General features: G+C 72.1%; 101 protein-coding genes and 3 pseudogenes (1 of these 104 running past the window's edge). 58 read left to right on the top strand and 46 right to left on the bottom strand.

What is annotated here, in order from left to right; genetic code table 11:
- From ACWC2T_RS24995 to ACWC2T_RS24985, 3 genes are all read right to left on the bottom strand, one after another.
- Nucleotides 1-1,093: the start of an ATP-binding protein gene (locus ACWC2T_RS24995; protein WP_450672580.1), read on the bottom strand. Its footprint begins 1,799 nt before the window's first position; the window shows 1,093 of its 2,892 coding nt (coding positions 1-1,093); the start codon lies at nt 1,091-1,093; the stop codon falls past the left edge of the window.
- A 145-nt stretch (nt 1,094-1,238) separates the two neighbouring features.
- Complete coding sequence (locus ACWC2T_RS24990) at nt 1,239-2,222, bottom strand: (-)-alpha-amorphene synthase (protein WP_450672579.1); 984 nt, start codon at nt 2,220-2,222, stop codon at nt 1,239-1,241.
- A gap of 7 nt (nt 2,223-2,229) precedes the next feature.
- Nucleotides 2,230-3,645, bottom strand: a complete 1,416-nt coding sequence (locus ACWC2T_RS24985; RefSeq protein ID WP_450672578.1) for a cytochrome P450 — start codon at nt 3,643-3,645, stop codon at nt 2,230-2,232.
- 208 nt (nt 3,646-3,853) lie between these two features.
- On the opposite strand from ACWC2T_RS24985, the gene ACWC2T_RS24980 reads away from it, so the two are divergent.
- Nucleotides 3,854-5,350, top strand: coding sequence for an acyl-CoA synthetase (locus ACWC2T_RS24980; RefSeq protein WP_450672577.1), 1,497 nt, complete (start codon nt 3,854-3,856; stop codon nt 5,348-5,350).
- A 299-nt stretch (nt 5,351-5,649) separates the two neighbouring features.
- Here the strand turns inward: ACWC2T_RS24980 and paaK are convergent, their stop codons facing one another.
- A complete protein-coding gene (gene paaK / locus ACWC2T_RS24975; protein ID WP_450672576.1) occupies nt 5,650-6,954 on the bottom strand; it encodes a phenylacetate--CoA ligase PaaK in 1,305 nt (434 codons plus the stop codon).
- A gap of 337 nt (nt 6,955-7,291) precedes the next feature.
- Between paaK and ACWC2T_RS24970 the strand changes: the two genes are divergently transcribed.
- The gene (locus ACWC2T_RS24970) at nt 7,292-7,996 is read left to right on the top strand and encodes an alpha/beta fold hydrolase (protein ID WP_450672575.1); all 705 of its coding nucleotides are present in this window, start codon (nt 7,292-7,294) and stop codon (nt 7,994-7,996) included.
- Nucleotides 7,997-8,009: 13 nt separating this feature from the next.
- Here ACWC2T_RS24970 and ACWC2T_RS24965 read toward each other — a convergent pair whose 3' ends face one another.
- Together ACWC2T_RS24965 and ACWC2T_RS24960 are read right to left on the bottom strand one after the other, a co-directional pair.
- Nucleotides 8,010-9,863 (bottom strand): sulfatase, encoded by a 1,854-nt coding sequence (locus ACWC2T_RS24965; protein WP_450672574.1) that lies wholly within the window; start codon nt 9,861-9,863, stop codon nt 8,010-8,012.
- 154 nt (nt 9,864-10,017) lie between these two features.
- A complete protein-coding gene (locus tag ACWC2T_RS24960; protein WP_450672573.1) occupies nt 10,018-11,634 on the bottom strand; it encodes an acyl-CoA synthetase in 1,617 nt (538 codons plus the stop codon).
- A gap of 187 nt (nt 11,635-11,821) precedes the next feature.
- Here ACWC2T_RS24960 and ACWC2T_RS24955 point away from each other — a divergent pair, with 187 nt between their 5' ends.
- The 7 genes from ACWC2T_RS24955 to ACWC2T_RS24925 all read left to right on the top strand — a co-directional run bounded on the left by ACWC2T_RS24955 (nt 11,822) and on the right by ACWC2T_RS24925 (nt 18,078).
- Nucleotides 11,822-12,622, top strand: coding sequence for a crotonase/enoyl-CoA hydratase family protein (locus tag ACWC2T_RS24955; RefSeq protein WP_450672572.1), 801 nt, complete (start codon nt 11,822-11,824; stop codon nt 12,620-12,622).
- A gap of 136 nt (nt 12,623-12,758) precedes the next feature.
- Nucleotides 12,759-13,700, top strand: a complete 942-nt coding sequence (locus ACWC2T_RS24950) for a Zn-ribbon domain-containing OB-fold protein (protein ID WP_450672571.1) — start codon at nt 12,759-12,761, stop codon at nt 13,698-13,700.
- Nucleotides 13,697-14,746, top strand: coding sequence for a thiolase domain-containing protein (locus ACWC2T_RS24945; protein WP_450672570.1), 1,050 nt, complete (start codon nt 13,697-13,699; stop codon nt 14,744-14,746). The genes ACWC2T_RS24950 and ACWC2T_RS24945 overlap by 4 nt, the downstream gene beginning before the upstream one ends.
- Nucleotides 14,743-15,909: a thiolase domain-containing protein gene (locus ACWC2T_RS24940; RefSeq protein ID WP_450672569.1), complete on the top strand. Its 1,167-nt coding sequence runs from the start codon at nt 14,743-14,745 to the stop codon at nt 15,907-15,909. The genes ACWC2T_RS24945 and ACWC2T_RS24940 overlap by 4 nt, the downstream gene beginning before the upstream one ends.
- 83 nt (nt 15,910-15,992) lie before the next feature.
- A complete protein-coding gene (locus ACWC2T_RS24935; RefSeq protein WP_103816026.1) occupies nt 15,993-16,235 on the top strand; it encodes a DUF397 domain-containing protein in 243 nt (80 codons plus the stop codon).
- Between the two features lie 138 nt (nt 16,236-16,373).
- Nucleotides 16,374-17,276 (top strand): universal stress protein, encoded by a 903-nt coding sequence (locus ACWC2T_RS24930; RefSeq protein WP_450672568.1) that lies wholly within the window; start codon nt 16,374-16,376, stop codon nt 17,274-17,276.
- Nucleotides 17,277-17,580: 304 nt separating this feature from the next.
- Nucleotides 17,581-18,078: a hypothetical protein gene (locus ACWC2T_RS24925; RefSeq protein ID WP_449197099.1), complete on the top strand. Its 498-nt coding sequence runs from the start codon at nt 17,581-17,583 to the stop codon at nt 18,076-18,078.
- A gap of 16 nt (nt 18,079-18,094) precedes the next feature.
- Here the strand turns inward: ACWC2T_RS24925 and ACWC2T_RS24920 are convergent, their stop codons facing one another.
- Nucleotides 18,095-20,065: an N-acetylmuramoyl-L-alanine amidase gene (locus tag ACWC2T_RS24920; protein WP_450672567.1), complete on the bottom strand. Its 1,971-nt coding sequence runs from the start codon at nt 20,063-20,065 to the stop codon at nt 18,095-18,097.
- Between the two features lie 262 nt (nt 20,066-20,327).
- Nucleotides 20,328-21,473, bottom strand: coding sequence for an aminoglycoside phosphotransferase family protein (locus ACWC2T_RS24915; RefSeq protein WP_450672566.1), 1,146 nt, complete (start codon nt 21,471-21,473; stop codon nt 20,328-20,330).
- Nucleotides 21,474-21,808: 335 nt separating this feature from the next.
- On the opposite strand from ACWC2T_RS24915, the gene ACWC2T_RS24910 reads away from it, so the two are divergent.
- Nucleotides 21,809-23,302 (top strand): DNA-binding protein NsdB, encoded by a 1,494-nt coding sequence (locus ACWC2T_RS24910; protein WP_450672565.1) that lies wholly within the window; start codon nt 21,809-21,811, stop codon nt 23,300-23,302.
- Nucleotides 23,303-23,389: 87 nt separating this feature from the next.
- Here the strand turns inward: ACWC2T_RS24910 and ACWC2T_RS24905 are convergent, their stop codons facing one another.
- Entirely contained in the window at nt 23,390-24,820 is a 1,431-nt protein-coding gene (locus ACWC2T_RS24905) for a PP2C family protein-serine/threonine phosphatase (protein ID WP_450672564.1), read from the bottom strand.
- A gap of 347 nt (nt 24,821-25,167) precedes the next feature.
- On the opposite strand from ACWC2T_RS24905, the gene ACWC2T_RS24900 reads away from it, so the two are divergent.
- Nucleotides 25,168-25,584: an SsgA family sporulation/cell division regulator gene (locus ACWC2T_RS24900; protein WP_450672563.1), complete on the top strand. Its 417-nt coding sequence runs from the start codon at nt 25,168-25,170 to the stop codon at nt 25,582-25,584.
- A 133-nt stretch (nt 25,585-25,717) separates the two neighbouring features.
- Entirely contained in the window at nt 25,718-27,742 is a 2,025-nt protein-coding gene (locus ACWC2T_RS24895) for a phosphocholine-specific phospholipase C (RefSeq protein ID WP_450672562.1), read from the top strand.
- Here ACWC2T_RS24895 and ACWC2T_RS24890 read toward each other — a convergent pair.
- Both ACWC2T_RS24890 and ACWC2T_RS24885 read right to left on the bottom strand, forming a co-directional pair.
- Nucleotides 27,732-28,766, bottom strand: a complete 1,035-nt coding sequence (locus ACWC2T_RS24890) for a Gfo/Idh/MocA family protein (RefSeq protein WP_450672561.1) — start codon at nt 28,764-28,766, stop codon at nt 27,732-27,734. The two genes, ACWC2T_RS24895 and ACWC2T_RS24890, sit on opposite strands and share 11 nt — an antisense overlap.
- 90 nt (nt 28,767-28,856) lie before the next feature.
- Entirely contained in the window at nt 28,857-29,951 is a 1,095-nt protein-coding gene (locus ACWC2T_RS24885) for a baeRF3 domain-containing protein (protein WP_450672560.1), read from the bottom strand.
- 158 nt (nt 29,952-30,109) lie between these two features.
- Between ACWC2T_RS24885 and ACWC2T_RS24880 the strand changes: the two genes are divergently transcribed.
- Together ACWC2T_RS24880 and asnB are read left to right on the top strand one after the other, a co-directional pair.
- Nucleotides 30,110-30,889, top strand: a complete 780-nt coding sequence (locus ACWC2T_RS24880) for an alpha/beta fold hydrolase (RefSeq protein ID WP_450672559.1) — start codon at nt 30,110-30,112, stop codon at nt 30,887-30,889.
- A 258-nt stretch (nt 30,890-31,147) separates the two neighbouring features.
- On the top strand, nt 31,148-32,989 hold the full coding sequence (gene asnB, locus ACWC2T_RS24875; protein WP_450672558.1) for an asparagine synthase (glutamine-hydrolyzing): 1,842 nt from the start codon (nt 31,148-31,150) through the stop codon (nt 32,987-32,989).
- 346 nt (nt 32,990-33,335) lie between these two features.
- Here the strand turns inward: asnB and ACWC2T_RS24870 are convergent, their stop codons facing one another.
- On the bottom strand, nt 33,336-33,647 hold the full coding sequence (locus tag ACWC2T_RS24870; RefSeq protein WP_450672557.1) for a DUF4232 domain-containing protein: 312 nt from the start codon (nt 33,645-33,647) through the stop codon (nt 33,336-33,338).
- Nucleotides 33,648-33,856: 209 nt separating this feature from the next.
- Nucleotides 33,857-35,455 (bottom strand): alpha/beta hydrolase, encoded by a 1,599-nt coding sequence (locus tag ACWC2T_RS24865; RefSeq protein ID WP_450672556.1) that lies wholly within the window; start codon nt 35,453-35,455, stop codon nt 33,857-33,859.
- A gap of 281 nt (nt 35,456-35,736) precedes the next feature.
- On the opposite strand from ACWC2T_RS24865, the gene ACWC2T_RS24860 reads away from it, so the two are divergent.
- The 5 genes from ACWC2T_RS24860 to ACWC2T_RS24840 all read left to right on the top strand — a co-directional run bounded on the left by ACWC2T_RS24860 (nt 35,737) and on the right by ACWC2T_RS24840 (nt 40,550).
- Nucleotides 35,737-36,393, top strand: a complete 657-nt coding sequence (locus ACWC2T_RS24860; protein WP_450672555.1) for a chaplin — start codon at nt 35,737-35,739, stop codon at nt 36,391-36,393.
- A 59-nt stretch (nt 36,394-36,452) separates the two neighbouring features.
- Nucleotides 36,453-36,860 (top strand): hypothetical protein, encoded by a 408-nt coding sequence (locus tag ACWC2T_RS24855; protein WP_450672554.1) that lies wholly within the window; start codon nt 36,453-36,455, stop codon nt 36,858-36,860.
- Nucleotides 36,857-37,711, top strand: a complete 855-nt coding sequence (locus ACWC2T_RS24850) for a GNAT family N-acetyltransferase (protein ID WP_450672553.1) — start codon at nt 36,857-36,859, stop codon at nt 37,709-37,711. The genes ACWC2T_RS24855 and ACWC2T_RS24850 overlap by 4 nt, the downstream gene beginning before the upstream one ends.
- 329 nt (nt 37,712-38,040) lie before the next feature.
- Nucleotides 38,041-38,817 (top strand): GNAT family N-acetyltransferase, encoded by a 777-nt coding sequence (locus tag ACWC2T_RS24845; protein WP_450672552.1) that lies wholly within the window; start codon nt 38,041-38,043, stop codon nt 38,815-38,817.
- Nucleotides 38,818-39,086: 269 nt separating this feature from the next.
- Nucleotides 39,087-40,550: a hydrolase gene (locus ACWC2T_RS24840; RefSeq protein ID WP_450672551.1), complete on the top strand. Its 1,464-nt coding sequence runs from the start codon at nt 39,087-39,089 to the stop codon at nt 40,548-40,550.
- A gap of 99 nt (nt 40,551-40,649) precedes the next feature.
- Here the strand turns inward: ACWC2T_RS24840 and ACWC2T_RS24835 are convergent, their stop codons facing one another.
- Entirely contained in the window at nt 40,650-41,834 is a 1,185-nt protein-coding gene (locus ACWC2T_RS24835) for an ROK family transcriptional regulator (RefSeq protein ID WP_450672550.1), read from the bottom strand.
- Between the two features lie 118 nt (nt 41,835-41,952).
- Here ACWC2T_RS24835 and ACWC2T_RS24830 point away from each other — a divergent pair, with 118 nt between their 5' ends.
- The 3 genes from ACWC2T_RS24830 (at nt 41,953) to ACWC2T_RS24820 (ending at nt 44,645) form a co-directional block, all read left to right on the top strand.
- Entirely contained in the window at nt 41,953-43,404 is a 1,452-nt protein-coding gene (locus tag ACWC2T_RS24830; protein WP_450672549.1) for an APC family permease, read from the top strand.
- 87 nt (nt 43,405-43,491) lie between these two features.
- On the top strand, nt 43,492-43,695 hold the full coding sequence (locus ACWC2T_RS24825) for a hypothetical protein (RefSeq protein WP_450672548.1): 204 nt from the start codon (nt 43,492-43,494) through the stop codon (nt 43,693-43,695).
- 182 nt (nt 43,696-43,877) lie between these two features.
- Nucleotides 43,878-44,645 (top strand): ArsR/SmtB family transcription factor, encoded by a 768-nt coding sequence (locus tag ACWC2T_RS24820; protein WP_450672588.1) that lies wholly within the window; start codon nt 43,878-43,880, stop codon nt 44,643-44,645.
- Nucleotides 44,646-44,729: 84 nt separating this feature from the next.
- Here the strand turns inward: ACWC2T_RS24820 and ACWC2T_RS24815 are convergent, their stop codons facing one another.
- Both ACWC2T_RS24815 and ACWC2T_RS24810 read right to left on the bottom strand, forming a co-directional pair.
- Nucleotides 44,730-45,164, bottom strand: coding sequence for an SPW repeat protein (locus tag ACWC2T_RS24815; RefSeq protein ID WP_450672547.1), 435 nt, complete (start codon nt 45,162-45,164; stop codon nt 44,730-44,732).
- A gap of 90 nt (nt 45,165-45,254) precedes the next feature.
- The gene (locus ACWC2T_RS24810; RefSeq protein ID WP_450672546.1) at nt 45,255-46,175 is read right to left on the bottom strand and encodes a LysR family transcriptional regulator; all 921 of its coding nucleotides are present in this window, start codon (nt 46,173-46,175) and stop codon (nt 45,255-45,257) included.
- 137 nt (nt 46,176-46,312) lie between these two features.
- Here ACWC2T_RS24810 and ACWC2T_RS24805 point away from each other — a divergent pair, with 137 nt between their 5' ends.
- From ACWC2T_RS24805 to ACWC2T_RS24780, 6 genes are all read left to right on the top strand, one after another.
- Nucleotides 46,313-46,396 carry a putative leader peptide gene (locus tag ACWC2T_RS24805; RefSeq protein ID WP_356032329.1) on the top strand — a complete coding sequence of 28 codons (84 nt, stop codon included), beginning with the start codon at nt 46,313-46,315 and terminating at the stop codon, nt 46,394-46,396.
- Between the two features lie 137 nt (nt 46,397-46,533).
- Complete coding sequence (gene sfnG / locus ACWC2T_RS24800; protein WP_450672545.1) at nt 46,534-47,655, top strand: dimethylsulfone monooxygenase SfnG; 1,122 nt, start codon at nt 46,534-46,536, stop codon at nt 47,653-47,655.
- An 82-nt stretch (nt 47,656-47,737) separates the two neighbouring features.
- The gene (ssuE, locus tag ACWC2T_RS24795; RefSeq protein ID WP_450672544.1) at nt 47,738-48,292 is read left to right on the top strand and encodes an NADPH-dependent FMN reductase; all 555 of its coding nucleotides are present in this window, start codon (nt 47,738-47,740) and stop codon (nt 48,290-48,292) included.
- Nucleotides 48,293-48,297: 5 nt separating this feature from the next.
- Nucleotides 48,298-49,482: an SfnB family sulfur acquisition oxidoreductase gene (locus tag ACWC2T_RS24790; protein WP_450672543.1), complete on the top strand. Its 1,185-nt coding sequence runs from the start codon at nt 48,298-48,300 to the stop codon at nt 49,480-49,482.
- Nucleotides 49,483-49,507: 25 nt separating this feature from the next.
- Nucleotides 49,508-50,650, top strand: coding sequence for an LLM class flavin-dependent oxidoreductase (locus tag ACWC2T_RS24785; protein WP_450672542.1), 1,143 nt, complete (start codon nt 49,508-49,510; stop codon nt 50,648-50,650).
- Nucleotides 50,651-50,678: 28 nt separating this feature from the next.
- Nucleotides 50,679-51,215 (top strand): HXXEE domain-containing protein, encoded by a 537-nt coding sequence (locus ACWC2T_RS24780; RefSeq protein WP_450672541.1) that lies wholly within the window; start codon nt 50,679-50,681, stop codon nt 51,213-51,215.
- A gap of 15 nt (nt 51,216-51,230) precedes the next feature.
- Here the strand turns inward: ACWC2T_RS24780 and ACWC2T_RS24775 are convergent, their stop codons facing one another.
- The gene (locus ACWC2T_RS24775; RefSeq protein ID WP_450672540.1) at nt 51,231-52,271 is read right to left on the bottom strand and encodes an acyl-CoA dehydrogenase family protein; all 1,041 of its coding nucleotides are present in this window, start codon (nt 52,269-52,271) and stop codon (nt 51,231-51,233) included.
- A 124-nt stretch (nt 52,272-52,395) separates the two neighbouring features.
- On the opposite strand from ACWC2T_RS24775, the gene ACWC2T_RS24770 reads away from it, so the two are divergent.
- The gene (locus ACWC2T_RS24770) at nt 52,396-52,746 is read left to right on the top strand and encodes a YciI family protein (RefSeq protein WP_450672539.1); all 351 of its coding nucleotides are present in this window, start codon (nt 52,396-52,398) and stop codon (nt 52,744-52,746) included.
- A gap of 110 nt (nt 52,747-52,856) precedes the next feature.
- Here the strand turns inward: ACWC2T_RS24770 and ACWC2T_RS24765 are convergent, their stop codons facing one another.
- Nucleotides 52,857-53,843 (bottom strand): metallophosphoesterase family protein, encoded by a 987-nt coding sequence (locus ACWC2T_RS24765; protein WP_450672538.1) that lies wholly within the window; start codon nt 53,841-53,843, stop codon nt 52,857-52,859.
- The gene (locus ACWC2T_RS24760) at nt 53,840-54,340 is read right to left on the bottom strand and encodes a cupredoxin domain-containing protein (protein ID WP_450672537.1); all 501 of its coding nucleotides are present in this window, start codon (nt 54,338-54,340) and stop codon (nt 53,840-53,842) included. Before ACWC2T_RS24760 ends, ACWC2T_RS24765 begins: the two co-directional genes overlap by 4 nt.
- A 147-nt stretch (nt 54,341-54,487) precedes the next feature.
- Between ACWC2T_RS24760 and ACWC2T_RS24755 the strand changes: the two genes are divergently transcribed.
- From ACWC2T_RS24755 to ACWC2T_RS24710, 10 genes are all read left to right on the top strand, one after another.
- A complete protein-coding gene (locus ACWC2T_RS24755) occupies nt 54,488-55,108 on the top strand; it encodes a sigma-70 family RNA polymerase sigma factor (RefSeq protein ID WP_450672536.1) in 621 nt (206 codons plus the stop codon).
- Between the two features lie 25 nt (nt 55,109-55,133).
- Nucleotides 55,134-55,925 carry a zf-HC2 domain-containing protein gene (locus ACWC2T_RS24750; protein WP_450672535.1) on the top strand — a complete coding sequence of 264 codons (792 nt, stop codon included), beginning with the start codon at nt 55,134-55,136 and terminating at the stop codon, nt 55,923-55,925.
- A 135-nt stretch (nt 55,926-56,060) separates the two neighbouring features.
- Nucleotides 56,061-56,483 (top strand): ATP-binding protein, encoded by a 423-nt coding sequence (locus ACWC2T_RS24745; RefSeq protein ID WP_450672534.1) that lies wholly within the window; start codon nt 56,061-56,063, stop codon nt 56,481-56,483.
- A gap of 124 nt (nt 56,484-56,607) precedes the next feature.
- Nucleotides 56,608-57,840 carry an RNA polymerase sigma factor gene (locus tag ACWC2T_RS24740; RefSeq protein ID WP_450672533.1) on the top strand — a complete coding sequence of 411 codons (1,233 nt, stop codon included), beginning with the start codon at nt 56,608-56,610 and terminating at the stop codon, nt 57,838-57,840.
- A gap of 111 nt (nt 57,841-57,951) precedes the next feature.
- On the top strand, nt 57,952-59,274 hold the full coding sequence (locus ACWC2T_RS24735) for an aldehyde dehydrogenase family protein (RefSeq protein ID WP_450672532.1): 1,323 nt from the start codon (nt 57,952-57,954) through the stop codon (nt 59,272-59,274).
- Nucleotides 59,275-59,315: 41 nt separating this feature from the next.
- Nucleotides 59,316-60,221 carry an aldo/keto reductase gene (locus ACWC2T_RS24730; RefSeq protein ID WP_450672531.1) on the top strand — a complete coding sequence of 302 codons (906 nt, stop codon included), beginning with the start codon at nt 59,316-59,318 and terminating at the stop codon, nt 60,219-60,221.
- Between the two features lie 229 nt (nt 60,222-60,450).
- Nucleotides 60,451-60,831, top strand: coding sequence for a BlaI/MecI/CopY family transcriptional regulator (locus tag ACWC2T_RS24725; protein ID WP_450672530.1), 381 nt, complete (start codon nt 60,451-60,453; stop codon nt 60,829-60,831).
- A complete protein-coding gene (locus tag ACWC2T_RS24720) occupies nt 60,828-61,754 on the top strand; it encodes a M48 family metalloprotease (protein ID WP_450672529.1) in 927 nt (308 codons plus the stop codon). The genes ACWC2T_RS24725 and ACWC2T_RS24720 overlap by 4 nt, the downstream gene beginning before the upstream one ends.
- Nucleotides 61,755-62,000: 246 nt before the next feature.
- The gene (locus ACWC2T_RS24715; RefSeq protein WP_450672528.1) at nt 62,001-62,393 is read left to right on the top strand and encodes a VOC family protein; all 393 of its coding nucleotides are present in this window, start codon (nt 62,001-62,003) and stop codon (nt 62,391-62,393) included.
- 62 nt (nt 62,394-62,455) lie between these two features.
- Nucleotides 62,456-63,526: an adenosine deaminase gene (locus tag ACWC2T_RS24710; protein ID WP_450672527.1), complete on the top strand. Its 1,071-nt coding sequence runs from the start codon at nt 62,456-62,458 to the stop codon at nt 63,524-63,526.
- Here the strand turns inward: ACWC2T_RS24710 and ACWC2T_RS24705 are convergent.
- The 3 genes and pseudogenes from ACWC2T_RS24705 to ACWC2T_RS24695 all read right to left on the bottom strand — a co-directional run bounded on the left by ACWC2T_RS24705 (nt 63,508) and on the right by ACWC2T_RS24695 (nt 65,261).
- Nucleotides 63,508-64,023, bottom strand: a complete 516-nt coding sequence (locus tag ACWC2T_RS24705) for a mycothiol transferase (protein WP_450672526.1) — start codon at nt 64,021-64,023, stop codon at nt 63,508-63,510. The two genes, ACWC2T_RS24710 and ACWC2T_RS24705, sit on opposite strands and share 19 nt — an antisense overlap.
- Nucleotides 64,024-64,051: 28 nt before the next feature.
- A pseudogene (locus tag ACWC2T_RS24700) lies at nt 64,052-64,180 on the bottom strand (carotenoid oxygenase family protein); the annotation flags it as partial.
- Nucleotides 64,181-64,376: 196 nt separating this feature from the next.
- Nucleotides 64,377-65,261: a LysR substrate-binding domain-containing protein gene (locus ACWC2T_RS24695; RefSeq protein ID WP_450672525.1), complete on the bottom strand. Its 885-nt coding sequence runs from the start codon at nt 65,259-65,261 to the stop codon at nt 64,377-64,379.
- A gap of 144 nt (nt 65,262-65,405) precedes the next feature.
- Between ACWC2T_RS24695 and mgrA the strand changes: the two genes are divergently transcribed.
- Nucleotides 65,406-66,398 carry an L-glyceraldehyde 3-phosphate reductase gene (gene mgrA, locus ACWC2T_RS24690; RefSeq protein ID WP_450672524.1) on the top strand — a complete coding sequence of 331 codons (993 nt, stop codon included), beginning with the start codon at nt 65,406-65,408 and terminating at the stop codon, nt 66,396-66,398.
- Nucleotides 66,399-66,558: 160 nt separating this feature from the next.
- On the opposite strand, the gene ACWC2T_RS24685 is transcribed toward mgrA, so the two are convergent.
- Nucleotides 66,559-66,843: a DUF1905 domain-containing protein gene (locus ACWC2T_RS24685; protein ID WP_450672523.1), complete on the bottom strand. Its 285-nt coding sequence runs from the start codon at nt 66,841-66,843 to the stop codon at nt 66,559-66,561.
- 97 nt (nt 66,844-66,940) lie between these two features.
- Nucleotides 66,941-67,324 carry a nuclear transport factor 2 family protein gene (locus ACWC2T_RS24680; protein ID WP_450672522.1) on the bottom strand — a complete coding sequence of 128 codons (384 nt, stop codon included), beginning with the start codon at nt 67,322-67,324 and terminating at the stop codon, nt 66,941-66,943.
- A 327-nt stretch (nt 67,325-67,651) separates the two neighbouring features.
- On the opposite strand from ACWC2T_RS24680, the gene ACWC2T_RS24675 reads away from it, so the two are divergent.
- From ACWC2T_RS24675 to ACWC2T_RS24660, 4 genes are all read left to right on the top strand, one after another.
- Nucleotides 67,652-68,062: a hypothetical protein gene (locus tag ACWC2T_RS24675; protein WP_450672521.1), complete on the top strand. Its 411-nt coding sequence runs from the start codon at nt 67,652-67,654 to the stop codon at nt 68,060-68,062.
- Nucleotides 68,063-68,132: 70 nt separating this feature from the next.
- The gene (locus ACWC2T_RS24670; RefSeq protein WP_450672520.1) at nt 68,133-70,472 is read left to right on the top strand and encodes an FHA domain-containing protein; all 2,340 of its coding nucleotides are present in this window, start codon (nt 68,133-68,135) and stop codon (nt 70,470-70,472) included.
- A 41-nt stretch (nt 70,473-70,513) separates the two neighbouring features.
- Nucleotides 70,514-71,065, top strand: a complete 552-nt coding sequence (locus tag ACWC2T_RS24665; protein WP_450672519.1) for a hypothetical protein — start codon at nt 70,514-70,516, stop codon at nt 71,063-71,065.
- A complete protein-coding gene (locus ACWC2T_RS24660) occupies nt 71,065-72,066 on the top strand; it encodes a serine/threonine-protein kinase (protein ID WP_450672518.1) in 1,002 nt (333 codons plus the stop codon). Before ACWC2T_RS24665 ends, ACWC2T_RS24660 begins: the two co-directional genes overlap by 1 nt.
- Nucleotides 72,067-72,072: 6 nt before the next feature.
- Here ACWC2T_RS24660 and ACWC2T_RS24655 read toward each other — a convergent pair whose 3' ends face one another.
- On the bottom strand, nt 72,073-73,350 hold the full coding sequence (locus ACWC2T_RS24655) for a streptophobe family protein (RefSeq protein WP_450672517.1): 1,278 nt from the start codon (nt 73,348-73,350) through the stop codon (nt 72,073-72,075).
- Between the two features lie 201 nt (nt 73,351-73,551).
- Here ACWC2T_RS24655 and ACWC2T_RS24650 point away from each other — a divergent pair.
- Nucleotides 73,552-74,742: pseudogene (locus ACWC2T_RS24650) on the top strand (DUF6777 domain-containing protein); the annotation flags it as partial.
- Nucleotides 74,743-75,179: 437 nt separating this feature from the next.
- A complete protein-coding gene (locus ACWC2T_RS24645; protein ID WP_450672516.1) occupies nt 75,180-75,632 on the top strand; it encodes an ATP-binding protein in 453 nt (150 codons plus the stop codon).
- A 44-nt stretch (nt 75,633-75,676) separates the two neighbouring features.
- On the opposite strand, the gene ACWC2T_RS24640 is transcribed toward ACWC2T_RS24645, so the two are convergent.
- Nucleotides 75,677-76,570, bottom strand: coding sequence for an RNA polymerase sigma factor SigF (locus ACWC2T_RS24640; protein ID WP_450672515.1), 894 nt, complete (start codon nt 76,568-76,570; stop codon nt 75,677-75,679).
- Nucleotides 76,571-76,803: 233 nt separating this feature from the next.
- Between ACWC2T_RS24640 and ACWC2T_RS24635 the strand changes: the two genes are divergently transcribed.
- Both ACWC2T_RS24635 and ACWC2T_RS24630 read left to right on the top strand, forming a co-directional pair.
- The gene (locus ACWC2T_RS24635; protein ID WP_450672514.1) at nt 76,804-77,199 is read left to right on the top strand and encodes a helix-turn-helix domain-containing protein; all 396 of its coding nucleotides are present in this window, start codon (nt 76,804-76,806) and stop codon (nt 77,197-77,199) included.
- A gap of 145 nt (nt 77,200-77,344) precedes the next feature.
- The gene (locus tag ACWC2T_RS24630) at nt 77,345-77,827 is read left to right on the top strand and encodes a VOC family protein (RefSeq protein WP_450672513.1); all 483 of its coding nucleotides are present in this window, start codon (nt 77,345-77,347) and stop codon (nt 77,825-77,827) included.
- Nucleotides 77,828-77,921: 94 nt separating this feature from the next.
- Here ACWC2T_RS24630 and ACWC2T_RS24625 read toward each other — a convergent pair whose 3' ends face one another.
- The 4 genes from ACWC2T_RS24625 to ACWC2T_RS24610 all read right to left on the bottom strand — a co-directional run bounded on the left by ACWC2T_RS24625 (nt 77,922) and on the right by ACWC2T_RS24610 (nt 82,630).
- Nucleotides 77,922-78,800 carry a geranyl diphosphate 2-C-methyltransferase gene (locus tag ACWC2T_RS24625; RefSeq protein ID WP_450672512.1) on the bottom strand — a complete coding sequence of 293 codons (879 nt, stop codon included), beginning with the start codon at nt 78,798-78,800 and terminating at the stop codon, nt 77,922-77,924.
- Between the two features lie 62 nt (nt 78,801-78,862).
- Nucleotides 78,863-79,912: a family 2 encapsulin nanocompartment cargo protein terpene cyclase gene (locus tag ACWC2T_RS24620; protein WP_450672511.1), complete on the bottom strand. Its 1,050-nt coding sequence runs from the start codon at nt 79,910-79,912 to the stop codon at nt 78,863-78,865.
- A gap of 16 nt (nt 79,913-79,928) precedes the next feature.
- Nucleotides 79,929-81,371, bottom strand: a complete 1,443-nt coding sequence (locus ACWC2T_RS24615; RefSeq protein WP_450672510.1) for a family 2B encapsulin nanocompartment shell protein — start codon at nt 81,369-81,371, stop codon at nt 79,929-79,931.
- Nucleotides 81,372-81,622: 251 nt separating this feature from the next.
- A complete protein-coding gene (locus tag ACWC2T_RS24610; RefSeq protein WP_450672587.1) occupies nt 81,623-82,630 on the bottom strand; it encodes a zinc-binding alcohol dehydrogenase family protein in 1,008 nt (335 codons plus the stop codon).
- A 164-nt stretch (nt 82,631-82,794) separates the two neighbouring features.
- On the opposite strand from ACWC2T_RS24610, the gene ACWC2T_RS24605 reads away from it, so the two are divergent.
- Together ACWC2T_RS24605 and ACWC2T_RS24600 are read left to right on the top strand one after the other, a co-directional pair.
- Nucleotides 82,795-83,589 (top strand): VOC family protein, encoded by a 795-nt coding sequence (locus ACWC2T_RS24605; RefSeq protein WP_450672509.1) that lies wholly within the window; start codon nt 82,795-82,797, stop codon nt 83,587-83,589.
- A gap of 33 nt (nt 83,590-83,622) precedes the next feature.
- Nucleotides 83,623-84,321, top strand: coding sequence for a ribonuclease H family protein (locus tag ACWC2T_RS24600; RefSeq protein ID WP_450672508.1), 699 nt, complete (start codon nt 83,623-83,625; stop codon nt 84,319-84,321).
- 16 nt (nt 84,322-84,337) lie between these two features.
- Here ACWC2T_RS24600 and melC2 read toward each other — a convergent pair whose 3' ends face one another.
- Nucleotides 84,338-85,159: a tyrosinase MelC2 gene (gene melC2, locus ACWC2T_RS24595; protein WP_450672507.1), complete on the bottom strand. Its 822-nt coding sequence runs from the start codon at nt 85,157-85,159 to the stop codon at nt 84,338-84,340.
- 35 nt (nt 85,160-85,194) lie between these two features.
- The gene (gene melC1, locus ACWC2T_RS24590) at nt 85,195-85,599 is read right to left on the bottom strand and encodes an apotyrosinase chaperone MelC1 (RefSeq protein WP_450672506.1); all 405 of its coding nucleotides are present in this window, start codon (nt 85,597-85,599) and stop codon (nt 85,195-85,197) included.
- Nucleotides 85,600-86,015: 416 nt separating this feature from the next.
- Here melC1 and ACWC2T_RS24585 point away from each other — a divergent pair, with 416 nt between their 5' ends.
- Entirely contained in the window at nt 86,016-86,837 is an 822-nt protein-coding gene (locus ACWC2T_RS24585; protein ID WP_450672505.1) for a lipase family protein, read from the top strand.
- A gap of 62 nt (nt 86,838-86,899) precedes the next feature.
- Here ACWC2T_RS24585 and ACWC2T_RS24580 read toward each other — a convergent pair whose 3' ends face one another.
- Nucleotides 86,900-88,618 (bottom strand): cholesterol oxidase substrate-binding domain-containing protein, encoded by a 1,719-nt coding sequence (locus ACWC2T_RS24580; protein WP_450672504.1) that lies wholly within the window; start codon nt 88,616-88,618, stop codon nt 86,900-86,902.
- Between the two features lie 151 nt (nt 88,619-88,769).
- Here ACWC2T_RS24580 and ACWC2T_RS24575 point away from each other — a divergent pair, with 151 nt between their 5' ends.
- Nucleotides 88,770-89,753 carry an aldo/keto reductase gene (locus ACWC2T_RS24575; RefSeq protein ID WP_450672503.1) on the top strand — a complete coding sequence of 328 codons (984 nt, stop codon included), beginning with the start codon at nt 88,770-88,772 and terminating at the stop codon, nt 89,751-89,753.
- 40 nt (nt 89,754-89,793) lie between these two features.
- On the top strand, nt 89,794-90,342 hold the full coding sequence (locus tag ACWC2T_RS24570) for a DUF6328 family protein (protein WP_450672502.1): 549 nt from the start codon (nt 89,794-89,796) through the stop codon (nt 90,340-90,342).
- Nucleotides 90,343-90,364: 22 nt separating this feature from the next.
- Here the strand turns inward: ACWC2T_RS24570 and ACWC2T_RS24565 are convergent, their stop codons facing one another.
- The 5 genes and pseudogenes from ACWC2T_RS24565 to ACWC2T_RS24545 form a co-directional block, all read right to left on the bottom strand.
- Entirely contained in the window at nt 90,365-90,790 is a 426-nt protein-coding gene (locus ACWC2T_RS24565) for an SsgA family sporulation/cell division regulator (protein ID WP_450672501.1), read from the bottom strand.
- 62 nt (nt 90,791-90,852) lie between these two features.
- Nucleotides 90,853-91,374: pseudogene (locus ACWC2T_RS24560) on the bottom strand (hypothetical protein); the annotation flags it as partial.
- Nucleotides 91,375-91,462: 88 nt separating this feature from the next.
- Nucleotides 91,463-93,031 (bottom strand): serine/threonine protein kinase, encoded by a 1,569-nt coding sequence (locus tag ACWC2T_RS24555; protein WP_450672500.1) that lies wholly within the window; start codon nt 93,029-93,031, stop codon nt 91,463-91,465.
- Between the two features lie 214 nt (nt 93,032-93,245).
- Entirely contained in the window at nt 93,246-94,208 is a 963-nt protein-coding gene (locus ACWC2T_RS24550) for a threonine/serine dehydratase (RefSeq protein ID WP_450672499.1), read from the bottom strand.
- Between the two features lie 417 nt (nt 94,209-94,625).
- Nucleotides 94,626-95,303, bottom strand: coding sequence for an AIM24 family protein (locus ACWC2T_RS24545; RefSeq protein ID WP_450672498.1), 678 nt, complete (start codon nt 95,301-95,303; stop codon nt 94,626-94,628).
- 372 nt (nt 95,304-95,675) lie between these two features.
- Here ACWC2T_RS24545 and ACWC2T_RS24540 point away from each other — a divergent pair, with 372 nt between their 5' ends.
- Nucleotides 95,676-97,457: a M4 family metallopeptidase gene (locus tag ACWC2T_RS24540; protein WP_450672497.1), complete on the top strand. Its 1,782-nt coding sequence runs from the start codon at nt 95,676-95,678 to the stop codon at nt 97,455-97,457.
- A gap of 293 nt (nt 97,458-97,750) precedes the next feature.
- The gene (locus tag ACWC2T_RS24535) at nt 97,751-99,031 is read left to right on the top strand and encodes an SGNH/GDSL hydrolase family protein (protein WP_450672496.1); all 1,281 of its coding nucleotides are present in this window, start codon (nt 97,751-97,753) and stop codon (nt 99,029-99,031) included.
- Here the strand turns inward: ACWC2T_RS24535 and ACWC2T_RS24530 are convergent.
- The 4 genes from ACWC2T_RS24530 to ACWC2T_RS24515 form a co-directional block, all read right to left on the bottom strand.
- Nucleotides 98,986-101,955 (bottom strand): helix-turn-helix transcriptional regulator, encoded by a 2,970-nt coding sequence (locus ACWC2T_RS24530; RefSeq protein ID WP_450672495.1) that lies wholly within the window; start codon nt 101,953-101,955, stop codon nt 98,986-98,988. The genes ACWC2T_RS24535 and ACWC2T_RS24530 overlap by 46 nt on opposite strands.
- Before the next feature lie 67 nt (nt 101,956-102,022).
- The gene (locus ACWC2T_RS24525; protein WP_450672494.1) at nt 102,023-102,376 is read right to left on the bottom strand and encodes a UBP-type zinc finger domain-containing protein; all 354 of its coding nucleotides are present in this window, start codon (nt 102,374-102,376) and stop codon (nt 102,023-102,025) included.
- Nucleotides 102,373-103,830 (bottom strand): ATP-binding protein, encoded by a 1,458-nt coding sequence (locus ACWC2T_RS24520; RefSeq protein WP_450672493.1) that lies wholly within the window; start codon nt 103,828-103,830, stop codon nt 102,373-102,375. Before ACWC2T_RS24520 ends, ACWC2T_RS24525 begins: the two co-directional genes overlap by 4 nt.
- 16 nt (nt 103,831-103,846) lie before the next feature.
- The gene (locus ACWC2T_RS24515; protein WP_450672492.1) at nt 103,847-105,523 is read right to left on the bottom strand and encodes an FAD-dependent oxidoreductase; all 1,677 of its coding nucleotides are present in this window, start codon (nt 105,521-105,523) and stop codon (nt 103,847-103,849) included.
- A 248-nt stretch (nt 105,524-105,771) separates the two neighbouring features.
- On the opposite strand from ACWC2T_RS24515, the gene ACWC2T_RS24510 reads away from it, so the two are divergent.
- Nucleotides 105,772-106,638, top strand: coding sequence for a universal stress protein (locus ACWC2T_RS24510; protein ID WP_450672491.1), 867 nt, complete (start codon nt 105,772-105,774; stop codon nt 106,636-106,638).
- 1 nt (nt 106,639) lies between these two features.
- On the opposite strand, the gene ACWC2T_RS24505 is transcribed toward ACWC2T_RS24510, so the two are convergent.
- From ACWC2T_RS24505 to ACWC2T_RS24495, 3 genes are all read right to left on the bottom strand, one after another.
- Nucleotides 106,640-107,875, bottom strand: coding sequence for a DUF4032 domain-containing protein (locus ACWC2T_RS24505; RefSeq protein ID WP_450672490.1), 1,236 nt, complete (start codon nt 107,873-107,875; stop codon nt 106,640-106,642).
- Nucleotides 107,876-107,906: 31 nt separating this feature from the next.
- Nucleotides 107,907-108,653 (bottom strand): MBL fold metallo-hydrolase, encoded by a 747-nt coding sequence (locus tag ACWC2T_RS24500; RefSeq protein WP_450672489.1) that lies wholly within the window; start codon nt 108,651-108,653, stop codon nt 107,907-107,909.
- 78 nt (nt 108,654-108,731) lie between these two features.
- Entirely contained in the window at nt 108,732-109,361 is a 630-nt protein-coding gene (locus ACWC2T_RS24495) for an alpha-ketoglutarate-dependent dioxygenase AlkB (RefSeq protein ID WP_450672488.1), read from the bottom strand.
- A gap of 115 nt (nt 109,362-109,476) precedes the next feature.
- Between ACWC2T_RS24495 and ACWC2T_RS24490 the strand changes: the two genes are divergently transcribed.
- Together ACWC2T_RS24490 and ACWC2T_RS24485 are read left to right on the top strand one after the other, a co-directional pair.
- Nucleotides 109,477-110,103 (top strand): TetR/AcrR family transcriptional regulator, encoded by a 627-nt coding sequence (locus tag ACWC2T_RS24490; protein WP_450672487.1) that lies wholly within the window; start codon nt 109,477-109,479, stop codon nt 110,101-110,103.
- Nucleotides 110,104-110,120: 17 nt separating this feature from the next.
- A complete protein-coding gene (locus tag ACWC2T_RS24485; RefSeq protein ID WP_450672486.1) occupies nt 110,121-111,794 on the top strand; it encodes an FAD-binding dehydrogenase in 1,674 nt (557 codons plus the stop codon).
- A gap of 2 nt (nt 111,795-111,796) precedes the next feature.
- Here the strand turns inward: ACWC2T_RS24485 and ACWC2T_RS24480 are convergent, their stop codons facing one another.
- A complete protein-coding gene (locus ACWC2T_RS24480; protein ID WP_450672485.1) occupies nt 111,797-112,144 on the bottom strand; it encodes a DUF488 domain-containing protein in 348 nt (115 codons plus the stop codon).
- Nucleotides 112,145-112,439 lie beyond the last annotated feature (295 nt).

Raw genomic sequence — 112,439 nt, 5'->3', positions numbered from 1 at the left:
CGATCAGCGGGTGAACGAACTCGAGCTCGCCCTCGGGGCCGTGGCCGTCGGACAGGATCCGGGCCGCGCGCAGCTTCTGCACCGCCTCGGCCGCGGCCTCCTCGCCGAGCACCGCGATGGTCGCGGCGAGCTGCGGTGGGAAGGGCGAACCGAGTACGGCCGCGGTGTGCGCGAAGCGGACGGTCGCTGTGTCGAGTCGCTCCAGACGCTCGACCAGCCCCGGGCCCTTGATCGCGGCGGCGAGCTCACGCATCGCGGGCAGGTCGCCCTCGGTGCCGCTCAGTTTCCGCTCGGCGAGGCCGATGGCGAGCTCCACCGCCTCGAAAGGGCTCCCTCCGGTGGCCGACCAGCACTCCTTGCAGAAGCGCTCCTCGGCCGCGTCCCCGAGTTCGTTCCTGATGATCTGGGCCACGCCGTCGGCGGTGAGCAGCGCCAGGTCGTGGGGGCGGTCTCCACGGTGTCCGACGAGCGTGCGGAGTTCGCCCGCTCCGGACGGCAGTTCGGCCGGACGGTAGGTGACCACGATCAGCAGCGGAAGGTCTTCGAGGCGCGCTGCGAAGGAGTCCAGCCAGCTCAGGGATTCGGCGTCGGCCCAGTGCAGGTCGTCCAGGAGCAGGACGACGGGTGCCTTCCGCACCGCAAGACGCGTCATCACCCAGTCGAGGCCCTCGCGGACCCCGGTCCTGTCCGGCGCAGGACCGGGACCGCTCGCTTCGAGACCGAGCACGGCGGCGACGATGTCGTACCAGCTTCCCAGGAACGCACGGAGTTCCGCCTGCTCCATCCTCGCCAGTGAGGGCTGTACCAACTGGCGCACCACGCGGAACGCCGATCCCTGTTCGGCCTCCGAGCCCCTGCCCGACAACACCGTGAATCCGTGCGCCACGGCCCGGTCACGTGCTTCCGCGATGAGCGCGGTCTTGCCCAGCCCGGCCGGCCCGGTGAAGGCGAGCAGTCCCCTGCGCCGTGTCCACGGCATGCCGTCCGCGGTGCGCCGCAGCTCCCGGAACGCGGCGTCGAGGGCCTGGATTTCCCGCTGGCGCTCGATCAACCTCGCTTGCTCCGTGATCGGTTGCCGGGGCTCCATCGCCATGTGCCGTACCGCCTTCTGCCGTTCGACCAGGGGCAACCGAGGGTACGCCGCGTGGCGGTGGGGCAGGCCGGATTGGGCACCATAGGGTGAATCACCGGCTGTGGGTGGGATAATGCCCACCCAGCGGGTACGGAACAGGATTGGGCTACGGCACTGCGGGCACGGACGCCACATCCGCGTAGCGTGGGACGGTACGGGACCAGTGGTAACACCCGCGGATCCAGCCGATCATTCCTTCCAGGTAGCCCACGCCCGCGGGACTCAACTCCGGTGCGACCTCCGCGTACAGCTTCTGGAACTCCTCGATCGTGCCGTTGATCTCCTTGACGGCCAGGAGCACGGCGGCCTGCAGGGAGCACCGGTGTTCGCGCTGGCGCGTCAGGGCCAGGTTGATCATTTCGCCCGCACGCTGTTCCTTCACCGCCGAGAACAGGTCGGCCGTCCACACCGCCGCATCGGCGGACAGCCGGCTCAGTCGCCGGACGACGGGATGGTGCAGTTCGGCGGGGGACAGTTCGTGCGGCTGGGCGGCCTCGTACAGCGGGTAGAACGGCTCGACGCCTGCCGTCAGCGACCGTATGGAGGTGCAGTCCGCTGTCCGCACCGTGAGGGGACATGCGTGGGCCACCGATTCGTACAACAGCCCGTGCACGTATTCACGGCTCTTCCAGGCCCACCGTGCGGCCTGCGCGGGTGTGCACCGTTGCCTGACCTGCCGGTGGAGATCGGCCAGGGCCGCTCCGAGGGGCGTGGTGGGCGGCCGGCCGTCCCGCAGGATCGCGACGCTCTCGCCGAGCATGGGCAGCAGCCTGCCCGGAGAGCGCCGGCCGACGAACTCCGCCCGGTCGTCGAAGACGAACTGATAGGCAATCTGATTGGCCACGATCTGGAGCAGACCGGAGTCCACACCGGGGCTGGTGCAGGACGCGAGCTCGGCTGGGCGAGTGCGGGCGATCATCGCTGCCACACCTGGGTCGTCGGTCAGCCCCCACAGGCCCAGCCATGCGTCGACGCCGGCCGCGACTTCGGATTCATACGGGTTGCGCTGGAACGGGAAGGGCATGTGGAGGTGGCTGTCGATCAGGTCCCTGAGGGTGGGGGCCGCGATACCGTCCGGTGCCCCGACCATGATGTCCTCATGCGTTGTCGGCAACGTGATCACCTGCCGTTCGGGAATCCGATGCGCGATAACGGGCCTCGCAGACCATCTCCAGTGCTCGAGGGCCCAACGTGATCGCAGGCCGCGGTGCCCGTTCGACGTACCCGGGCAGATGGCGCAGTCGCCGCCGGCCGGCGAGGGTCGCCAGCGCCAGGGTGGCCTCCACCATGGCGAACTCGTCACCGAGGCATTTGCGGTTGCCCGCGGAGAACGGCATCAGGGCGCGGCGCTGTGCGGCGGTGGGTGTGCCCGGCAGCCAGCGGCCGGGATCGAAACGCTCGGGGTCGGGGAACGACGAGGGATCGTGGTGGAGCAGGTAGGGGCTGTACAGAACGGTGGCTCCCGCGGGCAGGCGGCATCCGGCGAGCTCCGTCTCCCGGGTGGCGACGCGGGTGAACAGCCAGCCGGGGGAGGAGTGGCGCAGCGTCTCGGTGACGACGCAGCGGGTCTGGACGAGGTGCGGCAGATCCTCGGGGCCGGGCCGTCGGCCGCCGGGGAGGACGGCGTCGAGCTCGGCGTGCAGGCGGCGCTCCGCCTCCGGATGGCGGGCCAGCAGGGAGAAGGCGTCGGCCAGGCACAGCGCCGGGGCCTCGACGCCTGTGAGCAGCAGCGTGATCAGGTGATCGTGGACCTCCCGATCGGTGATCGCCGCCGCCCCGCCGTCGCCGCGCGCGGCCGTGAGCAGCGTTCCCAGGACGTCGTCGCGGTCGGCGCCCCCGCGGCGCTGCGCGATCGCCCCGTCGATGACGGCGTGCAGGCGCGACAGCGCGTGCCGGTAGCGGCGGTTGGCGGATGTGGGGAGGCGGAACAGGGCGTCGATCGGTACGACCGTGCGGACGAACAGGCCACGGACGACCTCCGTGAGGCAGTCCCGCACCTCGGCGGTCGTCGCGTCGTCCAGCGAGTCGGAGAGCAGGACCCGGCTGATCACGCGTGTCGTGAGGCTCATCATCGCCTCGGTGACGGGAACCGTCCGGCCCGCCGGCCAGGCGTCGCACACCGCTTCGGCCTCCTCGGTGACGAGATCCGTGTATGCGGCGACGTGGGAGGGTCGGAAGCCGGGTTGCAGCAGCCTGCGCTTGTCGCGGTGCGTCGGCTGGCGGCAGGTGACCAGGCCGTCGCCCATCAGCTTGCCGAGCCTGTCGTACAGCGGGCCGCCCTTGTCGAAGGTGTGCGGATCCATGAGCACCTGGTGCGTCAGCTCCGGGTGGCACACCATCCAGGCGCGCTGGGGGCCGAGCCGTATCTCGACGAGATCTCCGTGCGCGGGCAAAGATTTCAGAAATGCCAGCGGCCGACGGTATAAGGCGATACCGTGGCCGAGGAGTGGGAATATGCCGGGAGCAGTACCTGTTCGCCAGGCTCGTTCTCGTTCGGGCACAACACGACTCATGGAAAACCTCCTGCGCAGCGCGACGCGCGAAATGTGGGGGATTGCAGGGGACTTGCTCGACACAAGTCCTGCCCAGGTTGAGCGCTGCAAGGTGTCCCGAAGGCTTTCTCCAAAGGGGCGCACAGAAGCACACAGAAGCAAAAGTTGCATTCGGCGAATGGCCGTTGATGCTTGACCTGCCTCCGCGACGGACCCAGGATCAAGAGCCATGACCCAGGGACACGGCAGCACGGTCGACGGGGTGCTGCGCCGCAGCGCCCGGCGCACCCCGGCCCGCCGCGCGGTGGAGTACGGCGAGCGCCGCTGGACGTACGAGGAACTGGACGCCGCCGTCTCCCGCGCGGCCTCCGTGCTGCTCGCGGAGGGCCTCACGCCGGGCGACCGGGTCGGTGCCTACGGCCACAACTCCGACGCCTACCTGATCGGCTTCCTGGCCTGCGCCCGTGCGGGCCTGGTCCATGTGCCGGTCAACCAGAACCTGACCGGGGCCGACCTGGACTACCTCGTCGGCCAGTCCGGCAGCAGCCTCGTCCTCGCCGACCCGGGCCTCGCCGGCCGGCTCCCGGACGGCGTACGGGTCGTGCCGCTCAGGGACGCCGAGGACTCGCTGCTGGCCCGGCTGGCGGACGCACCGCCGTACGGCGGGCCCGAACCCCGCACCGAGGACCTGGTGCAGCTGCTGTACACCTCCGGTACGACCGCCCTGCCCAAGGGCGCGATGATGACCCACCGGGCCCTCGTGCACGAGTACCTGAGCGCGATCACCGCCCTGGACCTGAGCGCCGGCGACCGCCCGGTACACGCGCTGCCGCTGTACCACTCGGCGCAGATGCATGTGTTCCTGCTGCCGTACCTCGCCGTCGGCGCGACCAACATCATCCTGGACGCTCCCGACGGGGACCGGCTGCTCGACCTGATCGAGGCGGGCCGCGTGGACAGCCTGTTCGCGCCGCCCACGGTGTGGATCGGGCTGGCGGGGCGGCCCGACTTCGCCACCCGCGACCTCGACGGCCTGCGCAAGGCCTACTACGGCGCGTCGATCATGCCCGTCCCGGTGCTGGAGCGGCTGCGGGAGCGCCTGCCGCGACTCGCCTTCTACAACTGCTTCGGACAGAGCGAGATCGGCCCGCTGGCCACGGTCCTCGGCCCCGACGAGCACGAGGGCCGACTGGACTCCTGCGGGCGGACCGTGCTGTTCGTGGACGCCCGGGTGGTGGACGACCGGGGAGAGGACGTGCCCGCCGGCACACCGGGCGAGATCGTCTACCGCTCACCGCAGTTGTGCGAGGGCTACTGGGACAAGCCCGAGGAGACCGCCGAGGCCTTCCGGGACGGCTGGTTCCACTCCGGGGATCTCGCGGTGCGCGACGCCGACGGCTACTTCACCATCGTCGACCGCGTGAAGGACGTCATCAACTCCGGTGGTGTCCTGGTCGCTTCACGTCAGGTCGAGGACGCGCTGTACACCCACGAGGCGGTTGCCGAGGCCGCCGTGATCGGTCTGCCCGACGAGCGGTGGATCGAGGCCGTCACCGCGTTCGTGGTCCGCTGCGGCGAGGTGACGGAGGAACAGCTCATCGCGCATGTGAAGGAGAAGCTGGCCCCCTTCAAGGCGCCCAAACGGGTGCTGTTCGTGGAGGAGTTGCCGCGCAACGCCAGCGGGAAGATCCTCAAGCGCGAACTGCGGGACCGCTTCGGCGACTAGGGTCTACCCGGTCCCACGGGCCATAGCGTTCCGGCACATCCCGCCAGGGAGCACCCGTCCGGGTCCGCCACCGTGTGCCGGACGCACCAGCACGCCGCCGGGGCGTCGAAAAGGGGTCCTGCAAAGTTCGACAAGACCGACTACCGCGAGCCCCATGCCGTCGAGTGAGGGATCAATCGCCCCAAGCGCCACCGGGCCGTAGCCACGAGGTACGACAAACCAAGCCGTCCGCTAGGGAGGCGACCGTGCTGGTCGCAGTCCTCAACGAGTGGCTGTGACCAGCTCTTTCCCAACGGGCCCTAGCCGGAGGCCTTCGGGCGCAGGTCCACGATCCGGCGGATCTTGCCGACCGAGCGCTCCAGGGACTCCGGTTCCACGATCTCCACGTCGACTGACACCCCTATCCCGTCCTTCACCGCCGCGCAGATGGACCGCGCCGCCGCGTCCCGCGCCTCCGGAGCCGCGTCCGCGCGGGCCTCGGCCCGGACGGTCAGCCGGTCCAGCCGGCCCTCCCGGGTCAGCCGGAGCTGGAAGTGGGGCGCCACGCCGGGCGTGCGGAGCACGATCTCCTCGATCTGGGTCGGGAAGAGGTTGACCCCGCGCAGGATCACCATGTCGTCACTGCGCCCGGTGATCTTCTCCATCCGCCGGAACACCCTGGCCGTGCCGGGCAGCAGCCGGGTGAGGTCCCGGGTGCGGTACCGGACGATCGGCATGGCCTCCTTGGTCAGCGAGGTGAACACCAGCTCGCCGCGCTCGCCCTCCGGCAGCACCTCACCCGTGATCGGGTCGACCACCTCCGGATAGAAGTGGTCCTCCCAGATCGTCAGCCCGTCCTTGGTCTCCACGCACTCCTGCGCCACGCCCGGACCGATCACCTCGGACAGCCCGTAGATGTCCACGGCGTCGATCGCGAACCGCTCCTCGATCTCGCGCCGCATCTGCTCGGTCCAGGGCTCGGCCCCGAAGATCCCCACGCGCAGCGAGGTTCCGCGCGGGTCCACGCCCTGCCGCTCGAACTCGTCCAGCAGCGTGAGCATGTAGGACGGGGTCACCATGATGACGGCCGGCTGAAGATCCTGGATCAGCTGCACCTGCCGGGCCGTCATGCCGCCGGAGGCCGGGACGACCGTACAGCCCAGGCGCTCGGCACCGTAGTGGGCGCCCAGACCACCGGTGAACAGCCCATAGCCGTAGGCCACATGCACGATGTCACCGGGACGCCCACCGGCCGCCCGGATCGACCGCGCCACCATGTCGGCCCACATGTCAAGGTCGTTTTCGGTATAGCCGACCACCGTGGGGCGCCCGGTGGTACCGCTGGAGGCATGCAGCCGGCGGATCCGCTCGCGCGGCACGGCGAAGAGGCCGTACGGGTAGTTCTCCCTGAGGTCCGCCTTGCTCGTGAAGGGGAAACGAGCCAGGTCGGCGAGGGACCGGCAGTCCTCGGGGCGGACACCGGCCTTGTCGAAGGACTGCCGGTAGAACGGCACGTTGTCGTAGGCGTGCCGCAGCGAGGTGCGCAACCGCTCCAGCTGCAGCTCCCGCAGCTCCTCGGGCCCGAGCCGTTCGCCCGCGTCGAGCAGGTCCGTCGCATCCGCCATCGAGTCGTCTCCCTCGCCGCACTCGCATACCGGACGACCGATCATTCGGTCGAGCCGTTCGGGGCCAGTAATTCAGGCCATGCGGCTCCAGGCAAGAGGCCTGCGAAGATTTTTCCGCGCCGGCCGCGCCGGTCGCGCCGCAGAGCGGGCGTTCCCGCGCCGACGGGACGCGCGCGGGAGTCCGATACGCGACCCGGCGCCGGGCACTATCCCTGGCTGGACGACCCGGAGTGGTTCCTGAAACGCACCCTCGCCTTCCTCGACGGGCCGGCGCGCGCGGCTCTGCCCTCGGCAGAACAGGCGGCCCGGGACGGAGCGCCCGGCTAGCGTGCCCGGCATGGACACCACAGCGCCGTACACCGTCGAGGCGAACGGCATCACCCTGGCCTGCCGGTCCTGGGGCCCGGCACAGGCCCCGCCCGTCGTGCTGCTGCACTGCCGGGGCGCGGACGGCGCGGACTGGACGCACATCGCCGAGCGGCTCGCGGCACCCCCGCGCCCGCGCCGGGTGCACGCCCCCGACCTGCGCGGCCACGGAAAGAGCGACTGGCCGGGGGACTACCGGGCCGAGGCGATGAGCGAGGACGTCCTTGCCCTGCTGGCGGCCCTCGGCCTCGGGGGCGCCGATGTCGTGGGCCATTCACTGGGCGGCATCGTCGCCTACGTGCTGGCCCAGCGTCATCCCGGAGCCGTACGACGGCTGGTGCTGGAGGACGTCTGCGCACCCGTGCCGCTCGACCCGCCCCGGCCCCCCGCCGAACGGCCCGCGGGAGAGCTGCCGTTCGACTGGGCGATGATGCGGGCCACCGACGAGCAGCGCAACGCCCCCGACCCTGTGTGGCGGGACCACATGGACCGGATCACCATGCCGACGTTGGTCATCGGGGGCGGTCCCACCAGCCCCATCCCGCAGGACCAGGTCGCGCAGCTCGCCGGCCTGATCCCGGGTGCCTCGCTGGTGACCGTGGACGCGGGGCACCTGATCCACGATCCTCGCCCCGAGGAGTTCCTCGCCGTGGTGCGGGAGTTCATCGACCGCTGAGCGGCACGGAGGGCTACGGCTGTGGCCCGAACGCCTTCAGGAACCGGTCGCGGAAGCCGTCCATCCCCCAGACCGGGGCGTTCGCGGCGGGCTTCAGGCCCTGCGTCCAGCCCCAGCCGGAGATCCGGTCCAGCACCTTGGGATCACGGGCGACGATGGTGACCGGCACGTCCTTGCTGGGGCTGTTCCCGGTGACGGTCGGCACCGGCTGGTGGTCGCCCAGGAAGACCAGGACCGTGTTGTCGTTGCCGTAGCGCCGCAGGAATTCGACGAGGCTGTTCAGCGAGTACTCGATGGAGGCGCGGTATGCGTCGCGCACGCTCTCCGGGTTCTGCCAGACCTCCTCCTGGGACTTGCCCTCGCGCCGGATCTGCTGGAAGACCGAGCCGTCGCCCAGCTTCGCCCAGTCGACCATGCGGGGCAGGGGCGCCCACGGATAGTGGCTGGAGGTGAGGATGATCTCGGCCATCAGCGGGCCCCGGCCCCGCGTGCCGAACTCCCGCCGCTGGAACGTCTGGAGGGTGAACTGGTCCGGCACCTGGGACCAGCCGAAGTCCGGGCCGCGGTAGTCGAGGTGATGGCCGTCGTAGACGTGGTCCAGGCCGAAGAACCGGCCCTCCGGCCAGGCCACCAGCACCCCCGGCACGACGCCGACGGTGCGCCACGCGCCGGTCCTGCGGAACGCGCCGGTGAGGGTGGTCCGGTCGCTGGAGGTGAGGGTGCGGAACCGCTGCTGGTTGCTGATCCACAGCCCGGACAGGAAGGTCGAGTGGGCCAGCCAGCTGCCGCCACCGGTCACCGGCGAGCGCAGCCAGCCGCTGCGGGCCCGGAATCCGGCGGCCTGGAGGGCGTCGTCGCTCTGCCTGAGGACCGCGCCGATCCGCGGGGCCATCGCCGGGTCCTCGATCGCCGAACGGCCGTAGCTCTCGACGAACGTGAACAGCACGTCCTTGCCGCGCAGGCCGGCCAGCAGCTGGTCCGAGGGGGTGTGGGCGTAGGCGTCGTGGGCGGCCTGGCGCCGGAAGAGACGGGCATCGGCGAGGGAGACGCGGACCTGCTGGGCGCGGTCGCGCAGGAGGCCGGCGTCGAGCGTCGAGGCGACGGGCACGCCGCCCGGCTCCAGACCGAACACGACACAGGTGGTCCAGGCGGTGCACAGCACCAGGACGGCACCGACGGACCGGGCGCGGTGCCGGGCCATCAGGGTGCTCAGCCGGACCGTGGAGCCCGCGGTCAGCAGGAGGACGGCGACCGCGAGGAGCAGGGCACCGGCGCCGGCGACCAGCTCGCCGGTGCGGCCGGAGGTGTCCCGCAGGTAGTCTGCCGCGTTGCCCAGCAGACCCCAGTCCAGCACCAGGTCGAACGGGCGGTACAGCACCGAATAGAAGCCGAGGTCAAGGCACTTGAGGAGGGTGAGCAGCCCGATCAGCACGCCGATGGCCGCCGCCCCGGCCCGCCTCCCCCGGGGCGGCAGCACGAGCAGCACGGCGGCGAGCAGGATGCCCTCGGCCGGCAGACGTACGAACGCGGCCGGGATGAGCCGGTCGGGCCGGTTCGGCAGCAGCAGGGCCGCGAGCAGGAGGGCGACGGCGAGCACGGCCGAGCCCACGCCCGCACACCGCGCGATGCGGGCCCGCCTGCCGGGCGGGCCGGCCAGTGCGGCCAGGCCCCGCGCGAGGCGACGTCGCCCGCCGAGCAGACCGGCCCGCGCGGCGAGGCTCCCTGCGGCACGCGTGCGTCCGCCGGGCCGGCCGGGTGCCGCGGCCGGCTGCTCCTTCCCGGCCGGCGTGGGATCCCCGGCTCCCTCCGGGCCGCGCTCCCCTTCGCCTGCGCTCCCCGGCAGGTGACTAGGCGTGTGGTGAGACACCCGGAGATCCTTCCGTGCGGGGCCCGGCGCCGGTGCGGGAGGCCGGGACCAGCACCACTCGACCGACAGTCACCCAACGTAGGTGAATGGCGGCGATCGTGCGCGCAGAGTGGTGCTACCGGGTGGTGGGGCAGGTGGTGCGACACCCCTCGCGTCACCGCCGGTCGGCCGCCACCGCCACCTCCCGTGCCCACCGGTAGTCGGCCTTGCCGCTCGGGGAACGCCGGATGGAGTCGGTGATCACCAGCTGCCGGGGGATCTTGTAGCCGGCCAGCCGGGTACGGCAGTGGTTCTGGATGTCGGCCAGCGAGGGAGGCGAGGCTCCCTCGCGCAGTTGCACCACGGCCGCCACATGGTTGCCCCAGGTGACGTCCGGGACCCCGGCGACCAGCGCGTCGTACACGTCCGGATGCGCCTTGAGCGCCTGCTCGACCTCCTCCGGGTAGACCTTCTCGCCCCCGGTGTTGATGCACTGCGAACCCCGGCCGAGCACGGTGACCACGCCGTCCTCGTCGACCGTCGCCATGTCGCCGAGCAGGACCCAGCGCTGCCCGTCCTTCTCGAAGAACGTCTCGGCGGTTTTCCGCGGGTCGTTGTAGTAGCCGAGCGGGACGTGGCCGCACTGGGCGACCCGTCCTGTCTCACCCGCGGCGACCGGCTCGTGCGTCACCGGGTCCACCACGCGGGTACGGGAGTTGACCCGCAGCCGGAAGCCGCGCTCGGGTCCCGCGTCCTCCGTCGCCGTACCGTTGAATCCGGACTCCGAGGAGCCGAAGTTGTTGAGCAGCATGGTGTTCGGGACCAGCTCCCGGAACTGCCGGCGGACCGTCTCCGACATGATCGCGCCCGACGAGGAGACGCTGAACAGGGCGGAGCAGTCCGTGCCCTTGAGCGGTCCGCTCAGCGCGTCGATCAGCGGCCGCAGCATGGCGTCGCCGACCAGCGACATGCTCGTGACCTTCTCCTTCTCGACGGTCCGCAGCACCTCCTCCGGCACGAACTTGCGGTGCAGGACGACGCGTTGGCCGAAGTTGAAGCCGATGAACGCCGTCAGCGTGGAGGTGCCGTGCATCAGCGGGGGCGTCGGGAAGAAGGTGATCCCGGAGCCCCCGGCGGCGACCCGCTCGGCCAGCTCCTCCGGCGTCTTCACCGGCTCCCCGGTCGGCGCGCCGCCGCCGAGGCCCGCGAAGAAGAGGTCCTCCTGACGCCACATCACGCCCTTGGGCATACCCGTCGTGCCGCCGGTGTAGATGATGAACTGGTCGTCGGCGGAGCGGGCCGCGAAGCCCCGATGCGGCGATCCGGACGCCTCCGCGTCGCCGAACGGCACCGCCCCGGGCACACCGGCCGACCCCGGGCCCACCCCCAGCAGATGCCGCAGCCTCGGCGCCCGCGGCAGCGCCGCCGCCACCCGGTCCGCGAACTCCGCGTCGAAGACCAGCGCGACCAGATCGGCGTCCCGGTAGAGATACACCAACTCGTCTTCGACATAGCGGTAGTTGACGTTGACCGGGACGATCCTCGCCTTCAGGCAGGCCAGCACCGTCTGCAGGTACTCGACGCCGTTGTACAGGTGAAGGCCGAGGTGCTCCCCGGGGCGTATCCCGCTGTCGATCAGGTGGTGGGCGACGCGGTTGGCGGCCGCGTCCAGCTCGGCGTAGGTCAGGCGGCGCTCCGCGCCGGTGCCGGGATGGTCGACGTACACGAGCGCCTCGCGGTCCGGGACGACGTCGACGACCGACTCGAACAGATCGGCAAGGTTGTACTCCACCGCTCCTCCTGACCCCGATCCTGCCCGCATGCGTCCGCTAGCAGGTCATCAGAGCAAAGGGCGGCGCAACTGGGAAGGGCTCGCGCCAAGAAATCTGACTGTCTGTCAGAAAACTCTGGAAGCTCCCTTGAAGTGCCTCCCCGCCTACTGCAACCTGTTCTCGTTCTCACCGAGGGGAGACAAGCCCATGGGCGGGACGGAACACCTCACCGTGCGGCGCGAGGGCGCCACACTCGTGCTCACGCTCAACAGGCCCGACGCCAGGAACGCGCTCTCGCTTGCGATGCTCGTCGGCCTGTACGACGGCTGGCTCGAGGCCGACGCGGACGACGAGATCCGCTCGATCGTGCTCACCGGGGCCGGCGGCTCCTTCTGCGCCGGAATGGACCTGAAGGCGCTGGCCGGCCACGGCATGGCCGGGGAGCACCACCGCCACCGGCTCAAGGCCGACCCCGACCTGCACTGGAAGGCGATGCTCCGCCACCATCGCCCGCGCAAACCGGTGATCGCCGCCGTCGAGGGGTACTGCGTCGCGGGCGGTACCGAGATCCTCCAGGGCACCGACATCCGGGTCGCGGGCGAGTCCGCGACCTTCGGCCTGTTCGAGGTCCGGCGCGGCCTGTTCCCGATCGGTGGTTCCACGGTCCGCCTCCAGCGGCAGATCCCGCGCACCCACGCACTGGAGATGCTGCTCACCGGCCGCGCGTACAGCGCGCGGGAGGCGGCGGACATCGGCCTGATCGGGCACGTCGTCCCCGACGGGACCGCGCTGGCCAAGGCCTTGGAGATCGCCGAACAGATCAACGCATGCGGGCCGCTGGCCGTCGAGGCCGTCAAGGCGTCGGTGTACGAGACCGCGGAGATGACCGAGGCCGACGGGCTCGCCGCCGAGCTGAAGCGGGGCTGGCCGATCTTCGACACGGCCGACGCCAAGGAGGGAGCTCGCGCCTTCGCGGAGAAACGGCCGCCTGCCTACAAGCGTGCGTAGGTGCCGCGCCGGCAGGTTCGCGCGCTGCGGGCCATGGGTGGCTGGTCGCACCCACACGGCAGAGCCGCATGTGTCACCGCCCCGCGCCCCTTCAGGGGCGCCCCACGCACCGAGCTCCGAAGGAGGCACCCCCTCGATGCCCGAAGTCCTCAAGGCTCCCCTGACCGTCGAATTCCCCTTCACCCGCTCCCTCGGCCCCGTCCAGAGCGCCTTCCTCACCGGCCTGCGTGAGCGCGTCGTTCTCGGGGTCACGGCCACCGACGGCCGCGTCCTCGTCCCACCCGTCGAGTACGACCCCGTCACCGCCGAGGAGCTCCACGACCTGGTGGAGGTCGCTCCCACGGGCACGGTCACCACCTGGGCGTGGAACCACACGCCACGCCGCGGCCAGCCCCTCAAAACCCCCTTCGCCTGGGTCCTGGTCCGGCTCGACGGCGCCGGCACCGCCCTGCTGCACGCCCTCGACGCCCCCGGCCCCGACTCCGTGCACACCGGGATGCGCGTGCGCATCCGCTGGGCCGGGGACCGCACCGGCGCCATCACCGACATCGCCTGCTTCGAACCGTACGACGGCGAACCCGTCCCACCGGGTGGCCACAGCGGCGAGTTCGCGAACCCGCTCGCCGGGATCGTCGCCCCCGCCCGCCTGGACTACACCTATTCACCCGGCCGTGCCCAGTCCGACTACCTCAACGCCCTCTCCGAACGCCGGACCGTCGGCGAGCGCTGCCCCTCCTGCCGCAAGGTCTACGTCCCCCCGAGGGGTGCGTGCCCCACATGTGGCGTGGCCACAGCGGAACAGGTCGAAGTGGGTCCCCGCGGCACGGTCACCACCTTCTGCATCGTCAACATCAAGGCGAAGAACCTCGACATCGAGGTGCCCTACGTCTACGCGCACATCGCCCTCGACGGCGCCGACCTCGCCCTGCACGCCCGGATCGGCGGCATCCCCTACGACCAGGTGCGCATGGGCCTGCGCGTGGAACCCGTGTGGGCCGAGGGCGCCCGACACCCCGACCACTTCCGGCCCACCGGCGAACCCGACGCCGACTACGACACCTACAAGGAGCTGCTGTGACCCGGGAGATCGCGGTCGTCGCCTTCGCCCAGACCGACCACCGGCGCTCCACCGAGGAGTCCTCCGAGGTCGAGATGCTCATGCCGGTCCTGCACGAGGTGCTGGCACAGACCGGCCTGAGGACCGCCGACATCGGCTTCACCTGCTCCGGCTCCAGCGACTACCTCGCCGGCCGCGCCTTCTCCTTCACCCTCGCCCTCGACGGCGTCGGCGCCTGGCCGCCGATCTCCGAGTCGCACGTCGAGATGGACGGCGCCTGGGCGCTGTACGAGGCCTGGACCAAGCTGCTCACCGGCGACGCCGACACCGCGCTCGTCTACTCCTACGGCAAGAGCTCGCCCGGCTCGGTGCGGGACGTGCTCACCCGCCAGCTCGACCCCTACTACGTCGCCCCCCTGTGGCCCGACTCCGTAGCGCTGGCCGCCCTGCAGGCGCAGGCCCTCATGGACGCCGGCCACACCGACGAACCCGCGCTCGCCGCCGTCGGTGCCCGCAGCCGCGCGGACGCGGAAGCCAACCCGCACGCCCAGCTCCGGGGGCAGGTGCCACAGGGCGACTACGTCGTACGGCCACTGCGCACCGGCGACTGCCCGCCCGTCTCCGACGGCGCCGCCGCCGTGATCCTCGCGGCGGGTGAGCGGGCCCGCCGGCTGTGCGCGCGGCCCGCCTGGATCCGCGGCGTCGACCACCGCATCGAGGCCCACGGCCTCGGCGTCCGCGACCTCACCGACTCACCCTCCACCCGGCTCGCCGCCGAGCGGGCCGGCGCCTTCGAACGGCCCGTCGACACCGCCGAGTTGCACGCGCCGTTCAGCTCGCAGGAGGTGATCCTGCGCAGGGCGCTCCGCCTCGGCGACGACGTGCGCGTCAACCCCTCCGGCGGAGCGCTGGCCGCCAACCCGGTCATGGCCGCCGGACTGGTCCGCATCGGCGAGGCCGCCGCCCGCATCCACCGCGGCGCGTCCGACCGCGCCCTCGCCCACGCCACCTCCGGCCCCTGCCTGCAGCAGAACCTGGTCGCCGTACTCGAAGGGGATCCACGATGAGCAAGGAGCCCGTGGCCGTCGTCGGCATCGGCCAGACCAAACACGTCGCCGCCCGCCGGGACGTCTCGATCGCCGGACTCGTCCGCGAGGCGGCCCGAAGGGCCCTGGACGACGCCGAGTTGACCTGGGCCGACATCGACGCCGTCGTCATCGGCAAGGCGCCCGACTTCTTCGAGGGCGTGATGATGCCCGAGCTGTACCTCGCCGACGCCCTCGGCGCGGTCGGCAAACCCATGCTGCGGGTGCACACCGCCGGCTCCGTCGGCGGCTCCACCGCGCTCGTGGCCGCGAACCTGGTCGCCGCCCGCATCCACGGCACCGTCCTCACCCTCGCCTTCGAGAAGCAGTCCGAGTCCAACGCCATGTGGGGCCTGTCCCTGCCGATCCCCTTCCAGCAGCCCCTCCTCGCCGGCGCCGGCGGCTTCTTCGCCCCCCATGTGCGTGCCTACATGCGGCGCAGCGGCGCCCCCGACACCGTCGGCTCCCTCGTGGCCTACAAGGACCGGCGCAACGCCCTGAAGAACCCCTACGCCCACCTCCACGAGCACGACATCACCCTGGAGAAGGTCCAGGCGTCGCCCATGCTGTGGGACCCCATCCGCTACTCCGAGACCTGCCCCTCCTCCGACGGCGCCTGTGCCATGGTGCTCACCGACCGCGCCGGAGCCGCCCGCGCGCCCCGCCCGCCCGCCTGGATGCTCGGCGGCGCCATGCGCAGCGAGCCCACCCTGTTCGCGGGCAAGGACTTCGTCTCCCCGCAGGCCGGCCGGGACTGCGCCGCCGACGTCTACCGGCAGGCCGCCATCGCCGACCCGCGCCGGGACATCGACGCCGTCGAGATGTACGTGCCGTTCTCCTGGTACGAGCCCATGTGGCTGGAGAACCTCGGATTCGCAGAGGAGGGCGAGGGCTGGAAGCTCACCGAGTCCGGGGTGACCGAACTCGACGGGGACCTGCCCGTCAACATGTCGGGCGGCGTGCTGTCCACCAACCCCATCGGCGCCTCCGGCATGATCCGCTTCGCCGAGGCCGCCCTCCAGGTGCGCGGCCAGGCCGGAGAACACCAGGTCGACGGCGCCCGCAGAGTGCTCGGACACGCCTACGGCGGCGGCTCGCAGTTCTTCTCCATGTGGCTCGTGGGAGCGCGGCCACCGGAGTCCTGAAAGTCCTCCCCACGTGGCCTGTCGGGCATCGTGAGCGGTCGCTAGGCTGACCCGCGGACGATGGAACCGGGAGGAGCACGGACGTGGCCGAGAGCACGATCCAGCAGCAGCCGCTCGCGGGCTGGGACAAGCCGGAGCTGGACCTCAGCAAGGCCGAGTGGCAGTCCAGCAGCCGAGGTCTGGGAGATGTCCAGATCGCCTTTGTCGAGGGCTTCATCGCGATGCGCAACAGCGGCCGTCCGGAGAGCCCATCCCTGATCTTCACTCCGGCGGAATGGGGTGCCTTCGTCTCCGGAGCCCGGGAAGGGGAGTTCGACCTCACCTGAACCGGATCCACCAGGCCTGAACCGGGGGTGTTCCGAACCGATTTCCGGACACGCGACCACCAGGACCCGGCGGGGACCGACGCCTGCGCCAGGCTGGCCCCAGCACGGGGAAGGTCGTGTTCCGAAAGGTGAGGGACGATGAGCACTGCGCCGGTCATCGCCGCGGTCGACGGCTCCGACGACAGCCTGCGCGCGCTGGAGTGGGCCTTCGACGCCGCCCGCCGCCGCGCCGCACCGCTGCGGGTGGTGCACGTACGGCAGTACGCCGCCTGGGGCCAGGCCGATGTGCTGGTCGCCGCACCGCCCCAGGCGGTGGGCGATGCGGTGCTGGACGACGTGCACACCCGGCTCGCGGGCCGCGGCGCCGAACCGGTCGTCGAGTACGTCGCCCTGGAGGGCGTACCGGGCGCCGTCCTGCCGGAACTCGGCGCCGACGCCCAGCTGTTGGTCCTCGGCTCCCGGGGCCGCGGCGGCTTCGCCAGCCTGCTGCTCGGCTCCAACGGGCTCGCCGCCGCCCGGGACGCCGAGTGCCCGGTGGTCGTCGTACCCCGGCCCGGCCGGCAGGTGCACGGCGACGGCCCGGCCGAGCCGGGACCGCGGGTGGTGGTCGGTCTGCACGCCGACAGCCCGGACGAGGCCACCCTCGCCCTCGCCTTCACCGAGGCCGCCCTGCACGGCGCACGCGTCCAGGTGATCGCCGCCTATCCCTGGCCGGTGCAGACCTGGTCCGCCCCCGGCCAGCTGGTGCCGCCCCAGATCGACCAGGCCGCCGTCGAGAACGAGACCCGTGCCCTCGCCGAGGGCTTCCTCGCCCCGCACCGCGAGCGGCACCCCGAGGTACGCGCCGACGTCGAGGCCCTGCCCGGCGACGCGGCCGGCCATCTCGTCGCCGCCTCCAAGGACGCCGAGCTGGTCGTCGTCGGCCGGCACCGGCGGCGCCTGCTCGCACCGGCCCGGATGATGGGCTCCGTCACCCAGGCCGTCCTGCTGCACGCGGCGAGCCCGGTCGCGGTGGTGCCCCCGGTACCGCGGGAGGAGTGAGAGCCGGCAGGGTGCCCAGACGTGTGGGCCGCCACCATGGCGCGGGACACCCGGACGCACCGGCAGACCGCTGATCACCATCCGGGGCACCCTCGACGTCCTGCTGCCGGTCAGCCAGGACTCCGACGTCCCTGCGCGCATGGTCCACGCGGCCGGGCGCGGCGCCCTGGCCACGCTCCTGACCAGCTGCCCTTTGAGCCGATGTGCGACTCGGCCGCGTGGGCCGGACCAGGCACGACGAACCCCACGGCCGATCGGCGGCCCCGTCACGCCACTTCCGGCGCACCCCACGTACCATGGCCGCATGTCGTTCCTCCGCCGCCGCAGCGCCACCCCTGCGGGACCCGACTTCGACGTGCTGGCCATGGACCCGGGCGACTGGCCGGGCAACCTCGGCGCGGGTCTGCTGCCCGCCCCCGACGGCACCTGCCAGGGCGTCTTCCTGCGCTACGACCTCTTCGGCGGCCGCGGCCCCGCCATGATCATCGGCAACCTCCCCGAGGGCTCCCCGGCCCGCGAGGTCGCCGAGGACGAGATCCCCTTCGAGGTGGGCCAGCTGCTGCTCGCGCTGGAGAACGACGAGGAGGTCACCGTCGTCGGCGTCGAGGACACCCCGGTCCTCCAGGGCGACAACCTCCTGATCGTGCGGCGGCTGAAACTGTCCGAGTCCCGGATCTCCTGCGTCCAGTTCGACCGCAGCGACGGCGTCCTCGTCACCATCGCCGCCTGGGACCGCCCCATCACCGACGACCTGTACGCCCTGCTGAAGCCGCTCCCGGCGGAGCTTTTCCAGCAGGGCTGAGGCCGCGCGGCCGCGCCTAGCCGGCCGAGCCTTCCAAGGTCACGTCCGCGGCGCGGACGAACCCGACCCGGTGGCCGTACTGGATCTCGTAGTACAGGTCCTTGCCCACCACGACCCGGTGCGAGTCGGTGGTGAAGGTGACCGAGTAGTAGTACTCGCCGGGCACCTCGTCACCGACCACGTACTTCTGCCCGGCCGGGATCGTGTACGGCAGCGGGACGACCGACTGGGCGGGGACCCCCGCCGGGTAGGCCTCCGTCTCCGGGTAGGCCCTGCCGTACACCGGAACGCTCGCCAGGCCGTCCTTCGGGGTGATCACCAGCCCCTTGGCGGGCACCGCCGCCGGTGCCGTGCGCGGGCTGTGGAACCAGGCCTTCTGGCCCAGGTACCAGATCGCGGTCCAGTCGCCCCAGCGGTCCGCGACCGCGTACTGCTGACCGGTGGAGACCCGGGAGGACAGGTCGTTCACGTCCTCGGTCGGGTCCTTCTTCAGCCCGATGTCCTTGATCAGCGGCGCGTTGACGTCGTGGTCGGAGTACAGCCGCACCTCGCTGGAGCCGTGCGCCGTGCAGGCCTGGCCGCTGGTGGTGCAGCCCGTGTACACCGGCTGGTTCGCGGCGTAGTCCGGCAGGATCGTCACCAGCCCGCCCCGCTTGCCGGCCGTGCGCCTGAAGGGGTGGCCCAACAGCTGGAAGTAGTGCCGCCAGTCCCAGTACGGACCCGGGTCCGTGTGCATGCCGGGGATCGTGGACGTGGTCGGCCCGGGCACGTTGTCGTGGCCCAGGATGTGCTGCCGGTCCAGCGGGATGCCGTACTTGCCGGCCAGGTACCTCACCAGCCGCGCCGAGGAGCGGTACATGGCCTCGGTGTACCAGGCGTCGGGGTTGGCGAGGAAACCTTCATGCTCGATGCCGACGGACTTGGCGTTGACGTACCAGTTGCCCGCGTGCCAGGCCACGTCCTTCGCCTTGACGTGCTGGGCGATCAGACCGTCCGTGGAGCGGATCGTGTAGTTCCACGACACATAGGTCGGGTCCTGGATCAGTTTCAGCACCCCGTCCCAGGCGCCCTCCGTGTCATGGATGACGATGTACTTGATGCCCTGTGACACCGGTCGGTCGCCGAGATCGTGGTTGCCGTAGTTGTTGTTCCCGAACTGTGCGTACGGCGCCCAGACCGCCTCGCAGGACACCGAGCGCGGACATTCGACGCCGTCCGTGGGCAGCGTGCCCAGCCCGGCCCGCCGCAACTGGGCGGTGTCGGCGGTCAGTCCCGGCTGGGCGGCGAGCGCGACCAGCTGACCGTCGTCCGTGGTGCGCTCCTCGCCGGTGTGCAGGACGTCGTACACGTCGTCGGCGTACGCCGCCGCGGTCGCCGAGTCGTCGGCGCCGGAGAAGCGCGCCACCGCGCCGTACCAGTCGGACGGGTCGGCGCTCAGCGGCTCGCCCAGCTCCTTCTGCGCGGCGGCGAGCAGGGCGGCACCCCCGGCCACGTTCGCCGCCGGGTCGGTGCGCAGCTCCTCGGCCGGCAGGCCGGTCAGCTGCGCCGCCTTCGGCAGCGTCTTCAGGCGGGCCGGGAGCGCGGACTCGGCCGGCACCGGGATGTCCGGGTGCACGGCCGCGCGGGCGGCGTCGCCGCGGGCGTCCTCCGTGCCCTCGGCGTAGTGCTCCGTGGTGGCGATCGCGGTGCGGGCGTCCGTGAGGTGCATCGGACCGTAACCGCCGGACACGCTGGGCGCGCCGGCGTGCCAGTCCCAGCGGGACTGGAGGTAGGAGACGGCCAGCAGAACGCTCTGCGGCACGTGGTACTCGGCCGCCGCGGTGGCGAACGCGTGCTGCAGCCGGCCCGCGGAGGAGTCCGTGGCGCTCTGGGCGGGGGCCGCGCCGAGCAGCGGCAGCAGCAGCGCCGCCGAGGCGAGCGGGCCGACGGCCCGCCGCAGGTGTCTGTTGCCGGGTGTGGACGCGGAATCAGTGGCGGAACCTCGCAATGCGGCCTCCTGTGACGGGCGGGCAGTGGCGGGGCGTGCGGCGCCGAGCTGGATCAGTGGTACCGGCTTGCCGACGATCCGTCAATGATGCCTTCAGGACGGCGATTTCCCATGTCACGAAGGGTTTTCGGCGAGTTTCGCGACGTCGGCCCACCGGCCTGCGCGGCGTCACTGGCGTACACCACTGGCCACAACGGGCCCCGGACACACGAAGGTCCGCGGTGCGCCGCCGCTCTGGCGTACCGCGGAGCCGTCGTCCCCGTCAGCGAGTGCCGACCGCCGCTCTGACGGCCCTGCGGGCCATCTGGCAGTCGTCGTGCAGCCGCCTGAGCAGCAGCCGCTGTTCCTCGCCGGACGGCGCAGCACCGGGGTGGGCCAGGCCCGGTGCCGCCGGGGTCACCTCGTGCATCGAACGCTGCACGGCCGTCTCGTACGTGCGGATCTCCCGCGTCAGCACCAGCATCAGGTTCACCAGGAAGGCGTCCCGGGAGGCCGGGCCCGCCGACTGGGCGATCTGGCTGATCTGCCGCCGGGAAACCGGCGCGTCCCCGAGCACCAGCCACAGCGTCGCCAGGTCGTACCCCGGCAGATACCAGCCCGCGTGCTCCCAGTCCACCAGCACTGGACCGGCCGGTGACAGCAGGATGTTCGAGAGCAGGGCATCGCCGTGGTTGAACTGGAGCATGCCGTGCCGGCCCACCTCGTGGGCGATGCCGTGCAGCAGCTTCTGCAGGTCGCCGAGGTCCCGGTCGGTGAGCAGGCCCAGCTCGTGGTACCGGGAGATCCGGGCGCCGTAGTCCAGCGGCATGTCGAAGGTGCCCGCCGGGGGTCGCCAGGCGTTCACCCGGCAGATCGCGCCCAGCGCGGCCCGGACGTCCGGCCGGGGCGGCGCCTCCACCGGATGCCGCTGCAGCGCCGCCACCCGGCCCGGCGCCCGCTCGATGACCAGGGTGCAGTTGTCCGGGTCCGCCGCGATCAGCCGGGGCACGCGGACCGGTGGCCGGTGCCGGACGAACGAGCGGTATGCGGCTATTTCGTGGCGGATCCGCTCGGCCCAGGCCGGCGAGTGGTCCAACAGACACTTGGCCACGGCCGTGCCGCGCCCCGCCGTCCCGACCAGGAGGACGGACCGTCCGCTGCGCCGCAGCACCTGCACCGGGGTGAACTCCGGACAGATCCGGTGCACCGATGCGATCGCGGTGCGCAGCTGCGCGCCCTGGGGACCGGACAGGTCGAGTCGCCCGCTCAGCGGTTGACCACCGACCTGGCCCGGCACCCGCCGGAGCCGGCCCGCGACCGGCACGGGGCCGCCCGGACGTGCCGCCGGGTCCAGGTACGGTCCGCCGCCCGCGGGGCGGGAGCGCAGCGGCCGGGGCGGGGCGGACACGGAGGACGATGCTGCGTACATGGGAGATACAGATCCCTTCGTGTGCCTGCGGTGCCTGCCTGTGGTGCGTGCTCGGGGCACATGCGCGAAGCCGGCGCACGGGGGAGCCCGTACTCCGTTCGCATGCACTGCGAGCGTGCGCCTGCCCGGCCCGGTCGCCCGGGTGCACCCTGGGGAATGCACCCGCGAGGCTCCACAAGAGGCGAGCGGCGACCGGGTCGGGGTGGCGCGTTCCTACTCGACACCCGATGCCCAGTGGCACACCATCTGGCGGACCCTGGCGAACCCTGGCGAATAGTCGCCCGGCAACCTCCACCGGGCTACTGTCAACTCAGCCGAGAACCTGGGGGCTTGACGTGAGCGGACAACCCAACACCCGCCTGGCGGACCTGTTCGGCCTGGCCGGCTGGTCCAAGGGCGAACTCGCGAGGCTGGTCAACAAGCAGGCGGCGGCCATGGGCCACCCCCAGCTGTCGACCGACACCTCCCGGGTCCGTCGGTGGATCGACACGGGAGAGATCCCGCGCGATCCGGTACCGCGGGTGCTGGCGGCCCTGTTCACCGAGCGTCTCGGCCGTGTCGTGACCATCGAGGACCTCGGTCTGGTACGGCACGGGCGAACGGGGAAACGGCAGGGCGACGGGATCGAGGAACATCCCGACGGCGTGCCGTGGGCGCCCGAACGTACCGCCGCGGTCCTCACCGAATTCACGGGAATGGACCTCATGCTCAACCGACGCGGCTTGGTGGGCGCGGGTGCCGCGCTCGCCGCGGGATCCGCACTCAGCAGCGCCATGTACGACTGGCTGCACACCGACCCGGCCCTGAAGGCCGACGCCCCCGTCCTCGACGACCCCCTGCACGCCGACCCCGCTGGGTTCGACCGCTATGAAGCCGCCCCCATCGGGTCGCAGGAGATCGAGGAACTGGAGCGCTCGGTCGAGGTGTTCCGCGCCTGGGACGCGGCCCGTGGCGGCGGGCTTCAGCGCAAGGCGGTCGTGGGCCAGCTCAACGAGGTGGGCGGCATGCTCGCCTACCACCATCCACCCCATCTCCAGCGGCGCCTGTGGGGCGTCGCCGCCAACCTCGCCGTGCTCGCGGGCTGGATGTCGCACGACGTCGGCCTGGAGCCCACGGCGCAGAAGTACTTCGTCATCGCCGCCCACGCCGCCCGCGAGGGCGGAGACCGGCCGCGCGCCGGTGAGGCCCTGTCCCGGGCGGCCCGGCAGATGGTGCATCTCGGCCGGCCCGACGACGCCCTGGACCTGATGAAGCTCGCCCAGGACGGCGCCGGCGACCGCCTGCAGCCGCGTACGAAGGCGATGTTCCACACCATCGAGGCCTGGGCGCAGGCGTCGATGGGCAAGGGCCAGGCGATGCGCCGTACGCTCGGGCAGGCGGAGGACATGTTCGTCGCCGACCGGGGCGACGGGGAACCGCTGGACTGGATGCAGACGTTCAAGGACGAGGACCTGTACGGCATGCAGGCGCTCGCCTACCGCACGCTGGCGGAGTTCGACCCCAGCGCGGCCCCCCACGCCCAGCACTACGCGGAGAAGGCGCTCTCGCTGCGGGTCGACGGGCGTGAGCGGTCGAAGATCTTCGACCATCTGTCCATGGCCTCGGCCTGCTTCATCGCCGACGACCCCGAACAGGCCGATCGCTACGCACGCCTCGCCCTGATGTCGATGGGCTCGAACTCCTCCCGTCGCACCTGGGACCGGCTGCGGCAGATGTACCGGCTGACAGCGGAGTACGCCGGCTATCCGAAGATCCACGAACTGCGGGAGCAGATCCGGCTCGCCCTGCCCAAGCCGAGGACCAAGGGCGCGGGCAGCGCACAGGCGTGAGCGCACAGGCACCGGGCCTGTGCGCCGGATTCCATCAATCCGAATTCCATCAATCCCGATTCCATCAACAAGGTCACGTGCGTCGGCTCATGCGGTGACCCTGGCGACGAGCACACAGGCGTCGTCCTCGCGTCCGTCTCCGCCGAACTCCTCGACCACCGTCCGCAGACAGTGCTGCGCGCTGTGCGCCGCGCCGAACCGTGGGGCGAGGTCGAGCAGGCGGTCCACGGCCGCGCCCGAGGCGTGCCCCGGTACCAGCCCGTCGGTGTGCAACAGCAGGACGTCACCCGCCCGGAGGGTGTCGACGGCCTGCCCGTAGACGGCGCCCGAGGTGGCGCCGAGCAGGACGCCGTCCGGTGCGTTCAGCACGCGCCCCGTCCCGTCGCGGTACAGCAGCGGGGCGGGGTGTCCTGCCTGCGCCCAGACCAGGGTGTGGGTCCGGGGCTGATAGCGGCAGCAGACGGCGCTGCCGAGGGCGGGCTGCACCGTGGCGTCGAGTAACCGGTTGAGCATGCCGAGCAGTTCACCGGGCGGGCTGCCGGCCAGCGCCATACCGCGTACGGCACCGAGCAGCATCGCCATCCCGGAGGTGACCGCCACCCCGTGCCCGGTGAGGTCGCCGACACTGAGCAGGGTGTCGCCGTCGGACAGTTCCAGCGCGTCGTACCAGTCTCCCCCGAGCGGTGTGCTCGTCGCCGCGGGGAGGCGGCGGGCGGCGAGGTCGAGGGTGCGTGGTCCCTGGTGCGGGAGCCGCAGGGAGCCGCGCCATGGCGGTAGCACGGCTTCCTGCAGCTCGGCCGCGATCCGGTGCTCGGTCTGCTCCTGCCGGCGGTGACGCTGCAGCGAGTCACGGGTCTCGCGCTCCGTCCGCCGGCAGCGGCGCAGTTCGCTGACGTCGCGCAGCACGGCCCACATCGAGGCCGTGCCGCCGTCGGCGCCGAGCACGGGTTCGCCCATCATGTGCACCGCCCGCACGACGCCCTCCGGTCGTACGATGCGGAACTCGCCGTCGATGGGTTTGCCGTCGACCAGGCAGTCCGTCACCATCGCGGTCAGTTTCGGCCGGTCCTCCTCCAGGACCAGCGAGGGCAGCTCGTCCAGTGTGAGGGCGGGGGCGTCCGGGTCCAGGCCGAGGATCTGGTACAGCTCCCCGGACCAGGTCGCCTCGTCCGTCAGCAGGTTCCACTCCGCGCTGCCGACGCGGCTGAGCAGCGAGCCGCCCGGGGCGGCGGCGGGCGCGGGCCGGACGGTGGGCGCCTCGACCGGCGCCGCGGGCTCGGCGGCCGGGCCGTCGCGGAGCTGGGCCAAATGGGCGTCCAGGTCCTCGAGTTGGTGCAGTGCGAGATCGTACAGGGCGCGCTGCCAGCGTTCCTCGGGGTCGGCCGCGTCGTTCCGGGTGTCCCGCCGTACGGCGTCCACGTCGCCCTTGAGCCGCCGCGTCTGCGTCAACAACGCCTCGACCGAGCCGCGTCCGGGTGGCTGGGCGGCTGGAAGGTCCGCGGAGACCGGTGACGGCATGACGCACTCCGTTGGGGGACGAGAAGGCCGGGACGACGGGGGGACCGTTACGACTCTCGCACAGCCCGCGACGCCCCGTAAGGGATTTGGCAACACACGATACGGTGGTGCTTCAGGCATATGCCAGAGTCTTCCCGGAGCGATCCCGGCGCACGAATGACGTACGCGCCGGGCGGGCCAAGTCTTAGGTCCGCTACGCGAGTTGTCCCTGCCCGGGGCACTTTTCCCGCACGCTCACACGTGTGTTCGTCGCTCCTGTGTTCAGGCGTACGGGAAGCGTCTTGTACCCGTCGAACTCTGACCGGATTTCGCGGCATGCGAGGCGCCCTCGAGGACTCCATTAAGGCATGGATGCCATCACTGTCGAACAGCCCGCCCAGGCCCGGCTCATCACCGCCGAGGACCAGGAGATCCCCGTGTCGGCCACGCTGCGCTACACGACGGACGACCCGCTGGCCGTCTTCGTGGACTTCCCGGCCGAGGCCGCCCTGGACGGCGAGGGGGTCACCTGGATCTTCGCGCGCTCCCTGCTCGACCAGGGGCTGCGGGCCCCGGCCGGCCACGGGGACGTGCAGATCTGGCCCTACGGCCGCACCCGGACGGTCCTGGAGTTCCACTCGCCCCACGGCCTGGCCCTTCTGCAGTTCCCCGCGTCGGCCCTGCGCCGCTTCCTGCTGCGCACGTACGGGGTGGTGGCGGCCGGACAGGAGGACCTGGCCCACGTGGTGGAGCGAGGGTTGGGCGCCCTCTTCGGCGGGGTGTGAGGCGAGCCCCCGGGGGACTTTGACTTATGTTCATCTCCGCCTCACCGCTCCGGTATGGACCCTGACGATCGCCGCGGGCACCCTGGCGCGCGGCGTGCCGCAGGGGCACCAGAAGGTGACGAGGACGGGGCGAATGACACCGATCAGCCGAAGAGGCTTCGTGGGGCTCGGCGCATCCGTGGCGGCGGGCGCGGCGCTGGGCGCCGGCTCGCGCACCGCAGCCGCCGCGGCGACCGCCGCGACCGGCACCATCCAGGACGTCAGGCACGTGGTGATCCTCATGCAGGAGAACCGCAGCTTCGACCACTACTTCGGCCGCCTGAAGGGCGTGCGCGGCTTCGACGACCGCAGCGGCATCACCCTCGGCGGCGGCTACCCGGTCTTCAACCAGCCGAACGGGACGGGCCGCCAGTACCCGTGGAAGCTCAGCGCCACCCCGTCCGCCGGCGGCAAGGACGGCGAGACCCTGGCCCAGTGCAACGGCGACCTGCCCCATTCGTGGTCCTCGCAGCACGCCGCCTGGAACAAGGGCCGCATGGACAACTGGGTCGCGGGCGTGGGCAACGTCCGCTCGCTCGGTTACCTGGACCGCTCCGACATCCCGTTCCACTACGCGCTCGCGGACAACTACACCATCTGCGACGCCTACTTCTGCTCCACGCTCAGCGCGACCGGCCCCAACCGCACCTACCTGTGGAGCGGCAAGGTCGACTCCGCCAGCTACGACGGCGGCGACGAGTCCGGCCTGACCTGGCAGAACTACGCCGAGGCGCTGCAGGCCGCCGGGGTGACCTGGAAGGTCTACCAGAACGCGGCCGACAACTACGGCGACAACGGCTGCGCCTACTTCAAGAACTTCGCGAACGCGGGGCCGGGCGACCCCTTGTACGACCGCGGCATGTCCTCGGTGCCCCAGGTGACCGGCTCCACCCCCGACGACATCGCCGCCGCCATCAAGGCCGACGTGCTCGCGGGCACCCTCCCGCAGGTCTCCTGGATCGTCCCCAACCAGGCCTTCTCCGAGCACCCCTACGCCCCGCCCGGCGACGGCGCCCACTTCGTCAGCCTCGTCTACCAGGCCCTCGCCGCCGACCCGGACGTGTTCGACTCGACCGTCCTGTTCCTCAACTACGACGAGAACGACGGCTGCTTCGACCACGTGCCCCCGCCGGCACCGCCCGCCGGAACGGCCGGGGAGTTCCTGAACGGGGTGCCGTACGGCTTCGGGTTCCGCGTCCCCATGATCGTCGTCTCGCCCTGGACACGCGGCGGCTGGGTCTCCTCGGAGGTCTTCGAGCACACCTCCGTGCTGCGCTTCCTGGAGACCTGGACGGCGGCGCTCGGCAAGCCCGCCAAGTGCCCCAACATCAGCGACTGGCGGCGCAAGGTCAGCGGCGACCTCACCGGTGTCTTCGACTTCGCCACCCCGGTTTTCGGCGCGGTCTCCCTGCCCGCCACCAGCGTGATCGGCATCGGCACCTGCGGCCCGCTGCCCAACCCGGTGCCGACCGACAACGCCCTGCCCGCCCAGGAGCCCGGCACCCGCCCGGCCCGCGCCCTGCCGTACCAGCCGGGCGGCTACCTGGACCACCTGGAGTTCCGCGCGGCCGGCCAGATCCTCGCCTGGTTCACCATGACCAACCAGGGCGGCCCGGCCTCCCGCGCGGCCCACTTCTCCCTCCACCCCAACGCCTACCGCGACACCACCCCGTGGCAGTACACGGTCGACGCGGGCGGCACCGCCTCCGACTCCTTCAACATCGGCACCGGCTACGGCGGCGGCAGGTACGACTTCACCATGGTCGGCCCCAACCGCTTCCTGCGCCGCTTCCAGGGCGACGCGACCAAGGCCGGCAAGGCGGCGGAGGTGAGCACCCGTTACGCGGTCGAGCCGGGCACGGGCAAGCTGGCGATCTACTTCAAGATGACCAACTCGGGTGCGTCCTCGGTGAAGTTCACCATCACGTCCAACCACTACCGCGGCGACGGCCCCTGGACGTACACCGTCGCCGCCGGCGCCTCGAGCGAGGACTACTTCAACGCCGTCGCGTACCAGAACGGCTGGTACGACTTCACGGTGACCGTCGACTCCGACGCGACCTGGTCGCGCCGGTTCACCGGGCACCTGGAGACGGGCGCCGCGAGCGTCAGCGGCTGACCTTGGCGTACGTGTCGTACAGGTCCGGGCGCGGGGCAAGGCCGACGGTCTCCCGCCTGCCGGTCTCCAGTGCCCGGACCCCCGCCTCGGCGACGGCGGAGGCCGCGTAGCCGTCCCAGGCGCTCGGACCGGTGACCTCCCCGCGCCGGGTGGCATCCACCCAGGCCTGCACCTCGCGGTCGTAGGCGTCGGAGAACCGGACGAGGTAGTCCTGCGCCACCTCCTCGCGGGCGCTGCCCGCCGTGGTGACCACCATGGTGTGCTCGTCGCCGATCCGCGCGCTGCCCCGCTCGCACACGGCCTCGCAGCGCACCTGGTAGCCGAAGCCGCAGTTGACGAAGACCTCCACGTCGACCAGCGCGCCCCCCGCCGTCTCGAACAGCACGAACTGCGGATCCAGCAGCCCCTCGGGGGCTCCCGTGGACGGCGTGGGACGCAGCACGGTCACCGCCGTCAGCTCCTGACCGAGCAGCCAGCGGGCCGCGTCGATCTCGTGCGAGACGGAGCTGTTGATCAGCATGGCGCTGGTGAAGCCGCCGGGCGAGGAGACGTTGCGGTGGGTGCAGTGCAGCATCAGGGGCCGGCCCAGGCCGCCGCCGTCCAGCAGCGCCTTGAGCCGGCGGTACTCGGCGTCGTACCGGCGCATGAAGCCGATCTGCGCCAGCCGGCGGCCCAGCCGTGCCTCGGCCTCCACCACTCGCAGCGCACCCGTGGAGTCGGGCACCATGGGCTTCTCGCACAGCACCGGCAGCCCGCGGGCGAAGGCGGCGAGCAGCGCCTCCTCGTGGGCGGGGCCGGGGGAGGCGATCAGTGCGGCCGCCACGCCGGGGGCGTCGAGCGCGGCCACGGGGTCCGCGTGCACGGTCACCGCGTCGAGGCCGGCCGCGGCTTCCCCGGCCCGCTCGACATCGGGGTCGGCCACCGCCGCGACCCTGGCTCCGCTGACCACTTGGTCCAGGCGTCGTATGTGGTCGGCCCCCATGTGTCCGGCACCCAGTACCGCCACTCCCAGCAGGTCACCCATGTGTGCGCTCCCTCACGCCGACGATCACGCCGTAGCGTACGCCGGGCAGGGAGCGCCGCCGGGGGAGCCGCCCAGGGGCGGCTCAGTACCTCAGTACCGGAGTACGCCCGCGATCCCGTTGGCGTCGCCCAGCGTGCCGTCGGGCACGAAGCGGACCTCGGCGCCGGTCTCCAGGCACTGCTCGACGATCTCGTCCACGATGTCCTCGCGGGCGTCCAGGTCGCCGGCTTCGGCCGGCACCAGATGCCCGCCGAGGTCGTTGACGGTCGCCCGGAAGTTCTCCTCCACGGCGAGCAGCCGGACCCGGCCGTCGCGGGCGCTCTGCCACAGCTCGTCCAGACCGGCCGCGTAGGTCTTGTGGCCGCGCGCCGAGGTCAGCTCCCGGATCACGGACGCGGTGTCCTTGCGGGCCTCGTCCTCCAGCACCGGCCGCAGCGCCTGCCACACGGCCTCGGGACCGGCGTGGGCAAGGCCGCCGTGCGGGACCAGGGTGGCCTCCTTGGCCGCGATGCCGACCTCCTCCAGCAGGGACAGCGCTGCCTGCTCGCCGGTGATGTACAGCGGCCGGGGCTGGGCGCGCAGGAGCGCGGCCATGACGGTGTCCGCCTCGCGCAGGAAATGGCGCGTGCCCTCGTCGCGGAAGGCGCTCGGCTGGTCGCCGATCTGCATCTGACGCTCCGCGTCGAAGTTCTCCGGCCGGCGCTCCAGCGGGAAACCGCCGGACTCCTCCGCCACGACACGGCCCTCGCCGCCGCTCCACAGGGTGACGCGGTCCGCGGAGACCGACAGTGCCCAGAAGGGCCGTTCGGAGGCGTGCGCGGCGACCAGGTTGCGGGTGAGGAAGGTGTCCGAGAGCACCACCCGCTCGGGGACGGTGCGGGCCAGGGACCAGACCTGGTGCTCGCCCGGAGCGGCGAAGATCACCAGGCCGTCCTCGGCATGTGCCAGGTCCACCTCCGCCAGCGCCCGGTCGAGCTGGGCCACGACGTCGTTGCGCCGTTCACGGGTGACGGCGGGGTCGGACTCCAGGCGTTTGCGTGCCTCGGTGACGACGTTGCGCAGCCGGACGGGATCCTGCTCGTTGTCCGGTTCCCGGCGGTGCGTCGGGGTCAGCACGGACACTGCGGGGTAAGGGCGCGGGCGCCGCAGTTCGGCCAGCGTTGCGGGACTCAGTGCGTGCTCCATGACAGCACGATAGGGCGGATTCACGCGTACGGCATTCGGGGTGTTCCGGGCCCGGTCACCGCAGCGAATTCCCCCGTGGGAACCGGTGACGGGGCGCCCCGCGGAGGGATAGCGTACCGGCCAGTAACCGGATCGCAGCACCCCGCAGGAGGCCTGACATGCCGCAGCTCGAAGTCGACGGAGCGGCCCTCACGTACGACGACGAGGGCCCCCGTGACGCGCCGGAGGTGCCCCTGGTGTTCGTCCACGGCTGGACCGCGAACCGGCACCGCTGGGACCACCAGATCGCGCACTTCGCGACAAGACGCCGGGTGATCCGGCTGGACCTGCGCGGGCACGGGGAGAGCACCGGGGCCGGGGTGGGCACGATCGCCGAGCTGGCGCGGGACGTCCTGGCCCTCCTCGACCACCTTCAGGTCGAACGGTTCGTGCTGGTCGGCCACTCGATGGGCGGGATGATCGCGCAGACCATCGCCCTGACCCACCCCGAGCGGGTGGAGCGGATGGCGCTGGTGGGCTCCATCGGCCGGATGACGTACAGCCGTGGCCGGGGCCTGCTGATGGCCGTCTCCACGCTGGTGCCGTACCGGCTGTTCATCGCCGCCAACATCCAGCGCGCCTTCGCGCCCGGCTATCCGCGCGAGGAGATCCGCGCGCACATCCGTGCCTCCGCCGCGACCCCGCGCGAGGTCGTGATGACGCTGTACGGCGCGATGCGCGCCTTCGACGTCCTCGACCGGGCCGGGGAGATCCGCACGCCCACGCTGATGGTGCACGGCTACCACGACCTCCAGCTGCCGGTGCGGCAGATGCTGCGGATGGCCAAGGCCTACCCGGACGCGGTCGTCCGCATCCTCGACGCGGGCCATGAAGTGCCGCTGGAGAAGCCGGCCGAGCTGACCGAGGCGCTCGCATCGTTTCTGGCCGTGAAGGGGTGACTTTCTGGCCGCGAAGCAGTCGCGCGCGAGTGCGCTTGGTGAAGTTTTTGCCCTTGGCCGGTTCCCTGCGCTGTCGGCCCACAGTCCCCGCGATCCGGGGATTTAACGAAGGCAAAACCCGGCCGAAACAATGGGGGAGTGTGGGTCATTCGTGTGACGCCCGCGTTGACCGCGTCGAACACCTGACGGAGGCTCGTCATATAGGTGCTCGATACAACTGGTTTGCTCTCGACGCGAGCCGGAGGCAGGAGGCAGCGCATGTGCGGCATCACCGGATGGGTCTCCTTCGACCGTGACCTGACCGCCGAGGCCACGACATTGCATGCGATGACCGAGACGATGGCCTGCCGCGGCCCGGACGACCGCGGCGTCTGGGCCGAGGGCCCGGCCGCCCTGGGCCATCGCCGGCTCGCGATCATCGACCTCCCCGGCGGCCGTCAGCCGATGTCCGTGGCGACCCCGGAGGGAACCGTCGCCATGGTGTACTCCGGGGAGGCGTACAACTTCACCGAACTGCGCCGGGAACTGACGGACCGCGGCCACCGGTTCACCACCGACTCCGACACCGAGGTCGTCCTGCACGGCTACCTCGAATGGGGCGACGCGGTCGCCGAACGGCTCAACGGCATGTACGCGTTCGCGGTCTGGGACGGCCGCCACGACAAGCTCGTGATGATCCGCGACCGCATGGGCATCAAGCCGTTCTACTACCACCCCACCTCCGACGGCGTCCTGTTCGGCTCCGAGCCCAAGGCGATCCTCGCCAACCCGCTGGTCCGCCCCCGGGTGACGCTGGACGGCCTGCGGGAACTGTTCGTCCTGATCAAGACGCCCGGACACGCGATCTGGGACGGCATGCGCGAGGTGGAACCCGGCACGGTCGTCACCGTCGACCGCTCCGGCCTGTCCACCCGCGTCTACTGGCGCCTCGAGACCCGTCCGCACACCGACGACCGCGACACCACCATCGCGACCGTGCGCTCGCTGCTCGACGACATCGTGCGCCGCCAGCTGGTCGCGGACGTCCCGCGCTGCACCCTGCTCTCCGGCGGCCTCGACTCCTCCGCGATGACCGCGATCGCCGCCCGGCAACTCGGCGAGCAGGGCGAGAAGGTGCGCAGCTTCTCCGTCGACTTCGTCGGCCAGACCGACAACTTCGTCGCCGACGAACTGCGCGGTACCCCCGACACGCCGTTCGTGCACGACGTGGCCGAACTCGCGCGCACGGACCACCAGGACATCGTGCTCGACGCGCAGTCCCTCGCCGACCCTGCCGTGCGCGAGCAGGTGATCCGTGCCCGCGATCTGCCGGCCGGCTTCGGCGACATGGACACCTCGCTGCTGCTGCTCTTCCGCGCCATCCGCGAGAAGTCCACGGTGGCCCTGTCCGGGGAGTCCGCCGACGAGGTCTTCGGCGGCTATCTGCAGTTCTTCGACGAGGAGGCCCGCCGCGCCGACACCTTCCCCTGGCTGGCCAGTTTCCAGCGCCACTTCGGCGAGGACGCCGACGTACTGCGCGCCGACTTCACCAAGTCCCTGGACCTGGAGAGTTACGTCGCCGACGGCTACCGCACGGCCGTCGCCGGCATCCAACGGCTCGACGGCGAGAGCGACTTCGAGTACCGCATGCGGCGGATGAGCCATCTGCACCTGACCCGCTTCGTGCGCGCCCTGCTCGACCGCAAGGACCGGATGAGCATGGCTGTGGGCCTGGAGGTCCGGGTGCCGTTCTGCGACCACCGGCTCGTCGAGTACGTATACAACGCCCCGTGGGCGCTGAAGTCCTTCGACGGCCGGGAGAAGAGCCTGCTGCGCGAGGCGGCGGCGGACGTCCTGCCGCGGTCGGTCTACGAGCGGGTCAAGAGCCCGTACCCGTCCACGCAGGACCCGCGGTACGCCCGCGCGCTCCAGGAGCAGGCCAAGGAGCTGCTCTCCCGGCCCTCGCACCAGGTCTTCGACCTGGTCGACCGCGACCGGCTGCGCCAGGCCGCCGAGCGCGAGGCACCGGTCAGCACCCAGGCGGCCCGACGAGGCCTGGAACGCGCCCTGGACCTCGCCCGGTGGCTGGAGATCTACGCACCCGAGCTGACCACCGCCTGAGGCGCCCGGCCACGCGGGCCCGAGGGGATCCTGGCTGAGGTGGCTGGCCGTGGCGGCTTGAGGGGGTCCTGGGGTGGCTGGCCGTGGTGGCCCGGTGTGGTCGTCGGCTGAGGTGGATGGTGGCGTGTCTGAGGTGATCCCGGCTGAGGCGGAATGTCGCCTCGGGCCCAGAGGATCGCGGCTGGGGTGGATGGGCACCCGCCCGAGGCGGGCCCGGCCGGCGCGGGCGGCTGGGTCGAGGTCATTTCGGCCGACGGCGGTGGCCGTGCCCAGGGTGATGCTCAGCCGAGGCCGATGGCCCGGTCCGCGGCCGCCCGTGTGCGCTGCCCCACGTCGTCACCGGCTCTCACACCAGGACGTGCTGTCCGGTGCCGAGCTGCGCCGCGGTGAAGGAGCAGCCCCACCGGTCGGCCGCGGCGTCCATGGTCACGGTGTCCACCCGGCGGGCCTCGGGGTCCGCCGGGTCGCCGACGGTACGGACGTCGGCGTAGGCGCTCCGGCCGGCCGCGAGCCGGTAGCCGCCGGTGGCGCCCTCCGGCATCGGCAGCGCAGCGCCGTCGAGGTCGCCGAAGGTCACCGTGGGCGCCCGGTCGACGACGCACGCCCGGGCGCCGCGGTTGGTGACGCCGACCCGCAGCACGGTCTCGGCGCCGGGCACGGCCTTCGCCCCGACCGTCAGCGACTTCTCGGCGCGGCGGACGGGCCGGGCGTGGGTCCGCCGTGGCGGCCCGGCCCTGCGGCGCGCTCAGCAGCAGGGCCGCCGTGGCGGCCGAGGCGGCGGGTGCGGCGACGGCGGCGCGGATGCGCATGGCGATGCCCCCTGCGTTGTGCCGGAGGCGGGGGCTTTCACCCGCCGGCACACCCCTGTCACCCGTTGGTGGCGTTCGTGGTGGCGCTCCAGTCGTTGCCGTCCGCCGGGCAGGAGCTGCCGCTGGGCGGCAGGGAGCCGTAGAGCAGGAAGTCGTCGATCTTCTGGTGCACGCACGTGGAGGAGGAGTAGCCGGTGTGGCCGTCGCCCTTGTTGTCGAGTACCACCGCCGACGGGCCCAGCCGCTCGGCCGTCTCCACCGTCCACCGGTACGGCGTCGCCGGGTCCCCGCGCGTGCCCACGAGCAGCATCCTCGCCGAGTCGACGTTCTTCACCCGCTCGCGTATGAAGTCGGTGCCCTTGGGGCGGCCGTAGCACATGAGCAGCTCGGTGAGCCGGTAGCGGCCGAAGACCGGCGAGGCCTGCTCGTACTCGGCCCGCAGGTTCTTCAGGTCCTTGGTGATCTGCGCGGCGCCGGGCCGGTCGGGGTCGTCGGCGCAGTTGATCGCCATCAGCGCGGCCTCGAGGTTGTCCGCCGGCACGTCCTGCGGGTCGACCAGACCGCCGTTGCCGTGGCCGCCGGGCGGCAGACCGGAGCCGCTGGTGGCGAAGTTCAGCACGCCCCGGGTGTCGCCGTCCTGGACCAGCGAGGCCAGGGCGCGCTCCAGGGAGGGCCACAGCTGCTTGCTGTAGAGGGCCTGACCGATGGCGCCGACCAGTTTCTGCCCGGAGAAGGAGCCGCCGAAGTCCGTCGGGGCCGGGTTCGCGTCGAGCGAGTGCACCAGCCGCACCACCTGGTCGCCGGCCGCACGCCGGTCCTGGCCGAACGGACAGGCGACGTCCGTCGTACACCAGTCCAGGAAATCGTCCAGCGCGGTCTGCTGCCCCTCTGCGGCGGCCACCCCCTGCTCGGACAGCGGCTCGGTCAGGGTGTCCACGCCGTCGAGGGCGACCCGGCCGACCGTGTGCGGGAACAGCGCCGCGTACACCGCACCGAGCCGCGTTCCATAGGAGAAACCGAGGTAGTTGAGCTTCTTGTCGCCGAGGGCCTGGCGGATGACGTCCAGGTCGCGGGAGGCGTTCACGGTGCCGATGTGGGGCAGTACCGGGCCGGAGTGCCGGGCGCACTGACCGGCGGCCCTGCGCAACTTCGCGAGCAGCGCCTGCGGATGGTCGAGGCCGGTCTCGTCCTCCATCGCGGACGAGGCGTCGTCGCTGCCCTCGCCGCAGCTGACGGGGGAGGAGCGGCCGACGCCGCGCGGGTCGAAGGTGACCACGTCGTAGCCATTGGTCAGGTCCATGAACTCCTTGCCGCCGGTGGCGAGTCCGGGAATGCCGGCACCGCCGGGGCCGCCGAAGTTCAGCAGCACCGAGCCCTGCTTCTGCCCGGTGGCCCGGTAGCGGGCGAGGGCGACGTCGAGCGTGCCGGCGCGGGGCCGGGCGTAGTCGAGCGGGACGGTGACCTTCCCGCACTGGAGGTCCTTCGGCATGTCCGGGTCCTTGCAGGCCGCCCAGGTCACCTTCTGCCGGTAGAAGCGGGACAGGTCGGGCTGCGGCCGGTCGGCCGCGGGCAGCCCGGCGCCGAGCAGCGCCAGGGCGAGGACTCCGGTACCCGCACAGTGCCGCACGCCGGGCCGTGTGGACAGCTTGGCCAGCATCGTCGCCTCCCGGGACGCCTGTCGCGAACCGGGGACGGCGCCCTCGGATCACCATAAGCGGGCCCCGGACGGCCCGCCCGTCGGCGGGCGGGGCGGCGCCCGGTGCCGTATCCTGCGCGCCCTCCATGCCCGTTATCGATCATTGAGCGTCTTTACATGAGGTTCGATAACAGTGTCACTCGACGGGGTGAAAGACCGATAAGCCATAACTCGGAAGGTTCGCCTGCGTTTTCTGGGGTGCGGGTGAGTGCCCGCGACGAAGTCTGGAAGGCAGGGAACCTATGAGACGGGCTACCCGTAACGGTGTGATCGCCGTCGTCGCCGCCTCCGGTGCGATGGCCGTGGCGCTGCCGGTGTCCGCCGCCTTCGCGGCCGGTGGCGCCGCAGCCGACGGCTCCGCGGCCGGTTCGCCCGGGCTGGTCTCCGGCAACGACATCCAGCTCCCGGTGCACGTGCCGGTGAACGTGTGCGGCAACACCGTGGACGTGGTGGGGCTGCTCAATCCGGCCGCGGGCAACGCCTGCGCGAACCGCGACGCCGGCAAGGCCGGTTCGTCGCCGTCCGCCGGGGCCGCCGCGCACGGCAGCACGCAGGACTCGCCCGGCGTGCTCTCCGGCAACGACGTCCAGCTCCCCGTCGACCTGCCGGTGAACGTCAGCGGCAACAGCGTCGACGTGGTCGGGGTGGGCAACCCGGCCCACGACAACCGGTCGGTCAACGGCCCCGGCGAACAGCCCCGCACCCCTCGCCACCCGCACGGCCCGGCCCCGAGGCACACGGCGCCCGTGCAGCACCAGCCCCGAACGCCACGCCCGACGACCTCCGCGCTGGCCCACACCGGCACGGACGTCACGGCTCCCGCCGTCGCCGGCAGCGCCGCGCTCCTCCTCACGGGCACGGTCCTGTACCGCCGTTTCCGCACCGGCCGCACCGGCTGACCCTCCCCTTCACGGGCCCCACCGGTCGCCGGCCCGGTGGGGTCCCGTTCGCGTGCGACGTGGCGCGGTCGCGGGCTCCCTACGCCGCCTTCGCCCCGCTCCCGCTGCAGGTGTTCCTCGTCGCTCTGGCCGTCCTCGATCCCCTGGTCGCCGTGCTGGCGCTGCGGTTGCGGCCCGTGGGTATCCGGCTGGCGGGTGTCGTGATGCTGCTGGACGTCCTCGCCAACTGGTACGTCAACTGGCCCTGGCTGAGGGAGGATCCGGCGGGGCTGCTGCGTGCGGTGGGCCTGTTGCCCATCACCCTCTTCGGGGTCTTCGTCGTCGCGACGGCGCCTTGGCTGCCGCGTGCCCTGGACGGCCGGGGAACACGGCCCGCAACGGCCGGTCTCCCCGTGGCGCGGCCCCCGTTGATCCGGAAGGATGCGGCACAGAAGTCCGGTCCCGACGGAAATGGAGCACCTCGATGACCTCTCCGGCCCCCCACGACCTCGTCGTCACCCAGGCCACCCGCGCCGACTGGCCGGTGATCGCCGGATGGGCGGCGGCGGAGGGCTGGAATCCCGGACTGTCCGACGGGGCCGCGTTCTTCGCACAGGACCCCGACGGGTTCTTCCTCGGCCGTATCGACGGGGAGCCGGTTTCGGCCATCTCCGTGGTCAACTACGGCCCGGAGTACGCCTTCCTGGGCTGCTACCTGGTCCGCCCCGACCTGCGCGGCCACGGCCACGGCCTGACCACCTGGAAGACCGCTCTCGCCCACGCCGGCAACCGCACGGTCGGCCTGGACGGCGTCGTCGCCCAGCAGGACAACTACCGCCAGTCCGGGTTCGAACTCGCCTACCGCACCGTCCGGTTCACGGGTACGGCCCCGCAGCGCGACACCCCGGCGGGCGTCCGTCCGGCCGCGCCCGCCGACCTCGCGGCCATCACCGCCTACGACAGCGCCTGCTACCCCGCCGACCGTCCGCGCTTCCTCGCCGAGTGGCTCACCGGCCCCGGACACCGGGCCTTCGTCCGCCATGACGGCGCCCGCCTCACCGGCTACGGAGTGCTCCGCCCCGGCCACGACACCCTCCGCATCGGCCCCCTCTTCGCCGACACCGCCGACGACGCCCGCGCCCTGTTCGACGCCCTGACGGCCGAGGCCGCGGGACGCGAGGTCGCCATCGACGTGCCCGAGCCGAACGCGGCCGGTGTCGCGCTCGCCGAAGATGCCGGATTCCAGGCCTCGTTCGAGACCGCCCGCATGTACACCGGGCCGGTCCGGGAGCACGCTCAGCACCGCGTGTTCGGCGTCACCACCCTCGAACTGGGCTGACGGTCAGGGGCGTTGCGCCCGGAAACGGCACCGCCGACGGTTGCCCGTGCTCTTCGGGACGCTTCCGAACCGCACGGCGCAGCTCACGGCAACGGCTCGACCGGCGCGTTCCCCCGCGGAACGACGCCGTGCCGCCGGCCCGGGAAGGCGTGGCGGCGGGCCGCCGCGACCGTCGCCGGTGCCGGCAGCGCGCGGCCGTGACCGGGCGAACTGCACCCGCCCGCCGAGTGCCTGACCCCCGGGACGGCAGCCCTGCTCCAGGGGCACATCGACCGCCGTGAGGGCCAATTCCGTTGCCCCGGGCGGGTCCGGCATGGTCGAGTCGGGGCATGGATCACTCGGCGGTGCTCGCCCTCTACGACCGTGACGTGCGCGAGAACGCGGCTCCCGACGGACCCGGCGCCCGGATCGAACGGGCCGGCGCGGTGGTGCGTCAGGTCGCGGACGCGCAGGGATGGAACGGGGTGCTCTGGTCCGGTCTGGACGCGGCGGGCGCGGACCGGGAGATCCGGGACCAGATTGCGTACTTCACCGGCCTCGGCCGCGACTTCGAGTGGAAGCTCTACGGCCACGACCGGCCGGACGACCTCGGCGCCCGGCTCCTCGCCGCCGGGTTCCGGGCCGAACCCGAGGAGACCCTGATGATCGGCGAGGCCGGCCGGCTCGCCGTGGACGCCGAACCTCCCGAGGGCGTCCGCCTCGTACAGGCCACCGACCCGGCCGGCGTCGACCTCGTCGTGGACGTCCATGAGAAGGTCTTCGGCACCGACGGCAGCCGGTTGCGGCACCGGCTGCTCGACCGGCTGGCCGCCGACCCCGGCACGGTCGTTGCCGTGGTCGCGCTGGCCGGGGACGAACCCGTGAGCGCCGCCCGGATGGAGCTGGTCCCCGGGACCCGGTTCGCCGGGCTGTGGGGCGGCGGCACCGTCGAGGCCTGGCGGGGCCGGGGTGTCTACCGCGCCCTGGTCGCCCACCGCGCCCGCGTCGCCGCCGCCCACGGCTACCGCTACTTCCAGGTCGACGCCTCCCCCATGAGCCGACCGATCCTGAAGCGCCTCGGCTTCCATGCGCTGAGCACCACGACGCCGTATCTGTACGGGAGCTGACCATGCGTCAGCGACGCACGCGAGACCGGTCCAGCGTCGCGATGCCGATCGCGGCCGGTGGTCCACGGGATGCCTATGTGCCGGCGTCCGAGGACGACCAGGCGCAGCGGAGGCAGTCCGTTCCGGTTATTGCCGGGACTTTCTGTTCATCCGGCCTTCATGCCATGTACCTTTCAACCACTCGACGCGTGTAGAACCCTCAACCCGGCTCTACGCGCGCAGATTTGGCGCCCGCACCGCCTCTCCCCACCCTCATGGAGGTTCGCCGGATGCTTGGATCCAGGAGATCCCGCCGCAGACTCACCACCGCCCTGGCCGGTTTCGGGCTGCTCCTCACCGGAGCCGCCGTCCAGGTCGGCAGCGGCACCGCCGCCCACGCGGCGACCACACACCGCATCCTGTTCGACAACGCCCACGCCGAGACGGCCGGCAACGCCGACTGGATCATCTCGACCAGCCAGCCCGACCCCCTCGGCGAGAACTCCTCCCCGTCCGCCGAGACGGACTGGACCGGCGCCCTGTCCTCCTGGGGCGTGGCGCTGCAGAAGACCGGCGACTACAGCCTGAAGACGCTGCCGTCGGGCTCCAGCCTCAGCTACGGCGGCTCGTCCTCGACCGACCTGTCGAACTTCGACACGCTGGTCCTGCCGGAGCCGAACACGCTGTTCACGAGCGCCGAGAAGACGGCGATCATGAACTTCGTGAAGAACGGCGGCGGTCTGTTCATGATCTCCGACCACACCGGCTCGGACCGCAACAACGACGGCTACGACTCGGTCCAGATCCTCAACGATCTGATGACCAACAACAGCGTCGACTCCACCGACCCGTTCGGCTTCTCGATCGACTCGCTCAACATCAGCTCCGACCACCCGGCGGCGATCAACGACAGCACCGACCCGGTGCTGCACGGCTCCTTCGGCACGGTCACCAAGAGCCTCATCGCCAACGGCACCACCGCCACCCTCAAGCCCGCCGACAACTCCTCCGTCAAGGGCCTGCTCTACCGGACCGGTTACTCCGGCAACACCGGCGCCTTCTTCCTCACCAGCGCCTTCGGCAGCGGTCGCGTCGCCTACTGGGGCGACAGCTCCCCGATCGACGACGGCACCGGCCAGCCCGGCAACACCCTGTACGACGGCTGGAACGACTCCAGCGCCACCAACGCCGCCCTTGCCCTCAACGCCACCGCCTGGCTGGCCGGTTCGGGCACCAGCAGCGGCGGGGGAGGCGGTGGCGGCGGTGGCGGCACCGGCACCTGCACCGCGGCCCAGCTCCTCGGCAACAACGGCTTCGAGTCCGGCAACACCACCTGGAGCGCCTCCAGCGGGGTCATCACCAACTCGTCCGGTGAGTCCGCTCATTCGGGCTCGTACTACGCCTGGCTCGACGGCTACGGCACCGCCACCACCGACACCCTCTCCCAGTCGGTGACCATCCCGTCCGGCTGCTCGACGGCGACCCTCAGCTTCTACCTGCACATCGACACGGCCGAGACCTCGACCAGCACGGCCTACGACACCCTCAAGGTGCAGGTGCTGAACAGCTCCGGCACGGTCCTCGGCACCCTGGCGACGTACTCGAACCTCAACGCCGCCTCCGGCTACACCCAGCGCAGCTTCAACCTCAGCAGCTACGCCGGGCAGACCGTCACCCTGAAGTTCACCGGCACCGAGGGCTCCCAGTACCAGACGTCGTTCGTCGTGGACGACACCGCGCTCAACGTCAGCTGATCCGCACGAGGTGGACCGGTGGACCGCACCGGTCCACCGGTCCACCCCCGTTCCGTCGGGCCGCCGGCACCGTCCGCTCCGGTGGCACTGTCCGACCCGTCAGGTTCCGGCCGTCCTGCGCTCGAACACCAGGTCCCGCGCCGTGTCCAGGGCGGTGGCCACCGCGCCGAGCAGCACCGCGTCCTCGCCGAGCCGGCTCGGCGCGATCCGCGGGCGCAGCGGGGTGAGCGCGCGCACCTGCTCCTGGACCGGACGCAACAGCAGGTCGACGCTGTGGCCGACGCCACCGCCGAGCACCACCAGGTCCGGGTCGAGCACGGCGGCGGCCGCCGCGACGGTGTGCGCGATCCGCTCGCCCTCCAGCTCCACGGCCCGCAGGGCCGCCGGATCGCCCTGCCGGGCCGCGTCGAAGACCGCCTTCGCCGTCAGCTGCCCGCTCATCCCGAACTCCCGGGCGGCCTCCACCACGGCCACCCCGGACACCGCGTCCTCCAGCCGCTCCGGCTTCTGCCGGCCCGGCCAGGGCAGAAAGCCGATCTCGCCGGCCAGCCCGTGCGCCCCCGTGAACAGCCGTCCCTCGCTGACGACACCCATGCCCAGTCCGGTGCCGATCAGGATGTACGCGAAGAGCCGGCTGCCGGTGCCGACGCCGTACGTGTACTCGCCGAGCGCCGCCAGGTTGGCGTCGTTGTGCACCTCCAGCGGTACGCCCAGCTCCTCGCGCATCCGGTCGACGAGCCCCGCGCGCCCCCAGCCCGGCAGATGCATCGCGTACCGCACCCGGCGCTGCTTCTCGTCGTAGACGCCGGGCGTGCCGACCACCCCGTGCACCACCTCGGCCGGGTCCACGCCCGAGTCCGTGATCACCTGCCGGGCGGTGCGCACGACCAGGTCGGCCAGTGCGGCGGAGGCGCGGGCCCGGTTGCGAACGTCGGCCCGGGCGACGACCGTGCCGTCCAGGTCGGCCACCGCGACCCGCAGCCAGCCGCGTCCGATGTCCACGCCGAGCGCGTACCCGGCAGCGGGGTCGGGGGCGTACAGCACCGCCGTGCGCCCGCGCTCGGGGGCGTGGGTGCCGACCTCGTGCACCAGGCCGGCCGACTCCAGGGAGGCCAGTGCGCTGGAGACCGTCGGCTTCGACAGGCCGGTCTCCCGGGCCAGTTGGGCACGCGATGCCGCACCGAGGGCGCGCAGCCGGTCCAGCAGCAGCCGTTCGTTGGTGCTGCGCAGCCGGCGGCGGCTCCAGGGCTGTTCCTGCTGCTCTTCGGCGTCACTGACGGTCATCGGGCCATTCTCAGGTATTTCCGGCGGATACTTGACGCCTCTAGTAAGGCTCCTTAACTTTATCGGCCAGTCAGCCCACCGGGTGCCGTCGAGGACGCCCGTCGCGTCAGGAGTCCCCATGTCCGGTAGCCCGCCGCCCACGGGCGGTTTCGTCCGCCGCGTCGGCCTGTTCCAGGCCACGGCCATCAACATGAGCCAGATGTGCGGCATCGGCCCGTTCGTCACGATCCCGCTGATGGTCACCGCGTTCGGCGGCCCGCAGGCGGTCATCGGCTTCGTCACGGGCGCCGTCCTCGCGCTCTGTGACGGACTGGTCTGGGCCGAGCTGGGCGCCTCGATGCCCGGCTCCGGCGGCAGTTACGTCTATCTGCGGCAGGCCTTCCAGTACCGCACGGGCCGGCTGATGCCGTTCCTGTTCGTGTGGACGGCGATGCTCTTCATCCCGCTGATCATGTCCACGGGCGTGGTCGGCTTCGTCCAGTACCTGGGCTATCTGGCCCCGGACCTCGGGCAGACGGCGGGCGACCTGATCGGTCTCGGCATCATCGCCCTGGTGGTGCTCCTGCTCTGGCGCGGCATCGAGCACATCGCCCGGATCACCGCCGTGATGTGGACGGTGATGATCGCCTCGGTGCTGCTGGTGATCGTCGCCGCCGCCTCCGACTTCAGCCCGCACCTGGCCTTCACCTACCCGGCGGGCGCCTTCGACCTGACGAGCAACCACTTCTGGCTCGGGTTCGCCGCCGGCCTGACCATCGGCATCTACGACTACCTCGGCTACAACACCACCGCGTACATGGGCGCCGAGATCAGGGACCCGGGCCGGGTCCTGCCGCGCTCGATCCTCCTTTCCATCCTCGGCATCATGGCCATCTACCTGCTCCTGCAGATCGGCACCCTCGGGGTCGTCGACTGGAAACGGATGGCCGACCCGCACGACATCGCCTCCACCTCGGTCGCCTCGGCGGTGCTGGAGAAGACCTGGGGCAGGGGCGCCGCCGACACGGTGACCGTGCTGATCCTGATCACGGCCTTCGCCTCGGTCTTCACCGGCCTGCTGGGCGGTTCCCGGGTGCCCTACGACGCCGCCCGCGACCGCGTCTTCTTCCGGCCGTACGGGAAGCTCCACCCGCAGCACCGCTTCCCGATGCTGGGCCTCGCGACCATGGGCGTGATCACCGCCGTCGGCTTCCTGATCGGCCGGCACACCGACCTCGCCACCCTCATCCAGCTCCTGACCACGGTGATGGTGATCGTCCAGGCGCTCGCCCAGATCGTGGCCCTCACCGTGCTGCGGCGGCGGCAGCCGGGCCTGCGCCGCCCGTACCGGATGTGGCTGTACCCGCTGCCGAGCCTCGTCGCGTTCGCCGGCTGGTGCGTGATCTACGGCTACGCCGACAGGAACTCCCCGGGCCGCCACCCCATCGAATGGTCCCTGGCCTGGCTGGCCCTCGGCTGTGTGGCCTTCGTCGTCTGGGCCCGGCTGGAGAGGGTGTGGCCGTTCGGTCAGCAGGAGATCAGCGAGGAGTATCTGGCCGGCACGGACCCGGACGTGGCCCCTGTGGGCTGACCAACATGCCTGTGACGGGCCATGGTTACGGCAGTCTTCACACGCCTCCCCGGCCCGGACCCGAGTCCGCCGGGGAGGCTTTCGTTCATGACCGAAACCGTTCTTCCCGATGTCACCGCCCGCTCCGCGACCACCGAGGACCGGCCCACCGTGGAGGGGCTGTGGCTGATGTTCCGCCATGACCTGTCCGCCTTCCGGGGCGACCTGCCCGCCCCCGACGGCACCTTCCGCAGCGAGCGGGTCGAGAGCGCCTTCACCCGGCCCGGCTGGGCGGCCTGCCTGTTCGAGTGAGCCACCCAGCCGGCCGGCTTCGCGTTCGTGCGCGGACATCGCCCATCAGCACGACAATCCGGCCGCCGTGGCCTGCTGGCCCCAGGTCGGGGCGGCGTACTGACGAGGAGACACCCGCCCTCCTTGACATGCAGTCGTTTGCCTGCATAACGTTGCGTGTGCGATCAGAGGACGACACCGGGATGGACCAGGTCTTCAAGGCCCTGGCCGACGACACGCGCAGGCGGCTGCTGGACCGGCTCCACGAGAACAACGGCCAGAGTCTGGGTGAGTTGTGCGAGCGCATCGCCATGACGCGCCAGTCGGTCACCCAGCACCTGGCGGTCCTGGAGGCCGCCAACCTGATCAGCACGGTGCGGCGGGGGCGGGAGAAGCTGCACTACCTCAACCCCGTACCGCTCCACGAGATCCAGGAGCGGTGGATCGACAAGTTCGAGCGCCCGCGCCTCGCCGCGCTCGGCGACCTGAAGCGACGAGCCGAGGAAGCCATGACCGACAAGCCGAGTTTCGTGTACGTCACCTACATCGCGAGCACCCCCGAGAAGGTCTGGGAGGCGCTCACCGACGCCGACCTCACGGCCGCCTACTGGGGCCACCGCAACGAGTCCGACTGGCGGCCCGGCTCCCGCTGGGCGCATGTGCGCACCGACGGCTCCGGCATCGCCGACGTGGTCGGCAAGGTCGTGGAGAGTGAGCCGCCCACCCGGCTGGTGACCACCTGGGCCGCGCCCGACGACGAGAGCCGGGAGGACCGCCACTCGCGCGTCACCTTCGAGATCCAGCCGTACGAGGACATCGTCCGGCTGACGGTCGTCCACGAGGGCCTCAAGGACGAGGGCGAGCGCTCGGACGTCGCCACCGGCTGGCCGGCCGTGCTGTCCAACCTCAAGTCGCTGCTGGAGACCGGCCGGACACTGCCGCAGGAGCCCTGGCTGGTGCCGGGCCGCTGAGCGGATGCGGAGGCAGGCCGGCCCGCCCTGCGGACCGGCCTGCCTCCCACCGGTTCCTCGTGGTGTCCTTTCCTCGCGTCTCCCTTACGGCCTGGGGGTGCTCCGCGCCGCCGTACCGGCGCAGACCAGGCCGAGTACGAGCGCCAGTGCGCCGATGATGACGTTGTTGATGATCACTCCCCTGTCCGGGCCGCTGCCCACGATCCAGGGGGCGATGATCATCCAGATGCCCATGGCGCACATGGCCCAGCTGAGGCCGTACATCCGCTCGGGGGCCCGGGTGAATCCCAGTGCCAACAGACCTATCGCGACGCCCAGGATCAGGTTGTGGGTCATCAGCGCGGGCTGGCTCGTCGTGTAGTGCACTATCCACGGCGATGCGGCGCAGTAGAGCCCGAGCAGGAACACCGGGCCGTCCACCAGTGCCACATCACGACCACCGAGCATACGGGCGTAGCGTTCCCGCATTTCGGAGACATCGGGGTGGGCTGATATGTCACCCCTGTGCAGGTTGGCCATGACTCGTCTCCTTTGACTTTGCAGGCCAGACTGCGTCTGGTGCGCTGTGCGATTACCACCGCATACACCCAGTTTGCTCTTATTTTTTCTTTATGTGTAGCCCTGCGGCGCCACCGTCAGTTCCCGTGCCCGGCGCACGAACGCCGCGTGCAGGTCGCGGGCCGCCCGTGGCACCGACTCCGCGCGTCGGCGCTGAAGCATCAACAGCACCCGGGTGGTGTCGTCGGCGACCGGCCGGCAGGTGATCGTGCCGGCGCGCTCCAGCGGATCCCCGACGACACTGAAGTCCGGCAGCACGGTCGCACCGAGCCCCTCGGCGACCATCAGCTTGCCCATCTCCGCACCGTCGGTCGAGTACGAGAACGCCGGCGCACGTCCGGAAAGGAGCCGGTGCACATAGCGGTGCATCACATAGCCGGTGCGCATCGCGATCAGCGGAACGGCCAGCAGGTCCTCGGCGCCGACCGCGGGCAGCGAGGCGAGCGGGCTGTCCGGGCGCAGGCACACCACCGGCCGGCCGCGCAGCAGCTCCGTGGACTCCATGCCGGCGGGCACGTCGTCGCCGTCCAGATGGTTGACCAGTCCCAGGTCGAACCCGCCCTCGACGAGCCCGCGCTGGATCTCCGTCTGCTGGGCGCCCACCACCTCGACCTGGGTGACCGGATGCGTGGACCGGAACTCCCGCAGTACGGGAATCAGCAGCGGCACGGTCGCCGCGTTGACCGTGCCGACGCGCACCATGCGGCTGATGCGGTGCTGCTCGCCGGCCGCCGCCCGCAGCCGGTCCACCGCCTCCAGCACGCTCACGATGTGCGGCAGCAGCTCCCGGCCGGCCGCGCTCATCGTGGCCCCCGACCGTTTGCGCTCCAGCAGGTCGACGCCGAGTTCCCGCTCCAGATTGCGCACGGTCTCGCTCAACGCGGGCTGGGACAGGCGCAGTTCCTCGGCCGCCCGGCGCAGTGAGCCGAGCCGGGTCACGGCCGCTATGTATTCCAGTTGCTCGGTCCGCACCGCCGCAGAATGCGTGCGCGCAAGGACCCGGTTCAAGGGTTTTCCTGTCACACCTTCGTGAAATTCAATGGTCCGGGATGCGAGACCGGTCGGGTTTTCCTTGACTGGCCTCACCGGCGGCTGCCACGATCGAGGGCATGACGATGCGACTGGACCTCACGCGGCGACGCCATGTCGACCTCGCGCGCGTCTCCAGCGCCTCCTGTTGCGCCGCGGCCTGATCGCCCGACTCTTCCCGCCGATTCGCCGCCCCCCGGCTCTCCTCCCGGGCACCGCCCGAATTCCCGGCCCTTTCCCTGAGCCCGGAATTCGGCATGCCCGGAAACGTCACCGAGCAATTCCGCGCCAGGAGTTCCGCATGCCCGCAGCACCCGTGAAATTCGCCTACTGGGTCCCCAACGTCAGCGGGGGACTCGTCACCAGCACGATCGAGCAACGCACCGACTGGGGATACGACTACAACCGCGAACTCGCCGTCCTCGCCGAGAACAACGGGTTCGAGTACGCCCTCAGCCAGGTCCGCTACATGGCCAGCTACGGCGCCGAGTACCAGCACGAGTCGACCAGCTTCAGCCTTGCCCTGCTGCTCGCCACCCAGCGCCTGAAGGTCATCGCCGCCGTCCACCCCGGACTGTGGCACCCCGGCGTCCTCGCCAAACTCGGCGCCACCGCCGACCACCTGTCGGGCGGCCGCTTCGCCGTCAACGTCGTGTCCGGCTGGTTCAAGGGCGAGTTCACCGCCCTCGGCGAGCCCTGGCTGGAGCACGACGAGCGCTACCGCCGCTCCGAGGAGTTCATCACCGCCCTCAGGAAGATCTGGACCGAGGACCACGCCGAACTCTCCGGCGACTTCTACCGGTTGCACGACTTCTCCCTCAAGCCCAAGCCCCTGAACACCCCCGAACGGCCGCACCCGGAGATCTTCCAGGGCGGCAACTCCACCGCCGCCCGGCGGATGGCCGGCCGGGTCTCCGACTGGTACTTCTCCAACGGCAAGGACTTCGACGGCGTCGTCGAACAGCTCGCGGACGTCCGCGCAGCCGCCGCCGAAGCGGGCCGTACGGCACCGAAGTTCGGCCTCAACGGCTTCCTCATCGCCCGGGACACCGAGGCCGAGGCCCGCGAGACACTGCGCGAGATCGTCGCCAAGGCCGACACCGAGGCGGTCGAGGGGTTCGGCGCGGCCGTGCGGCAGGCGGGGCAGTCCACGGCCGACAAGAAGGGCATGTGGCAGGACTCCTCCTTCGAGGACCTGGTCCAGTACAACGACGGCTTCCGCACCGGGCTCATCGGCACGCCGGAGCAGATCGCCGAACGCGTCGTCGCCTACAGGAAGCTCGGCGTCGACCTCCTCCTGCTCGGCTTCCTGCACTACCACGAGGAGGTCGAGTACTTCGGCAAGCGGGTACTGCCCCTCGTGCGCGAGCTGGAGGCACAACTCCCCGACGCCGACCCCGAATCGGTCCCGGCCCACGCCTGACCTGCCCCCGCCCTGACCGATGTCCTCTCCGGGCGCCCGCCCGCCGTACGGGCGCCCGGCGCACCCCAGAAACGAGGCACCCATGGCCACCGTCCTGTCCGTCTCCGGCAGCCCCTCCGCCTCCTCGCGCACCGGCCGCCTGCTGCGCCACCTGGACCAGCGGCTGACCGTCCAGGGCCACGAGGTGATCCCCCTGGACGTCCGCACCGTCCCGGCCGAGGCCCTGCTCGGCGCCGACTTCCGGCACCCGGCCATCATCGAGACCACCGAGCTGTTCGCCCGTGCCGACGGCGTCCTGATCGGCACACCCATCTACAAGGCGTCGTACTCCGGTGTCCTCAAGGCGCTGCTCGACCTGCTCCCGCAGTACGCGCTCACCGGCAAGACCGTGCTGCCGCTGGCCACCGGCGGCTCCGCCGCGCACGTCCTCGCCATCGACTACGCGCTGCGCCCGGTGCTGAACTCCATGGGCGCCGCACATATCGTCCAGGGCTGGTTCACCCTCGACCAGGACATCACGGTACGCGAGGACGGTTCGGTGACCGTCGCCCCGGCCACCGCCGAGGCGCTGGGGCACGTGGTGGACCAGTTCTCCGCCGCCCTCGACCGCACCCCGGTGCTGGCGGCGGCGAGCTGACCGCCATGGCCGCGCATGTCATCGCCGACGACACCGAGGCGCTCGCCGTCGCCGCGGCCCTGGCCGCCGAGTTCACCGCCGGGGCCGCCGAGCGGGACGCGCAGCGGCGGCTGCCCCGAGCGGAGGTGGACCGGCTGTCCGCCTCCGGGCTGCTCGCCGTGACCGTGCCCGCCGAGCACGGCGGCGCCGACGTACGGGCCGCGACCCTGGCGGAGATCTTCCGGCTGCTCGGCTCGGCCGACGGCAGCCTCGCCCAGATCCCGCAGAGCCACTTCGTCTACGTCAACGTGATCCGCCGTCAGGGGACTGAGGAACAGCGGAAGTTCTTCTTCGCCGAGCTGCTGGCCGGCCGCCGGTTCGGCAACGCCCAGTCCGAGGCCGGCACCCGGCACGTCCAGGACATCCGCACCCGCCTGGAGCCGCGGCCCGACGGGTCGTACCTGCTGACCGGCGTCAAGCACTACTGCACCGGAGCGCTGTTCGCCGACTGGATCCCGGTCCTGGCCCGCGCCGAGGACGACAACCTGCATGTCGCGTACGTCCCCGGGGACGCGCCCGGGGCGACCGTGGTCGACGACTGGGACGGCATGGGCCAGCGGACGACGGCCAGTGGCACCGTCCGCCTGGACGCCGTGTCCGTGCCCGCCGACCGGGTCCTGCCGCACCACCTCACCTTCCAAGGGCCCCAACTGCACGGTGCCATCGCCCAGTTGCTGCACGCGGCCATCGACACCGGCATCGCCCGGGGAGCGCTCGCTCAGGCGGCGGAGTTCGTCCGCACCAAGAGCCGGCCCTGGTTCGAGAGTGGGGCCGAGGCCGCCGCCGAGGACCCGCTCCTGATCCAGCGCTTCGGCGAACTCGCCCTTCAGGTAAGGGCGGCAGAAGCCCTGCTGAAGGAGGCCGCCCGCACGGTCGACGCGGCCCGCGACCACCTCACCGACGACTCGGCGGCCGAGGCATCCATCGCCGTGGCCGCTGCCAAGGTGCGGGCGGCCGAGGCCGCGGTGGAGGTGGCGAGCGCCCTGTTCGAGGTGGCCGGCACCCGATCGGCCCTGAACTCCCTCAATCTGCACCGGCACTGGCGGGACGCCCGCACCCACAGCCTGCACGACCCGGCCCGCTGGAAGGTCCAGCACATCGGCCGGTACGAGCTCAGCGGAACCCGGCCGCCCCGGCACGGTCTGCTCTGACGGACACTCGCGAACGGAGACCCACGTGTCCCTCACCTTCCACTGGTTCCTGCCCACCAACGGCGACAGCCGCCACGTCGTGGGCGGCGGCCACGGCACCCCGGCCACCGCCTCCGGGCGGGACCGGCCCCCGACGGTCGCCTACCTGAGCCAGATCGCCCGCGCTGCCGAAGACCTCGGTTTCACGGGCGCGCTCACCCCGACCGGCGCCTGGTGCGAGGATGCGTGGCTGAGCACGGCCATGGTCAGCCAGAACTCCGAGCGGCTGAAGTTCCTCGTCGCCTTCCGGCCCGGCTTCGTCTCGCCGACGCTCGCCGCCCAGATGGCCTCCACCTTCCAGCGGCAGACCGGCGGACGGCTGCTGCTGAACGTGGTCACCGGAGGCGAGAGCCATGAGCAGCGGGCCTACGGCGACTTCCTCGACAAGGACGCGAGGTACCGTCGTACCGGCGAATTCCTGCACGTCGTACGCCAGTTGTGGGACGGCAAGAGCGTCGACCTGCACGGGGAGCACCTGCGGGTCGAGGACGCCAGGCTGAGCCGGGTGCCCGATCCGGTGCCCGAGGTCTACTTCGGTGGCTCCTCACCGGCCGCGGGCGAGGTCGCGGCCCGGTACGCGGACGTGTACCTGACCTGGGGCGAGCCGCCCGCCCAGGTCGCCGAGAAGATCGCCTGGATCCGCAGCCTGGCCGCCGAGCAAGGCCGTGCCCTCCGTTTCGGTATCCGGCTGCACGTCATCACCCGCGACAGCTCGGCGCAGGCCTGGGCGGAGGCCGACCGGCTGCTCGACGGCTTCGACCCGGAGACGGTCCAGGCCGTACAGGCGGGGCTCGCCCGCAGCGAGTCGGAAGGGCAGCAGCGCATGCTCGCCCTGCACGGCGGCAGCCGGGAGAGCCTGGAGATCCACCCCAACCTGTGGGCCGGGATCGGCCTGGTGCGCGGCGGTGCGGGCACCGCGCTGGTCGGCAGCCATGACGAGGTCGCCGAGCGCATCGAGGAGTACGCCGCCCTCGGCATCGAGGAGTTCGTGCTGTCCGGCTACCCGCACCTGGAGGAGGCGTACTGGTTCGGCGAGGGCGTGCTGCCCCGGCTCGCCGCGCGGGGACTGTGGACGCATCCCGGCGGCCGGGCTTCGGCTTCCTCGGCCCAGGTGCCGTTCGCGGGCTGACCAACCGGCCCTGGCAGACTGCCCGTTCATGACACGAGAACCGAACCAGGTCACCGGGGCCGTCACCTGGGGACCGCTGGCCGCGTGGGCCGTGCACGACACCGAGGAAGTGATCATGGTGCCGCGCTGGGTGCGCACCCAGGCGCCGGAGCTGCGCAAGAGGTTCCCCGCCGTACCGGAGTCCGTGTGGCGGCGGCTGGAGGCCGTGGACGCGCGGGAGTTCGGCACCGCGGTCGGCGCGATGGCGGTGCTGCTGGCCGCCGCGTGCGCCGACGGCCACCGTACCGGGGGCCGGTCCGCCGTCCACCAGACCGCGCTCAACGCCTTCGGCCTGCACGGTCTGGTCCACCTGGCCCAGGCGGCGGCCATGCGCGGATACACACCGGGCTCCGCGACCACACCCCTGGTGGTCCTCCCGTTCACCGTGTGGGCCCGGGGCCGGCTGCGCCGCTCCGGCGTCCTGCGCCCGACTCGGCCACGGGACCTGGCCGAGGGCATCGCCTTCGCGGCGGCGGCCACGGTCGTCACCCACGCCCTGGCCCAGGGCGTGCTGCGACGGCGCTGACGGCGAGGTCCCGGCTCAGGCACCTCCCAGCGCCCGCAGATGCGCCGCCCGGGTCTCGGCCGTCTGCCCCTGCACCAGCAGGAACAGCGCCTCCCGGGCGAGGCGCTGGGCGCGGCTCGTCAGGGCCATCGAGCGGCCGCCCCCGGCCACCACCGCCGCCGTGGTGGCCGTACGCAGCACCTCGTACGCCTCCGCGCGCACCGCCAGCCGCTCCGCGACCCGCTCCAGCGGTTCCGGATGATCGGCCAGGGCGTAGGCGCGGTGCCGGACGTGTGCGAGCCGGGCCGTGAGCGGGGCGGCCGTCTCCGCGTCCACCAGGGACAGCGCGGCCTCCGCGACGCCGAAGACCGCCGGGCCCGCGTTCAGCGTCCTCGCCCGGTCCCCGGGCGCCCACTTCTCGTACGGCGCCCGTAGCGCCACCGCCTCCTCGGGCAGCCACAGGCCGGTCAGGTCGAGCGAGACCGTGCGCGCGGCGGTGAGCGCGGCGAGGCGCAGCGGTTCCGAGGCTCGCAGTCCCGCCTGGTCGCGCGCCTCGGCGAACGCGAACAGCACCTCGCCCGCGTCGGTCATCCCGGCGAGCAGCATCACGTCGTTCAGGCCCCAGCCGGTGTACCAGGGCACGGTCCCGTCGAACCGCCAGCCGCCGCCCTCCCGGCGGACCCGCACCGGGACGCGACGCGGATACGACCGCAGATGCGCGTACGCCACCCCCGACAGCAGCTCCCCTCGTGACAGCGGGCCCAACAACCGCTCGCGGACCGGGAGTTCGCTCTGGGCCAGGATCTGCACGGGCGTGTGGTGCTGGGTCTGCACGAACCACGTCGAACAGCACGCCCCGGACAGGATCTCCGCGATCCGGCGGACCACGTCCGGCGGCGCGCCCGAGCCGCCGTACGCGACCGGGGCGCCCGCCCCGAGCAGACCCGCGCGCTTCACCGCCTCGATGTGGCTCGTCGGCACGCCCTCCTGGTCGACCCGCTCGGCCTCGGGGATGAGCAGGTCTGTGGCGAGCCGGTGGGAGCGGTCGAGGAGCGGATGCGGGGTGGTGGCTGTCATACGGAAGATTCTTCCGAAGACGTCTTCCGGAGATTTCTTCCGGTGCCGTGTCGATCCGGGGGTCGGCCGTTCGTGTAGGAGGTGTCCCGCATCCGAGAGACCCTGAAGTCACCAGGAGGAAGACATGAAGCACTACCTGCTCAGCGTGGTCCAGCCGACCGGCGCGACCCCGCCGGCCCCCGACGCGCTCGCCGCGATCATGCGCGACGTCAAGGCGTTCAACGACGAGCTGCGCGCGGCCGGAGCCTGGGTGTTCTCCGGGGGGCTGCACGGCCCGGAGACCGCCACCATGCTCCGTCCCAAGGACGGCGACGTGCTCATCACCGACGGCCCCTACGCCGAGGGCAAGGAGTACCTGGGCGGACTCTGCCTGATCCGCGCCGCCGACCTGGACGAGGCCCTGGAGTGGGGCCGCAAGGCCGCCCTGGCGACCACCCTGCCCATCGAGGTACGGCCCTTCGTGGACCAGCACTGACCCGATCCCGCCGGATCACCTCGCGGCCCGGACGAGGCGGTCGCGAGGTGCACCGGGGTGGGGCAGGGATGTGCACGGGGGTGGGGCCCGAAGGAGGACCCTCTTCGGGGTCATGCCAGCCGCTCGTCCTTGATCGCCAGTTGCCGGTCGCCCCGCCGGTAGTCGACGGTGCGGATGCCGAGCGCGTCCTTCAGCTGCCGGGCGGGGACGACCTGGGGTGTGGGGGCGGGTGCCCGACCCGGCTTGGGCAGCGGATAGGCGGTGGTGGTGGCGGAGTGGAAGGTGATGTTGCCCTCCGTCTTGGTGAACAGCTGGTGGACGTGTCCGTTGAGACAGGTGACCGAGGAGAAGCGGCGCAGGAGCGCGATCACCTTCAACGCGTCGTCCGTGCTCCAGCCCCACTTCGGGTACATGGCGAACAGCGGGATGTGGCTGAAGACCACGACGGGGGTGTCCGACGGCAGACCCGCGAGGTCCCTGCGGACGAAGTCGATCTGCTCGGTGCCCAGGTGACCGAGCTTCTCCAGGCTCAGGGTGTTGACCAGGGCGACGAAGTGCACACCGTGGGTGTCGAAGCTGTACCAGCCGTCGCCGAGTGTGCCCTTGCCGAAGGTCTGCCGGTAGGCGCGGCCGGCGTCGCCGATGGAGTCGTGCTCGCCCGGCACGGTGAAGACACGGTCCGTCCGCAGCCCGGTCATCATCTGCCTGACCTGGTCGAACTGCCCCGCCGTCGACAGGTGTGTCAGGTCGCCGCTGTGCATGACGAAGTCGGGTCTGAAGCCGAGCCCGTTGACCTGGTGGATCGCTTCGGTGAACGAGGCGACCACGTCCGTGTTGGCCGGCCCCTGGAAGCCGATGTGACTGTCGGAGACCTGCACGAAGCGCAGCGCGCCGCCCGGTGCCGCGGCGGCCTCGGCGGTGGTGTCCCGGGCGCCCGCGACATGGCTGATCACCTCTCCGCCGGCCACGGTGAGCACGACGGCGCCGCCGAACCATCCGGCGTGCCGCAGGAGTTGCCGTCGGCTCATGCCGTGTTCGGAAGGTTCTCCGGCGTCGTCGAGGGGTACCGGGCCGTGAGGGTCGTCGTAGGCGGTCATGGGGTCACCTCCACGGTGCCGGTCATGAACGGATGGATGGTGCAGACGTAGGCGTAGCTGCCGGGCTGGGTGAACGTGTGGGTGTAGGTGCCGTGCGTGGCGAGGGCGGGCGAGTGCAGGGGGCCGCCCGGGCCGGCGCTGGTGACGGTGTGGGCGTCGGTGTCCTGGTTGGTCCAGGTCACCGTCGTGCCCGCCCGGACCTTCAGCGTGGCCGGGGAGAACGCGAAGTTCTTGATCGTCACGGCGTCCGCGGACACGGGTGCCGCGGCCGCGCTCCTGCTCGGAGACGTCATGGGCATGGTCATGTCGGGCGTCGCCGAGGCACCGGGCATCCCGGCCAGCTGATGCTGACCCTGGCCGGGCGTGAGGGAAGCGCCGTCCGGGGAGCGGGGCGACTGGCCGCACGCGCTCAGGAGGCCCAGCGCACCGGCGGTGGCGACGGCCAGCCCGGCCGCACAGCGCGTTCGGCGGCCCACAGGGCGGAAGTTGACGTACATGATGTTCGATCCCCACTGATCAGGTGATGCCGTCCGCGACGGCTCATGCCTGGTTTCACGGGTGGCGGCGGCGCGCGGTTCGGTGACTCCGAGGCTTTTGTCGTATTTCTAGCGAGTTGCTGGGTATGACACGACAAACAGATGCATATGCGTGATGATCGGCCTATGCCATGGAGTGCTCGAAAACGCGGTGAGGCGGCCGATCCGAATCGCTCCGGGCGCCGTGTCTCGGGTAACGGGACCGTTTCGACCACGGACGAGGAACTGCTCCGGGCTCTGTACGCCGAGCACGCAGGCCCCCTCTTCCACTACGTACTGCGACTGACGTCAGGAGACCGGCAGTGGGCCGAGGATGTCGTGCAGGAGACGTTGCTACGGGCATGGCAGCACCCCGCCGCGTTCGAACCCGCACGCGGACCGGCGCGGGCCTGGCTGTGCACGGTCGCCCGGCGCCTGGTCATCGACGCGCACCGGGCCCGGCAGGCGAGGCCGGCGGAGGTGGGCGGCGAGGCCCTGGAGCGGGCCGCGGAGCAGGCACCGGGCGAGGACGGGATCGAGCGAGCGTTGCAGAGCTGGGCCGTGGCCGACGCCGTCCGGACGCTGTCCCCGGACCATCGCGCCGTCCTGCTGGAGACGTACTACCGGGGCCGGACCGTGGCAGAGGCCGCTTCTGTGCTGGGCATCCCGCCGGGCACCGTCAAGTCGCGGACGTACTACGCCCTGCACGCCCTCCGGCTGGCACTGCGGGAACGGGGCATCGGGCCATGACCACGGCATGGAGGAGGTGCCGGTCATGAACGCGGACCACGACGACCTCCGGCTGGCGCTGGGCGCATATGTCCTGGGCGCGCTGTCCCCGGCGGAGACCGAACGGGTACGCGCGCACCTCGCGGAATGCGACGCGTGCCGGGCGGAACACGCCGAGCTGGCCGGACTTCCGGCGTTGCTGGCGACGGTCACCGCGGCGGAGGCCGAGGGCCGGCCCGTACCCGTCGGTGACGAGGACCCGGCCGACCGGCTGGTGCGGCGGGCGGCGGAGAGTGCCGGGGGCTCGCCCGAGGCGCCGCCCGGCACCTCCGGCCCGCCCCGGGCTGCCGGGGCGGGCCTGCTCGACCGGATGCTCCAGCAGGCCGCTGCCCGGCGCCGCAGGACCTGGCGGCGGCAACTGGCCACTGCGGTCGCCTCGTTGACGCTGGTCGCCGGGGCGGCGGTCGGCGGCACCTGGCTGGCGCTCGGCGGATCCGTGGCCGGCCAGGCGACGCGGCCCGCACCGGTCACGCCGGCTCCGTCGCGCGTCTTCTCGGGGAGCGACTCAACCACCGGGGTCACCGCCTCGGTGCGGGTCTCGCCCTCGGCGTGGGGCAGCGTGCTGCAGGTCTCCGCCCACGGGGCACCCGCGGGCATCACCTGCCGGCTGCAGGCGGTCGGGCCGGGTGGAACCAGGGCGGACGCCGCCACCTGGCGGGCGGGCGCGTATCCGGCCGGCACGACGATCCCCGGTGCCGTCCCGATGTCCCCGGCGGCCATCGAGCACTTCGAGATCGTCGCGGGCAACGGCCAGAAGCTGGTCACGATCAGGGCGTAAATAGAGAAGTTGCACAAAAATAGAGAAGTTGCACAAAAGGGGCGAGCGGCTCGAACCATATGCGCTTGTCGTCCGTAGAACTGAATGAGTGCTCAAACACGGGTTCCTACGCAGAAGAGCCAGAAGACCATGTTCGTGACCGATTCCGACCGTGCCGGCTCACTCCCCGCGCGGTCCTGCCACCACGAGGCGATGCTCACCCTGCCCGCGCAGGAGGCGCATGTCCCCGCCGCCCGTCATCTCGCGGCGGAGCTGCTGGAGTGCTGGCGGGTCCCCGAGAGCGAGCGGGACTCCGCCGTCCTCATTGTCGACGAACTCGCCGCCAACGCCGCCCAGTACGGCCGCGAACGCATGACGCTGCTGCTCGTCCTCGACGGCGGCACCCTGCAGATCGTGGTCAGTGACTCCGGAACGGCGGTCGAGCGCGTCCGCCACGACGTCGCCCCGGACGAGCACGGCCGCGGCACCGGCATCGTCGACTCCCTCGCGCAGTCCACCGAGGTCCACCAGACGTGCGGCGGCCGGGAGGTCCGTGCCTGTCTGCGGTGCCCGGCATGATCGAGCCCGTACGCTTCCGGCGACCGGCCACGGCAGAACCGCTGCCGTCCACCGGGCCGCACCCCGCCTCACGGCCGGCGTCGTCCGGGGCGCGGCATGATCGGACAGAAGGGCACGGGCGCTCATGCCGGACACCGCCGATGTCGAGGCCGTCTTCCGCGCCGAGTACGGGCGCGCGGTCTCCGTCCTCGTCCGCTTCCTCGGCGACATCGACCTCGCCGAGGAGGCGGTGCAGGACGCCTTCACCGCGGCCGTGCGCACCTGGCCGGAGACCGGTGTGCCGCCGAGCCCGGCCGGCTGGATCATCACCACCGCTCGCAACCGGGCCATCGACCGGCTGCGCCGCGAGTCCTCCCGGGACGCCCGGCAGGCCGAGGCCGCCCGGCTGTACGCGCCGCACCTGGTCACGCCCGACCCGTATGCGTCCGACATGCCGTCCGAGGAGGGGCCCGTACCGGACGACCGGCTCCGCCTGATCTTCACCTGCTGCCACCCCGCGCTGGCCCTCCAGACCCGGGTCGCCCTCACGCTGCGTCTGCTCGGCGGGCTGAGCACGGCCCAGATCGCCCGCGCCTTCCTGGTACCGGAGCCGACCCTCGCGCAGCGCCTGGTGCGGGCCAAGGCCAAGATCCGCGACGCGGGCATCCCGTACCGCGTGCCCAGTGACACCGACCTGCCCGAGCGGCTCGGCGGCGTCCTCGCGGTCGTCTACCTGATCTTCAACGAGGGGTACACCGGCGACCCCGCCCTCGGCGCGGAGGCGCTCCGCCACGGCCGGCTGCTCGCCGCGCTGATGCCGGACGAGCCCGAGGTCACCGGCCTGCTCGCGCTGATGCTGCTGGCCGAGTCCCGGCGGCCGGCCCGGCAGGGTACGGACGGCGTCCTCGTCCCGCTGCCCGAGCAGGACCGCACGCTGTGGGACCGCGAGCTCATCGCCGAGGGGCAGGACCTGGTCCGGCGCTGCCTGCGCCGCGGCCGGCCGGGGCCGTACCAGATCCAGGCCGCGATCAACGCCGTGCACAGCGACGCGCCCACCGCCGAGGCCACCGACTGGGACCAGATCCTGCGCCTGTACGACCAGCTCATGGCCGTGGCGCCGTCCCCGGTCGTGGCCCTGAACCGGGCGGTCGCCGTGGGGGAGACGGCGGGGCCTGCCGTCGCGCTGGACCTGGTCGACGCCCTCGGCCTCGACCGCTACCACGTGCTGCACGCCGTCCGCGCCGACCTGCTGCGCCGCCTGGGCCGCACAGCCGAGGCGGCCGTGGAGTACGGCTTGGCCGCCGAGCTGGCCGGGAGCGAGGCGGAACGGGCCTACCTGGAGCGGCGCCGCCGGGAGATCCACCCCCGGGCGACGTGAGCCGCGTCACCGTGACCGGCCGGAATGAACGTGAGGACCTGAAAGGTTGGCAAATACATCTACCGACCAGGCCCGGGCCGAAGCCGCCCGCGCACCACCAGCGAGGCACCCGTGAACCACTCCGCCATCGAGCAGCCCGCCGACATCGTGGCCCGGCTGCGCGCCACCTACGCCACCGGCCGCACCAAGCCCGTCGAGTGGCGCACCGGCCAGCTGCGCCGGCTGCGCGCGCTGCTCACGGAGCGCGGCGCCGACCTCGCCGCCGCCCTCCACGCCGACCTCGGCAAGAGCAGCACCGAGGCGTACCGCACCGAGATCGACTTCACCGTGCGGGAGATCGACCACACCCTCGGCCACCTCGAGGAGTGGCTGCGCCCGGAGCCCGCGCCGGTCCCGGCCCACCTGGGCGCCGACGCGACGGCCTGGACGCAGTACGACCCGCTCGGCGTCGTCCTCGTCATCGCCCCCTGGAACTACCCGGCGCAGCTGCTGCTCGCCCCCATGGTCGGCGCGCTGGCCGCCGGCAACGCGGTCGTCGCCAAGCCGAGCGAGCTGGCCCCGGCGACCTCGGCCGCCCTCACCGAGCTGATCCCCGCCTATCTGGACACGGACGCCGTCGCCGTGGTCGAGGGCGGCGTACTGGAGACCACGGCCCTGCTGGCCGAGCGCTTCGACCATGTCTTCTACACCGGCAACGGCACCGTCGGCCGGATCGTGATGCGCGCCGCCGCCGAGCACCTCACCCCGGTCACCCTCGAACTGGGCGGCAAGTCCCCGGTGTTCGTGGACGGTGACACCGACGTCGACGTGGTCGCGGACCGGCTCGCCCGCGGCAAGTTCCTCAACGCCGGCCAGACCTGTGTCGCCCCGGACTACGTCCTGACCGACCCGGAGACCGCCGTCGCCCTGGAGACCGCGCTGGTGCGCGCGGTCCAGGCACTGTTCGGCTCCGACCCGGCGACTTCGCCCGAGTACGGCCGGATCATCAACGAGCGGCACTTCGACCGGCTCCTCGGCCTCCTCGGCTCCGGTCGGATCGCGGTCGGCGGCGAGAGCGACCGCGACGCCAAGTACATCGCGCCGACCGTCCTCGCGGACGTCGACCCGAAGTCGCCCGTGATGCAGGAGGAGATCTTCGGCCCGATCCTGCCGATCGTCACCGTGCCCGGCCTCGACGAGGCGATCGCCTTCATCAACGACCGCGACAAGCCGCTCGCGCTGTACGTCTTCACCGAGTCCGGGAGGACCCGCGCCCGCATCGCCGCCGAAACCTCCTCCGGCGGCCTCGGGTACGGCCTTCCGCTCGCCCACCTCACCGTCTCGGACCTGCCGTTCGGCGGGGTGGGGGAGAGCGGCATGGGCAGCTACCACGGCCGGTACTCCATCGAGACGTTCAGCCACCGCAAGGCGGTCCTGGAGAAGCCGCTGAGCTGAATTCGCTTGCGCGGCAGGGCTGATGTGCGAGACTCCGCCGAATGACCGCTGACCCGATCACTGCGGATGCCTCCGGCACCTTCAAGCTCGGCGACCTGCCCGTCCACCGCATCGGCCTCGGAGCCATGCGGCTGACGGGCAGCGCCGCGTTCCACCTCGGTACGCCCAGCGACCGCGCACGTTCCCTGGCGGTGCTGCGACGCGCCGTGGAACTCGGCGTGAACCACATCGACACCGCCGCCTTCTACTTCTCCGCCACGCGCTCCGCCAACGAACTGATCAACACCGCCCTCGCCCCGTACGCCGACGACCTGGTCATCGCCACCAAGGTCGGCCCCTTCCGGGACTACTACGGCGAGTGGGGCGACGCGGCGCGCCCCGACCAGCTCCGCGGGCACGTGGAGGAGAACCTGCGCCAGCTCGGGCGCGACCACCTCGACCTCGTGTACCTGCGCCGCATGCGCCAGGACTCGATCGCCGAGCACTTCGGCGCGCTCGCCGAACTGCGCGAGGCCGGGATGATCCGCCACCTGGGAATTTCCGGCGTCGAACCCCGCCACCTCGCCGAGGCACTCGAGATCGCCCCGGTGGTGTCCGTGCAGAACCGGTACGCCCTGGACCGCCCCGATCCGGTCGACGAGGAGATGCTGCCCCTGTGCGGCGCTCACGGCATCGCGTTCGTCCCCTTTTACGCCGTCGCGGGCGAAGCCGGGCCGCGGGCTGCGGCCGACGCCCACGACGACACCGTCCGCGACATCGCCCGCGCCCACGGTGTGAGCCCGGCGCAGATCCGCATCGCCTGGACCCTCCACCAGGGCCCGCATGTCCTCGCCATCCCCGGCACCGGCAACCCGGATCACCTTGCCGAGAACGTCGCGGCGGGCGCGCTGCGCCTCACGGCGGACGAACTGACCCGCCTGGACGCCCTCCACGCCGCTACGAGCTGACGCGCCTGGGCCGCCGCTGCGGGATCCATCTCTCCGGCACGGCGGCCTCAGCCGTACCCCTGAGGCCCCGGTCCGGGTCGCAGCCCGGACCTCTGTTCCTTGCCGGCGGCCCCGTACGAGTGCCCTCCCATAATGGGTGCAGGGCACAGCCGTACAAAGGCTCGATTGACTACTATCGTGTAGACGATCGCGCGAGCCCTAACGCGAAGACGGGGTGAGGGACGTTTCCATGACCGAGGCGAAGGACGAGCGGCGGCCGGCGGGTGAGCTCGAGGCGACTGTCATGGCCGCACTGTGGGCCGCCGGCACCCCGCAGACGACCGGCCAGGTCCAGCTGAGCCTCGGCACGGACCTGGCGCGGACCACGGTGACCACGATCCTCACCCGCCTGTACGACAAGGGCGTGGTCGAGCGGCGCCGCCAGGGCCGCGGCTACGCCTACTTCCCGGTCCAGGCCGTCCAGGACGCGCACGGCCTCACCGCCCGCCGGATGCACAGCGAACTGGACCGGGACAGCGACCGCGAGACCGTCCTCGCCCGCTTCGTCGCCCAGCTCAGCCCCGACGACGAACGGATCCTGCGGGACCTGCTCGAATCCGACGAACGATGACCGCACTCCTCCTGCTCCCCCTGCTGCTGCCGTTCGCCCTGCCGGCACTGGCCCGCCGGGCCCTGGACCGGCTGGCCCCGGTCGCCGCGCTGTGGGCCGTCACCGGCAGCGCGGTCGTCCTCGCCGGCAGCTCGCTGGCCGCGCTGGGCTCCTTCGTGCTCGTCGGGCTGCTCAAGGTCCCGCTCTTCGCCTCGCTCGGCGAGCTGATCCACCCGCTGCGCACCGCCTCGGACCTCGTGGTGCTGCCGGCCGCCGCGACCTCGGTCGGCGCGCTCGCCGTCTGCGGCTGGACCCTGGTGCGCTCGGTGCTGCACCAGACCCGCGCCTTCCGTGCGGCCCGCACGGAGGCCGGGCGCGGCCCCGCGGCCGGCGACCTGTGCGTGGTGGACTCGCCCCGCCCGGACGCCTACGCGCTGCCCGGCCGCCCGCACCGCATCGTCGTGACCACCGCGATGCTGCGCAGCCTGGACGGCCCCGAGCGGGAGGCGCTGTTCGCGCACGAGCGGGCGCACAACGACGGCCACCACCACTACTTCCTCGCCGCCGCCGAACTCGCCGCGCACTGTCATCCGGCGCTCCGCCCGGTCCGCGAGACGATCCGCCTCGCCGCCGAGCGCGCCGCAGACGAGGCCGCCGCCGTCGGCGTCGGCGACCGGCGCCTGATGGCCCGGGCCATCGCCCGCGCGGCCCTCGCCGGACAGGCGGTCCACTCCGAGCGCCCCGACTTCGCGCCCGCCGCGACCACCGGCCCGGTCCCGCAGCGCGTCCAGGCGCTGCTGGCCGCTCCGCTCGTGCCCCGTGCCGGCCGTGCGATCGCCGCGCTCCTCATAGCCTGCACGGGCGTCTCCTGCGCCGCCTCGGTCGTCGGCCTGGCCGATTTCCACCACCGGGTGGAGGTCGCCCAGGGCGATGTGAGGCCCTGACACGCCGATCCAGTTTCTGACGCGCCCCCCGCATCCCCATACGAGCCCTGGACCCATACGAGCCCTGGACCCATACGAGCCCTGGACCCATACGAGCCCTGCACCCATACGCGGCCTGCATCGCATGGACGCCCCGCATTGCACAGGCCCCGGATCACCACACGGCAACGCGCGTAGAACCAAGACTGGCGCACGCCGGGTTTTACGTATAACCTCACCCGCTAACACCCACACCGGAAGGTCCCGATGCGACGCGTCGCCCTGGTCACCCTGCTCGTCGACGACTACGACGAGGCCATCCGCTTCTACACCGAAGCCCTCGGCTTCCGGCTGGCCGAGGACGCCCCGCGCCCCGACGGCTCCCGCTGGGTCGTCGTGGAACCGGGCGGCCCGGACGCCGGCACCGGACTGCTGCTGGCCCGCGGCAAGGACGAGGCCCAGCGCGCCCACGTCGGCGACCAGACCGGCGGACGCGTCGGGTTCTTCCTGCACACCGACGACTTCGCCCGCGACCACGCCCGGATGACCGCGGCCGGCGTGACCTTCCTGGAGGATCCGCGGCACGAGCCGTACGGCACCGTCGCCGTCTTCCAGGACCTCTACGGCAACCGCTGGGACCTGCTCCAGCCCGCCGACTGAGCCTCCTCCCGCGGCACGCTCCTGCCGCCCCCGTGAACCGCCTGCTCAAGGAAAGACCCGCCATGACTGCTACGCGCGTAGACGCCGAAGTGATCCGCCGCCTCCCCAAGGCCGTCCTGCACGACCACCTCGACGGCGGCCTGCGCCCCGCCACCGTCGTCGAACTCGCGGCGGAGGTCGGTCACACCCTGCCCACCACCGACCCCGACGAGCTGGCCGCCTGGTACTTCGAGGCCGCCAACTCCGGTGACCTGGTGCGCTACATAGCCACCTTCGAGCACACCCTCGCCGTCATGCAGACCCGAGAGGGCCTGCTGCGCACCGCCGAGGAGTACGTGCTGGACCTCGCGGCCGACGGTGTCGTCTACGCCGAGGTGCGCTACGCCCCCGAGCTGAACACCCAGGGCGGGCTGACCATGCGCGAGGTCGTGGAGACGGTCCAGGAGGGCCTCGCCGCCGGCATGGCCAAGGCAGCCGCCGCCGGCACCCCGGTCCGGGTCGGCACCCTGCTGTGCGGCATGCGGATGTTCGACCGGGTCCGCGAGGCCGCCGAGCTGGCCGTGGCCTACCGCGACGCCGGGGTGGTCGGCTTCGACATCGCCGGTGCCGAAGACGGCTTCCCGCCCGCCGACCACCTCGAGGCCTTCGAGCACCTGCGCCGCGAGAGCGTCCCCTTCACCATCCACGCCGGCGAGGCCCACGGCCTGCCCAGCATCCACCAGGCCCTGCAGGTGTGCGGCGCCCAGCGCATCGGCCATGGCGTGCGCCTCACGGAGGACATCGTGGAGGGCAAGCTCGGCCGGCTCGCCTCCTGGGTGCGCGACCGCCGGATCGCCCTGGAGATGTGCCCCACCTCCAACCTGCAGACCGGCTGCGCCACCTCGATCGCCGAGCACCCCATCACCGCGCTGAAGGACCTCGGCTTCCGGGTCACCCTCAACACCGACAACCGGCTGGTGTCGGGGACGACGATGACCCGGGAGATGTCCCTGCTGGTCGAGGAGGCCGGCTGGACGGTCGAGGACCTGCGCACGGTCACGGTGAACGCCCTCAAGAGCGCCTTCATCCCGTTCGACGAGCGCAAGGCCCTCATCGAGGACGTGGTTCTGCCCGGCTACGCCGCCGCGCTCTGAACGAGCCCCCTGAGGTAGGCGGCCTGTCCGACGTGCTGGAGGTCGTCGGACAGGACGCTCACCAGGCGCACGCCCAGGCTGACCGGGGGATCCCACCGCTCGTCCACGATCCGCTCCAGATCCTTGGCGGCGAGGCCGCGCAGCGCGCCGAGGGCCTGCTCGTGCACGGCGTCGTAGTACCCGGTCAGCAGGTCGGCGGACTCGACCCGCACCTTCGCGACCTTGGCCGGGCTGTGCCCGTACCCGGTGTCGTGGCGGGGCAGGTCGAGGCCGAAGCGCTTCTCCCAGCCCTGGGACAGCCACACCTGGTCGAGGTCGAAGGCGTCGGCGACGTGGTCGTCCTGCACCCGGGTCAGATGCCAGACGAGCCAGGCGATGGAGTTGGCGTCGGGCGCGGGGCGGTGGTGCAGCGCGTCCGGTCCCAGGCCGTCGAGGGCGGCATGGACTTCTTCCTGGATGCGGCCGTAGCCGTCGATGAGGATGTCCTTCGCATGCATACCGTCCACCATCGCAAACGGCGGCCGCTCACGCGTCCGGAATCCAGCTCCCGTGGAAACCGAGCGGCACCCGTCCGGGCAGGTGCACCCGTGCCACCGGCTCGCCGGTGAAGTCCTGGGCGGCCAGGATCACCAGGTCGGCGGCGCCGCGGTCGGGGGTGGCGCCGCGCAGGACGCCGGCGCCCCGCCCGACGTTCCAGCTGCGCGGTGCCCGTGGCGGACGGGCCGTCCGAGCCCGGCGATGTAGAACGGCGCCGGGTACGTCGTCAGGTCGACCTCGCCGAGCATCCAGTGGTGGGCCCGGGGGCCCTCCAGGCCGAGGACATTGGGTCCGTCGCGCAGGAAGCGGCCGTTCAGCTCGCGCCGGTCTCCAGCAGTGTGACGAGCGCCCGGGCGGCGGGGCTGGTGGCACGGTCCGGCGGCAGCAGCGCCACGGTCTCGTACTCCGTCTCACCCGTGCCCTTCAGCGGCAGCGCCGTGAGCGAGGGCCGCTTGTGCCGGAAGTGCCGGGGTACGACCGCGATCCCCAGGTTCTCGTCCACCAGGTCCAGCAGGCTGTGCACGTCGTTGACCTCCAGCGCGACCGTGCGCCGGACACCGGCCGCGGCGAACGCGGCGTCGGTGGTGCGGCGCGGGCCCCAGCCCGGATGGAAGTCCACGAAGACCTCGCCGACCAGGTCCTGCGGTGTCAGCACCGCGCCCGCCGAGGCGAGCCGGTGGCCGGGATGGCACAGCACGATCATCGGCTCGCTCGCCAGGGCCACCGAACGCAGCTGGTCACTGTCCGCCTGGGTGCGGTAGGCGAAGGCGAGGTCGAGCCGGCCGGCCCCCACCTCCTCGGCCAGCGCGCCCGAACCGGCCTGCCGCAGCCGGATCTCCACATCCGGATGCCGACCGCGGAACGCGGCCAGCAGCCGCGCCGGGTGCACTCCAGCGATGCACTGCTCGGTGCCCAGCGCCAGTGTGCCGCGCAGCACGCCCTGCACCGCCGCGACCGCCTCGTGCGCCGCACGGACCTGCGCGAGGATCCGCTCGGCCTCCACCAGCAGCGCCCGCCCCGCCTCGGTGAGCGTCACCCGCCTGGTGGTACGCACGAACAGCGGCGCCCGCAGCTCCCGCTCCAGCGACCGGATGGACGCCGACAACCCCGACTGGGACACCATCAGGCGCTCGGCGGCCCGGGTGAAGTGCTGGTCCTCGGCGACGGCGACGAAGTGCTGGAGATGGCGCAGTTCCATGATTCAGAAGCCTAGCCGCTGAATTCCATCGGATTCTTCTGTTGGACCGCTGCCCGGCGTGCGGGGAAGAGTGGCACCGGTGACCAGGAGCCTCACGGCTCCCGGGAGCCGGGAACACCGTGTGCCAACCCCTCTGGAGTCGCGTTGTACACCGCACACCCCGACCGTTACGCCGACATGCCCTACCGGCGCACCGGACGCAGCGGACTGAAGCTCCCCGCGCTGTCCCTCGGCCTGTGGCACAACTTCGGCCCGGACCGGCCCGCCGAGACCCAGCGGGCGATTCTGCGCCGGGCCTTCGACCTGGGCGTCACCCACTTCGACCTCGCCAACAACTACGGCCCGCCGCCCGGTGCCGCCGAGTCAGCGCTCGGTGAGGCCCTGACGGCCGACTTCGGGCCGTACCGTGACGAACTGGTCATCTCCACCAAGGCCGGCTACCTGATGTGGCCCGGCCCGTACGGCGAATGGGGCTCGCGCAAGTACCTGCTGTCCTCGCTCGACCAGAGCCTTGCGCGCATGGGCCTGGAGTACGTCGACATCTTCTACTCGCACCGCCCCGACCCGGACACTCCGCTGGAGGAGACGATGGGCGCCCTGCACTCGGCGGTGCAGCAGGGCAAGGCCCTGTATGTCGGCGTCTCCAACTACTCGCCGGAGCAGACCCGCGAGGCCGCCCGCATCCTCGCCGACCTCGGCACCCCGCTCCTCATCCACCAGCCGCGCTACTCGATGCTCGACCGGCGCCCCGAGGACGAGGGGCTGCTGGACGCCCTGGACGAACTCCAGGTCGGTTCCATCGCCTACTCCCCGCTGGAGCAGGGCCTGCTCACCGGCCGCTACCTCGACGGCATCCCCGAGGACTCGCGCGCCGCGAGCGACAGCCCCTTCCTGAACTCGGACGCGGTCACCGAGGACCTCGTCGCCCGCCTGCGCTCCCTCGACGAGATCGCGGGAGCCCGCGGCCAGACCCTGGCACAGCTGGCCCTGGCGTGGGTGCTGCGCGGCGGCCGGGTCACCTCCGCCCTGGTCGGCGCGAGCAGCCCGCAGCAGCTCGAGGACAGCGTCGGCACCATCCGCCACCTCGACTTCGACGCGGAGGAACTGGCCCGGATCGACGCGATCGTGAAGGGCTGAGCGCGCCAGGGCGGTGGCGGCGGGTGATCGGTGACGCCGGGTGATCCGCTGCGGGCTTCGGCCGGCACCCGCCCCGCACCTGAGGCAAGCCCGCCCGGCACACCCCCGCCGCCGGCGGCGGCGGCCGCGGGGCAGCCGAGCCGCTCCCGCAGGCACCCCGTCAACCGAGCCGCTCTTGAAGGCGTACGGTCACGGTGTCGCCCTGCTGCTTGCCGATCGCCTTCCGGATGTCCGCCTTCACGGAGAGCTTGTGCCGGCCGTCGCCCAGGGCCATGAAGGAGCTCCGGAACGGGTGGCCGTCGACCGTGCCGCGGACCTTGACCAAGCCGCGGGTGCCGATGAACCCGGCCGAGTGCGGCCAGACCACATAGGTCCAGCCGCCGTCCCGCCTGCTCTTCTCCAGGACCGCGGTGAACTCCACGTCCACCGGTCCGCTCGCCTGCATGGTGTGCCTCCGTCTTCCGCCGCGCGCGGCGCTGTGTCGGTTGTCGTCCGTCAGGGCAGACCCCCGCGCGGCGGAACTCATCGCCGGCCAGGCGCTGTCAGGCAGCCGCCGGTACCCGGTCCAGAAAACCCAGCACCTGCCGGATCCGGCCCTCGTCGTCCAGCGTGACGACGTCGAACCCGGCCACCGGAGCCGAGCCGTCGGCCTCGTTGACCAGCTCCCAGCCGAAGCGCGCGGTGTCGTGGTGGCCGTCCACCGTGCCGAGCGGGCGGAAGACGAACCCGGGGAACTGCTCGTGCGCCGCCGCGATCACGGCCGCGACGGCCTCGTGGCCGCGGACGTCGGCGAGGGGGTCGGTGTAGCCGCCGTCGGCGGTCCACGCGGCGGCGACCGCCTTCTTCAGCGCCTCCGGCTCGGTGGCGTTCCAGGCCTCGAAGTAACGGGCGGCGGCGCTCTCGTAACGGTCGGTGTTCACGGACATGGTGCATCAGCCTCCATCGAGGTCGTGACTGCTGGTAACTGCTGGTCAGGCCCGGATCCTGGGCTTCGCCGATCCGGTGTGACCACCATGCCGGAGCAACGGGGGGCGGGTCGATTACCTGCCTGGTAATGCCCGGGCCCCCGGAACGTGCCGATGCCTTCCGGCCAGAACGGGCGGTGAATATGCCAACAGACTGGCCGGAAAGTCATGGTGACAGTGTTTCGGGAGTGGCGATACTCGAACATCAGGGGCACTTCACCGCACAGGAGCCGCACGGAGAGCGAGGCCGGGCCGGGCGCAACCAGCGAGGCGACGGGGGAGTGAGACGTGCACGACGAATTCCTGTGCCATGTGACGGCGTACGGCATGTGCGACGGCCGGCGCATCGGGGTGCCGCTCGGCACCTATCGCGCGCCGACGCTGGCCCTGGCCCTGTGGTGGCTGCGCGACCGGGCGTCCTGGATCGCCGAGCGACTGGATCCGAGCCCTGAGGACCCCGCCTTCCCGACAGGTGCGCTGGTGCCGGTCGCGGAAACGGTCGCCGACGTGCCCGCCCTGCTGCGCGCCTGGTGCGCCGACGACGTCCGGCAGGAGCGGGTGGCCGACGAACTGGCGGACGGACGGCTGGTGCGGATCGCCGCCAGCGACGACACCACCGAGTACGAACTGCTCGCCGAGTCCGTCGACGCGCTGCGCATGCAGCGCACCCTGCCGGCCCTCGTCATGCCCGTCGCCTGACACGTGTCCGTCGGCCGGGGCCGACCTCGGCTCCGGGCGCAGATGTGTGCGAATCGGTAGAATTCTGGCCATGGCGGAGCGGCCGATCGCCCCGACGGCGCCCGAACTCGTCCTGGAGACCGACACGGGCTCCACGGTGATGAGCCCGGGCCACGACTACCACGTCGGACGCGACCCGTTGAGCGACATCGTCCTCGACGATGCCCGGGTCTCGTGGCACCACGCCGTGCTGCGCTGCGACGACGATCGCTGGACCCTGACCGACCAGCACAGCACCAACGGCACCTACGCCGACGGCCGCCGGATCGACCGGTGGGGCGTGCACCCCGGCAGCGTGATCCGCTTCGGCAACCCCACCGACGGCCCCCGCGCGGTCCTCGCCGACGCCCCGCGGCCCGCCCCCGACCGTCCCTCCGCGGTGTCCCTGCCGCTGCTCACCGGCACGTTCCGTCGGCCCAGCAGCGTCCGCCCGCTGCCCGTGCGCTCGGTCCGCATCGGCCGGGCCGCCGACAACGACCTGGTGGTGGACGACCTGATCGTCTCCCGCCGGCACGCCGAACTGCGCGCCCACCCCGACGGCACGTACGAGATCGTCGACCTCGGCAGCCACAACGGCACCTACCTCAACGGCCGGCCCGTCACCCGCGCACCCATGGGCCCCGGCGACATCGTCGGCATCGGCCACTTCGCGTTCTGCCTGGTCGGCGACGAACTCCAGGAGTACGTCGACACCGGCGAGATCTCCCTCGACGTCCAGGACCTCACCGTCGCCGTCGACGGCGGACGCAAGGTGCTCCTCGACCACGTGTCCTTCCCGGTGGGGGAGAAGTGCCTGCTCGCGGTGGTCGGACCGAGCGGAGCCGGCAAGTCCACGCTGCTGAACGCCCTGACCGGACAGCGGCCCGCCGACCGCGGCACCGTCCTGTACGACGGCCGCGACCTCTACCGCGACTTCGCCGAACTGCGCCAGCGCATCGGACTGGTCCCGCAGGACGACATCCTGCACCCCCAGCTCACCGTGCGCGCCGCCCTCGCCTACGCCGCCGAACTGCGCTTCCCCGAGGACACCGCCGCGGCCGAGCGGCGGGCCCGGGTGGACGAGGTCATCCGGGAACTCGGCCTCGAACAGCGCGCCGGCCAGCCCGTGCACAGCCTCTCCGGCGGACAGCGCAAGCGGGTCAGCGTGGCCCTGGAGCTCCTCACCAAACCCTCGCTGCTCTTCCTGGACGAGCCGACCTCCGGCCTCGATCCGGGCATGGACCGGTCGGTGATGCACATGCTGCGCGGCCTCGCCGACGACGGCCGCACCGTCATCGTCGTCACCCACAGCGTGCTCAGCCTCGGCGTCTGCGACCGCCTCCTGGTGCTCGCCCCCGGCGGCAAGGTGGCCTACTACGGGCCGCCCGACGACGCCCTCGCCTTCTTCGGCTTCGAGCAGTGGCCGGAGGCCTTCGAGGCCTTCGACCGCGACCCGGAACGCGACTGGGCCAGGGAGTACCACGAGTCGCCCTTCCACCGGCACTACGTCACCGAGGCCACCACCCAGCCCCATCACCCGGGCCCGGCCCCCCTCGCCTCGGCACCGCCGCCCCGCCCACGCGGCTGGGGCGCCCAGCTCGGCACGCTGATCCGCCGTTACGCGGCCGTCCTCGCCTCCGACCGCACCTTCCTGCTCGTCATGATCGCCCTGCCGTTCGTCATGGGCGCCATGGCCCGCGCCCTGGCCGGCGGCCGGCTCGCCCGGGACACCGCGATGAACGCGCTGCTCATCCTGTGCGTGGGCGCCGTGCTCACCGGTGCCGCCAACGCGGTGCGCGAACTCGTCAAGGAACGCGTTGTCTACCAGCGCGAACGCGCCGTCGGCCTGCCCCGTTCGGCCTATCTGATGTCCAAGATCGTGGTGCTTGGCACGGTCAGCGTCGCCCAGGCCGTCGTCCTCACCCTGGTCGCCCTCCTCGGCGTCGACCTGAACACCCCCGGCGGCCGGGGTGTCCTGCTGCCGCCGCTGGCCGAGATCACCCTGGCCGCCGCGCTGCTCGCGTTCACCGCGATGATGCTCGGCCTGCTCGTCTCCGCGCTGGTGCGCAAGGAGGAGGTGACGATGCCGCTGCTGGTGCTGCTCGCCATCGTCCAGGTCGTGTTCTGCGGCGCCCTGCTCAGACTCGGCGGGGTACCCGGGCTGGACCAGCTGTCCTGGCTCGTGCCCTCCCGCTGGGCGCTCGGCGCGATGGCCGGCACGGTCGGGCTGTCCCGGATCGTCCCCGGCAACCTGACCGCCGACCCCCTCTTCCGGCACTCGACGGGCGTCTGGCTGCTCGATCTGGCCATGCTGGTGGTGCTCTCCGTCCTCTACGGGCTCGTGGTCGCCGTGCTGCTGCGCCGGCGCGAGCCCGCCGTGATGCGGAAGTAGGCGAACGCGATGGCCCACAACACGCGGAAGCAGGCGTCCCGATGAGCAGAGCGCCCAGTCCCGGATTCCGGCCCACGCACGTCGTGCCGCCGCGCGGCATGCCCGCCTGGGAGGCCCCCGACCCGGCCCGGCCCACCCTGCCCCTCGACCCGCTGCTGCCGGTCGAACTCGCGGAGCGGCGCGGCGACTGGGCGTACATCCGCTGTGCCAACGGCTGGGGAGCCTGGGTCGACGGCCGACGGCTCGTCGCCGTACCCGAGGACCCGCCCGCCGCCGACGGCCCGGCCGGCACCGCCGATCCGCGGCCCCTGCTGGCCAGCGCCGAACAGACCCTGGCCGACTACCGGTCCGCGGTGGAGGAACTGGCGGCCGGCACCCTGGACGGCGAGGACTTCGAGGAACGCACCCGGGGCCTGAGGATCGGGATCGTCGTCGACGGCCAGTCCATGTGGCTGTACGACCCCGAGGCGGGCCGCTGGGTGTACGGCGACGGACGGCGGCTGACCACCTACGCCACCGACCGGGAGGTCACCGGCGAGGACGCCGGCGGGCACGCCCCGACCCGGCTGGTCGCACCCGAAGGTGAGCGCTGATGGCGCGCGAGACCAGCCTGTTCTCCGGCCGGCCCTCGGAGCTGATCGGCCGGCGGATCGCGGGCTACCTCGTCGAGAGCGAGATCGGGCGCGGCGGCATGGCGGTCGTCTACCGCGCCCGCGACCTGCGCCTGGAGCGCACCGTCGCCCTCAAGCTGCTCGCGCCCGAACTCTCCCGCAACGACACCTTCCGCAAGCGTTTCACCCATGAGTCCCAGGTGGCAGCGGCGATCGACCACCCGCACATCGTTCCGGTCTTCGAGGCCGGCGAGACCGACGGGGTGCTCTTCATCGCCATGCGGTACGTCTCCGGCAGCGATCTGCGGCATCTCCTCGACCTGCGCGGACCGCTGCCGTTGCCCGACGCCGCCCGGATCGCCGCCCAGGTGGCGTCCGCCCTCGACGCCGCCCACGAGCACGGCCTGGTGCACCGGGACGTCAAGCCCGGCAACATCCTGGTCGCCGAGGGCATCGACACCGACCACCCCGAGCACGTCTACCTCACCGACTTCGGGCTCACCAAGAAGTCGCTGTCCCTCACCGGCTTCACCAGCGTCGGCCAGTTCGTCGGCACCCTCGACTACGTGGCCCCCGAGCAGATCTCCGGCCGCCCGGTCGACGGCCGCTGCGACGTCTACGGCCTGGCCTGCGTCGTCTACGAGACCCTCACCGGCCGCCCGCCGTTCCTCCGGGACGACGACATGGCCCTCCTGTGGGCCCACCAGTACGACGATCCGCCCCCGCCGAGCGAGGTCCGCCCCGGCCTCGACCCCGCGGTGGACCCGGTCTTCGCCAAGGCCCTGGCCAAGAGCCCCGACGCCCGCCACTACACCTGCCTCGCCTTCGTCGCCGCCCTGCGCGCCACCCTGGCCACGGACGCCGCCCCGGCCGACGTGAGCCCGGCAGAGGGCCCCGACACGGAGACGGACCACACGGTGAGCGGGCCGCCGAGCCCCCCGCACTGGGCGGACCCGGTGTACCGGGCCGAGGCAACAGCGTGAGAGCGGTCAGGGCCCGCTCACCTCGCCCGGCCGGCGCACCCGCCGGGCCAGCAGGCCGCCCAGGAATCCGGCGCCCAGGCCCCACAGCGCGCCCAGGCCCACCGCCCGCCACAGCTGGGGCCTGAGGAAGAGCTCTCCGGACAGCCCGCCGCCCAGGTTGCCGATGCCGAGCAGGGAGAGTCCGTAGTGCGCCGAGACACGGCACGTCAGACAGATCATCAGCACCGTCAGCGCCAGCGCCACGGCCAGGTGGACGGCGTGCTGCCACAGGCGGATCCGGGCCGGTGAGCTCGCTGCCATCCGGAAGGCCACGGCCAGCAGCAGGATCGCGTCCACGGCCACCAGCCACCACCACCGGCCGTCGTAGTCGGTGAGCGAGCGCAGGTTCAGCGCGGAGACGTGCGGGGTGCGCAGGATCGTGTCCAGGACGTGCGGCATCGGCAGGCCGAACGGTCCGTCCACACGGCCGTTCCAGGTCGCTCCCATGCCGATGGTGAGGGCCAGCCAGGCCAGATTGGGCAGACCCAGCAGGATCAGCGCGAAGGTCGCCGGGGCGTGCCCCCGCACGGCCGCCGTGATGAGCGCGGTGACCAGGCCGACGACGACGTACGCGAGGAGCAGGACCACCATCGCGTGCGCCGCCGGGCGCACCGACTCCTGGAAACGCAGCAGCCGTCCCGGCAGCGGTGCCCCGCGCGCGACCAGCAGCGCCAGCACCAGCACCCCGGCCAGCCACAACAGGCCGAACAGCACCGTCAGCGGCACGTCCGTGGTGAAGCCGACGCGGGGCGCGACATCGAACAGGCCGGTCAGATCGCTGAGGGTGCCGCTGCCCACGTCGACGGCGAAGGTCTGCCGGGCGGCGAAGGCCAGGCCGATCAGCGCGAGCAACCACAGCACCGCGATGCGGGCGGCCCAGCCGGCCAGCTCACCGGCCGAGGCGACCGCCCGGTGCCGCAGCGGGCGCAGGAAGCCCCCGCCGATCGCGAGCGCGCCGACCAGGGTCACCGACAGCGGGATCACGGTGACCCCGGCCCGGGTCTGCGCCAGCACGCCCGCGTTGCCCGAGAGTTCCACACTGCCGCCGACCGCCGTGACCAGGGTCGCGGCCACCACCCGCGGGAACGCGCCGTCCGGCAGGTCCCCCGCTCCGGCCGCCCACAGCCCCAGCGCCGCCACCAGCACCATGACGGCGAGCCCGGTCAGCACCGCGGCCAGGGCCTGCGCCCAGCCATGACGGGCGGCGGTCCGTGGGGAGACGGTCGGAACGCTCACGGTTGACACGCTATGCAGCGGCCGGGCGCCCCGCCCGCCGGGTGGGCCGTTCGCGTCGGCTTGCGGGCCTCACCCTCCTGCGACACACAATGGGATCAATGTGCAGCCAGTTGCATCAATCAGGACTTGACTGAACAAAGCCGCGCATCGCACCGCGCATCGCGCCGTGTACCGCGACGATCGCGACGATCGCGACGGGAAGAAGTGCTCGTGAGCGCCGAACCTCCGTCCTCCGGCCGCCCGACCGGGCCGCCCTCCGGCCCGCTGTCGGGCTCCTCCCGGCCCCCCTCCGGACCACCGCCCGCCGGACCGCCGGCCGGCGGTGCCGGAGCCAGGGGACCCCACGGGCCGTGGTGGAAGTCCGTGCCGCGCGTGGCAGCCCTCACCGCCGCCGTTGTCGCTGCCGTGGTCCTCGCGGTGGTCTTCACCCGTCCGGGTGGCGGGTCCTCCGCCAAGGGCGGCGAGGTCTTCCTGCAGTCCGCGAACAGCAGCGGCCAGGACCCGTTCACGGAGTCCACCGCGAAGCAGAGTTCCGCCCCGCCCCCGCCCTCCGCGTCCGCCGCGCCCTCCGGTACGGCCAACGCGGTGCAGGGGGTCGAGGGCGGAGCGCCCGGCCTGTACGGCGGCACCAACCGCACCCCCGCCTGCGACGTCGAGCAGCAGATCAAGTTCTTCCAGAACGACCCGGGCAAGGAGAAGGCCTTCGCATCCGTGGTCGGTGTCCAGCCCTCCGGCGTCCCCGCCTATCTGCGCTCGCTGACCCCGGTTCAGCTGCGCGTCGACACCCGGGTCACCAACCACGGCTACCGCAACGGCGCCCCCACCGCCTACCAGTCGGTGCTCCAGGCCGGCACCGCCGTGCTGGTGGACGGCCAGGGCGTGCCCCGGGTGCGCTGCGCCTGCGGCAACCCGTTGACCCCGCCGGTCGCGCAGAGGACCACGCCGAAGCTGGTGGGCAGCCCCTGGTCGTCGTACCGGCCCTCGAACGTGGTCGTGGTGACGCCCGCGCCGAGGCCGGTCAACGTCTTCGTGCTCTACGACAGCCACCACGGCGACTGGATCCACCGTCAGCGCGGTGACCAGCACTGCCGACACGACCAGCACGCCACGCCGCCGAAGTTCCCGCACCCGTGGAACCCGCCGCAGCGGCCGTGCCCACCGGGTGCGACGTGCCCGCCCACGTCCGGCAGGCCGAGCCCGTCGATCTCCGTCTCCGTCTCGATCTCGCCGAGTTCGTCGTCCTCGCCATCACCGTCCAAGTCAGCCTCGCCCTCTTCGCCGTCCTCTTCGCCTTCGTCCTCGCCGTCGTCGAGTTCGTCACCGGCGAAGTCCTCGTCACCGGCGAAGTCCTCGGCACCGTCGAAGCCCTCCTCGTCCTCCTCGGCCTCTCCCTCGTCGCCGTCACCGTCGGCGTCGAAGTCGCCGGAGTCGAAGTCGCCGTCATTGTCACCGTCGGCGTCCAAGTCGTCGGAGTCGAAGCCGGCTTCGGCCGGCTCGTCCTCCGCCGGGTCATCCTCTGCCCCGCCGTCCTCGGCCCGGCCGGTGTCGCCGTCCGCGGGCTCGCCGTCGGCCCAGACCTCGAGCGAGAGGACGTCGCAGCAGCAGACGACCAGCGTCGCTCCGCCCCCCTCGCAGAGTTCCGCTCCGGGCCCGGCGACCCCGCAGACGCCCGGCGGGTCGGGGATCGCGCCCACTCAGCAGCAGCCGCAGGGCTCGCCTCCGACGTGAGCATCGCCACTGTGCGCGGCCGGCACTCCGGGGACTGCCGAGCCCGGCACGGGGTACGAGGACAGGTGCAACAGGCGACCGGCCGGGCCGGGTTTTCCGAGAGAGACAGCATGACCAAGCACCTGGGCGGAGCAGTGATACCGACTGGTTTCGACGTTCCCGTGGAGCCGCTGCGGCGCGCGGCGCACTACACCGGCGAGCCCGGTTGCATCGCCGAGGCGCGCGCCTTCGCCGCCCACTTCCTGGAGCAGCTGCGCACCGAGTGGTGCGCGACCGCCGACCGCCTCGCCGACGGCGAGCTGCTCCTGCTCGTGAGTGAGCTCGTCACCAACGCCGACCAGCACAGCAACGGCCCGTACATCCTGGAACTGGAAGGCACGGACAGCGCCGTCACGGTGTGCGTGTACGACAGCAGCTCCGCCCTGCCCCGCCGCTTCCCGAAGAACCCCGAACGTGTCGGACGGCACGGCATGGAGATCGTGTACGCCCTGGCCTCGGAGGTCAGCGCGGAGCGCGTGCCCGTGGGCAAGATGGTGCGGGCCCGCTTCGAACTGACCCGCTGAGGCGGCGGACGCGGCGCCGCCAGGCCGTCTCCGGCCCGTCTGTCTCAGGCGCGGTCGAGTTCGCCGAGCATCCCCTGGCGCAGCCGGGTGATGATGCGCTTGATCAGCCGGGACACATGCATCTGGGAGCAGCCGAGCCGTTCGCCGATCTCCGCCTGGGTGGCCTCCTCGACGAACCGCAGATGGATGATCCGCCGGTCCCGCTCGCTGAGCTCCGCCATCAGTGGGGCGAGCGCGTGGAAGTCCTCCACGAGCCGCAGCCCCTCCTCCTCCACGCCGATGAAGTCGGCGAGCACCGCCTCGCCGTCCTCCGTCCCGTCGCCGGTGAGCGCGGCGTCCAGGGAGGCGGAGTGGTACCCGTTGGAGGCGAGCTGGGCCTCGACCACCTCGTCCTCGGAGATGTTCATCAGTGTCGCCAGCTCGGCCACCGTCGGGTCCCGGTCCAGCCGGCTGGACAGCTCCTCGCGCGCCTTGGCCAGCTCCACCCGCAGCTCCTGGAGCCGGCGCGGCACGTGCACCGCCCACGTCGTGTCCCGGAAGAACCTCTTGATCTCACCGACGATGTACGGCAGTGCGAAGGACGTGAACTCCACCTCACGGGCCAGCTCGAACCGGTCGATGGCCTTGATCAGGCCGATCATGCCGGTCTGGACGATGTCCTCCATGTCGTCGCCGCGGCCCCGGAACCGTCCGGCCGCGAAGCGCACCAGCGACATGTTCATCTCGATGAGCGTGTTGCGCGCGTACTGGTGCTCGTGTGTGCCCTCGTCCAGCTCGGCGAGCCGGCGGAAGAACTGACGGGACAGCTCCCGTGCGTCGCGCGGTGCGACGGACGCCGGGTCGGCGATGCCAGGAAGTGATGCCGATGCCTCGCCCGTCCCGTCCTGCTCGGTCCTCTCGGTGACCTCTGCTTCCGACCGGACCCCGGCGGTGTTCATGGCCTCTCCCAGCCTCTCCCACGAAAGTCACGTTTGTCCGCTTCACCCATAACCCGCCGTTTCATGCGTGCCAGCGGGTTGCGCTCACGGGGCGAGTACCCCCGGTGACGCCGTGCATGCACGCGCCGACGCCGGATCGCGGAATCGGCCGGTGTCCGCCTGGAGGCCCGGTTTCCCTCAGGGCGCAATGCCGGGCCCTTGTCCCAAGGCCTACGGCTCCTAGGCTGACGGGGGTGAGCAACCAGGTGAGTGACGAAGCCCGAGTGATCCCCCTGCGACCGGCGCCGGCCCGCCCCGTGACACCCGCGCCCGAGCCCACGGCGGACCGGGAGCCCCTGTGGCGCGACCTGGTCGGCCAGGTGCTGCGCCGTGAGCGGCGGGCGCAGGACCGCACCCTGAAGGAGGTGGCCGACGCGGCCAGGATCTCGCTGCCCTACCTGTCCGAGATCGAGCGCGGCCGCAAGGAGGCCTCCTCCGAGGTCCTCGCGGCCGCGGCGCACGCTCTGGGCCTGGGACTCGGCGACCTTCTCTCCCTGGCACACGGCGAGCTGACCCGGCGCACAGGCATCCAGCACCGGCCGACGGCCACGCCGCACCGCTCCGGCCGCGGGCTCTGCCTGGCCGCCTGACAGGTCGTGCCCGTGGGGAGGCCGGCACCGGGACGCCGGACGGGGCGCTCTTCACCCGTCCGGACTGTTCGGCGGCCAAAGCGATGAGTTTCGGCGCGAGGGCCGGTCGACACTGATGACCGCGTTCCCCACCCAGGAGGTACTGATGACCACCGACGGATTCGTGACGTGTCTGTGGTTCGACGGCCAGGCCGAGGAGGCCGCCGCGTTCTACGTGTCGGTCTTCAAGAACTCGAGCATCGGCCGCATCGGCCGCTACACCGAGGCCGGTCCCGGCCCGGCCGGCTCCGTGCTGGTCGTCGAGTTCACGGCGAACGGCCAGAAGTTCGTCGCCCTCAACGGAGGCCCCCAGTTCACGTTCAACGAGGCCATCTCCTTCCAGATCATGTGTGCCGACCAGGACGAGATCGACTACTACTGGACCAGGCTCACCGAGGGCGGCGGCGAGGGCGGCCCCTGCGGCTGGCTCAAGGACAGGTACGGCGTCTCCTGGCAGGTCGTCTACGACCGGATGCCCGATCTGCTCGGCGACCCGGACCAGGAGAAGGCGGCCCGCACCATGAAGGCCATGCTGGCCATGGGCAAACTGGACGTCGCCGCGCTGGAGAAGGCGTACGCGGGGGACTGAGTCCGGACCGGCGGGGCGTCGAGGCCGGCCTCGACCGCGTGCGCCTCGGCGCCCTCGCCGACCACGGAAGTTCCCTCCTGCCGCCTGCCCGGCCTCAGACCCGGTCGGCCGCGATCAGCAGGTACTGGAAGCTGCCGTTGCGATAGGCGTCCAGGAACGTGTCCTCGATGCCCGTCACCAGGTGGTCGGCCTCCTTACGCAGCTCCCAGTAGGGGATCGTCGCCTCGGTCAGGTCCTCGACGTGGACCGGGACCAGCCGGTTGCGGGCCATCGCCCTGAAGTACTCCGAGCGCGGGTGGATGTCGCAGATGTAGTGGGCGTTGATCAGCGACACCTCGCGCGAGGCCTGCCCGTAGGTGTCGTTGTAGCAGCCGGTGATCACCACATAGCGTCCGCCGCGGCGCAGCAGCCGGGCGTGCTCGGCGAACAGCAGGTCCAGCTCGACGTACATGGTGGACTCGTTGTTCCACGAGGCCGCGTACGCGCCGGCCTGGAAGCCGGTGTCGAGCATGTTGCGGTGGTGGTAGCGCACCTTGTCGTCGATGCCCCGGGCGCGGGCCTGATCGTTCGCGAACTCGGCCTGCTTCGTGGAGATGGTGACGCCGTCGGCGTGGCAGCCGTAGCGCAGATGCGCCACGACGCTGCCGCCGCCCCGGCCGCAGCCGGCGTCGAAGACCCGGTCGGCGGGGGTCAGCGGACCGAGGTGCGAGGCGAGCAGCTCGGCCTGGGCGTGTTCCAGGCGGTGCAGTTCGGCGGTGACGCGTGCCCGGCGCCGCTCCGGATCGGGCTCGTCGAGCACCGACCGGTCGGCCGCTCCGATGCCGTAGTGATGGTGGTACAGGTCGTCGATCTTGCCGAGTTCGAGGTTGACCGGGTTCTCCTCGGCGTTCCAGTACTCCGCGACGCGATGCTGATAGGTGGACTGGGTCGGGAGCGGAACGGGCGTGGTCCGGGCAACGGGGGCAGTGGTCAACGAGAACTCCTCTGAGCACATGTGACGGTATTTCAGTTGGTGCTTGTGCTGGATCGGCGGGTCTACCAGTAGTCGGGCAGGTGGTAGCGGTGGGTGTTGGTGGCGTGCCACTCGTGGTTGCCGGACACCCAGGCGGCGAGCCCCCGGGCGTAGCGCTCCACGAGGGGCGAGGTGGCGGACAGCGCGGCCGACTCCTCCTCGAAGGCCGTCATGATCCCGTTGTGGATCTCCACGGACTTCAGATAGGCGGCCTTCAGCCCGCACCGCTCGTTGGCGGCGACGACCTGCGGCAGGTTCAGATGGTCGGGGTCGCTGGCCAGTTCCTTGGTGAAGGAGTACAGGTCGTTGACGATCGTGGTGGCGTTGCACGCCAGGGCGGTGATCCGCTGGATCTCGGGGCGGGCGTAGACCTGCTCGGGCAGTTCGTAGCCGTCCACGGCGTCGACGAGCGACAGACACGGGCGGAAGTTGTTGAACTGCCGCATCACCAGGTACTCCCAGACCCGCGGCACGTACTTGGTCTCCATCCAGGCGGCCTCGGCCAGATACCCCAGGTGCAGCCGGGCGATGTCGTGCACGAACCGGTCGGTCTGGCTGGGGGTGGCGAAGGTCGCGTAGTCCTCGAGGGCGAAGTGGTACGAGCGCAGCGGACCGTCGGCCTGGATGCCCTGCCGCCACTCAGCCTCCACCTCCGGGAGGCCGTGGTAGGGGTCGAGCGCCGACTGCGCGATGATCAGCGGGCCGGCCAGACCGCGCCGCGATCCGCCCCTGCCCTCGTCCTCCTCGCAGTAGCAGGAGTCGACGATGTTCTCGGCCAGCAGCAGTTTCCCGGCGGCGGTGAGACGGTCCAGGTCGAGGCCGCCCGGATGCTGGAGGGCGACGGCCCGGCCGAACTGGAAGCCGGAGAAGTCGCCTTTCCAGGCTGCGGGAAACAGGTCCAGGTCCCGGGCCCAGGTCTCCAGGCGGCGGTCGATCTCGGCCGCCTTCTCCGGGTCGGCGGGCACCGCGGGCCGGTACAGCAGGCCCGGGATGGCTCCGGTACGCCGGGCCCGCAGGCTCTGGGCCAGGTTCGGGGGGCCCGGCATCCGGTAGGCGGTCGTGGGTGTGGTCATGGGGTGCTCCAGGCGGTCAATCGGGGAGCCGGCCGATCTGGACGTTCTCCAGGATCCCGGCCGCGTCGGGCACGAGAATGGCCAGCGAGTAGTAGGCGGTCACCAGGTAGTTGACGATCGCGGCAGCGTCGATGCCCATGAACCGGACGTTCAGGCCCGGCTGGTGCTCCTCCGGGATGCCCGTCTGGTACAGCCCGATGACACCCTGGTCGGCCTCGCCGGTGCGCAGGGCGATGATGCTGCTGGTGTGGTCGTCGGTGATCGGGATCTTGCCACAAGGGAAGATCGGCACCCCGCGCCACGCCGGTACCTCGTGGCCGTCGACGCTCACCGTGCCCGGAACCAGGCCACGCCGGTTGCATTGTCGGAAGAACGCCGCGATCGCCTTGGGATGGGCGAGGAAGACCTTCGTCTTGCGCCGCATGGACAGCAGTTCGTCCATGTCGTCCGGGGTCGGCGGGCCGGTGAGGGTGCTGATCCGCTGGCCGTAGTCGACGTTGTGCAGCAGCCCGAACTCCCGGTTGTTGACCAGCTCCCACTCCTGGCGCTCGCGGATCTCCTCGACGGTGAGCCTGAGCTGCTGCTGGGTCTGGTCCATCGGGTGGTTGTAGAGGTCGGCGACCCGGGTGTGCACCCGCAGCACGGTCTGGGTCAGGGACAACTCGTATTCGCGCGGGGCGAGTTCGTAGTCCACGAAGCCGCCCTGCAGCGTGGGTTCGCCGACATGGCCGGCCTGCACCGGCACCTCGGCCTCGCCCTTGCGGTTCATCGGCCGCCGCTGCCGCTCGACATAGGCCTGCAGATGCGCGGCGAGGGACGGCACCCGCTCGGTGAACTCCTGCACGACGGCCCAGGGCAGCGCGAGCACCACCCCCGCGGTCTCGGCCCGAACCGAGGACAGCCACAGCGGATCGGACTGCCCGACCGCCTCGTCGCCCATCTGGTCGCCGTCCGTGACGACCCCGGTGATCTCCTCCTCACCGTACTTGCCGGCGGTGTAGCGGGTGAACCGGCCGTGCACGACCAGATAGGCCTCGGTCACGGGCTGGCCGGCCTCGAACAGCACCTGCCCGGCGCGCACCTCCCGGGGCTGGAAGCGGCCGGCGATCTCCCGCAGCACCTCGCCGTCGGCGTAGCCGCGCAGGATCGGCAGTTCGGTCAGCGTCTCCGGGATGACCCGGATGTCGTCGGCGCCGTTCTGCTCGAAGTGCACCCGGCCGCGCCCCGTGCGCAGCGTCAGGCGGCGGTTGACCCGGTAGGTGCCGCCCTTGACGTCCACCCACGGCAGGGTCTTCAGCAGCCATCGCGAGGTGATGGCCTGCATCTGCGGTTCGGACTTGGTGGTCGTGCTGAGCTGGCGTGCCGCCCGGGTGCTCAGGCTGGTGAGCTGCCCGTCGGACGCGGGGTCGGGGACGGGTTCGTCGACGGCGGGACCGGTGGCGCTGTCCGGTGTGGTCACATTCCCTCCAGCGGAGCTGTGTGCGAACAGGGGTGGCCGGATCGCCGGGTGGTGAGCGTGGTGATCCTGCACCCGGGCCAAGCCAAACAGTCCTCATGAGGTGCCCGATACAGCGCGAAGGGGGCGGAACCCGGCGCTCGGGTGCGTAAACCCGCTGATCGGGGCACGACCGGCAAACGGTGTGTTCGGGCGCCGGTGCACTGCGGCCGCCACCGGCGTCCCTGTGCGCCGGTGTGGTGCGCCCCGGGCGCTCAGGACAGGTCGTTGACCAGGACCGCCGCCCCGTCGAACCGGCCGGCCTTGAGGTCGGCGAGGGCCTGAGGGGCCTGCGACAGCGGATAGGCGTGCGTGGTGGCGCGGACACCGTGCCGGGCGGCCAGGGCGAGGAACTCCCGGGCGTCCGCACGGGTGTTGGAGGTGACGCTGCGCAGCTCCTTCTCGTAGAACAGCTCGGTCGCGTAGTGCAGCGGCGGTACGTCGGTCAGGTGGATGCCGGCGAGGGCCAGCACGCCGCCCCGGTCGAGGGCCCGGAGCGCCACCGGGACCAGGTCACCGGCCGGGGCGAACAGGATCGCGCCGTCCAGCAGCTCCGGCGGCGGCTCGTGCAGGTCCCGCGCGGAGGCCGCGCCCAGCTCCAGGGCCAGCCTGCGGGCGGCCGGCTCCCGGGTGATCACATGCACGGTGGCCCCCTCGGCGAGCGCCACCTGCGCGCACAGATGGGCGCTGCCCCCGAACCCGTACAGGCCGAGCCGCCCGCCCTCGGGCAGTCCGGTGCGCCGCAGCGCACGGAACCCGATGATCCCCGCGCACAGCAGCGGCGCCGCCGCCACGTCGTCCAGGGCGCCGGGCAGCCGGTGGGCGAACCCGGCCGGCACGGTCGTGTACTCGGCGTAGCCGCCGTCGGCGTCCCAGCCGGTGTACTCCGAGCTCGGGCACAGGTTCTCGGCGCCCCGCGCGCAGTACGCGCACACCCCGTCGGTGCGCCGCAGCCAGGCCACGCCGACCCGGTCGCCCATCGCGAAGTCCCGCACCGCGGCCCCGGCCCCCACGACCTCGCCGACCACCTCGTGGCCGGGGGTGACCCCGGCCCGGTGCACCGGAAGATCGCCCTCCGCGACATGCAGATCGGTCCGGCACACCCCGCAGGCCCGCACCCGCACCAGCAGCTCGTCCGCCCCCGGCACCGGCACGGGCCGCTCCACCAGCCGCAGCGGATGCCCGTCGACCGGCCCCGGCCGCACCACCGACCACGCCCGCATCGTGCCCGTCGTCATCGCACCGTCGCCTCCACTGCCATTGTCCGGGCGGCTCCCCGGTTCGGCGCGCGGGCCGGGGGCGGGATGGCTAGCGTGAGCTTCGGGACGTGCTTCCTCAAAGGCGGGGGACCATCCGTAGGGGACTCGAGAGCAGGAGGGCCGCGAGCATGGCCGTGCAACCCGAGGGAACGCCCTGTTGGGCCGATGCGATGTTCAGCGACGTCGAGGGAGCCAAGCGGTTCTACGGCGACGTCCTCGGCTGGACCTTCGGCGAGTCGTCGTCGGAGTACGGCAACTACACGCAGGCCTACGCGGACGGCAAGGCGGTGGCGGCCGTGGTCCCGCCCATGCCCGGCCAGGAGGGCCCGTCGCAGTGGTGCCTGTACTTCGCCTCACCGAATGCCGCCGCCACCGCGGAGAAGATCCGGGAGAACGGCGGCGAGGTGCTGATGGAGCCGATGCAGGTCGGCGACTTCGGCACGATGTGTCTGGCCCGCGAGCCCAGCGGGGCCGTCTTCGGCGTCTGGCAGGCCGGCAGCCACGAGGGCTTCGAGGCGACGGCGACCCCCGGCGCCTACTGCTGGGCCGAGGTCTTCACCCGTGAGCCCGAGAAGGCCGACACCTTCCTGGCCGCCGTGTTCCCGTACCGGATGAAGGACATCGTGGACGACGCGGTGGACTTCCGCATGTTCGACGTGGGCGAGGACACCGTCCTCGGCCGGATGCGGATGACCGACGACTTCCCGCCCGAGGTGCCCTCGTACATCAACGTCTACTTCACCGTCGACGACTGCGACGAGGCCGTGGCCCGCGCCACCAGGCTCGGCGGCGTCCTCCGGTTCGGGCCGATGAGCAGCCCCTTCGGCCGGTTCGCGGCGCTCAGCGACCCGCAGGGCGCGAACTTCTCCGTGATCGACATCGCGACCACGGAGGGCGAGATGCCCAAGGTCAAGGAGACCTGACCCGTCCGCGACGGGGGCCGGCGCGGCCATGGCATGATCGTGCGTATGCGTGAACGTGTGGTGGCCGCGTGCGACGGGGCTTCGAAGGGAAACCCCGGACCGGCCGGATGGGCGTGGGTGGTCTCGGACGGCGACGAGCGGAGCCCCGCCCGCTGGGAGGCCGGCCCGCTCGGCCGGGCCACCAACAACGTCGCCGAACTCACCGCCCTGGAGCGGCTGCTCACGGCCGTCGAGCCGGAGGTGCCGCTGGAGATCCGGATGGACTCCCAGTACGCGATGAAGGCCGTCACCACCTGGCTGCCCGGCTGGAAACGCAACGGCTGGAAGACGTCCGCCGGCAAGCCCGTCGCCAACCAGGACCTGGTCGTGCGCATCGACGCGCTCCTCGACGGCCGCACGGTCGAGTTCCGCTACGTCCCGGCCCACCAGGTCGACGGCGACCCGCTGAACGACTTCGCCGACCGCGCCGCCAGCCAGGCCGCCTCCGTGCAGGAGGCGGCGGGCAGCGCGCTCGGCTCCCCGGAGCCGCCGCCCTCGCCCGACACCCCGAAGGCGGCCGCGCCGCGCGGGAAGGCGCCCCGCCGCAGCGGCGGCGGAGCGTCCTCGTCGCGCACCATCAAGGCGAAGTTCCCCGGCCGCTGCCTGTGCGGCCGCTCCTACGCGGCCGGCGAGTCCATCGCCAAGAACGCGCAGGGCTGGGGCCACCCGGAGTGCCGCACCGCCGAGGCCTGAGCACGGCGGGGCCCGATCAGCTGTCGAAGGTGTAGAACCTCGTGTGGTCCAGCAGGTCCGCCGGACGCACGTCGTTCCACGGCTTCATCGTCTCGTCCACGTCCACGACGTCCGGCGTGCCGCCCACCGGCACGTACCCGGCTTCCGGATGCCGCTGCTGCCATTCGGCCCACAGCTTGTCGACGTAGGCGTGGTGCAGCCAGAACACCGGGTCGTTGGGGGAGACCCCGGTGGCCATCTGGCCGCCGACCCAGACGTGGACCCGGTTGTGCAGATTGACCCCGCGCCAGCCCTCCAGGTTGTTGCGGAAGCCGTCCGATGCGCTGTTGTACGGCGCCGCGTCGTACGTCGGTATCGACAGCACCGACTCCACCTCGGCGGGCGTCGGCAGCTCCCGCACGGCCGTGCCCAGCGAGCGGCGCAGGAACGTACGGCCGTCGACGCGTATGTTCACCGGCCAGTTGCCGGCCGACGCGGCGAACGGGCCGTCCATCACCCGGCCGTCCGAGCTGCGCCCGGTGCCGCCGAGGAAGTCCGGCGCCCACAGCGAGGCCCGGATGGTGCGGTCGGTGCTCCAGTCCCAGTACGGCAGTGCGACCGAGGAGTCCACCGACTGCAGCGCCTGCTCGAAGTCGAGCAGGAATCTGCGGTGCCAGGGCAGGAACGACGGTGAGCGGTGGCCGGTCCGCTCGCCGCTGTCGGTGTCCGACATGATGAACGCGTTGTGCGTGCGGACGAACTCGTCGTAGCGCCCGTTGCGCTTGAGTTCGAGGACCGCGGACACGAACCGCTTCTTCTCGTCGGCGGTCAGGGCGGCCTGGTTCTTGCGTACGGTCATGGTGCGCGATGCTCCGGAAGTCCTTGCGGGGGCGGTCAGTTGGCGGGGAAGGGCAGCAGCGGGGCACCCTGCAGCTCGTCCACGGCGGCCCGGGCGGCGGCGCGCGGGGTGGACACCGGGTCGTAGTGGCTGACGATGCTGATCCAGCTGCCGTCGGCGTTGCGCATCACATGCAGCGGTACGCCGTCGATCAACACCTCGTAGTCGCCGCCGTGTTCGTGGTGGTGGCCGCCGGAGACCGTCGTCATCGGCCGGCCCTGTATCCGGCGGCCCTTGTAGACCTCGTCGAAGCCCTGCGGCTTGGGCTTGGGCATGGGCATGGGCATGGGGTGGCCGTGGCCGGCGGCCGAGGCGGCGGGTGCCACGAGGGCGGTGACGGTGGCCGTCGCGGCCAGGGCCGCCGTCGCGGTGAGCGCGCGGCGCCGGGTGATGTCGGGCATACGGGTCCTCCTGGAGGGGTTCCGGTGGTGACGACGCATGCCTATCGGGGGCTCGGGGGCGGGAGGAAATCGCCCGGAACCGGTTGGCCCTGATCCGGACAATTGGCCACATGTCGTACGGGGTTGAACCAAGATGATCTTGCCGTGGCCGGGGTGCCACCTGCCCCGGAACGGGGAATTCCTTGCCGCGCCGGCCGCGTTTGCGGTGGACCTTCTCGTCCGCCGCCCGTCCGAGTGGCCCGGCTCACCACGCCAAAGTGACGCGATCGGGCAGCCCGCCGGCCCTGCTACCCTGCGGTGCCGTCCGGCCACGCTGGGTGAGAAGGCGGGCCAGCGCGTTCCCGCCCGTGCCGCCGCGCCCGGCCACCCCGGCTTCCCCCACCCCGGCTTCCCCCCACACCCGAGGAGTCCTGTCCATGGCCGTATCCGTCCCGTTCGACCAGACCCCGTCCGGTTACAGCCCGCAACGCGCCTACTGGCTGGCCCGCGCGGCCGACCTGGCCTACAAGGACCGCACCGTCATCGAGGACCAGGCCGCCCAGTGGGGCTTCGACCAGGTGCGTCACCACGAGACCCGGTTCACCCCGCCCTTCCCGCTGCAGGACACCCAGGCGTACACCATGGCCGGCGAGCGGATGATCATCACCGCGTTCCGCGGCACCGAACCCGCCCAGATCAAGGACTGGCTCACCGACGCCGCCACCCCGCCGAGGCCCGGACCCGGCGGCAACGGATACGTCCACCACGGATTCGCCGAGGCCCTGGAATCGGTCTACCCGGTCGTCCGCCACACCCTCGCCGAACTGCGCACCAACGGGCAGAGCGTGTACTTCACCGGGCACAGCCTGGGCGGCGCCCTCGCGATGCTGGCCGGCGCGCGGATGTACCTGGAGGAGCCGTACCTGGCCGCGGACGGCGTGTACACCTACGGTCAGCCGCGCACCTGCGACCGACTGCTCGCCGAGGCGTTCCACAAGGGATTCGGCGGCCGCATGTACCGCTTCGTCAACAACAACGACATCGTCCCCCAACTGCCGCCCGAGCCCGTCTTCACCCATGTCCGCGCCCTGCGCTACATCGACTCGCACGGCCGGCTGCACGAGAGCATGCCGATGCTGTCGGCGCTCGCCGACCGGGCCACCGGACTGACGGCCGACGCCTTCGCACCCGCCTCCGACGGCATCCGCGACCACTTCATGCACAACTATCTGGCGGCACTGGAGAAGAACCTCGGCTGAGCGCCTCGCACTGGGCGCCGCCGTCACCGCCTGCGGCTACGCGATCCACATGTTCACGTACGTCAGCGCAGCAGCCGGTCCAGGAAGGCATTGCCGAACACCCGGTGCGGGTCCAGGCGGTCGAGGGTCTCGACCGCCCGCGCCCACACCCGTGGCCCGAAGCTGCCGGGCACGGCCCTGTCCAGTACCTCGGCGTCGCTCCAGGCGGCCTGCGTCGTGTACCCCCAGCCCTTCGACCACTCCACGCGGGCGAGGGCGGAGCCGCCGCCGTAGCTGCGCAGCAGGAACCGCTCCAGCTCGCGCAGGAACTCCTCGGCGTACGGCGTGCCGGGCAGGGTCAGTACGTCCAGCCAGACCGCGGTGTCCCACTCGGGACGGTCCACCACCGGCCGCAGCGCGGACAGCAGCGGGACCCGGGCGCCGGGCACACCGGTCTCGGCCGGGTCGTCGAGACCCGTCACCCGGATCTCGACCGAGCCGTTGACCGGGAAACGGCCCCGTGCCGCGTACGCGGCCAGCCGCTCCCGGTAGAACCGTGTGAACTCGTGCACCACCCGCTGCACTCCGGCCCGCGAGGTGTGCACCGCGTACCCGTTCGCGGTCACCCGGAGCGTGGTCGGCCGGAGGTACAGCAACGTGTTCTTCGACGGCCCCCACAGGTCGGCGGAGTCCGTGGCCGCGAGCCCCAGCGAAGCCACGGTCAGCTGCGCGGCGCCCAGCTCCGGCGCCAGGTACCAGGCCCCGTTCGCCACCAGCCGCCCCACCAGATCGGCCACCGGCGTCGGCACGCTGTCGGAGAACGGGTAGTTGTACGGCGAGGTGACGTGCCGGGAGCCGGTCGGCCGCACCGGCGCGACGCTCCACCCCTTCAGCCACGGAAACTCGGTGAAGGCGAACCAGATCGCCTCGACGCGGCCCGAGCGCCGCAGAAAGCTCGCCAGGGTGCGCCCACCGGAGCCGGGCGCCGCGAACAGCTCGCGGGCCGGGACGTCCGTACGGCTGACGCACCGCAGGGGTGAGTCCGGACCGACCCGCAGCACCACCTCGGTGACGAAGGCCCGCCCGAGATGGGTCAGCAGCGCGGCGCAGTCCGCCTCCGCACGGCGGAACGTCCGCAGCACATACGCCCCGCGGTCCGCGTCCCACACCACGGCCGTCAACTCCAGCACGCGATTGCTGAGCGAGCCGTACATGGCCTCCGGCGGCGGGCGTTCACCGGCGGCCGGTACGGCGGTGCCGTGCGCGTCGATCGCCAGGGCACCGCCCAGGGTGAGGTCGCCCGGCGCGGGCGTCGCGGTCAGGCCGAGACCGTGCCCCTCCAGGAAGGTCAGCAGCGCCTCCAGGGTGACTCCGGTTCCGGCCCGGACCGCCGATCCCGACTCCAGCTTCAGCCCGGTCAGATGCCGGGTCGTGTCGACCAGCAGCACGCGGGTGTCCGGCCGCGTCCCCTCGGTGATCGTGAGCGGCGACCAGCCGTGGGAACAGCCCCGCGCGCGGACCCGCCGGCCGCTGCGCCAGGCCCAGTTCACCACGGCGAGCACCTGCTCCGGTCCGTCCGGGGCACAGGCCCACAGACCGTCGGCGGTGATCTCGCCCACCCAGTTGCGGTACGCCGAGCGATACAGCGCCACCTGCGCCGGAAAGTCCGGGAGTTCGGCCACTGCTACCGCCGGATCCGCCGCGATCAGCACCGGTACGGCGGCCAGCGCGGCGGCGCCGCGCAGCAGACCGCGCCGGCTGGGACGATCCCAACCACCGTTGGAGAGAGATAAGTTGTCCACGGAACGATCGATCACACGGTCAGGCTAAGCACCGCCCTGCCGCCGACGATGTTCCGTCGGCCCCTCTCACTCATGTGGGTGATACAGACACAGCTCGCCCGCCGGAGCGGCTCGTTCCGCAAGCCCCGGTGCCGGATGACACACTGGCGCCATGGACGAACGCGTAATCGGCAGGTCGGGTCAGTGGGCATCGGTGATCGGCCTCGGCACATGGCAGCTGGGCGCCGACTGGGGTGACGTGGACGCCAAGGAGGCGGAGTCCGTCCTGGAGGCCGCCGCGGAGTCGGGGGTCACCTTCTTCGACACGGCCGACGTCTACGGCGACGGACGCAGCGAGGAGACCATCGGCACCTTCCTGCGCACCCGCCCCGACCTGCATGTGCTGGTGGCGACCAAGATGGGCCGCCGGGTCGAGCAGATCCCCGGGAACTACGTCCTGGACAACTTCCGTACCTGGAACGACCGCTCCCGCCGCAACCTCGGGGTCGACCGCCTCGACCTGGTCCAGCTGCACTGCCCGCCGACGCCCGTCTACTCCACCGACGCGGTGTTCGACGCCCTGGACACCCTGGTCGAGGAGGAGCGCATCGCGGCGTACGGGGTGAGCGTGGAGACCTGCGCCGAGGCGCTGACCGCGATCGCCCGGCCGAACGTGGCGAGCGTGCAGATCATCCTCAACCCCTTCCGCATGAAACCCCTCTACGAGGTGCTCCCCGCCGCCCGCGAGGCCGGCGTCGGCGTCATCGCGCGCGTGCCCCTCGCCTCCGGCCTGCTGTCCGGCAGGTACACCAAGGACACGGTGTTCGCGGCCGACGACCACCGCACCTTCAACCGGCACGGCGAGGCCTTCGACCAGGGCGAGACCTTCTCCGGCGTCGACTACGAGACCGGTGTCGAGGCCGCCGCCGAGTTCGCCGCGCTCACCCCCGAGGGGTACACCCCGGCCCAGCTGGCGCTGCGCTGGATCATCGCGCAGGACGGCGTGACCACGGTGATCCCCGGCGCCCGCCACCCGGAGCAGGCCCGCGCGAACGCGGCCGCCGCCAAGCTGCCGCCGCTGCCCGAGGAGACGTTCACCGCGATCCGTGAGCTGTACGAGCGGCGGATCAAGGACCAGGTCGAGCACCGCTGGTAGGCACCGTTTGAACGAACGGCCGGACGGTTACACGCACCGCATGACGGCGGAGGGACGGCGCAGGGGCCGCAACGAGACCGAGGAGGAGCGGGCCGACCGGATGTGGGTGGAGCTCATCCAGGAGGTCCGCGTCGCCCAGACGGGCGTGCAGATCCTGTTCGGCTTCCTGCTGACCGTCGTCTTCCAGCCGAAGTACGGCACGCTGCCCCACACCGACCAGGTCATCTACATCGTGACCGTCGTCCTGGGCGCCTGCACCACCGGCGCCCTCGTCGGACCGGTCTCCCTGCACCGCCTGGTCTCCGGCCGCCGGGTCAAGCCGCAGGCGGTGCGGCTGGCGTCCCGGATGACCCTGGTGGGCCTGGTGCTGCTGCTCGCCACCATGACCTCGGCCCTGCTGCTGATCCTCCGGGTGGCCACGCACGGCACCTATGTGCCTGCGTTGGTGGCGGCGGTCGTCGTCTGGTACCTGCTGTGGTGGCTCGGCCTGCCCCTGTGGGCCCGCCGCCGGCACGAGTCCCGGTCCGAGGCCGAGGACGGGGACGTGCGCCCGCCCGGGGCCGGGGGCGGCCGTACGGCCGGGTCATGATCCCCCGGCGTGCCCGGCCGGGTCAGCCCGCGGAGAGGATCTCGGCCAACAGTTCGTCGACGGGGGCGCGTTCCCGCCCCGGCGGCACGATCCGGTGAGTCTCCCGCAGGAACGCGGCGACCGCGGGCGCCCAGGCGAACACCACGGCGTGCTGCCGGCCACCGTCCGGGCGGACGTCCCCGAGGAACTCCATGCGCAGCTCATGCCACGCGCCGGTCGCGGCCGGCCGCAGCCGTACGTCGCCCACACCGACGGGCCGCGCCAGCCCCTCGGAGAGCATCTCCCGGTCCAGCCGCCAGCAGGCCAGCACCCGGCCGTCGTGACCGAAGACGGCGGTGACGGCGAACGGGTCGCCGGCGTCGTAACGGAGATGGGCCAGCACGGGGCACCGGCCGGTGCCTTCCGAGTGGAGTTGCACCACCAGGGTCTTGTGCACGAACTCGGTCACGCGAGGGCCTCCGGCGACGATCGGCTCAGGACCCTCTAGTACCCCCATGACGCCCGGGATGCTCAACCCCGCGACGGATTCCCGCCGGCTCCGCGCAGCGCGGCCAGGCAGCTGCCGAAGGCCTGCTGGAGTTTGTCCAGGCGCCGGACCATGTCGTCCTCGTAGAAGTCCTGGGCGTCGTCGAAGGTCAGCTCCTCGAACGCCCTGGTCGCCTTCTGCAGGCTGCCGTAGAACTTCGTCCGCCGCTCCTGGATCCGCAGCTCGTGGTCGGCCTCGACCGCCTCGGCGACGAGCGACTTCATGGTGTCGTAGGCCTCGGTGGCCCACTCGCCGGTGTCCTCGCCGTCCACCAGCTCGTCGAGCAGCGACAGATGGCGCTCGGCCTCCTCACGCAGGTCGGCCGGAGCGTCGACGGTCTGCCCGGCCGGCGTCCTGATCTGCCCGGACTCGGCGATCTGCCGGACGTACCCGATCCGGTCGGCGGCCCGGCTCTCGGCCGCGACGGCCCTCTTCAGGTCGACGGTCCGTACGACGTCACGCGCCACCTCCGCCTGCAGCTCGGGGTCTTCCCGCAGCCGGTCCAGCGGCCCGTGGTGGGTGACATGGCCGCCCTCGAACAGCGCGCGGGCGAGTCCCCGGCGTGGCGGCCCGGAAACGCGCCACCGGCGCCGGTCAGTCCTGCGGCACCCGGAACGTCTGCAGGAACGTCCTCAGCGCCAGCCGGTTCGCGGCGTCGGCCCAGGCCGCGGCCGGTGTCGTGAAGCGCAGCGAGAAGCCGTCGCCGCCGCCCGTCAGCAAGCCACGCCCGAAGGTGTGCACCCGCGCGTCCCCCGTCCCCGCCAGCCACTCCAGGTCGGCCGCCCGGTACCCCTGGTACGTGGTGGCGCGGACGGCGCGCACGCTCTGGTAGCCCGGCAGCCGCCGCAGTCCGGGCTCGACGTCGTCCCGCCAGACGGCCACGGGGTCGTCGAGGCCGACATGCTCGGTGTGGGTCACCGCGAGGGTGGGGGAGCTGCCGCCCCGGCCGAAGATGACGCGGTAGGCGCCGCTGACGCGGGTGGTGGTCAGCCGCTGCCAGCCGTCCGGCAGGGCGACGGAGAAGCCCTCCGGGGCGGTGTAGCGGTGGTAGCCGGCCGGCAGGGCGGGGGAGGCGCTCGGAGCCGGGGCCGGGGAGGAGGACGAGGGGCCAGCGGTGTGCCGGCCGGACGGGGTGGCCGAGGCGGTGGGGCGGGCCGGTGCCTGCGCGCCGCCGGTGCCCGGCAGCTGGTGGGTGGCCGCGAGCACGGCGGCGACGACGGTGACCACGGCCAGCGCGGTACCGGCCGCCAGGATCCGTCTGCCCGGTTCCCGCCCGGCGAGGCGGACACCGGCGTACGCGGCGCGCAGCCGGGGCACGGGGGCCGGCTCACGGTCGGCGTCGGCGTCCTCGTCGAGGGCCCGGATCAGGGCCTGCCTGACCACCGGCCGGGACAGCCGTTCCCGCGAGTTCTTCCGCAGCAGCCCCTGTACGGCCTGGGTGAGCGGGCCCGTGCGCAAGGGAGTGCGCAGCGGCAGCCGGTCCACGGCCTTCAGGGTGGCGTCGGGCCTGCCGCGGTCGCGGAACGGCGGCCGCCCCTCCACCATCGTGTACAGCAGCGCACCCAGCGCCCACAGGTCGGCGGCCGGTCCGATGCGCTCGTCGCGGGCCTGTTCGGGCGAGGCGTACGACGGTGCCGCGAGCCGTGGCACCAGGGTCGCGCCGGCCAGCCCGAACCCGGCGACCACGACCGGGCCGCTGTCCCGGACGAAGACCTGACCGGGGCTCAGCTCGCCGTGCGTGATGCCCTCGTCGTGCGCGGCCTGCAGCACGTCGAGCAGTTCCAGGCCGACCCGGGCCGCCCGCGCGACGTTGAACGCGCCCTCGCGGTCGAGGAGTTCGACCAAGGGTGTGCCGTCGATCCACTCGGTGACCGTCCACAGGGTGCCGGCCTCCACCACGGCGTCGACGACCGTGGCGACCTGGCCGGGGCACAGCAGCCTCATGGTCTCGGAGGTCCGGACGACACGGGCCGTGACCCGGCGCGCGCCGTCGTCGGCGGAGGGTTCCGGCAGGGTGGTCTGGGCCACCAGCCGGGGCTGCTCCGCCGCCACGTCCTCGGCGTACCACCACAGGCGGTTCGTCTCGCGGGCGAAGACCTCCAGGAGCCGGTACCGGCCGGCGACCAACTCGTGTGCGGAGACATGCGCCTTGGTCATGGTCATCCCTCGCTGAAACCCCTGTTTCGTGTCTCAGAGAGGTACGGGGGGCGTGCGGGGGTGCGTTCAAAGAATCCGTGACTCTGCGCCGTTCCTGCCTTTCATTCAATTCTTCGAAAGGGCTTGCGAGTTTGGGATGGTCGCGCCCGGCGGTCGTTCGACCTGCGGGTAACCGAGGGTAAATTCCCGGGCGCGGCCCTGGCTCACACCAGCCGGCGAGTCACCACAGCCCGAACCGCTCGGCCCAGCCGGTGAGCTCCCGTGGTGTCGTATTGCCGCCGCACACCACGAGTCCGATCCGGGCGCCGCCGCCGACCCTGGCCACGACCTGGCGGGCCGCCGGCAGCAGACAGCCCGCGGCCGGCTCGGCCCACACCTTGGCGTGGTCGGCGAGCTCCAGCGAGCCCTGCACCGCGTCCCGGTCCGGCACCACCAGCACCTCCTCGACCAGCGCGGACACATGGTCGTACGTCAGCTGGGACACGGAGGGCGCGCTGAGCGTGGTCACCAGGGACGACACGGACACCGGCACCGGTCCGCCCGCCCTCAGCGCGGCGGACATGGCCTCGGCGCCCCCGGTCTCCACGCCCCAGACGCGCACGCCGGGACGCCGGGCGGCGAGGGCCGCGGCGATGCCGGCGATCAGACCGCCGCCGCCGATGCTGACCACGACGTCCGTCAGGCCGTCCTCCGCATCCTCGGCCAACTCCAGCCCGGCCGTGCCCTGTCCGGCGATCACCACCGGGTCGTCGAACGGGTGGACCAGGGTCAGCCCCTCGTCCCGCAGCCGGGCCATCAGCTGGAACGCGCTGTCCATGCCGTCGGTCAGCCGCACCTGCGCCCCTGCCCGCCCGGCGAGGGCGATGGAGCGCTCGGGCGCGGTGCGGGGCATGACCACGGTCGCCTTCACGTCGAGGGCCGCGGCCATCACCGCGAGGGCGATCCCGTGGTTGCCGCCGCTGACCGCGACCACGCCCGCCGCCCGCTCGGCCTCGCTCAGCGACAGCAGCTTCGCCGTCGCTCCCCGTGCCTTGAACGAGCCCGTGCGCTGGAGCAGTTCGAGCTTGGCGGTGACGGGGACGCCGAGCAGCTCGGTCAGGCCCGGACTCGGCACGGTCGGCGTCCGCACGACGTGCCCGGCGATCCGCTCCGCCGCGGCTTCGATCTCCCTGATGCCGATCAAGGTGCTTCACCCTTCCGGCGCGGGGGTGAGGGCCGCGCCGATCGCACCCTGACCCGCGCGCACTCCCGCGGTCAACACGGTTTCGCAGCCGCCCTGCACCTCGCGGCCCACCAGGAAGTTCGGCAGCCGGAACAGGTCCCCGGCCGCCTGGGACGCCAGTGGCGCCTCCGAGGGCAGCGCCCGGGTGGCGGTCGCGTGCGCGCGGACCTGGGCCGGCGCCGCGGTACGGCCGCCCCGTGGCGTCGATCAGCGGGGCGGTCTTCGCGGCGGGCCTGCACCTCACGGCCGGGACGGTGACGGGGTGACGGAATGGGTGGTCGGTGCCCCGGCCGCTGGGCCGGGGCCCGGTCTGTTGCCGATCAAGACGCGGGTACGACGACGGGGTTGCCCGTGCGGCGCGGAACATGCTGTGAAGGTTCAGTGCTGCTGGGACTTCTGCGGCGTCAGCTCGCTCGGGCGCACCACGACGAAGCCCTCCCCCCGGAGCATCAGCTGCACGGCTTCACCGGAACCGCCGCGCAGCATCGAGCCGATGGACTGGGAGCGGTGCAGCGAGGTCTCCAGGTGCGCGGTCCAGCCGACCACCGCATCCGTGTCGACGTACACCGGCGACTGCGGGGAGACCGGTATGACCAGCGGGTTGCCCTCGCAGACCAGACCGAGCCGGCCCTGTCCGCCGAACACGCTGTTGAACAGACCGCCGCCGGCGATGCCCGACCCCTTCACCGTCCTGATGTCGTACGACAGCGAGGCGTCGAAGCACAGCACGTTGCGGCCGTTGACCGTGAACTGGTCGCCGGCCTCGACCTCGACGATGAAACAGTTCTGTGCCTCGTGCGCGAACCAGGCCTCACCCTGCCCGCGCACCGCCATGAGGGGCAGTCCCTCACCGGTGACCGCACGCTTCAGCATGCCGCCGACGCCCTGCCCCTTGCGCTCGAACCTGAGGCTGCCGCGATGGGCGATCATCGCGCCCTGGCGGGCGTACATCTCGCCGTTCACCGCGTACTTGATGCACTTGGCGTTCTCGACGGACATGCCCGGCTCCACGGCCGGCTGCACCACGTGCTCACTGGAAAAGAGATCACCCTTCATGCGGGGCATGGTGTCCCGGACCATGCCGTTCCGCCAAGATCACGGAAAGTCCGCCGCCACCCGCTGTCAGCGATACGCGTTCGTGCGAGGTCTGATGCGACGTCGGTCACATTCAGGCCCGGGAACCTGGGGGATTGGGTCGACGTCTCCACAGCCGACACACAGTTGGTCAGGGTGTGATCACTCTGTGGCGCACATTCGTAAAGGATTGCCATAGAAGATCGCGAAATCGATCATTCCGTCTTTACGTGGACATGACTGATCCGTAAGGGTTACGCCCTGGGGCCCGACCAGCCCCCGTGACGCGGAACCGCGTCATGCGTCAAGGCGGTTGGGGATCCCGGCTGCCTCAGAACGAAGGAACCCTGATCCTTGCGTAGACCTCACATACGCAGTGTGGCCGTCGCCATCGCGGTGACCACCGCTGCCACGGGTCTGGCCGGTACGGCTTTCGCGGGTCCCTCCACGGGGGCGGAGCGGTCCTCGGCGGCCGCCACCACGGACGCCACCGCGGTGGTCGAGGCGGCGCGCACCGCGGCCTTCGCCCACGCCTCGGCGACCGGCGTCTCCCAGGGCGACGAACTGCACGCGCAGGACGTGATGTTCGACCCCGAGGGTGCCCGGCACGTCCGGTTCGTCCGCACGCACGACGGCATGCCCGTGCTCGGCGGCGACCTCGTCGTCCACCTCGACCACCAGCTGGCCTACGCCGGCGTGACCCGCGCCGCCGGCCACGCCGTCCAGCCCGCCACCACCACGGCCAAGCTGACCGCGGACCAGGCCGCAGCCAAGGCCGCCCAGGCCGCCAAGGGCGACGCGGGCACCGCCCAGCTCGTCGTCGACGCGCGCGGCGGATCCTCCGCCCTCGCGTACCAGGTGACGGTGACCGACCAGAACGGCACCAACACGGTCGTCATCGACGCCGTCACCGGCAAGGTGCGCAGCAACACCCCCGACAGCGACGAGTTCCTGTCGCCGAAGCTGCTGGAGAGCCTGCGCAAGCACGGCGAGACCGCCGACCCGGCCAGCGGCACCGCCTCCGCCGCCCCCGAGTCCCTGCTCGGCTCCGGTGCCTCCGGTGCCGCGAGCTACCCGTCGGCCGCCAAGGGCACCGGCAAGACCCTCTTCGTGGGCACCGTCGGCCTGACCACCACGGCGACCTCGCGCGGTCACTACCAGCTCAAGGACCCGAGCCGGTACGGCACCGAGACGCGGGACGCCAAGGGCTCGACCACCGAGAAGTTCGGCTCGGGTGCGAAGTTCACGAACACGACCGACGTGTGGGGCAACGGCACGACCGGCAACCGTGCCAGCGCCGCCGCCGACGCCCAGTACGGCATCACCAAGACCCTGGACTTCTACAGGGCCACCTTCGGGCGCAAGGGCATAGCCGACAACAGCAAGCCCGCCCAGGGCATGGTCCACTGGGGCAACAAGGTCGCCAACGCCTTCTGGGACCCGACCTGCAACTGCATGCTGTACGGCGACGGCGACGGCCAGATGTTCAAGAAGCCGCTCGTCGTCCTCGACGTCACCGGTCACGAGCTGACGCACGGCGTGGTGGACGCGACCGCCAAGCTGGCGCCGACCTATGTCGACTCCAACGGCAACCAGTACGGTGAGCCCGGCGCGCTGAACGAGTCGCTCGCGGACATCTTCGGCTCCAACGTCGAGTTCTACGCCAACAACCCGAAGGACACGCCGGACTACCTGATCGGCGAGAAGCTGGGCCTCGCGCAGAAGTTCCTGCGCCGTCTCGACCACCCGTCGCTCGACAAGCTCGAGGGCACGATCGACTACTGGTCGCCGGACACCTATTACACCGAGGTGCACGCCGGGTCCGGTGTCTCCTCGCACGCCTACTACCTCCTCGCGGAGGGCAGCGGCAAGAAGACCATCAACGGGGTCAACTACGACTCGCCGACCTACGACCACTCCACGGTCAAGGGCATCGGACGCGCCAAGGCCACCGCGATCTTCTACCGTGCGCTCACCCGCTACATGGTCTCCACGACCTCCTTCCACGACGCGCGCATCGCGACGCTGAAGGCGGCCAAGGACCTGTACGGCGCGAACAGCACCGAGTACAAGACGGTGGACAAGGCGTGGGCCGCGGTCAACGTCACCGCCGCCAACACGCCGGCCAAGCACTGACAGAGCCGCCGTAGTCCTGGATGCCCCGCCTCGCGCGGGGCATCCGCATGTCCGGGGCCCGCACGGCCGTTTCTTCAACTGTCCTACGGCGCAGGCAGATCCGCTCCGCGCCACCGACGGCCCGTGACCCTCGGCGCCCGGCGCGAGCGGCTGTACTCGCCCGCATCCGGCAACCCGCCGAGGTGCGCGTCCTCGGTGGCGGCGGGACCATGACGTCCGTGGGATACGCAGGCACGTCCCGGACGGTCCGCAGGCGAACCCGGCGGGTCCGGCGCGTTCCGGGGCCTCGCGCGATGACCGGCCGGTTCGGACGCGTCCGCCGCGTCGCCGCCGTCCTGCTCACGGCCGTCGTCTGCCAGTCCGCGCCCGCCCGGGCGGGCGCGCTGCCCGCCTCCGCCGAGCAGGCCTCGGGGGTGGTGACCTGGGCGGCGAGCGCCGACCGCATGGGCGAGGGCACCGCCGGAGAGGGCTACCGGCTGATCGTGCACACCAGCGTCGGCGGCGACGATCTGCGCATCCGTCTGAGCAATGCCTTCGGCGACCGCTCGCTGACCGTGGACAGCGTCTACGCCGGAGTGCGCAGCGAGGGAGCCGCCCTGCGGCCGGGCAGCAACCGGCCGCTGACCTTCGGCGGCGCCCGTACGGTCATCGTCCCGGCGGGTGCCACCGCCTGGAGCGACCCGCTGCCCGGCCGTCTGCGCGCGGGCAGCGATCTGGTGGTCAGCCTGTACACCCCGGCCGCGGCGGGACCGGCGACCGGCCACTGGCCGGCCATGCAGACCTCCTACACCGGCCGGGGCGACCACACCGCCGAGCAGAGCGGCGCCGACTGGACGCGGACCACCGGCTCCTGGTGGTACCTCGACGCCGTGTCCGTACGGCCCTCCCGCAGCGCCACCGGGGCCGTGGTCGCGCTCGGTGACTCCATCACCGACGGCTGGCACTCCACCACGGACCTGAACCGCCGCTGGCCCGACTACCTGGCCAGACGCCTGCACACGGCCCACGCGGCCGTCCAAGGCGTCGCCGACGAAGGTATCTCGGGCAACCAGGTGCTCACCGACGGCTTCGGGCAGAGCGCCCTGCACCGCCTGGACCGGGACGTGCTGTCCCTGCCCGGTGTGCGCACCGTCCTCCTCTTCGAGGGGGTGAACGACCTCAAGGCGCACCCCGGCGTCACCGCGCAGGATCTGATCGCCGGCTACCGGAAGATCGCCGAGCGGGTGCACGCGGCGGGCAAGTGCGTGGTCGTCGCCACGATCGGCCCCTTCGAGGGCCGGCCCGAATGGCGCCCGGCCGCCGAGGCCGTACGCCGGGCAGTGAACCGATTCGTCCGCGCCGACGGGGAGTTCGACGCGGTCACCGACTTCGACCGTGTCCTGCGCAGCCCCCGTGCCCCCGCCCGGCTGCTCGCGCGCTTCGACGGCGGTGACCACCTCCACCCCGACGACCGGGGCATGCGGGCGCTGGCCGACGCAGTCGGCCTCGGCAGCCTCGACTGCGCCCGCTCACCGGAGGGCCGGCCGGCTCACCCCGCCCCGGTCGGCTCCGGTGCGATCAGCCCCCGGCGGTAGGCGATCGCCACCGCCTCCGCACGGCTCGCGGCACCCAGCTTGGCCAGGATGTTGGAGACGTGCACGCTCGCCGTCTTGCCGCTGATGAACAGCTCCTCGCCGATCTGCCGGTTGCTGCGGCCCCGCGCCAGGAGCCGCAGCACCTCCTGCTCCCGGGCGGTCAGCGGAGCGGCACCGGCCGTGGGGGTACCGGCGGCGGTGAGACGGCCCCGGCGGGCCAGCGCGTCGATCCGTGCCAGCAGCGGTGCCGCGCCCAGTGCGCGCGCCGTCGACTCGGGCGTGCGCAGTTCCTGCGCCGCCTCCGCCCGCCGCTCGACGGCCAGCAGCGCCTCCGCGTACCGCACCCGGCAGCGGGCCTGTTCGTACGCATCGCCGTACGCGAACGCTGCGACCGCCTTCTCCCAGGCCGACGGGTCAGGGCCGGAGACGGCCGTCGCCCACTCCGCCTCGGCGCGGGCGAGCCAGGCCTGGCCCTCGGGCCCCTGCGGACGGCCCTCCTCGTCCCGCGCGGCCGACGCCCGCGCCTGTGCCACCAGGTCGGTCGCGGTCTCCGCCCAGCCGCGCAGCGCCGACTCGTCCCCGGCACGCCGCAGTTCCACGGCCCGGTCGGCGACCGCCGTGAGGCAGAGCGCGGCGAGCCGGACCGTGACATCGGGCCGCCGCCCCGAGTCGTCGCCGAGCGCGCCGAGCGCCGCCCGCATCCGCTCCACGGCCGCCTCCGGGGCGCCGCGCAGCGCGGCGGCGTCGGTGAGGGCGATGCCGGCGACCAGGGTGCCCATCCAGTTGAACGGCCCCTCCAGCAGCGCCTCGGCCCGTCCGACGGCCCCGGCGTCGCCCCGCGCCACCGCCACGTACAGCGCGGGGCCCGCCGCGAAGGCGCCCGTGGCCGGCAGGACGGCCGCGGCCTCGGCCGCCGTACCCAGGCAGTCGTCCCACCGGCCGAGCGTGTACAGCGCCAGCAGCTGGAGATACCGCATCTCCAGCGGATACGGCGAGGACAGCAGCCCGCTCCGGCGGGCCCGCTCCAGCCCCTCCGCCAGCAGGGGCAGACATGCCTGCGGATCGCCGGCCTCCAGGCGGCTGATGGCCTGGTTGAACAGCGCCCGCATCTCCACGGGACCGTGTCCGGCGGACCGTGCGAGCTCCCGGGCCCGCTGCAGCCGCTCCTGGCCCTTAGCGGAGCACCGGCCGCCGCCTTCGAAACTCGCCAGGGTGATCAGCAGATCGGCCTGCGCGTCGGCCATGCCCAGTTCTTCGGCGACGCGCAGGGCACGGTGGGCGATGCTCAGGGCCTGGTCGTCCGGGCCGAGATGGCGGGCCGCCATGACATGGGTGGCCGCCGCCCACACCCAGGTCCGCGACGGCGGCTCGGCGGGGATCAGCGCCAGTGCCTCGCTGCTGTACCGGTAGGCCGCCTGGAGCCGGTCCACGGTGAGCAGGTTGCCGGCGAGGGTGTATCGGATCCGGGCGGCGAGCGCGGAGTCGGCGTCCTGGCCGACCTCGGCGAGGGCGGCCCGGGTGAGGGAGACCGCCCGATGGGAGTCCCCGGCCTGCGCGGCCGCGGCGGAGGCCCGCAGGGTCAGCGTGACGGGCGCGACCCCGTCGGCGCTCGGCCGGGCCTCGGCCGGCACCGACGACCACAGGTCCAGTGCCGTCTCCAGATGCCGCAGCTCCTCGGCCGGCGCACCCAGCCGCCGGGCGTGGTCGGCCGCCTCCAGGCAGGCGGCGAGCGCCCCCGGCAGGTCGTGGCTCTCGCGCGCGTGGTGGGCGCGCTCGGCCGCGGTTTCCGGTGCGCGGCCGCGGGCGGCGAGCAGCCGCGCGTACGCCCCGTGCAGCCGGGACCGCTCGCCGGGCAACAGGTCGGCGTAGACCGCCTCGCGGGTGAGGGCGTGCCGGAAGGCGTAGGTGTCGCCGTCCCCGGGAACGAGCAGCTGCCGTCCGAGAGCCTCGCGCAGCGCCGCCTCCAGGTCCTCCTCGGGGAGCCCGGCCGCCTCGCGTAGCAGCTCGTGCTCCACCCGGCGCCCGGCCACGGCGGCGGTGCGCAGCACCTGCTGGGCGGTCTCGGTCAGCTGCTCGACCCGGATGAGCAGCAGGTCCGCGAGCCCGCTGGGCACCCCGTCGGCGTCCGCGCCGGCCGCCGCGAACAGCTCCTGCGCATAGAACGCGTTGCCCTCCGCGCGGGCCACGATGCGGCGCACGACGGCCTCGGGCAGCGGGCGCTCCTCCAGCGCCCGCACCAGCCGTGCGACCTCGGGATCGGGCAGCGGCCGCAGCTCCAGCCGCTCCACGGCAGGCAGCCGCACCAGTTCGGCGAGCAGCGGGCGCAGCGGGTGGCGGCGGTGCAGATCGTCCGCCCGGTAGGAGGCGAGGACCGCGAGGCGCCGCTCGGGGCCGCCGCCCGACCGGTGCAGCACACCCCGGCTGAGCAGGAAGCGCAGCAGGTCCCGGGAGGACTGGTCGGCCCAGTGCAGGTCCTCCAGGACCAGCAGCAGCGGTGCCACGGCGGCCAGTTCGGCCAGCAGCCCGGCGACGTCCTCGAACAGCCGCAGCCGCCCGTCCGGACCGCCCGCCGGGTCCGTCCCCGCACCCAGCAGCCGGTCCACCGCCGGATGCGCGGCCAGTACGGCCGTGAAGCGCGCGTCGGCGCCGAGCGCGCCGAGGACCTCGGTGAACGGCAGATACGGCAGACCGACGTCGCCCAGGTCCACGCAGTGCCCGGTGACCACGGTCGTCCCCGCCCGCGCCGCCCGCCCCGCGACCTCCTCCAGCAGCCGTGTCTTGCCGACCCCCGCGTCCCCGGCGACCAGCACCGCGCGCGCCGCCCCACCCCGGGCACCCTCCAGCACACCCATGAGCCGGGCCACTTCCTCGTCCCGCCCGATCAACGGCGGCGCACTGAAGGCGATCTGCGACACGCCCCCCATCCTGACACGCCGGCGCGCCATGACTCGCAGCCGCGTGGTCAGGGAACTCCCCCGAGCCGGCAGGCACTCAACCCCGCAAGGTCTCGGCCCAGTTCTCCGGCACCCGCCCCGCAGGCCCCGGTACCGGCTGATCCGAAGGATGACTGACCGGCGGCGCGAGGTCAGGCCCCGAGGTGTACAACTCATCCGTCGCGTAGTTCCAGAACCACTCCTCACCCGGCTCGAAACTCCGGATCACCGGATGCCCCGTCGCGCGATAATGCGCGGTCGCATGCTTGGCGGGGGAGTCGTCGCAACATCCGATGTGCCCGCACTGCGCGCACCGCCGCAGATGGAACCACCAGCCGCCGGCCTCCTCGCACTCCGCACATCCCGGACCGCTGGGCGGGACGCCCGGGTCGACTGCGTCGACAGCGTTCATACGGTCACCTCCACTTCCTCCGGCACCTCCGCGGTGAGCGGCAGCAGCACCTGGAAGCGGGTGTCGCCGGGCACCGATTCCAGGCGCAGGCTGCCGTGGTGCTTGTTGACGACGATCCGCCAGGAGATGTCCAGGCCCAGCCCGGTGCCCTCGCCGACCGGTTTGGTGGTGAAGAACGGGTCGAAGATCCGGTCCTTGATCGCGGGCGGCACGCCGGGCCCGGTGTCCCGGAACTCCACCAGCAGCCGCTCGTGGTCGAGCGCGGTCCGTACGGTCAACGTGCCCGTGCCGCCCGCGCCGTTCATGGCGGACACCGCGTTGTCGATCAGGTTGGTCCACACCTGGTTCAGCTCCGCCGGATAGGCGGGCACCGGCGGGAGCGTGCGGTCGTACTCCTTCACGACCTCGATACCGGCGCCGATCTTGCCGGAGAGCATCAGCAGGGTGCTGTCGAGGAGTTCGTGCACGTCCACCACGCGGTAGGGTGCCCGGTCCAGCTGCGAGTACTGCTTCGCCGCGTCGACGAGATGCGAGATGCGGGTGGTGGAGTCCTCGATCTCGCTCATCAACAGCTCGGTCTCGATGGTGTAGTTGAGCCAGCCGATGGCACCGGCCAGGATCTCCTCGTCCACGGCGGCGGCCACCTGCTCCAGCCAGTCGACGTCGAGCCCGGCCTGCACGAAGGTCGGAGCCAGCTGCCAGCCGTGGTCGATCCCGTGGTCCTGAAGCCAGTCGGTGAGCAGATCCTCCCGGTCGGCGGCCTCCAGCGGGCTGAGCACCGGGGCCTTGGCGACCCGTTCGGCGGTGCGCTCCTGGATCTCGATCAGGCTCGCCAACGCGTCGCGGGAGAAGGGGCCTTCGGCGATCACGGCGAGCTTGTGCCGCATCTTGGCGACCCGTTCGCGCAGGGTGGCGGTGGCCCGGACCGCGGCCGCGGCCGGGTTGTTCAGCTCGTGCGTGAGCCCGGCCGACAGCGAGCCGAGCGCCAGCAGCCGCTCCCGCTGCCCGATCGCCGCCTGGGTGTTCTTCGACCCGAAGAACAGGCCCTCCAGCAGGTGTACGGCCATCGGGAACCACTCGGTCATGACGTCGGCGAAGATGTCCGCCGGCAGCACGAAGAACCGCGTCGGCTCGGTCACCCGCATCGAGTTGTTGTAGACCTGCCGCACCCGGTCACCGAGGTAGGCCTGCATCGCGCCGGCGTACACCCCGGGCTGCGAGGCGCGGGTGACCTCCACGTCGTCGCCGCCGACCCGGCGGGAGAGCACGACCGTGCCCTCGATCATCACGAAGAAACAGGTGGCCGGATCCCCCTCGGTGTACACCGGACCGGGCTGGAACAGCTCCACCCGCCCCTCGCTGCACAGCCGGCCCAGCTGCTCCGGGCTCAGCTTCTCGAAGAGGAACAGCGAGCCGATCTCCTTGGGGCTGCACGGCACGATCTGCCCGCTCATGACTGCTCCTGCCCGTTCATGACTGTTCCAGATACCGGTGGACGAGCATCACGGCCATGGCTCCCTCTCCGACGGCGGACGCGACCCGCTTTGCGGACTCGGCACGGGCGTCACCCGCCACGAACACGCCGGGGACGCTGGTCTCCAGGTGGTACGGCGGCCGGTCCAGCTCCCAGCCGGCCGGCGGCCGCCCGTCGGCGGTCAGATCGGGCCCGGCCAGGATGAACCCGCGCTCGTCACGCAGCACCGCGTCGCCCAGCCAGTCGGTCAGCGGGGCGGCACCGATGAACACGAACATCCAGTGCGCGTCGACCCGTTCGGTCTCACCGGTCACGGTGTCACGCAGCGTCAGCTGCTCCAGGCGGTCCACGCCGTGCGCCGCGTCCACCACGGTGTGCGGGCGCACCGAGATGTTCGGCGCCTCGTTGATCTGCTGGATCAGGTAGTGCGACATCGAGGCCGAAAGGTCGGGGCCGCGCACCAGCAGCGTCACCGACTTCGCGCCCCGGGACAGGTACATCGCCGCCTGGCCCGCCGAGTTGGCGCCGCCGACGATGTAGATGTCCTGCCCCTGGCAGGAGGCCGCCTCGGTCAGTGCCGAGCCGTAGAACACACCACACCCGGTGAGACCGGTGCAGCCCTGGGCCTGGAGCTGCCGGTACTGCACGCCGGTCGCGAGGATCACGCTGTGCGCGGCGATCGCCGAGCCGTCCGCGAACCGTACGACCCGGGCGGCGCCGTTGACCTCGAGTCCCGTCACCTCGCGGGTGGTCAGGATCTCGGCGCCGAACTTGGCGGCCTGCCGGCGCGCCCGGTCGGTGAGCTGGGCGCCGGAGACGCCGTCGGGGAAGCCCAGGTAGTTCTCGATCCGGGAGCTCTGCCCGGCCTGCCCGCCGGTCGCCGACCGCTCCACCAGCACGGTCCTGAGCCCCTCGGAGGCCCCGTACACGGCCGCGCCGAGCCCGGCCGGACCGCCGCCGATCACGATCAGGTCGTAGAAGTCGGCCGTCGGCGTGGTCGCGAGGCCCACCCGCGCCGCCAGCTCGGGCGCCTCCGGCTCGACCAGTGTGCCGCCGTCCGGCGTGATCACCAGCGGCAGCCGCCGCCCGTCCGCCCCGGCGGCCGCCAGCAGCCGCTGCCCCTCGGGCTCCTCCACCGAGTACCAGCGGTAGGGCACCTGGTTGCGGGCCAGGAACTCGCGCACGTCCGACGATCGCGCCGACCAGCGGTGCCCGACGACCTTGGTGCTGGGCACGGGTTTGTAGGCGCTGCTGCGCCACGCCTGAAGCAGGTCGTCGAGGACCGGATAGAGCTTCTCCTCCGGCGGATCCCAGGGCTTGAGCAGGTAGTGGTCGAGATCGACGACATTGATCGCGTCGATGGCGGCGTTGGTGTCCGCGTACGCGGTGAGCAGCACCCGCCGCGCCCCCGGGTAGACGTCCAGCGCCTGTTCCAGGAACTCGATGCCGTTCATCTGCGGCATGCGGTAGTCGGCCAGGATCACCGCCACCAGGTCGCCGCGCAGCTTCAGCTCGCGCAGCGCCTGGAGCGCGGACTCCCCGGACTCCGCGCGCACGATCCGGTACGACTCGCCGTAGCGCCGCCGCAGATCGCGGGCGACGGCACGGGAGACTCCCGGGTCGTCGTCCACGGTCAGGATGACGGTCCGCGCTGCGTCGGCGGCCTGTGCCATACGTCTCCCACCCCGAGCGTTGGTTCCACGGGCCGGTGTCATGGAGACCACCGCACCGGTTCCCAGCCATCGTATGTTCGATCGCCCCGGTCCGCCCTGGGGTACGACAGGCAGCACGCCCGGCCCGCCCGCCGCTCACCCGAGGAATCGCCCGACGGCAGGTGGGGGAGACAGGCGTGCCCGTGGGCGACGGTGACCCATAGTGGGCACCACCAGCATCACGAGCGCGGCGACGAGGAGACCCACGCATGACACGCCCGATCACGGCAGGGGTGGACGGCACCGAGGAGAGCCTGGCCGCGCTGGAGTGGGCGGGCCGGGAGGCCGTACGCCGTGGGCTGCCCCTGCGCATGGTGCACGCCTGGCGGTACGCCGAGTCGCTCGCCACCGCGGACCGGGACACCCAGCACGGCTGGGTGTCGCAAGGGGTGGCGGAGGCCGTGCGGGCCGTCTCGGAGCGGCATCCGGGGCTTGAGGTGGGCGTCGACGTGGTCGAGGGCGAGCCCGTGCACGCGCTGGCCCGGGCCGCGGCGGAGGCGGAGATGCTGGTGCTGGGCTCGCGCGGGCACGGGCCCGTGATCGGGTTCCTGCTGGGGTCGGTCGGCCAGCAGGTGATCGCCGAGGCCGACCGGCCGGTGGTCCTGGTGCGGGCCGGGGACCAGCCGGCCGCCGAAGCCGCCGGGCGGGACGTCGTGGTCGGCCAGCACGGCGACGCGGAGGACAGCGCGGCCACCCTGCGGTTCGCGTTCGAGACGGCGGCGGCCCGGGGCGCGGCCGTCCGGGCCGTACGGGCGTGGACCCTGCCGCCCGTCTTCGCCTACAGCCCCGGCTCGCTCAGGCTCCTCGACGACGCGGGCGGTCTCGAACCCTACGAGCAGCAGGCGCTGACCGAGGCGCTCCGGCCGTGGCGGGAGCGGTTCCCGCAGGTGCCCGTGGCCGAGCAGGTCGAGATGGGCAGCGCGGGCCAGGTGCTGCTGTCCGCGGCCGGCCGGGCTCAGCTGATGGTCGTCGGGCGCCGGGCGCACCGTATGGCCGTGGGCGCCCGGATCGGCTCGGTCGCACACGGGATGCTGCACCACGCCGAGTGCCCGGTCGCCGTGGTCCCGCACGACTGAGCTACTCCGCCTCGGTCGGCTCCAGCGTCGCCCGCGCCCTGGGCAGGACGTTGCCGATGTAGTCCTCGACGGCCGTGTCGAGGCCTATGTCGTGCTGGGCTCGCTCGGACAGGTACCAGCGGTGTTCGAGGAGTTCGTGGTAGATCTCGGCCGGGTCCATCGAGCCGCGCAGCCCGAGCGGGATCGCGCGGACGGTGGGCCGGAAGACGTCCCGCACCCACCGGTGGGCCAGGACCTCGGGGCGGGCGGCGAGGGGATCGCCGGGCGCGTAGTCGTCCTGGGTGGCCATCCAGCTCTCCAGGTCGTTCAGCAGCCGCCGCGCCTGGTTCTCCTCGGCGTCCAGACCGGTCAGCCGCAGCAGCTGGCGCTGATGGTGGCCGGCGTCGACGACCTTGGGCACGAAGGTGACGGTGTCGCCGCCTGCGGAGTGCTCGATCTGCATCTCGGCCACGTCGAAACCGAGGTCGTTCAGCCGGCGGATCCGGCGTTCGATGTAGTGGTACTTGCCCGCCGGATACACCGAGGTGCGGGTCAGCTCCTGCCACAGGCCCTGGTACCGGGTGCAGATCTCGTGCCCGAACTCCACCGGGTCGACGGACGGGTGCAGCGCACCGGACGCCTCCAGGTCCAGCAGTTCCCCGCTGATGTTCACCCGGGCCAGATCGAGGTCGTACTCCCGCTGCCCGGGGCTCAGCCGGGGGTGCAGATCGCCGGTCTCGGCGTCGACCAGATAGGCGGCGTAGGCGCCCGCGTCCCGCCGGAAGAGGGTGTTCGACAGCGAGCAGTCGCCCCAGGCGAACCCGGCCAGGTGCAGCCGCACCAGCAGCACGGCGAGGGCGTCCATCAGCCGGTGCATGGTCGCCGGGCGCATGGTCGTCTCGAACATCGAGCGGTACGGCATCGAGCCGCGCAGATGCCGGGTGACCAGGACCGGCTCCAGCGGGGCGCCCGAGCCGTCGGTGCGGCCGGTGACCACGGCGAGCGGGTCGACGGCGGGGATGCCGAGCCGGTCGAGGTCGCGCAGCAGCCCGTACTCGCGCAGCGCGGGCCGCTCGGCCAGCTCCTTGACGGCGATCACCTCGTCGCCGGCGTGCGCGTAGCGCACGACGTGCCGGGAGATGCCCCGCGGCAGCGGCACGAGGTACTCCTCGGGCCACTCCTGAAGGGGCACGTCCCAGGGCAGGGCGAGCAGGAGCGCGGGGTGCTCCGGGTTCGTGGCGCTGATCTGCAAGGCCATGGCACGAACCCTAAGGCCCCGGCTGGGGGTTCTAGGAGGCCCGTTCCCGGGCCAGCTCGGCCGCCGTGCGCACCGGACCCCGGTGGACTGGCCCGTGACCGGGCAGCAGGGTGTCGGCGTCGAGCGCGCCGATCGTCTCCAGGGAGGCCAGGACACCGGCGCGCTCGTGGTGGAAGAAGTCGAGCAGTATCTGCGGGCCCTTGACCCGCGAGGTCGCGTGCCCGGTGGCCAGGGTGTCGCCGGAGATGACGATGCCCGCCTCGGGAAGGTGGTAGACGCAGTGGCCGTCGGTGTGGCCCGGGGTGTGCACGGGCACGGGGCGGCCGGGCAGGTCCAGCGGGCCGTCGGCAGGGAACGGCTCGGGCGCGGTGACCGGGTTGTGCCGGGTGCCGCCCACCTTGATCACGTGCCGCGCCCAGGGCACGACGCCGGGTCGCCAGGCGTTGCGCACCACGTCCCCGATGGAGGCCTGCTGCAGGAACTCCCGTCGCGCGTGCGGCACTTCGGCCGGGTGCAGATACACGGGAGTGCCGTGGGTCGCCCGCAGGTACTCGGCCGAGCCCAGATGGTCGTTGTGCGCGTGGGTGATCAGTACGGCGGCGACAGCCTCCGGTGAACTGCCCACCTCGGCCAGGGAGTCGAGGACTCCTTGGCGGTCTCCCGGGTAACCGGTGTCCACCAGGGTGACGGCGTCCCCGTCCTTCAGGATCACCCAGTTGACGTGGTTGCCGTGCACCAGATAGGTGCCGTCGGCGACGTGGTGTACCTCTGCCCGCATGATCTCCCCGAGCCCTGTGTGGCTGACCGTCGGGGACAGCCAACCAGAAGTTCCGGCGGCCCGCACCGGTGGCCCGGGTCAGTGCACGCCGTGCGGCCGGAACTGGATGCTGATGCGCGGCCCCGTGGCCCGGGCGGACTTCGGCACGCAGTGTTCCCAGGTCCGCTGGCAGGAGCCGCCCATCACGATCAGGTCGCCGTGTCCGAGCGGCCGCCGCAGCGCCGTACCGCCTCCGCCGGCCGGGCGCAGCAGCAGGTCCCGGGGCGCGCCGACGGAGAGGATCGCGACCATCGTGTCCTCACGGGCGCCCCGCCCGATCCGGTCGCCGTGCCAGGCCACGCTGTCCCGGCCGTCGCGGTAGAAGCACAGCCCCGCGGTGGTGAACGGCTCGCCCAGCTCCTCGGCGTAGTGCTGGGACAACGCGTCACGGGCCTGGTCCAGCACCGGATGGGGGAGCTGGTCCTGGGCCGCGTAGAAGGCCAGCAGGCGCGGTACGGCGACCACGCTGTCGTACATCGTGCGGCGCTCCGCGCGCCACGGCACGTCCGCCGCCAGCTTCTCGAACAGCGCGTCGGCCCCGCTCAGCCAGCCCGGCAGCACGTCGATCCAGGCGCCGGCGCCCAGGACGGTCCGGCGCAGCCCGTCGAGCGGGCCGAGTCGCAGCTCGTCGGTCTGGTCGAACAGGGAGCCCTGCAGGTGCGTGGACATGGATCCAGCCTACCCCTTAATCGAAAATACGTTCCCATTTGATGGGTGGAGGCGCGGTCTTTCGATGCATCGGTGTATCGGATACATTCCTGTATCGGACGGAGGTTGTGAGCCCATGGAAGACACCCCCAGGCGCGTCACCCGGCGGCGGGAGCAGACCCGCGCCCGCCTGCTCGGCGCCGCGTTCGAGGTGTTCGCGGCCAAGGGCTTCGGACGGGTCTCCATCGAGGAGGTCTGCGAAGCGGCCGGCTTCAGCCGCGGCGCCTTCTACTCGAACTTCGCCACCCTGGACGAGCTGTTCTTCGCGCTCTACCAGGAGCGCGCCGACCTCATCGCCTCCCAGGTGGCCGAGGCGCTCGCCCAGGAGGGGCCCGGGATCGACGTGCCGGCCTCCGTGGACCGGGTCACCGAGGTGCTGCTGCTCGACGTGGACTGGCTGCTGGTGAAGACCGACTTCCTGGTGCACGCCGCCCGCGACCCGGAGACCGCCCGGGCCCTCCTCGACCACCGCGCCAGGCTCCGTGACGCGATCGCCGACCGGCTCTTCCGGGCCCGCGGCCACACCGAACTGCCCGCCGTGCTCGGGGACGTGGACGGCGCCGCGCACGCCGTGGTCGCCGCGTACGACGGCGTCACCGTCCAGCTGCTGCTGGACAAGGACGTCGACGCCGCCCGGGTCTGGCTGAAGCAGCTGCTCACCGCACTTCTCACCGACGGCAGCAGTTCCCCATCGAGGATCTGAGGAAGGACACAGTCGCCATGGACGCGGACGTCATCGTCGTCGGAGCGGGCCTCGCCGGCCTGGTCGCGGCACACGAGCTCACCAGCCGGGGCCGCCGGGTGGCGCTGGTCGACCAGGAGAACGCCGCCAATCTCGGCGGACAGGCGTTCTGGTCCTTCGGCGGGCTCTTCCTCGTCGACTCGCCCGAGCAGCGCCGCCTGGGCATCAAGGACTCCTTCGACCTCGCCTGGAACGACTGGCGGGGCAGCGCCCAGTTCGACCGGCTCGACGACGAGGACTCCTGGGCGGTGCGCTGGGCCCGGGCGTACGTCGAGTTCGCGGCCGGCGAGAAGCGGTCCTGGCTCAAGGGACACGGCATCGAGCTGCTGCCGACCGTCGGCTGGGCCGAGCGCGGCGACCTCAGGGCGGGCGGACACGGCAACTCCGTACCCCGCTTCCACATCGCCTGGGGCACCGGCACCGGCGTGGTCGAACCCTTCGTCCGGTACGCCCGCCAGGCCGCCCGGGACGGACTGCTGACCTTCCACCACCGCCACCGGGTCGACGAGCTGGTCATCGAGGACGGCACGGCGCGCGCGGTGCGCGGCACCGTCCTCGCCGAGGACCCTTCGCCGCGCGGTGTCGCCTCCAGCCGCGACCGCGTCGGCGACTTCGAACTCACCGCCCAGGCCGTCGTCGTCACCAGCGGCGGCATCGGCGCCGACCACGACATCGTCCGCCGCTACTGGCCCGCCCGGCTCGGCACCCCGCCGGCCGAGATGGTCACCGGCGTTCCCGCCTACGTCGACGGCCGGATGCTGGACATCAGCGCCGAGGCCGGCGTCCGCCTGGTCAACCGCGACCGCATGTGGCACTACACCGAGGGCCTGCAGAACTGGGACCCCATCTGGCCCGGCCACGGCATCCGCATCCTGCCCGGCCCGTCCTCCATCTGGCTGGACGCCCTCGGCCGCCGCCTCCCCGACCCCTGCCTGCCGGGGTACGACACCCTCAACACGCTCAAGTACCTGCGCACCACCGAGGACATCGCCGGATACGACCACTCCTGGTTCATCCTCACCCGGAAGATCATCGAGAAGGAGTTCGCGCTCTCCGGCTCCGAGCAGAACCCCGACATCACCGCCAAGGACCGCAGGGCCGTGCTGCGCGACCGGCTCCTCGGCCAGGGCGCGCCCGCGCCGGTGCAGGCCTTCCTGGACAAGGGCGCGGACTTCGTGACCGCGGGCAACCTGGAGCAACTGGTCGGCAAGATGAACGCGCTCACCGACAAGCCGCTGCTGGACGCGGCCGAGGTGCGCCGCCAGATCGAGGCCCGCGACCTGCAGATGGCCAACCCCTACAGCAAGGACTCCCAGGTCCAGGGCATCCGCAACGCCCGCCGCTACATCGGCGACCGGCTCGGCCGGGTCGCCGCGCCGCACCGCATCCTCGACCCCGCCGCGGGCCCCCTCATCGGCGTGCGGCTGCACGTGCTGACCCGCAAGACCCTCGGCGGCATCCAGACCGACCTGGACTCCCGCGCCCTGACCGCCGACGGCACGCCGGTCGAGGGACTGTACGCGGCGGGCGAGGTGGCCGGCTTCGGCGGCGGCGGTGTGCACGGCTACAACGCGCTGGAGGGCACCTTCCTCGGCGGCTGCCTGTTCTCCGGCCGGGCCGCGGGCCGGCACGCGGCCGGGCACACGGGCTGATCTCAGCCCGTCAGCAGCTCCACCAGGACCTGCGCGTGGCTCCGCTCCGGCGTCCTGGACGCGGTCAGCAGGGTCACCCTGCCGGTGCGGACCGAGTTCCTGAGGCCGTCGAGGAGTCCGGCGGCCTCAGGGGCGTCGAGCTCGGCCTCGTAGCGGCTCCTGAACTCCTCGTACGAGCCGCCCCCGTGGAACCACCTGCGCAGCTCGGTCGACGGCGTGAGCACCTTCGGCCACTCGTCCACGCGGGCGGCGTCCTTGGCGAGGCCGCGCGGCCACAGCCGGTCGACCAGGACGCGCAGGCCGTCGTCGGCCTCGGGCGGGTCGTAGATCCGGCGCACACGCGCGCTCACGGTCGTCACTCCTCCCGGGGACGGCGGACGGTTCCGCGAGGGTAACCCACCTTGCGGCCGGTGCGCCGGGCGGCAAGGCGGCGAGACGTGGCCAGAATGAGAGGGACACCGGACCACCGGCGCCCCTAGGCCTGTCGTCACATTCCCGCCTGCCCCGCGACGCCATGCACGCTCCCCCACTGCCTCAAGGGCGTGGGAGGTGCCCCCACTCGCCGCACCGGGCCCGGGCCCAAGTACATCCAGTACGAGGGCCAGGACCCGGCACTCCCCCAGCCTTCGGCCGGGGGGACCCCCA

This window comes from Streptomyces sp. NPDC001393 (genome assembly GCF_053597455.1).
This window is presented reverse-complemented; position numbering and strand designations above follow the sequence as displayed.

Excerpts from the sequence above, each read along its gene's own strand:
- ACWC2T_RS24940 (WP_450672569.1), top strand. The coding sequence starts at position 14,743 with ATGAGCAAGGAGCCCGTGGCCGTCGTCGGCATCGGCCAGACCAAACAC.
- ACWC2T_RS24930 (WP_450672568.1), top strand. The coding sequence starts at position 16,374 with ATGAGCACTGCGCCGGTCATCGCCGCGGTCGACGGCTCCGACGACAGC.
- ACWC2T_RS24490 (WP_450672487.1), top strand. The coding sequence starts at position 109,477 with ATGGAAGACACCCCCAGGCGCGTCACCCGGCGGCGGGAGCAGACCCGC.
- ACWC2T_RS24895 (WP_450672562.1), top strand. The coding sequence starts at position 25,718 with ATGACACCGATCAGCCGAAGAGGCTTCGTGGGGCTCGGCGCATCCGTG.
- melC1 (WP_450672506.1), bottom strand. The coding sequence starts at position 85,599 with ATGCCCGACATCACCCGGCGCCGCGCGCTCACCGCGACGGCGGCCCTG.
- ACWC2T_RS24585 (WP_450672505.1), top strand. The coding sequence starts at position 86,016 with ATGGCCGTATCCGTCCCGTTCGACCAGACCCCGTCCGGTTACAGCCCG.
- asnB (WP_450672558.1), top strand. The coding sequence starts at position 31,148 with ATGTGCGGCATCACCGGATGGGTCTCCTTCGACCGTGACCTGACCGCC.
- ACWC2T_RS24850 (WP_450672553.1), top strand. The coding sequence starts at position 36,857 with ATGACCTCTCCGGCCCCCCACGACCTCGTCGTCACCCAGGCCACCCGC.
- ACWC2T_RS24665 (WP_450672519.1), top strand. The coding sequence starts at position 70,514 with ATGAGCAGAGCGCCCAGTCCCGGATTCCGGCCCACGCACGTCGTGCCG.
- ACWC2T_RS24500 (WP_450672489.1), bottom strand. The coding sequence starts at position 108,653 with ATGCGGGCAGAGGTACACCACGTCGCCGACGGCACCTATCTGGTGCAC.
- ACWC2T_RS24545 (WP_450672498.1), bottom strand. The coding sequence starts at position 95,303 with ATGAAGGGTGATCTCTTTTCCAGTGAGCACGTGGTGCAGCCGGCCGTG.
- ACWC2T_RS24790 (WP_450672543.1), top strand. The coding sequence starts at position 48,298 with ATGGCCGCGCATGTCATCGCCGACGACACCGAGGCGCTCGCCGTCGCC.
- ACWC2T_RS24900 (WP_450672563.1), top strand. The coding sequence starts at position 25,168 with ATGGATGCCATCACTGTCGAACAGCCCGCCCAGGCCCGGCTCATCACC.
- ACWC2T_RS24805 (WP_356032329.1), top strand. The coding sequence starts at position 46,313 with ATGACGATGCGACTGGACCTCACGCGGCGACGCCATGTCGACCTCGCG.
- ACWC2T_RS24510 (WP_450672491.1), top strand. The coding sequence starts at position 105,772 with ATGACACGCCCGATCACGGCAGGGGTGGACGGCACCGAGGAGAGCCTG.
- ACWC2T_RS24600 (WP_450672508.1), top strand. The coding sequence starts at position 83,623 with ATGATCGTGCGTATGCGTGAACGTGTGGTGGCCGCGTGCGACGGGGCT.
- ACWC2T_RS24880 (WP_450672559.1), top strand. The coding sequence starts at position 30,110 with ATGCCGCAGCTCGAAGTCGACGGAGCGGCCCTCACGTACGACGACGAG.
- ACWC2T_RS24705 (WP_450672526.1), bottom strand. The coding sequence starts at position 64,023 with ATGCATGCGAAGGACATCCTCATCGACGGCTACGGCCGCATCCAGGAA.
- ACWC2T_RS24990 (WP_450672579.1), bottom strand. The coding sequence starts at position 2,222 with ATGGTCGGGGCACCGGACGGTATCGCGGCCCCCACCCTCAGGGACCTG.
- ACWC2T_RS24770 (WP_450672539.1), top strand. The coding sequence starts at position 52,396 with ATGAAGCACTACCTGCTCAGCGTGGTCCAGCCGACCGGCGCGACCCCG.
- ACWC2T_RS24760 (WP_450672537.1), bottom strand. The coding sequence starts at position 54,340 with ATGTACGTCAACTTCCGCCCTGTGGGCCGCCGAACGCGCTGTGCGGCC.
- ACWC2T_RS24495 (WP_450672488.1), bottom strand. The coding sequence starts at position 109,361 with ATGTCCACGCACCTGCAGGGCTCCCTGTTCGACCAGACCGACGAGCTG.
- ACWC2T_RS24670 (WP_450672520.1), top strand. The coding sequence starts at position 68,133 with ATGGCGGAGCGGCCGATCGCCCCGACGGCGCCCGAACTCGTCCTGGAG.
- ACWC2T_RS24610 (WP_450672587.1), bottom strand. The coding sequence starts at position 82,630 with ATGCGGGCGTGGTCGGTGGTGCGGCCGGGGCCGGTCGACGGGCATCCG.
- ACWC2T_RS24820 (WP_450672588.1), top strand. The coding sequence starts at position 43,878 with ATGGACCAGGTCTTCAAGGCCCTGGCCGACGACACGCGCAGGCGGCTG.
- ACWC2T_RS24955 (WP_450672572.1), top strand. The coding sequence starts at position 11,822 with ATGGGCGGGACGGAACACCTCACCGTGCGGCGCGAGGGCGCCACACTC.
- ACWC2T_RS24730 (WP_450672531.1), top strand. The coding sequence starts at position 59,316 with ATGACCGCTGACCCGATCACTGCGGATGCCTCCGGCACCTTCAAGCTC.
- ACWC2T_RS24780 (WP_450672541.1), top strand. The coding sequence starts at position 50,679 with ATGACACGAGAACCGAACCAGGTCACCGGGGCCGTCACCTGGGGACCG.
- ACWC2T_RS24605 (WP_450672509.1), top strand. The coding sequence starts at position 82,795 with ATGGCCGTGCAACCCGAGGGAACGCCCTGTTGGGCCGATGCGATGTTC.
- ACWC2T_RS24720 (WP_450672529.1), top strand. The coding sequence starts at position 60,828 with ATGACCGCACTCCTCCTGCTCCCCCTGCTGCTGCCGTTCGCCCTGCCG.
- ACWC2T_RS24980 (WP_450672577.1), top strand. The coding sequence starts at position 3,854 with ATGACCCAGGGACACGGCAGCACGGTCGACGGGGTGCTGCGCCGCAGC.
- ACWC2T_RS24905 (WP_450672564.1), bottom strand. The coding sequence starts at position 24,820 with ATGCCGTCACCGGTCTCCGCGGACCTTCCAGCCGCCCAGCCACCCGGA.
- ACWC2T_RS24680 (WP_450672522.1), bottom strand. The coding sequence starts at position 67,324 with ATGTCCGTGAACACCGACCGTTACGAGAGCGCCGCCGCCCGTTACTTC.
- paaK (WP_450672576.1), bottom strand. The coding sequence starts at position 6,954 with ATGGCGGATGCGACGGACCTGCTCGACGCGGGCGAACGGCTCGGGCCC.
- ACWC2T_RS24925 (WP_449197099.1), top strand. The coding sequence starts at position 17,581 with ATGTCGTTCCTCCGCCGCCGCAGCGCCACCCCTGCGGGACCCGACTTC.
- ACWC2T_RS24530 (WP_450672495.1), bottom strand. The coding sequence starts at position 101,955 with ATGGGGGGCGTGTCGCAGATCGCCTTCAGTGCGCCGCCGTTGATCGGG.
- ACWC2T_RS24630 (WP_450672513.1), top strand. The coding sequence starts at position 77,345 with ATGACCACCGACGGATTCGTGACGTGTCTGTGGTTCGACGGCCAGGCC.
- ACWC2T_RS24775 (WP_450672540.1), bottom strand. The coding sequence starts at position 52,271 with ATGACAGCCACCACCCCGCATCCGCTCCTCGACCGCTCCCACCGGCTC.
- ACWC2T_RS24725 (WP_450672530.1), top strand. The coding sequence starts at position 60,451 with ATGACCGAGGCGAAGGACGAGCGGCGGCCGGCGGGTGAGCTCGAGGCG.
- ACWC2T_RS24710 (WP_450672527.1), top strand. The coding sequence starts at position 62,456 with ATGACTGCTACGCGCGTAGACGCCGAAGTGATCCGCCGCCTCCCCAAG.
- ACWC2T_RS24535 (WP_450672496.1), top strand. The coding sequence starts at position 97,751 with ATGACCGGCCGGTTCGGACGCGTCCGCCGCGTCGCCGCCGTCCTGCTC.
- ACWC2T_RS24515 (WP_450672492.1), bottom strand. The coding sequence starts at position 105,523 with ATGGCACAGGCCGCCGACGCAGCGCGGACCGTCATCCTGACCGTGGAC.
- ACWC2T_RS24835 (WP_450672550.1), bottom strand. The coding sequence starts at position 41,834 with ATGACCGTCAGTGACGCCGAAGAGCAGCAGGAACAGCCCTGGAGCCGC.
- ACWC2T_RS24640 (WP_450672515.1), bottom strand. The coding sequence starts at position 76,570 with ATGAACACCGCCGGGGTCCGGTCGGAAGCAGAGGTCACCGAGAGGACC.
- ACWC2T_RS24765 (WP_450672538.1), bottom strand. The coding sequence starts at position 53,843 with ATGACCGCCTACGACGACCCTCACGGCCCGGTACCCCTCGACGACGCC.
- ACWC2T_RS24485 (WP_450672486.1), top strand. The coding sequence starts at position 110,121 with ATGGACGCGGACGTCATCGTCGTCGGAGCGGGCCTCGCCGGCCTGGTC.
- ACWC2T_RS24740 (WP_450672533.1), top strand. The coding sequence starts at position 56,608 with ATGCCGGACACCGCCGATGTCGAGGCCGTCTTCCGCGCCGAGTACGGG.
- ACWC2T_RS24715 (WP_450672528.1), top strand. The coding sequence starts at position 62,001 with ATGCGACGCGTCGCCCTGGTCACCCTGCTCGTCGACGACTACGACGAG.
- ACWC2T_RS24555 (WP_450672500.1), bottom strand. The coding sequence starts at position 93,031 with ATGACCATGACCAAGGCGCATGTCTCCGCACACGAGTTGGTCGCCGGC.
- ACWC2T_RS24985 (WP_450672578.1), bottom strand. The coding sequence starts at position 3,645 with ATGAGTCGTGTTGTGCCCGAACGAGAACGAGCCTGGCGAACAGGTACT.
- ACWC2T_RS24885 (WP_450672560.1), bottom strand. The coding sequence starts at position 29,951 with ATGGAGCACGCACTGAGTCCCGCAACGCTGGCCGAACTGCGGCGCCCG.
- ACWC2T_RS24840 (WP_450672551.1), top strand. The coding sequence starts at position 39,087 with ATGCTTGGATCCAGGAGATCCCGCCGCAGACTCACCACCGCCCTGGCC.
- ACWC2T_RS24505 (WP_450672490.1), bottom strand. The coding sequence starts at position 107,875 with ATGGCCTTGCAGATCAGCGCCACGAACCCGGAGCACCCCGCGCTCCTG.
- ACWC2T_RS24915 (WP_450672566.1), bottom strand. The coding sequence starts at position 21,473 with ATGTACGCAGCATCGTCCTCCGTGTCCGCCCCGCCCCGGCCGCTGCGC.
- ACWC2T_RS24660 (WP_450672518.1), top strand. The coding sequence starts at position 71,065 with ATGGCGCGCGAGACCAGCCTGTTCTCCGGCCGGCCCTCGGAGCTGATC.
- ACWC2T_RS24970 (WP_450672575.1), top strand. The coding sequence starts at position 7,292 with ATGGACACCACAGCGCCGTACACCGTCGAGGCGAACGGCATCACCCTG.
- ACWC2T_RS24865 (WP_450672556.1), bottom strand. The coding sequence starts at position 35,455 with ATGCTGGCCAAGCTGTCCACACGGCCCGGCGTGCGGCACTGTGCGGGT.
- ACWC2T_RS24860 (WP_450672555.1), top strand. The coding sequence starts at position 35,737 with ATGAGACGGGCTACCCGTAACGGTGTGATCGCCGTCGTCGCCGCCTCC.
- ACWC2T_RS24645 (WP_450672516.1), top strand. The coding sequence starts at position 75,180 with ATGACCAAGCACCTGGGCGGAGCAGTGATACCGACTGGTTTCGACGTT.
- ACWC2T_RS24750 (WP_450672535.1), top strand. The coding sequence starts at position 55,134 with ATGAACGCGGACCACGACGACCTCCGGCTGGCGCTGGGCGCATATGTC.
- ACWC2T_RS24755 (WP_450672536.1), top strand. The coding sequence starts at position 54,488 with ATGCGTGATGATCGGCCTATGCCATGGAGTGCTCGAAAACGCGGTGAG.
- ACWC2T_RS24570 (WP_450672502.1), top strand. The coding sequence starts at position 89,794 with ATGACGGCGGAGGGACGGCGCAGGGGCCGCAACGAGACCGAGGAGGAG.
- ACWC2T_RS24890 (WP_450672561.1), bottom strand. The coding sequence starts at position 28,766 with ATGGGTGACCTGCTGGGAGTGGCGGTACTGGGTGCCGGACACATGGGG.
- ACWC2T_RS24815 (WP_450672547.1), bottom strand. The coding sequence starts at position 45,164 with ATGGCCAACCTGCACAGGGGTGACATATCAGCCCACCCCGATGTCTCC.
- ACWC2T_RS24685 (WP_450672523.1), bottom strand. The coding sequence starts at position 66,843 with ATGCAGGCGAGCGGACCGGTGGACGTGGAGTTCACCGCGGTCCTGGAG.
- sfnG (WP_450672545.1), top strand. The coding sequence starts at position 46,534 with ATGCCCGCAGCACCCGTGAAATTCGCCTACTGGGTCCCCAACGTCAGC.
- ACWC2T_RS24950 (WP_450672571.1), top strand. The coding sequence starts at position 12,759 with ATGCCCGAAGTCCTCAAGGCTCCCCTGACCGTCGAATTCCCCTTCACC.
- melC2 (WP_450672507.1), bottom strand. The coding sequence starts at position 85,159 with ATGACCGTACGCAAGAACCAGGCCGCCCTGACCGCCGACGAGAAGAAG.
- ACWC2T_RS24575 (WP_450672503.1), top strand. The coding sequence starts at position 88,770 with ATGGACGAACGCGTAATCGGCAGGTCGGGTCAGTGGGCATCGGTGATC.
- ACWC2T_RS24695 (WP_450672525.1), bottom strand. The coding sequence starts at position 65,261 with ATGGAACTGCGCCATCTCCAGCACTTCGTCGCCGTCGCCGAGGACCAG.
- ACWC2T_RS24845 (WP_450672552.1), top strand. The coding sequence starts at position 38,041 with ATGGATCACTCGGCGGTGCTCGCCCTCTACGACCGTGACGTGCGCGAG.
- ACWC2T_RS24520 (WP_450672493.1), bottom strand. The coding sequence starts at position 103,830 with ATGAGCGGGCAGATCGTGCCGTGCAGCCCCAAGGAGATCGGCTCGCTG.
- ACWC2T_RS24825 (WP_450672548.1), top strand. The coding sequence starts at position 43,492 with ATGACCGAAACCGTTCTTCCCGATGTCACCGCCCGCTCCGCGACCACC.
- ACWC2T_RS24525 (WP_450672494.1), bottom strand. The coding sequence starts at position 102,376 with ATGAACGCTGTCGACGCAGTCGACCCGGGCGTCCCGCCCAGCGGTCCG.
- ssuE (WP_450672544.1), top strand. The coding sequence starts at position 47,738 with ATGGCCACCGTCCTGTCCGTCTCCGGCAGCCCCTCCGCCTCCTCGCGC.
- ACWC2T_RS24830 (WP_450672549.1), top strand. The coding sequence starts at position 41,953 with ATGTCCGGTAGCCCGCCGCCCACGGGCGGTTTCGTCCGCCGCGTCGGC.
- ACWC2T_RS24620 (WP_450672511.1), bottom strand. The coding sequence starts at position 79,912 with ATGACCACACCCACGACCGCCTACCGGATGCCGGGCCCCCCGAACCTG.